Here is a 115343-nt window from a genome sequence, read left to right on the forward strand (position 1 = left end):
CCAGGCCGAGCTGTACAGCCTGATCACCCGCCTGCGCGACCGCCATGGCTGCGGTGTGCTGATGGTTTCCCACGACCTGCACCTGGTGATGAGTACCACTGACCAGGTGGTGTGCCTCAACCGTCATGTGTGCTGCTCCGGCCACCCGGAACAGGTCAGCGGCGATCCGGCGTTTGTCGAACTGTTCGGCAAGAACGCACAGAGCCTGGCGATCTACCACCACCATCACGACCACGCCCATGACCTGCATGGCGCCGTGGTCGACGATTCCGCGACGCCTCACACCCACGTTCATGGAGATAGCTGCAAGCATGGCTGATTTTCTGCTCTACGCCCTGCTGGCAGGCTTGGCTCTGGCGCTGGTGGCGGGCCCCCTGGGTTCGTTCGTGGTCTGGCGGCGCATGGCTTACTTCGGCGACACGTTGTCGCATGCCGCGCTGCTGGGCGTAGCCATGGGTTTCCTGCTGGACGTCAGCCCGACCATCGCCGTGACGGCAGGCTGCCTGCTGCTGGCGGTACTGCTCGTGACCCTGCAACAGCGCCAACCGCTGGCCTCCGACACGCTGCTGGGCATCCTGGCGCCGAGCACGCTGTCCCTGGGCCTGGTGGTGCTGAGCTTCATGCATGAAGTGCGCATCGACCTGATGGCCTACCTGTTCGGTGACTTGCTGGCAATCAGCCCAACCGACCTGGCCTGGATCCTCGGCGGCAGCGCAGCCGTGCTGGTGCTGCTGGTGAGCCTGTGGCGGCCACTGCTGGCGATCACCGTGCATGAGGAGCTGGCCACCGTCGAAGGCTTGCCCGTCCCCGCTCTGCGCATGGCGCTGATGTTGTTGATCGCAGTGGTGATCGCTGTCGCGATGAAGATTGTCGGCGTATTGTTGATCACATCGCTGCTGATCATCCCCGCAGCCGCCGCCCAGCGTCACGCCCGTTCACCGGAGCAGATGGCGCTCGGCGCCAGCCTGCTGGGGATGCTTGCGGTATGCGGGGGCCTGGCGCTGTCCTGGTTCAAGGACACCCCGGCAGGACCGTCGATTGTGGTCACGGCCGCCGCCCTGTTTCTGCTGAGTTTTGTCCTGCCCCGTCGAGGGGTGTAGACTTGCTCGCTTTTTGCGCAAATAGAGAGTCGCAGGAATGAAGCCGTTCACCTCCCGTTATCTGCTCCTTGCCGCATTTTCCCTGCTGCTGGGCGCCTGTCAAAGCACACCGCCCGCCGCCCCCGAGGCGCCTGACGCGCGCGCTGCGACCATCGCAAAGCTGGAGCAAAACCTCGCCAGCAGTGAGCTGGCCACCGCCGAAGACCAGCTCGCCGCATTGCAGGCCGAGTCGCCCAACGACCCAGCGCTGGAGGCGTACCAGCGCCAATTGGCCGAAGCCTATCTGCAACGCAGTCAAATCGTATTGCAAAAAGGCGATGTCAACGCCGCCGCCACCGCCCTGAGCCGCGCCCGTGCATTGATGCCCAAGGCCCCGGCGCTGACGGGTGGGGTAAACAGCGCCATCACCCACGCCCGCAAAGCCGAGCTGGACAAAGCCGAGGCCGCCCTGAAAGCCGCCGAAACCAAACCCGTCGCCAAGGTCATCGACCCGTCCGCCCAAAGCACTACCGTAGCGCTGAACCTCACCGATATCGAAGAACTGCGCCATCAACTGGACGCCATCGCTACCGATGTCGTGAATTACCAGTGTGAAGTCAGCCTCCAGGTGCCGCGCACCCAGGATTACCCGTGGCTGGCCACGCTACTGACCAAACGGGTAAAGCGGATTGATTCGGGGTATGACCTGAAGATTCAACGGCAGATTCTGAAGAACATCTCGGCGCAGGTTGTGCTGACTCCGCGTAAGGCGGAATGACGCATCGGGGGCAAGCGCCCTCCCACATTTGGAATACATTTCAAATGTGGGAGGGCGCTTGCCCCCGATGACGATCTAACAAACAACCAAAAAATCAGGCCGGGATCGCCTTGGCCTTCGGCTCACGATCCCAAACCCGATGCTGGGCAATCGCGGCAAAAAACGCCTTGAACGCTTTCGCATCCGAACCAACGATCAACCCCGCATCCGCCTCAAGCTTGAGCAAATCCAGCAATGGCTTCGCGTCACTGGCCACCGTGATCGCTTTCAGATGCTTGTAGGCTTCCAGCAGGAAGTGCAACGCCACACCATCACCGCTCAAGGCTTTCACCGAGTCTTTCCCGCCAGGCACGAACACCGCGTCAAACGCAATGGACGGCATGCCTTCCATTGACGCATCCACCTTCAGGCGCTTGCCATCAGCCGTCTTCACCGGCGCCGAAGTCGGCCCCAACAGCTTGGCATGGGCACCCTCAGCTTCCAGCGCCTTCTTCAGCGCATCAATCGCTGTGCCATCCACGCCATCAGCGGCAAGGATCGCCACTTTGCGCGTCTTGATATCGCCCGACAGCAGGTTCACCTGGCTCAGCGCCGGCGACTCTTTCAAGGACGTCTTGCGTGGCGGTACCGTGCCCTTGGTCGGCGCCGGTAAACCGAGGTTCTGCGCCACGCGCTTGGCCAGTTCCAGATCGATATTGGCCAGAATCTCGTTGACCTGGCGCGCACGGATAAACTCACGCTCCACCTTACCCAACTCGAAGCTGTAGGCCGCGATGATGTGCTCTTTCTCATGATGGCTCATGCTGTTGAAGAACAGCGTGGCTTGGGAAAAGTGATCGCCAAACGACTCACTGCGTTCACGGACCTTATTCGCGTCGACCCGCTCATAGTAGGTCTCAAAACCGCCATCCTGAGCGGCTGCCGGGGTTTCTTTGGGCCAGCCGCCGTCAATCGAGTTGGGCTCGTAGGCCGCACGGCCCTTGTCGATCACCGTGCGATGCTGGGCGTCGCGCTGACCATTATGGAAAGGCACTACCGGCCGGTTGATCGGCAGCTCATGGAAGTTCGGCCCTCCCAGTCGGCTGATCTGGGTATCCGTGTAGGAAAACAGACGGCCTTGCAGCAGCGGGTCATTGGTGAAGTCGATACCTGGGACGATATGGCCAGGGCAGAACGCAACTTGCTCGACTTCAGCAAAGAAGTTGTCCGGGTTGCGGTTAAGCACCATCTTGCCCAGCGGGGTGATGGGCACCAGCTCCTCGGGGATGATCTTGGTCGGGTCCAGCAGGTCGAAGTCGAACTTATGCTCATCTTCTTCGGCGACGATTTGTACACCCAGCTCCCACTCAGGGTAATCGCCACTTTCGATGGCTTCCCACAGGTCGCGGCGGTGGTAGTCGGTGTCTTTACCGGCAAGCTTTTGCGCCTCGTCCCACACCAGCGAGCAGGTGCCGACCTTTGGATGCCAGTGGAATTTCACGAAGCTCGACTTACCTTCGGTATTGATCAAGCGGAAGGTATGAATACCGAACCCCTGCATGGCGCGCAGGCTTTTTGGAATGGCACGGTCGGACATTGCCCACAGCACCATGTGTGCCGACTCCGGCTGCAGCGAGACAAAATCCCAAAACGTATCGTGCGCCGAGCCGCCGGTAGGAATCTCGTTGTGCGGCTCAGGTTTTACCGCGTGCACAAAGTCGGGAAACTTGATCGCATCCTGGATGAAAAATACCGGCATGTTGTTGCCCACCAGGTCGAAGTTGCCTTCGTCGGTGAAGAACTTCACGGCAAAGCCCCGCACGTCGCGCACGGTATCGCCCGAACCACGCGGGCCCTGCACCGTAGAAAAGCGCACGAACACCGGGGTTTTATGCTCGGGGTTCCGCAGGAAGCCAGCCTTACTCAGCGCTGAATGGTTTGCATAGGTCTGGAAATACCCATGGGCGCCCGTACCACGGGCATGCACGATGCGCTCCGGGATACGTTCGTGATCGAAGTGCGTGATTTTCTCACGCATGATGAAGTCTTCCAGCAGCGACGGGCCGCGGGCGCCGACTTTCAACGTGTTCTGGTTATCGGAAATCTTTACGCCTTGGTTGGTACGCAGCGCCTGGCCGGTCGCGTCGGAACGGAACGCCTCCAGGGCCTGCAGCTTGGCGTTGGTGTTGCCACGGTCCAGGGTATCGGTACCCGCGAGTTCACTCTTCGGCGGGGTAGCTGGCTTCTTGGTACTCATCAGACAAAACTCCTTATTCAAAGTGGCCAGAGCGGTCCCCGGCTCGTTTGAGCAAAACCCCAGGCACGGCACCTGGGAAATCGCGTTGCTTAAGTAGTGACTGACGCAGTTTTGTACCGTTCCTTTTTTATGACCTTTGATCGCGTTATTGCCAAATCGCTGGATGAATGCGAAATAAATGCTAAGAAACGCTATACGGACAGGCTAAAATGCGCGCCCGGCTAACCGCTGATCCCTTTTCCATGCGCCCCACAAGGTTCGCTACGTGATCGAGTTTCATAACGTCCATAAAACCTACCGCGTCGCCGGTAAGGATATCCCCGCACTGCACCCCACCAGCCTGCGCGTAGAGAACGGCCAGGTGTTTGGCCTGATCGGCCATTCGGGTGCGGGTAAAAGCACCCTGCTGCGCCTGATCAACCGCCTGGAAGAACCCAGCGGCGGCCAGATCAATGTCGACGGTGAAGAAGTCACGGCCCTGGACGCCAACGGCCTGCGTCGTTTCCGCCAGCAGGTCGGGATGATCTTCCAACACTTCAATCTGCTGGCCTCCAAGACCGTTGCCGACAACGTGGCACTGCCGCTGACCCTGGCCGGCGAATTGTCCCGCAGGGAAATCGACCAGCGCGTGGCCGAATTGCTCGCTCGTGTCGGGCTGTCGGACCATGCCAGGAAATACCCGGCGCAGCTGTCCGGCGGCCAGAAGCAGCGCGTCGGTATCGCCCGCGCCCTGGCGACCAAACCCAAGATTCTGCTGTGCGACGAAGCCACCAGCGCCCTCGACCCGCAGACCACCGCCTCGGTCCTGCAATTGCTGGCCGAGATCAACCGCGAGTTGAAACTGACCATCGTGCTGATCACCCATGAAATGGATGTGATCCGCCGCGTGTGCGACCAGGTCGCCGTGATGGACGCCGGCGTGATCGTCGAGCAAGGCTCGGTGGCCGATGTGTTCCTGCACCCCAAGCACGCGACCACCAAGCGCTTCGTGCAGGAAGCCGAGCAGGTCGATGAAGGCGAGCAGCGCGATGACTTCGCCCATGTACCAGGCCGTATCGTGCGCCTGACATTCCAGGGCGAAGCGACCTACGCGCCGCTGCTGGGTACCGTCGCTCGCGAAACGGGGGTGGACTACAGCATCCTTGCCGGGCGTATCGACCGCATCAAAGACATCCCCTACGGGCAACTGACCCTCGCCGTCACCGGCGGCGACATGGAAGCGGCCTTCGCGCGCTTCACCGCCGCAGACGTCCACATGGAGGTCCTGCGCTAATGGAAGTCCTGTTGAGTTTCTTCGCCAATATCGACTGGTCCGAAATCTGGCTCGCCACCGGCGACACCATGATCATGTTATTTGGCTCGCTGTTCTTCACTGTGCTTCTCGGCCTGCCACTGGGCGTGCTGTTGTTCCTGTGCAGCCCGCGCCAGTTGTTCGAACAAAAAGGTGTATACGCGCTGCTGTCGCTGATCGTGAACATCCTGCGTTCGCTGCCGTTCATCATCCTGTTGATCGTGATGATCCCGTTCACGGTACTGATCACCGGCACATCGCTGGGCGTGGCCGGCGCTATCCCGCCACTCGTCGTCGGGGCAACGCCATTTTTTGCACGGCTGGTGGAAACCGCCTTGCGCGAAGTCGACCGCGGCATCATCGAAGCCACCCAGTCCATGGGCGCCAGCACGCGTCAGATCATTACCAACGCCCTGCTGCCCGAAGCCCGCCCCGGCATTTTCGCGGCGATCACGGTGACGGCGATTACATTGGTGTCCTACACCGCCATGGCCGGTGTGGTCGGCGCCGGTGGCCTGGGTGACTTGGCGATCCGCTTCGGTTACCAGCGTTTCCAAACCGACGTGATGGTGGTCACCGTGGTGATGCTGTTGGTTCTGGTGCAAATTCTGCAAACCGTCGGCGACAAGCTGGTGGTGCACTTTTCTCGAAAATAACGGCCATTGCCGGCCCCCGCCGGCACATGCCCGAACAAGGAGCTTGCTGGATGAAAAAACTACTGGTTGCTTTCGCCGCCGTCGCCGCGTTTTCCGCCCACGCCGAGACAATTACCGTCGCTGCGTCGCCGGTACCCCATGCGGAAATCCTCGAATTCGTGAAGCCTGCACTCGCCAAAGAGGGCGTGGACCTGCAAGTCAAAGTCTTCACCGACTACGTGCAGCCGAACGTGCAAGTGGCTGAAAAACGCCTGGACGCCAACTTCTTCCAGCACCAGCCGTACCTTGATGAGTTCAACAAAGCCAAGGGCACTCAGCTGGTGAGCGTCGGCGCCGTGCACCTGGAGCCCCTGGGTGCTTACTCGAGCAAGTACAAAAAGCTGGAAGACCTGCCGGACGGTGCCAACGTAGTGATCCCGAACGACGCCACCAATGGCGGCCGCGCGCTGTTGCTGCTGGCCAAGCACAACCTGATCACCCTGAAGGACCCGACCAACATCCTGTCGACCATCAAGGACATCACCGGCAACCCGAAAAAACTCAAGTTCCGTGAACTGGAAGCCGCCACCCTGCCGCGTGTGCTGACCCAGGTCGACCTGGCGCTGATCAACACCAACTACGCGCTGGAAGCCAAGCTGGACCCATCCAAGGACGCCCTGGTGATCGAAGGCAATGACTCGCCTTACGTGAACATCCTGGTAACCCGCGAAGACAACAAGGATTCGGACGCCGTGAAAAAGCTGGTTGCCGCCCTGCACACGCCTGAGGTGAAGCAGTTCATCCAAGAGAAGTACAAAGGCGCAATCCTGCCGGCGTTCTGATCCGACTCGGTCTCCAACACTCTGGAGATCAAAAAATGTGGGAGGGGGCTTGCCCCCGATTGCGGAGTATCAGTCGCTGCATCAGCTGACTGATCTGCCGCCATCGGGGGCAAGCCCCCTCCCACATGTGTTTTGTATTACCTGTTACTTGCGCTGTAACAACCCCGGCAACTGCGCCACCAGCTTCTGGTTGTTCAGCGGCGCGCGGATAAAGCCACGCTGGGTGCCATCCGGCCCAATCAGCGCGAGGTTACCGCTGTGGTCGACGGTGTAGTTGGGCTTGCTGGTATCCGCCGGAATGAACGGAATGCTCACCGCATTCGACACCTTCTGCACATCGTCCACATTCGCGCCGGTCAAGCCCTGGAACTGCGGGTCGAAGTAGCCCAAGTACTGTTTGAGCTGGGTCGGTGTATCGCGGTTCGGGTCGACACTGACCAGGATCACCTGCAACTTATCCACAGCCTCCTTGGGCAGCTCGCTCTTGATCTGGCGCAGTTGGGCGAGCGTGGTGGGGCAGATGTCCGGGCAGAAGGTGTAGCCGAAGAACAGCAGGCTCCACTTGCCTTTCAATTCATTGACCAGCACCGGCTGGCCTTCCTGGTTAGTCATGCTCACTGACGGCAGCTGGCGGCTTTGCGGCAGCAGGATGATACCTGCGTCGATCAAGGCGGTGGGGTCACCCTGGCCCTTGCCCGAGAGCACCTTGTTGACGGTCAGGCCCATGATCAACGCGACAATGGCCACCAGAATGAAGACAGTTTTTTGAGTTCGAGTCATAGGTTCAACAGTAAGTAGTGATCTACGAGCAGGGCGATAAACAGCAGGAACAAGTACCAGATAGAGTACTTGAAGGTGTTGATCGCCGCGTGCGGCTGAGCGCCACGGTACAGCACCCAGGCCCATTGCAGAAAGCGTGCGCCCAAAACCAGCGCGCACGCCAGGTAGAGCAGGCCACTCATATGGATCACATAGGGCATCAAGCTCACCGCCAGCAGCGCGAAGGTGTAGAGCAGGATATGCACCTTGGTGTAGTGCTCACCATGGGTAACCGGCAGCATCGGGATATCGGCCTTGGCGTACTCCTCTTTGCGATGAATGGCCAGGGCCCAGAAATGCGGCGGGGTCCAGGCAAAGATGATCAGCACCAGCAGCAACGGTTCGGCGCTGATATGGCCGGTGACCGCAACCCATCCCAACAGCGGCGGAGCGGCGCCGGCCAGGCCGCCAATCACGATATTCTGCGGGGTCGCACGCTTGAGAAAACCGGTGTAGATCACCGCGTAGCCGAGCAGAGAGGCCAGCGTCAACCAGGCCGCCAGCGGGTTGGTGAAGGCCAGCAACAGCGCGAGCCCTGCAACCGCCAGAAACAACGCAAAAGCCAACGCCGCAATAGGCGACACGCGCCCTTCCGCCATCGGCCGCTTGTGGGTGCGAGCCATCACCGCATCAATCCGCCGATCCACCACATGGTTGACCGCCGCCGCACCGCCGGCACACAGGGCAATGCCCAGGTTGCCGAACACCAGCACCGTCCACGGCACCCCTGCACGGGTGGCGAGGAACATGCCCACCAGGGAGGTGATGAGCATCAGCACCACCACTTTCGGTTTGGTCAGCTCCAGGTAGTCGCGCCAGACTGCCTGGCCGTGACGCGCGCCGATCAAGGTCGCCATGGCATCTCTCCTTTAAGGGTGGTGAGGCCGGATACCGGCTTGCGCGGAAGGAAGCGCCAGCCGAACGGCAGTTGATGACGCACCCGAACCAGGCTGGTGCGGGCGTGGTAATTGACCAATACCAGGGTCAGCAACAATGCTGCGCCGCCAGCATTGTGAGCGACTGCAACCGGCAGCGGCAGGTGGAAATACACGTTGCTCAGGCCCAGGCTGATTTGCGCCGCCAAAGCGATCAGCAACAGCCCCGCGAGCCGGGTCATGCCAACGACGCGCAACTGCCAGGCCAAGCCCAGCAGAACCAGGGTGACCAGCACCGCACCCACGCGGTGGGTCAGGTGAATGGCGGTGCGCGCGTCGCTGTCGAGCTGCCCGCCGAGATAATTGGGACCGATATGCTGGGTGAGGTGAAAACCATTGGCAAAGTCCGCCGCCGGCCACCACTGGCCATGGCAGGTGGGCAGGTCGATACAAGCCACCGCTGCGTAGTTGGAGCTGACCCAGCCGCCGAGCGCAATCTGCGCGATGACCAGCACCAACCCCGCGGTCGCCCAATATTGCAGGCGCCTGGGCACGATCAGCGCGGGCAGCACGCCGGACAGCCGCAGGGTCAGCAGGAACAACAGACTCAAGGTTGCGAAGCCGCCCAACAAATGTCCGGTCACGACTTGCGGCCAGAGTTTCAACGTGACCGTCCACATGCCAAACGCCGCCTGGGCAAACACCACCGCCAATAAAAACAGCGGCAACTTCACCGGCTGGCCCGGATCACGCCGATGGCTCCAGGCGCGCGCCGCCAGCAACACGATCAGCACGCCCAGGGTGCCAGCAAAGTAACGGTGGACCATCTCGCTCCAGCCCTTTTCCGCCTCCACCGGCGTATCAGGGAAATGCAGTTCGGCATGGGCCAACTGGGCCTCGCTTTGCGGCACGCTGATAAAGCCGTAGCAACCCGGCCAATCCGGACAACCCAGGCCGGCGTGTGTGAGGCGGGTATAGGCGCCGAGCAGCACAACGATCAGTGCCAGCAAGGTGGCAAACAACGCGAGGCGAAATCCAGGTTTGGCCATGACGATGCCCTTATCCGATGTTCGACAGTTTCAACAGGTGGCGCAGGTCGTTGAGCAAGTCCTTGCCCTTGACCTTGGCGTCGTAGCGCAGCACCAGGTTGCCGTGGGGGTCGACGATCCACAGTTGCGCGTCGCCCGGTGCGGCGGCGTTTTTGGTGAACGTCGAGAGATCCAGCGAGTAGCGCTGCAATTGCGGGTATTCGACCTTCAACTTGGCGTCATAGTCGGCACCGACCGGCTGTGCACTGGCCAGGGCATGGCTGGCGCGCGACGCATCGCGCCCCAGGCCGATCTGCAATTGGCGCGCGAGGTACACCAGTTGCTGGCAATCGGCGGCGCAGGCGGCGGGCGCGGTCACCAGCAACTGCCAGCGCTGTTCATCGGCCTGCACGCCAATATCGGCGCGGGTCTGACCCTTACCGATCAGTTCTCCGTGATAGCTGCGACTGTCCGGCACCCAGAACTGCAGTTTGTACATAAAGGTGGCCAGCGCCATCGGGCCGATCACCATCAGCAGGATCAGCATCAGTTGCCAGCGGCCTTTGCGCCGATCAGGCACCTCAGACATGTTGGGTGGATTCATGGCCGTTCCCATGGGGCTTCTCCTTTGTGGTGTGCCATCCGAGGTAGAGGTAAAGCGCCAGTAGCGCCAGCGCCATGGCGAACCACTGCACCGCGTAGGCCAGGTGTTTCTCCGGGCCCATCGCAACGATGGGCCAGGTGGTTTCGTACGTACCGGGGCCGGCTTCGGTGCGCAGTTCGTAGGCAAAACCGCTGCGTCCGAGCTCAGCCCATAGCGCAGCGGGGTGCAGCGCGGTCAACAGGCGCGGCCATTGCGCGGTCGTGGGGTCTGCATGCAACTGGAATGTTTCGCCGGGCGCGACATACACCCAGGCGTCGAGATTCAAAGGCTGGTCGGGTGTGGTGAAGGCGGGAAGGGTGCGCCGATCCGGCCACGGCAACCAACCGCGATTGAGCAACAGCCACAGGCCGCTGGCCTGGTCATGAAAGGGTTGCAGTAACTCGACACCGGCCTTCCCGTCGCGCATGCGGTTATCCAGCAACACACTGTGCTCGGCATCGAATTGTCCGCGCAGATGCACGCGGCGAAAGGCCGGGTCCGCCATGTCAGCGAGCTGCACACTGCTGATCGGCTCAGCCGCGCGGCGTTCGGCATAGCTGTCCACCAGCAACTGCTTCTCATGGCCGCGCGACAGTTGCCAGAAACCCAAGCCCACCATCAACGGCAGCAGAACCATCACCACCAAGGTCGGCGCGATACCTGGACGAAAGCGTTTCATGGCGCTGGCTATACTTGTTTTCATTGCCCGCCCATCCCCTCACCTCAATGCCCACCGAAGCCAGGAACCAGACCATGCTCAAAGCCGCCATTGCCCTGATGCTGATCGCGACCGTCGTGAGCCTGTTCAGTGGCTTGTTCTTCCTGGTCAAGGACGAGGGCAACTCCAACCGCCTCGTCACTGCCTTGACCGTGCGTGTCGTACTGGCCGTGATCACCGTGGCATTGATCGCCTGGGGCTTTTTCAGCGGCCAACTGGTGTCTCACGCGCCTTGGTAAGTCGCCTCACAGCACATAGACGAAGAAAAACAGCCCGATCCACACCACATCCACAAAGTGCCAATACCAACTGGCCGCCTCGAAACCGAACTGATGCTCGGCATTGAAGTGCCCGCGCAGGATGCGCATCAGCATCACAAACAAAATGATGGTGCCGATGGTCACGTGGGCGCCGTGAAAGCCCGTGAGCATGAAGAAGGTCGCGCCGTACACGCCCGAGCCCAGGGTCAGGCCCAGCTCTTTATAGGCATGGATGTATTCCTCGGCCTGGAACCCGAGAAATCCCAACCCCAACAGTACGGTGATCGCCAACCAGAGCTTCAGCGCGCCACGGTGCCCTTTACGCAAGGCATGGTGGGCAATGGTGATGGTCACGCTGGAGCTCACCAGCAGGATGGTGTTGACCAGCGGCAGGCCCCACGGGCTGATGGTGCCCTCGGGCGCGGGATACAGCTTGGGATCAGGGTTATTGAGCAACGGCCAGGTGAACTCGAAGTTCGGCCACAGCATGTGCGCGATGCCCTTATGACCTTCGCCGCCCAACCAAGGCCCGGACATGTGCCGCACATAAAACAACGCGCCGAAGAACGCGATAAAAAACATCACCTCGGAAAAGATGAACCAGGTCATGCCCCAACGAAACGAGCGATCCATCTGCGCGCTGTACAGCCCGGCACGGCTTTCCTTGATCACTGCACCAAACCAGCCGAACAGCATGTAGGCCAGCAGCAGACCACCGACGAAAAAGATCCACGGGCCGTGGGATTCCGGGCGGGCGGCCTTCAGATCGTTGAACCACACGGCCAGGCCATACACGGTGACCAGCATGCCAAGGGTGGCAATTATCGGCCATTTGCTTTGCGCCGGTACGTAGTACGTATCATGAGTCGACATGTATTCGTTCTCCTGATTAAGCGGGCAAACAGTAGCTAGCCGCCGCTATGGACAGCCACCGGTGGTTGGCGCGCAGTGATATCGAACAGCGTGTACGCCAGGGTCAAATGCTTCACATCCTTGGGCATATCGCGATCGACGATAAAGCGTACTGGCATCTCGATGCGCTGGCCTGGCTGCAGCACTTGCTGGGTGAAGCAAAAACATTCGGTCTTGTGGAAGTACATCGCCGCTTCGGCCGGGGAAATACTCGGCACCGCCTGGGCCGTCATCGGTTTGTCAGTGGGGTTGTAGGCCACGAACAGCATCTCCGTCACAGCACCGGGATTGACCACCACCTCGTCTGCCTTGGAGTGGAACTCCCAGACCATGTCGATGGCATTGGTGGACAGGAACTGCACCCGCACCTGCCGCGCAGGGTCGACAATCTGTTCGCCCTCGTACTGCCCGGCCGTCTTGCCGTTGATACCGAACGCCTTGCACATCACGTCGTAGATCGGCACCAGGGCAAAGCCGAAGGCAAACATCGCCACCACCAGGATCAGCAGGCGGGTGACCAGGCGCTTGAGCGGTACGGAGTCAGCCATGTCGCCCACCCAGCGTGAATGAGGTCAATGTGGGAAGGGGCTTGCCCCCAATGGCTGTTTTACAACCAAGGATGATGTCAGCGGACACACCGCCATCGGGGGCAAGCCCCCTCCCACAGGGGATCATCGGGGACCTGTTCATTTGACCTCCGGTGGCGTGGTGAAGGTGTGGTACGGCGCGGGCGAGGGCACGCTCCACTCCAGGCCTTCGGCGCCATCCCACGGCTTGGCCGGCGCCGGCGGGCCGCCGCGGATGCACTTGATCACGATAAACAGGAAGAAGATCTGCGTGGCGCCGAACATAAAGGCACCAATGGACGAAACCATGTTGAAGTCGGCAAATTGCAGGTTGTAGTCCGGCACCCGGCGCGGCATGCCGGCCAGTCCCACGAAGTGCATCGGGAAGAACGCCATGTTCATGCCCACGAAAGACAACCAGAAATGCAGCTTGCCCAGGGTTTCGTCGTACATGTGGCCAGTCCATTTCGGCAGCCAGTAGTAGGCAGAGGCGAAGATGCCGAAGATCGCACCGGGCACCAGTACGTAATGGAAATGCGCCACCACGAAGTAGGTGTCGTGGTACTGGAAGTCCGCCGGGGCAATCGCCAGCATCAGCCCGGAGAAGCCGCCGATGGTGAACAGGATCACGAACGCCACCGCGAACAGCATCGGTGTTTCGAACGTCAGCGAGCCTTGCCACATGGTGCTGACCCAGTTGAACACCTTCACGCCCGTGGGCACCGCAATCAGCAACGTGGCGTACATGAAAAACAACTCGCCGACCAACGGAATGCCCACCACGAACATATGGTGCGCCCACACGATAAACGACAGGAACGCGATACTCGCCGTGGCGTACACCATCGATGTGTAGCCGAACAACGGCTTGCGCGAGAAGGTCGGGATGATCGAGCTGACGGCACCGAACGCCGGCAGGATCATGATGTACACCTCGGGGTGGCCGAAGAACCAGAACACATGCTGGAACAGCACCGGATCACCACCGCCGGCCGCACTGAAGAAGCTGGTGCCGAAGTGAATATCCATCAGCATCATGGTCACACAGCCCGCCAGCACCGGCATCACCGCGATCAGCAGGAAGGCGGTGATCAGCCAGGTCCAGACGAACAACGGCATTTTCATCAGGGTCATGCCGGGTGCGCGCAGGTTGAGGATGGTGGCGACCACGTTGATCGCGCCCATGATCGAACTGATGCCCATCAAGTGGATGGCAAAGATGAAGAACGTCACGCTTTCTGGCGCGTAGGTGGTGGACAGCGGGGCGTAGAAGGTCCAGCCGAAGTTTGGCCCACCGCCCGGAGTGAACAGGGTCGAAACCAGCAGCAGGAATGCCGCCGGCAGCAGCCAGAAGCTGAAGTTGTTCATGCGCGGCAGGGCCATGTCCGGCGCACCGATCATCAGCGGGATCATCCAGTTGGCCAGGCCGACAAACGCCGGCATCACCGCACCGAACACCATGATCAAGCCGTGCATGGTGGTCATCTGGTTGAAGAACGCAGGCTCCACGATCTGCAGGCCGGGCTGGAACAGCTCGGCACGGATCACCATGGCGAACGAGCCGCCCAACAGGAACATGGTGAAGGCAAACCACAGGTACATGGTGCCGATATCTTTGTGGTTGGTGGTCAGCACCCAGCGCATCAAACCCTTGGCGGGGCCGTGGGCATGGTCACCGGCGTGGCCATGGTCATCGATCACAGCGCTCATGGCCGTTCTCCTGCAAGCGAGTGGGCGGGGCGGTTCGGGGCATATGCAATGAATGAAGTCATTTGCTTTCCGCCTGCTTGATGGCCAGCACGTCTTTAGGCGTGACCATGTCGCCTTTGTTGTTACCCCAGGCGTTGCGCTCGTAGGTCACAACCGCAGCGATATCCACCTCGGACAGTTGCTTGCCGAACGCCGCCATGGCGGTGCCGGGCTTGCCGAAATAGACGCGGTGCAGGTGGTCTTCCTTGGTGCCGGTGGCAATCGGCGAGCCCTTGAGCGCCGGGAACATTGGCGGCAGGCCCTGGCCTTCGGCCTGGTGACAGGCCACGCAGGTGGTGTGGTAGACCTTATCGCCACGGGCCACCAGCTCTTCAAGCGTCCACTCCTTGGAGGTCAGCTCCTTGAGCTTGGCGGCTTCGGCCTTGCGTTCGCCGAGCCAGGTGTCGTAGTCGGCCTTGGACTTGACCTCGACCACGATCGGCATGAAACCGTGGTCCTTGCCGCACAGTTCAGCGCATTGGCCACGATAGATGCCGGGCTTCTCGATACGGGTCCAGGCCTCGTTGACGAACCCGGGGATGGCGTCGCGCTTGACCGCAAAGGCCGGCACCCACCAGGAATGGATCACGTCGGCGGCCGTCACCAGGAAGCGCACCTTGGCCCCCACCGGCAGTACCAACGGCTGATCGACCTCCAGCAGGTAGTGTTCGCCCTTGGTCGCCTGGTTGTGGATCTGCTCGGCGGGCGTGGCCAGGTTGCTGAAGAACTCCACGTCCTGGCCCAGGTATTTGTAATGCCACTTCCACTGGTAGCCAGTGACCTGGATATCGATATCCGATTCACTGCTGTCGTAGATGTTGATCAGCGTCTTGGTCGCCGGAATGGCCATGGCCACCAGGATCAGCAAGGGCACCACGGTCCAGAGGATTTCCACGGTCGTGCTTTCGTGGAATTTGGCCGCGACCTGGCCCGTAGAGCGGCGGTGGAGGATCATCGACCAGAACATTGCGCCAAACACAACAATGCCGATTACCACACAGATCCAGAAAATGGTCATGTGCAGGTCGAACACAGCGTGACTGACTTCAGTCGCCCCTGGCGCCATATTCGTTGTCCAGGCGGCGTGCGCCTGACCGAATACTGACCACAACAGAAGGCCCATCCAAACGTGTGGATGTCGCGTCATTGCGGGTTCCCCTTATCGTTCTTGTTATCCCGCCGGTTTGCACCTGCGTCGAAGGGAGCGGCTTCCATACTGCTTACAACCGCTTAGCCTCACCTGCTTATGCAGTCTGGCGTCATCAGCTAATTGCGTACAAACCCGAGTATAGACAGGGTCTGCAACCCCGCAATGTGTAGGGGCAAATGAGCGAAAATGAACCGCCAAAGCCAATAAAACCGGGGGCGGAATCGTTTATCCGACAAACGATGGCAATTCGATATAACGTGGACGCATAACCATGAAATAATTATGACAAATGCGTCTTAGGATCTCGTATAAACGAGCTACCTTATGCTCTCCCTATTCCCAACGCCTGCATCACTGGAGCTTTCATGAACACCGCCGCATTGCGCGAGCAGATTTCCCATGCCCATCAACATGAAGCCCGCACTGGCCAGCTTGCCCAGCAGCTGGAAAAACAATTGCCGCACCTGCATTCGGCCATCTCCCTGGCTGACGGCGATCGCAACATTGTCATGACCCGCTTTGTCACGGCTTACATCGAACTTGTCCCCGACTTGCTGGACGCCGCCAACGATGTGGCCCGCGAAGCCGGTATCGAGAGCCAGATCAAGCCAGTATTGAAGATCGCCGAACAATTCTTCCTGCAACCGCCCGCGATCCTGGCTGGCCATGAAGGACTCGACGGCCTGTTGGACGAGGCCTACCTGGCCCATCGCCTGGTTGAAGAAGTCAATGATCTGTATATCAAGCATTTTGGCCAGCCACTGATTCCGGCAGATACCACCGTGGCTAACGTGATTGCCCATCAGTTGATCGGCGAAGCATTCGCCAACCAGCTGGACGAAGCGGTGCACCTGGCAGTGGATGAAATGCTCAACGAAGACAGCTTTGCGCTGGAGTCAGTCGAGGCGTATCGCGAACAGCTGAAAAGCCCATACACGGAAGCCGCGTGGAAACGCTGGCCGTGCCTGTCCCGCAAGCTGGGGGTTGAGTTGGCGTTGGATCAGCCGGCTTAAAGTTTCAGGCTGACGCTAAGCGTACATCGCCTTCTGTAGGAGCGAGGGGGACGCCTAGTTCTTGCTCGCGAAAAACGTCAACGATAACGCGTGTTGCCTGAATGAACGCGGCGCCTGTGAGTTCTTCGCGAGCAAGAACTAGGCGTCCCCCTCGCTCCTACAAAAAAGCCTTAACTGACCGGCATTAGGACTTGCCCCCTCCCACGTTTTGATCCGGTTCCCTCAGCCGATCGATGGCGCCGAACCTATCCCCGTCGTCGTCCTGACCCGGCCTTCCAACCGGCGCTTCAACCCGCGAGCCTCGATCATCAGCTTCGAGCCCTTGGCCGCGTTGGCCCGACCCCATTCCTCCAGCAGCTCCAGGCAGGAATGGTCGATATAGCTGAGGTTACTCAGCGGCACATGCAGCAGGGTCCCGGCAGGCACGGTCGACAGTACCTGGGTCAACGCCGGCACTTTCAGGAAGGTCGCCGCCCCCACCAGGCGCAGTTCCATTTCACCGTCCCGGGGCAGGTCGACCAAGCTGATTTTCAGGCGCGAAGCCTTGAATGCCAGCTTGACCAACGTCAGCCCGAAGCCCACCAGCACACCGGTCAGCAGGTCGGTGAAGATGATCGCCAACGCCGTGGCCGCATAGGTAAACATCGGCATACGCCCATAACGCCCCAGAGCCCGAAATGCCTTGATATCCACCAGCTTGATCCCGGTGTACACCAGTACGCCCGCGAGGCTCGCCACAGGAATGCTCTGCAGCACGCTCGACAGCAGCAACACGAACCCCAGCAGCCATACGCCATGGAGCATCGCCGACAGGCGTGTGGTGGCACCCGCCTGCACGTTCGCCGAACTGCGCACGATCACGCCAGTCATCGGCAGGGCGCCGACCAGGCCACAGAGCATGTTGCCCACGCCCTGGGCAGACAGCTCCTTATCGAAGTCAGAACGCTGGCCGCTGTGCATGCGGTCGACGGCTGCCGCAGAGAGCAGGGTCTCGGCACTGGCAATAAACGCAACGGCGAACGCAGCAATCAACAACTGCGGATCGGCCAGGTTCAGCAGGTCGCCGGGCCGCAGCCAGTCGATGGCGTCGGCGAGGTTTTCCGGCACTTCCACACGCTTGACTTGCAACGCCAGCACCAGGCTGGCGACCGTGGCCAGCCCCACGCCCAGCAAGGCCCCCGGCACAAACCGCAGCGTGTGCGGGCGGAATTTGTCCCACAGGTACATCACCAGCATGGTGGATAAACCGAGCAGGCCGGCCTGCCAGCCGAGCCCGCCACCCAGGGTTGGAATCGCCTCGCCCAAGGCTGCCGGGAAACCCACCAGGTTATCCAGCCCCGAGGGCTTGGGCGCGCCATCGAGCATCACATGAATCTGCGATAGCACAATCAGCACACCGATCCCCGCCAGCATGCCGTAGACCACCGCCGGCGCCGTGACACGGAACCAGCAGCCCAGGCGCAAGCGCCCGGCCACCAGTTGCAGGAAGCCCGCCAGCAACAGGATCGGCCCAAGCATCGCCATGCCGTGCTGGCGCACCAGTTCGAATACCAGCACCGCCAAGCCCGCTGCCGGGCCGCTGACCTGCAGCGGTGACCCCGCCATCCAGCCCACCACCAGGCCACCGATAATCCCGGTGATCAGGCCCTTGGCCGGTGGCATGCCGGAAGCGATCGCGATCCCCATGCACAAGGGCAGGGCAACCAGAAACACAACCACGGAGGCGAGGAGCTCCCGTGGCAATACAGCTTTCAATTGAGCAGCACGCATGATGACTCTCCCGAGGCATTCGCCGGGCGCGGCAAAGCCTGGCTGCATCCATGGCAGCCACCGCTTTACCCGGCAGGGAAGTGTGTTAGAAGCGCGCTTTAGGCGTCGCGGATGGAATCGGCTCGGTGCCGTTCAAGGGTCGGAATGCCGACTGTTCCGCATCGTAGGCCCGGATTTCGCTGGTCTCGATGTCGTAGATCCAGCCATGGATAAACAAATGACCATTGGCCATGCGCGAAGCCACGGAAGGATGAGTACGCAAATGTTGCAACTGGGCGATGACGTTTTCTTCGGTCAGCACTTTCATGCTCTCGCCTTCATTGGCGCAGTCGCAGTTGTCGTGGACCATGGCCTTGGCGACCTCGGCATGACGCAGCCAGGCCTTGACCGTCGGCATCTTCTCCAGGCTCTGGGGGTTGAGCACCGCGCGCATCGCGCCACAGTCGGAGTGCCCGCATACGATGATGTGCTGCACGCCCAGGGCAAGCACCGCGTACTCGATGGCGGTGGAAACGCCGCCGTTCATCTGCCCGTAGGGTGGCACCACGTTGCCGACGTTACGGGTCACGAACAGGTCGCCGGGGGAGCTTTGGGTGATCAGCTCGGGCACGATGCGCGAGTCGGCGCAGGTAATGAACATCGCCCGTGGGCTCTGGGCCGTGGCGAGTTTCTTGAAGAGTTCTTCCTGCTGGGGGAAGACGTCGTGATGGAAATGCAAAAAGCCGTCAACGATATGCTTTAGCGCTGCATCGGCGGATTCCGCCACCTGAGGGGCTGAAGCCGACGCAGCCAACGGCTGTTTATCCTTGTCACTCATGATTCATCCTCTTGATTAATGCAGGGGAGTTGTCAGGTCAGTTCGACGCGCGTTCAGTGGATTAGTTGAAAAATCCCACAATGATAGGCGCCGACTCATCAGTCACTCGCTGAACAAGGTAACCGCCAAAACTTAACTCAAACTGAATGAACCGCTCTAGATCGCGGGTTTCAGTGATGTCAAAACGCGACTATTCCTACAGGAAGAGTGCATTCTTCTTTATCATTCTACAACAACACCATTTGTCTGCCCGGTGGGCAGAACGCCGTGCAATCGAGATTAAAGCCTTCCCGACGATTGAGGCCCAGGCGCTTGATCGCCTTGGCAAAACGTTGCGCCAGCAGATCGGCGAACGGCCCCTCGCCCCGCATGCGCACGCCGAACCGGCTGTCATACACCTCGCCGCCGCGCACTTGGCGCACCAGGCTCATCACATGGGCCGCGCGCTGCGGGTAATGCGCCGCCAACCATTCCTCGAACAAAGGCGCCACCTCCAACGGCAAGCGCAACATCATGTAGGCCGCACTTTGCGCACCTGCGGCGTGGGCCTCGGCCAACAGGCTTTCGAGCTCGCTGTCATTGATCATCGGGATCATCGGCGAGCACAACACCCCCACCGGGATACCGGCCTCGCGCATCACCCGGATCGCCCGCAACCGCGCCTTGGGCGCTGCCGTGCGCGGCTCCAGGATGCGCTTGAGCTCGTCATCCAGGCTGGTGAGGCTGATCATCACCGCCACCAACCGCTGCCGGGCCAGTTCGGTCAGCAGGTCAAGATCGCGCAGGATCAGCGAGCCCTTGGTGATGATGGTCACCGGATGCCGATAACGCAGCAGCACTTCAAGGGTTTGCCGGGTGATCTTGTATTCGCGCTCAATGGGTTGGTATGGATCGGTATTGGAGCCCAGGTTGATCGGCGCGCATACGTAACCCGGTTTGGACAGTTGCTGCTCCAGCACCTCGGCCGCGTTGCTCTTGGCAATCAGCTTGGTCTCGAAATCCAGCCCTGGCGACAGGTCCCAATAGGCATGGCTGGGTCGCGCATAGCAGTAGATGCAGCCATGCTCGCAGCCACGATACGGGTTGATCGAGCGATCGAACGGCAGGTCTGGCGAGTTGTTGCGGGTGATGATGGTCTTGGCCGTCTCGATGCGCACTTCGGTGCCCTGGGTCGGCGGCACTTCCTGGTACCAACCGTCGTCCTCGGCCACGCTGGCGGTGGGCGCAAAGCGGTTGTGCAGGTTGGTGGCCGTGCCCCGGCCACGGGGCGGTAGGGGGGAATTCATGGGCATACCTCAATACTGTATCTACATACAGTATTTCAACCCGACGTTTCGCGCCAGCACCGTTGGGCAGGAAGTCGCCAGGCAATTTACTTACATGTGTAAGTGCAAGGTATTACATGTGAGCTTTCAAGTAACAAATCGCCACACTTAGTTCATGGATTAAGCTTTCAGCATGCACTTATGATCCTGTCCCAACTTAATAAACACCAAAAGGATCCAAGTATGTCTCAGGACGAAATACGTTTGACTTGTGAAGACTTTGAGAAAGATAACAGCCCGGAAATCTTACTCGAGCGTTTTACCAATGGGGATCTTTCGTACGCTATGTATGCCTCTTCATCCAAGAAAGATGGGCATTACGACACGACCTCCAGCCCAACGGACCTGGACAATGACGGCGACTTCGATAACGAAGACAAGGCAATTTTCCTGACTATGGCCAATGCCTTCGCGAAGACCTGCCAGCGAAAGTCAAATTAAACGAAGCGTTCCAAGAAATAGAAAACGCCCAACTTATATAAATCACCCTATATAAGTTGGGCGCGCGACACCCGAACTTATTTAGTTCTTATCGCCCTGTTTTTTACGCAACTCCGCAACTTGCGCAGCACTTGTTGCAACACCTTTATTACCCCAGCTACCCCGCACGAAACTGACCACATCCGCCACTTCCTGGTCCGACAGCCTCCAGGCGAACGCCGGCATGGTGAAGGTGGACGGCGCTGTGTGCGTTGCCGGCAAGGTCCCACCGTTCAACACAATGTTGATCAGCGACGTGGCATCCGCCGTCTGCAACACCGGGTTACCCGCCAGCGCCGGGAACACCCGCGTATAACCATGGCCGTCGGTACGGTGACAGGCCGCGCAGTTGTCGATGTACACAGACGCGCCCGGCTTGCTGTCATCACCTTTCCATAGCGCTTCAGCCACCTGCTTGTCGTACTGGTGCGGTGCGTCGTTGGGATCTACCGCGGGCAGGCTCTTGAGATAGCGGGCGATAGCAGTCAGGTCGTCTTGCGACATGTACTGCATGCTGTGGACAACCACATCGCTCATGCCACCAAACACGGCGCTGCGATCACTGCGGCCAGTCTTGAGGAATTGCACCAGTTGCGCCTCGCTCCAGCTGCCGAGGCCGTCCTTGTGGTCGCCGCGCAGGCTCTTGGCGATCCAGCCTTCCAGCGGCGCACTGCCGGACAGGAACGCGTTGCCGTCAGTGGCACTCAGGGCTTTTTCCTGCATGGTCAGGGCACGCGGCGTATGGCACGCGCCGCAGTGGCCAAGCCCTTCCACCAGATAGGCACCCCGGCTGATCACCGGGTCAGCACCCGCCGCCTGGTCGTGCCCCACCTCAGGCGCGAACATCCAACGCCACGCCGCCAGCGGCCAGCGCATGCTCAGCGGCCAAGGAATGTCGCTGTCTTTGTTCTCCTGCGCGACGGGCTCCACGCCTTTCATGAAGTACGCATACAACGCCCGCATATCGCTCTCGCTGACACGGGCGTAAGACGGGTAGGGCATCGCCGGGTAAAGCGTACTACCACTCTTGGCGACGCCATGGCGCACGGCCTTGTCGAAGTCCTCGAAGCTGTAGCCACCCAGGCCGGTCTGGTCCGGGGTGATGTTGGTGGAATAGATCACACCAATGGGGGTCTCCATCGGCAGGCCACCCGCGAACGGTTTACCACCCTTGGCCGTGTGGCAGGCCACGCAGTCTCCGGCGCGGGCCAGGTATTCGCCCTGCTGGATCAGGTCGGTTTCGGCTGCGCTTACCGAACAGCTGCTGAGCAACGCCAGGGAGGCGATAACAAGTGCTTTCATGGTCATCGCTCCTTATGCCTGAACCATCGGGCCGGGGTTTTTCAGGTACTGCTCGCGGATCGCCCGGGCCGACCAATAGGTCAGCGCTGCCACCAGGCCTGTGGGGTTGTAACCCAGACCTTGTGGGAACGCGGACGCACCCGGGACAAATACGTTGTGGACATCCCAGCACTGCAGGTAGCGGTTCAAAGCGCTGGTTTTCGGGTCGGTGCCCATGATCGCGCCACCGTTAAGGTGGGTGGTCTGGTACGACGCGGTATTGAAATGCTCCCCGACCTTCTTGCCCAACACGGCAATGGCCTTGGGGTTCATCGCTTCGGCAATCTTGCCCATTTTCTCGACCATGAAGCGGTTCATCTTGATGTCGTTTTCCTGCCAGTCGAACGTCATGCGCAGCAGCGGCAGGCCGTAGGCATCGCGGTACACCGGGTCCAGATCCAGGTAGTTACCCCGATAGGATTGATGGGCGCCGTGGGCGTCCATCGACACCTGGTGGGTGTAGTAATCAGCCGTAGCGCGTTTCCAGGCGCTGCCCCAGGCCGGAGTGCCCGGAGGGTTGGAGGTGCCGGCAATCGGTCGGCTGCCGGCCTGGTTGACCCACATCGGCGAGCCCCCGACAAAGCCATGAGGCCCGTGGTCGAAGTTGTCCGCATTGAAGTCGTCGATGGCCACGCCATTGCCACCAGCCCCGATGAAGTTGTTGGTGTGGGTGTCCTTGTCGAAGAACGCCTTGATGGTAGCCATGTTCTGATAGGCGAAGTTGCGACCCACCACGCCTTCGTTGGTCACCGGGTCGTAGGGCTTGCCGATACCGGACAACAGCATCAGGCGCACGTTGTGGAACTGGAACGCGCCGAGGATCACCAGGTCCGCCGGTTGCTCGCATTCCCGGCCCTGGGCGTCGATATAGGTCACGCCGGTGGCCTTGCTCTTGGTGCTGTCGAGGTTGACCTTGAGCACATGGGAGTTGGGCCGCAGTTCGAAGTTAGGCACCTGGCGCAGTGCCGGCAGGATGTTCACGTTCGGTGACGCCTTGGAATACATGTAGCACACGTAGCCACTGCAAAAACCGCAGAAGTTGCACGGGCCCATCTGTGCGCCATAGGGGTTGGTGTAGGGCCCCGAAGTGTTGGCTGACGGCAGGTTGTAGGGTTTATAACCTACGCTGGTGGCGGCCTTCTGGAACAGTTGGGCCGACACGGTATTTTTTTGCGCTTCCAGCGGGAACGGGTTGGAGCGGTCGGGCGCGTAGGGGTTGCCGCCACGGCCTTCGCCGACCAACTGGCCTTTGACGGTCCAGGCCTGGCCAGAGGTGCCGAAGACTTTTTCCGCATAGTCGAAGAACGGTTCCAGCTCTTCGTAGCTGACGCCGAAGTCCTGGATGGTCATGTCCTTGGGAATGAAGTTCTTCCCATAGCGCTCTTCGTAATGGCTGCGCATGCGCAACTCGATAGGGTCGACGCGAAAATGCACGCCTGACCAATGCAGGCCGGCACCGCCCACGCCATTGCCCGGCAGGAATGCCCCCAATTGGCGGTTGGGCAGGGCGATGTCGTTCACGCTATGGCGAATCGTCACCGTCTCCTTGGAAATGTCCTGGAAGAGTTTTTTTCGCACGCTGTAGGTCAGTTCATCGATGACCTGGGGATAGTTGCCATCCGGATAGGTGTCCTGCATCGGGCCGCGCTCCAGCGCGACCACATTCAGGCCAGCTTCCGTCAGCTCCTTGGCCATGATCGCGCCGGTCCAGCCGAAGCCGACGATCACCGCATCCACTTTCTTCATGATGGTCGCCACGTTTATGCCCTCTCGCCGCGAATGGAAACAGCCGGGAAGGGGTATTGCTCGTTGCGTTCCACCCAATCCATGAAGTCGGCGCGCGCGCCGGGGAAGCCGATCATGGTCCAGCCGACCATGCCCTTGTTGCCGCCGTGGATCGGGTCGCAGAAGAACCCTTCCTTGGTGTTTTGCAGCAGCAGGTTGAAAAACATCTTCGGCGGTACCGCGTCGAAATGCGCGTTCACTTCGCTGCCGCCGGCTTCCAGACGGTGGAGCATATCGTCCTGGGTAGCGCTGTCTTGCGCGGCAAAAACCTTCCCGTTGAACGCTTTCGACCAGGCATCCGTGGCGGCAATACCCAGCCGGTAGATCTCTTTGGGCACCAATTTGCTTTGCCAGCCCATCTCCGGCGCGGCGTCGGCGTTGAACGGCCCTTGCATGAACCACAGTGCGCCGCTGGCGTAAGGCGTGTTCATCTGACGGTCGATGTATTCCGGCGCGCCCGCTTCCAGGGCGCCCGGGCCTTGTGCATCGGCGGGAATCAGGCGCGCGACAGCAGCGTTGATAAACGCCCACTCTTCAGCGGTGAAATAGCTCGGCTCATAGGCCTTGCCGCTGGCCGCAGGCTGGGCCGGCGCGGCCTGGGCAGGCTCGGGCGTAGCCATCAGCATCGAACCGCCAAGGCCGGTGCTGGCAACCGTGACCACCGGGATCAAGGTCAAGGATTTGCGCAGGAAGTCACGCCGGGGGTTGTCTTGATCTTGATCAGACATGGGGCACCTCATCATGGGGTCACGGGTTTATCAGCGGCTTCTAGGGAGCAGCTTGAAGTTAGCGGCAGCAAGTTGGATCCAACCGATCCAAGGAGATAGAACGCAGCGGCAATCAATAGTTACAAATGATAGCAGGCTAAGGATCAGGAGAATCGGTTCATCAAGAAAAGAACATTGCTTCACGATTCTTTGACAGCCGCCTCACGCCCTGTTGACCCCTGTTCATCGACTCTGGGCGCCATCAACCTACTTCCCCCATTCGGTCACGTCGCACATGTTCAAGCCACAATTACTGCCAGCCCTTGGTCTTGCATTCATGGCCTTGTTCGCCACGGCTCACGCCCACGCCGATGAAAACTCGTCCATCCGTTCGCCGGAGTGGGCGCAACCCGTGGGCGACCAGTACAACCTGCACCAGATGACACCCACGCTCTACCGCAGCGCGCTGCCGGACAGCAACGCGGCGCCCCTGCTGGAAAAACTCAAGATCGGCACCGTGATCAACTTCCTGCCGGAATCCGACGCCAGCTGGCTCAAGGCCCCTGGCATCCGGCAGGTGCAGTTGGCTTATCGCACCAACCATGTCGATGACACCGACGTGCTGGCAGCGCTCCGCGCGATCCAGGAGGCCCAGGCCAATGGCCCGGTGCTCATGCACTGCAAGCACGGCTCGGACCGCACCGGCCTGATGGCGGCGATGTATCGCGTCGTGGTTCAGGGATGGAGCAAGGAAGAGGCGTTGAACGAAATGACCCTGGGCGGGTTCGGTACCAGCAACGGCTTCAAGGATGGCATTCGCTACATGATGAAAGCCGATATCGACAAGTTGCGCACAGCCTTGGCGAAGGGCGATTGCAGCACCAGCGCCTTTGCCCTGTGTTCGATGAAGGATTGGATTACGACCTCCGGCAAGCCAGAGGAAAAACTGTAGGCGCAAGCTCGCGAAGAGCCTCAACGACGCCGCGGGTATCCTGAATGCCCGCGGCGTCCTCGCGTTTTTTCGCGAGCAAGCTCGTTCCTACAGGGGCTTGCGTGGGTGCGTCAGTCTTTCTTCAGCTTCGGATTAGGAAAAAACTGTACCGCCTGCACCTTCGGATCCGGCGCTTTCAACGCCGACGTATTGACCCGCGTGCCCAACTCCTTGGGCACCGACAAACCTTGATCATTCAGCGTATCGGTATACCCGCAAGCCACGCATTCGCGGTGCGGGACGCTGTCCTCGGTCCACATCTTGAGCTTGTCCGGCTCGCTGCACGCCGGGCAGACCGCCCCGGCGATAAATTGCTTCTTGGTGATCACAGGCCCGTCACTCATGCTGCCGCGCCCTCACTCAGGCCGCTGTGGCGCAAGAGTGCGTCAATCGACGGCGCGCGTCCGCGGAAGTCGACGAACAGCACCATCGGCTCCTGGGAGCCGCCACGGGCCAGGATGGCTTCGCGGAATGCGCGGCCGGTCTCGGCATTGAGCACGCCTTCTTCTTCGAACTTGGAGAAGGCGTCGGCCGACAGCACCTCAGCCCACTTGTAGCTGTAGTAACCCGCGGCATAACCGCCAGCAAAAATGTGCGCAAAGCTGTTGGGGAAACGGTTGTAGGCGGGTGGACGCATCACCGAGACCTCGTCGCGCACCCCTTCGAGCACCTGCGCCACACTGCGTCCGTCGCCATGTGTCGCATGCAATTCGAAGTCGAACAACGAGAACTCCAACTGTCGCACCATCATCAGGCCGGACTGGAAGTTCTTTGCCGCCAGCATTTTTTCCAGCAGGTCCTGGGGCAGCGGCTCACCGGTTTCATAGTGGCCGGAGATCAACGCCAAGCCTTCCGGCTCCCAGCACCAGTTTTCCATGAACTGGCTCGGTAACTCCACCGCATCCCAGGCCACGCCGTTGATGCCGGAAACGCCAGCGTGCTCAACGCGGGTCAGCAGGTGATGCAGGCCGTGGCCGAATTCGTGGAACAGGGTGGTCACTTCATCGTGGGTCAGCAGGGCCGGCTTGCCGCTGTCGGCCGGGGTGAAGTTGCACACCAGGTTGGCCACCGGGCTCTGCAGCACACCGTCGATGGTACGACGGCGGTCACGCGCGCCGTCCATCCAGGCACCGCCACGCTTGTTGGCGCGGGCGTACAGGTCGAAGAAGAAGCGACCGACATGCTGGCCGTTCTCCTTGATTTCAAACAGGCGCACGTCCGGGTGCCAGGTGTCGAAGCCTTTCTGTTCGGCGATTTCAATGCCGTACAGGCGCTGCACGATGGCGAACAGGCCGCTGAGCACTTTGTCGATCGGGAAGTAGGCGCGCAGGGCTTCCTGGGACACGCTGTAGCGTTGCTCACGCAGTTTTTCGCCGTAGAACCCGCTGTCCCAGCTTTGCAAGTCAGCGCAGCCTTGTTCGGCGGCGTAGGCCTTGAGCTGTTGCAGGTCCTGGGCGGCAAACGGCTTGCTGCGTTTGGCCAGGTCACGCAGGAAACTCAACACCTGGTCGCTGGACTCGGCCATCTTGGTGGCCAGGCTCAGTTCGGAGAACGAAGCGAAACCCAGCAGCTTGGCCAGTTCCTGGCGCAGGTCGAGGATCTGTTCCATCACCGGGCCGTTATCGTTCTGACCGGCATTCGGGCCTTGGTCCGACGCCCGGGTGCAGTAGGCGGCGTAGACTTCTTCACGCAGGGCGCGGTCCTGGGCGTAGGTCATCACCGCGTAATAGCTGGGGAACTCCAGGGTGATCAACCAGCCGTCGAGGCCTTTGGCCTGGGCAGCGGCGGCCATCTGCGCCTTGGCCGAGTCGGTCAGGCCGGCGAGCGTGGCTTCATCGGTGATGTGCTTGGTCCAGGCCTGGGTGGCATCCAGCAGTTGGTTGGAAAATTTGCTGCCCAGTTCGGAGAGTTTGCTCTGCACTTCGGCGTAACGTTTTTGCTGCTCGGGCGGCAAATCGATACCCGAGAGGCGGAAATCGCGCAGGGAGTGTTCCAGGATAGTTTTTTGCGCCACGTCGAAACCGGCGGCTTCCGGGCTGTTGGCCAGTGCTTCAAAAGCCTGGAACAGTTCACGGTTCTGGCCCATCTCGGTCGAATAGGCACTCAATGCCGGCAGGCATGCCTCGTAGGCTTCACGCAGTTCGGCGCTGTTGCATACGGCATTCAAGTGGCTGACCGGGCTCCAGGCGGCGCCCAGGCGGTCGTTGAGTTCGTCCATGGCCAGGACCAGGCCGGCCCACGTCGGATTTTCCCCCTGGCTTTGCAGGATGCCTTCGATGGCAACACGGTTGTCCGCGAGGATCTGTTCAATGGCCGGCTGCACGTGCTCGGCACGGATCGCCGAGAACGGCGGCAGGTCGTAGGACTGCAAAAGAGGGTTGTTCGCGCTCACGGTTGGCACCTTGGCTGAAGAAACGGGTAAGACAAAGATGGGGCCATCTTAATTACAATCAACGCCCACCGCAGCTATCAGCAGAAGAGAGAGAGGCTATCGTGACCCTTCGCACCTATCAGAACCACACGCCAACCCTGGGCGCCGGGGCTTTTGTCGACGTTTCGGCAGTGGTGATCGGCGATGTCGAAATCGGCACCGACAGCTCCGTTTGGCCGCTGACCGTGATCCGTGGCGACATGCACCGCATCCGCATCGGTGCGCGCACCAGCGTGCAGGATGGTTGCGTACTGCACATCACGCACGCGGGGCCGTTCAACCCGGAGGGTTTCCCACTGCTGATCGGCGACGACGTGACCATCGCCCACAAAGTCATGCTGCATGGCTGCACCGTGGGCAGCCGTATCCTGATCGGCATGGGCAGCATCGTGATGGACGGCGCGGTAGTGGAGGACGATGTGATCATCGGCGCTGGCAGCCTGGTACCACCGGGCAAAAAACTGGACAGCGGTTTTTTGTATGTCGGCAGCCCGGTCAAGCAAATCCGCCCGCTAACGGACAAGGAGCGCGCCTTTTTTACCTACAGCGCCGCGAACTACGTAAAGCTCAAAGACCTGCACCTGGCAGAGGGGTTCGACCAGTGAACCTGCACTATCCGACCGTTTTATTCGACCTCGACGGCACCCTGACCGACCCACGCGAAGGCATCACCCGTTCGATCCAGTACGCCCTCGGCAAACTGGGGATCGATGAGCCTGACTTGACCAAACTGGAACACTTTATCGGCCCGCCGTTGCTGCAAGCGTTCATGCAGTTCTATGGTTTCGACGAGGCGAAGGCGTGGGAGGCGGTGAATTTCTACCGTGAGCGCTTCAAGGCCACCGGGCTGTATGAAAACCGGGTGTTCGAGGGGGTTATGCCGTTGCTGGAAGAATTGAACGGCCAGGGACGCCAACTGTACGTGGCCACGTCCAAGCCGTGGGTGTTTGCTCGCGAAATTGCGCGGCATTTCGATTTTGCCAAACATTTCAAGGTGATCTACGGCAGCGAGTTGGACGGCACGCGCACCAACAAGGTCGAGCTGATCGCCCACCTGATCAGCGAGGAGGGGCTGGACCCGGCCACCACCCTGATGATCGGTGATCGCAAGCATGATCTGATCGGCGCACGCAGCAATGGGCTGGATTCGGCGGCCGTCGGTTATGGGTTTGGTAGTTTCGAAGAGTTGAATGCTGAGGCGCCGACCTGGCATTTTGAGACGTTGGCGCAGATGCATCAGGCGTTTTTGCAGCGGCCCTGAGACCGCCATCGGGGGCAAGTTCGCCGATCAAATGTGGGAGGGGGCTTGCCCCCGATGAGCATGGGTATCTACGCAACTTTCAGACCTTGAGAACTCTCCCTGTGGCGAGCGGGCTTGCCCCGCGTTGGGCTGCGAAGCAGTCCTAAAACCTCAGTCCGCGGTCTATCTGAAACAGCGCGGTGATCTTAGTGGGGCTGCTTCGCAGCCCAACGCGGGGCAAGCCCGCTCGCCACAACAGCCCTGTCTGCCGGGGGGGCAGCGTTGAGCCTAAGTTGTGTAGATACCTTTTGTAGGAGCGAGCTTGCTCGCGAAAAACTCACAGGCGCCGCGTTCATTCAGGAGACACGCGTTATCGTTGACGTTTTTCGCGAGCAAGCTCGCTCCTACAAAAGGCGATGTACGCTTAACTGAATGGCATTAGGGCAAGCCCGCTCGCCACAGTTACAGTGTTGCTCCCCCCTTGGATCGGGTTGACAACACTAGCCGGCGTCTTTGTTCTGGTCCTTGCCCGGCACCAGGGTCAACCCTGGTTTTTCCACGTCGCGGGAGACATGGGATTTCACTTCTTCCACGCCGCCGTCCTCGTCGTTGTGGATAACCAGCACACCCGGCCTGCGCAATTGCTCCAAGTCGCCCTCCCCCAGCTTGAAGCTTTCACTGAGGCTTTTATCACTGAGCGCATTGGCCTCGGCACGGCGCTGGGCGAACTTGCGCCCCTTGCGTTGCTGGTAACGCGCCCAGCTGATCAGGATCACCGCGTTGAACAACGCGATCCATAGGTAGATCTGCAGGGTATTGAGCGCCGCGAAGATCGGCGCCTCGATACGCGGGCCGCCATGGGTCTCCAGCATCGATGTGATCCCGCGCGCCAGCAGCCAGATCAGCCCGGCCCAGGCCAGCAGGGTCAACAGCACATCGATGACCCACATCACCGGGTGTTGACGAGTTCGCACCAGTTTCATGATTACGCGTCCTCATTGGCAGGTTTGATACCGCGATCCGGGCTGACCCAGCGCGCACGCTTCTGGTGCTGGTTGAACAGCACCTTGGGAAAGCTGACCAGCGTGGTGAACAGGCTGACCAGCCAGAACACCATCGGGTACCACACGGTCCAGAACAGGGTTTTCCACAGGTCCTTTTCGTAGCGCCGGTCAATCATGATGCTCACCGCAAACTGCACCAGGCACACCATCGCCAGGACCAGGCCGGTAAACGCCGGGGGCACCAGGGATTCCACCGCGATCGCCGGGGGCAGCACGATGAATTTACCCACGACCCAGAAGACCACCGAGAGCAGGAAGGTGAAGGCCCAGCCAGTGGACAGGCAGTATTCGAACAACAGCGGCCACAGGTAGCGATGCCGCCACTGCCAGATGCCCCGGATGTTCTTGAACAGCACTTCGGCGCCGCCCTGAGCCCAGCGCAGACGCTGCTTCCACAGGCCACCGACGGTTTCGGGCATGAGGATCCAGCACAGTGCGCGCGGCTCGTAGAAGATGCTCCAGTGATCGAGTTGCAGCTTCCAACTGACATCGATGTCCTCGGTGATCATGTCGGTGCTCCAGTAGTCGATGCGGTCCAGGGCTTTCTTGCGAAACGCCACCACCACGCCGGACACCGTGAAGATCCGCCCGAACACCCGTTGCGTACGCTTGATCAAGCCGATGATCGAGGAGAACTCGCCGACCTGCACGCGGCCGATCAAGGTCGAGCGCGTGCGGATACGCGGGTTGCCGGTCACCGCCCCCAGGCGCGGGTTGTCGAGCATCGGCGCGACCATATAGGCCGCCGCATTTTTATCGAGCAGCGCGTCGCCGTCGATGCACACCAGGTACTCGCTGCGCGCGGCCACCGCGCCCATGCGCAGGGCCACGGCCTTGCCTTGGTTCTGCGCCAGGTGCAGCACCCGCAGGCGGGGGTGCTCCAGCGCCAGGGCGTCAAGCACCGCGGCGGTGTTGTCCTTGGAGCCGTCGTTGACGGCGATCACTTCGATGTTCGGGTACAACTGGCCCAGCGCCGCATGGATGGTTTCGGCGGCGTTGTCGCCTTCGTTGTAGCAAGGAATGATGATCGAGATCAGCGGGTTGCCGGCCAGGGTCGGCGCCGGTGTGTCTTCTTCCCACGGCCAGTGGCGCTCCCAGTGCAGCCAGAAATACAAGCCGCCGGCGATCCACAGCGCCGACATGAACAGCGGGTAGAAAAATACGAAGTCCATCAGGAACTGCCCGGTGACCAGGAAGATCAGGCCCAGGGGCACACCCAACACCAGTGCCAGTACGAATAACGCCAGGATTCTGTCGAACATGGTCAAGGGTTCCATTGGTTGGAAAGGGCCGGACGCACGGTGTTCAGGTCCGGGGAGTTCTCCAGGAAGTTGTCCGGGTAGTAACCAAAACTCGTGACCCCCTGGCGTTTGAGCACACCCATCCATTCAGCCATCTGCGCCCCGTCGATATCGGGAGCAGCCTTGGTGCGCCAGTCTTTGGCTTGCAGTTCGAACACGGTGCGCTCCAGTGCTCCGGGGCGCGCCTTGACCGTGGCGACCAGTTTTTCCAGCCAGGCGTTGGAGTTCTTCAGCGTCTGGCCTTCCATCAGTGGCATGGCCATGGGCGCGGTCCAGTCGTAGGTCTGGAGGAAATCATCCAGGTTCTGCGCGAACCAGGCTTCGCTGCCGGGGTTGAGCATCGGCTCGGCGAAGATATTGCGCGCGGTCAGTACCTGCGGCCCACCGACGGCGCGGACCTTGGCGGTCAGTTCGTTGGTGAAGTCGATCAGGTAGCGGCTCTTGAAGCGCGTCCAGCGTTGCATCACTGCCGGGTCGGCCCGCAGCGCGGCGATGGTGCCGGGCAGGCCATTGGCGGCATAGGCCTTGAGCGCGGCGGGGCTGGCGTCTTCGAAGTCCGACAGCACCGCGTCGTCGTGGTACAGCACGCCGTCGATGGCATTGTTGCGCGCCAGGTCTTCATAGAGCTCGCCAATGATCTTGCGCACCTGCGGGTCGAACGGCGACAGGCGCTGGTATTGGTCCGGGTCTGTGCCCACCTTGCCGGTTTCCGGGTCCCAGCGCGTTACGCGGGGCAGCTTGGGATCGAGGGCAAAACTCAACACCGGCATCCACGCATACACGGCGGCATGGGCACGGGTGTGCAACTGCCAGGAGACGCGGTTGAACAGGTCGGCGCGCACCGGCAAGTGACGGTTGGGGAAATACAGCTCGTGCACCAGGCCATCACCCTTGGGGTCGGCGAAGGCTTGCAGGAACACCGTCCCCGCGCCCATGTCCACTACACGCTGCACCAACTGGTCGAGGTTGCGCGCCTGTTGGGCCGGGTCCGGGTCGTAGACGTTGTCCAGGTCCACATGCAGCACCCGCAGCGGCGCAGGGGCCTGTACCGCGACGATGCTGTTGGCGAAATGTTCGCCGTCCGGGTCGGAGGCCACCAGGAAGCGCGGGCTGTTCATCAGCTTGCCGAGGTCGTCGAGGCCATCGTCCAGGGTCAGCGCCATCTGGTAACCCTGCTCGCCAACGACCGCCAGCGAGATGCCCTTGGCCGCACCATACGGCCATACCCATACCCGTGGTTTCTTGCCGGTCACGGTCTGGATCTTGTTGGAGATCGCCACCACATCCGCCCGCATCCGCGCCTCGAACTGCGCTGGGGTTTCATAGCGGCCCGTGGCCGGGTCATAGCGTAGCGAGGTCGCCGCCGGTTCCAGGTTGCCCTGGGGGTTGGCCAGGATCCCGGTGTGACTGGCATCGGTATGCGCGGCGATTTCCACCAGGCCCGATTGCGACACTTCGCGGATCTGCTGCCAGGTGAGGAACTCGCCCCGTGGGCGTGGTGAGCCGGCGAAGTCCACCGGCTTGTTCATCGGTGTGTCGATCCAATAGCCCACCGGCGCCAGCAAGGCCGGCCAGCGATAGGCGCGCAGGATCGGCATCACGCGGGTGTAGAAGCTGGAATAGCCGTCATCGAAACTGAGCATGATGGCTTTGGGCGGCAACGGTGTTCCACCACGGCGGGCAGTCAGGATCTGGTCGACGCTGACCGCCTGGTAGCCGTTCTCGCGCAGCCAGGCCAACTGTTCGATCAAACGCTCGGTGCGCACCGCGACCACCGCCTGGTCGGGGTCGCGATCCTCGACGTCGTGGTAGGCGATGCCCAGGAAATGGTTTTTCGGCCACGGCGCTTCATTGGCCGGGGTCGGCCGCTCGGCGGGTGGAGTGAATGGCGCGGGTTGCTGGGCGCAGGCACTGGCCAGCAATACACCCAGGACCAACAAGCAACGGCTGAGGACGGTCATGGTCAGGCTCTTCTAGAAACGGTAAGTGAGGTCGACGAGCAGGCGCAGATCGCGTTCGCGCTCACCGTCGTAAGGGCGGCTGATCAGGCTCAGGTTGGCGCCGGCTTCCAGGACATCGTTCCAGCGAAAGCGTTGGCCATAGCCCACCAGACCGATGCCACCGGTGGAATAATCCCGCTGGCTATACGTACCCGCACCGACCTGGAACTGCTGACTCCACTGGGTCTCGTAGCGGTGATAGAGCACATGGTTGATGTTGAGGACGGGCAACACGGTGAAATCCGACTTCGGGTTGAAGTACACCGTGTCTTCCTTGCTGTTGCGGCTGGCGCCGACTTCCAGGCCCAGGTCCACTTGCACTTTTGGCGAGCTGTAGAGGCCTTCGCGGCCGCTGAGCAAGGCTTCGACCCGGTCGTTGCCGTCGCTGAAATGGGACGGGCTGAGGGTCAGTTTCCATTCGCGGCTTTCGTTGGCGCGCCAGCGGATAAACCCGCTGCCGCCATTGGCCGTGACCCCGTCATTCAACGCGCGCAACGGCGTGGTGCTCAGCAGGTAGCCGAGGCTGCCGCCGTATTGCCAATTGTCGTTGATGTCGCGGGCAATCGAGATCGCGGCGCCTTGTTTGGAACCATCGCCGTAGGAATGGTTGGAGACCTCGGCTTCGATGGTCATGTCACGGGTACGCCGCTCTACCCCCACGCGCTGCCAACGGTGCTGGCCGGTGCCTTCGCTGAAGTCGGCGGTGGCATAGCCGGCGCCGGCGAACAGGCGCCAGTCTTCGTCGATGGGCGGGGTGTAGATCACACTTTCAATGCCCCAGTCACGGCTGCCGGACACCGCGCCGGCGTCTTGGTTGTTGCCGCCGCCGTAGCTTTTCCCGGTGTAGGCCTCGACCCGCAGCTCAGCCATGTCGTGCACGTCCCGCAGGCGGCTGAGGCGTTGCACCTGGCGGCTGTCCGGGTTGCGGGCCAGCACGTCATCGGTCAGCACATCCATCTGCCGCCACTCTTGCAGGTCCATGGCGGTATAGGCCTGGGACACTTCCAGGCTGATATCTCGTGGCGCCTGGGACTCGGTTTCCTTGAGGGCACTCTCGGACCGGCGCGGCCAATCCCGGGCCCGGTACATATTGGCTTGGGCCAGTTGAAGGCTGACGTTGCCCGGGGCTTTTCGCACCAGCGCTTCAAGGCCGGCTTCGCTGCCAGGCAGATCATTGCTGTAGGTGCCCGCCTGGGCCGCCAGTTGCTGCGCGTCCATCCAGCTGTCGTTGGGGTTGCCGATGGGCAAGCCCTTGAGTTCTTCACGGGGGTTCTCGCTCTTGGCCAGATTGTCGGCGACTTCACGCGCATCCAGCGCTCTGTCGCTTTCCACCAGGGCATAGAACAGCGCCGTACTGTCTTCGACGCGGTCGGCCGGGTCAGCATCCGGCGCGGCCAGCGCCTGGCGATACAGCGGCTCGGCCTTTTCCGGCTGGCGCTGGTCAAGGTAAGAGGCGGCCACCCAACGCACGGCGTAGGTCGGCAATTGCACGCCTTCGCCTTTAAGGGTTTCGTATTCGCGAATTGCCTCGGCGGTGCGTGCCCGCGCCTTGAGTGCGCCCAGGCGGTCGATGCGCCAGCGCACCACGTCGTCGTGGGCAGTGGGGTCAGGGGTCCAGCGTGTGAGCAGCTTGTCGTAGTCCTGGAGCGCACGGTCTGCGATGACGTAGCGCTCTTGTTCGGAGCGAGTGGCGAACTCGGCCATGCGCACGCGTTCAGCGGCAAGGTCGCCCTCCAGGCGACGCTGGGTTACCGCGTCGAGCAGGCCGGGGCGTTGGGCCGACAGGCGTAAGGCGGGTTCAGGCAGACGGGCCTTTTGCAGGGCGACGATGTACTCGCGGGCGACGTCAGGTTTGTCGCTGGCGCGGATAAAAGCCTGGTCGAACTCAAACAACGCGTCGTAATTCAGCCCCGCGCGAGCCAACGCATAACCCAGGGCCATGCGTCGGGTGGGGTCGTCGGGTTTGGCGGCCACCAGCGCGCGGATGCGTTGCACGGCCTCACTGGCTTGGCCGCCGTCGGCCTGGGCCAGGGCCAGGCCCAGTTGCAGGTCGATATTGTTCGGTTCACGCAGCAGCGCTTGGCGATACACCGCTTCGGCCCGTGCCCACTGCCGCTGGTTGCGATAAGTGCGGGCGACGGTGGCGAGTGCCTGGGTGGTCAGGTTGCGATGTTGCCCCTGAGCCTCATACACCTGCAGCACTTCGGCGTCCTGGCCGGCCCAACCGGCGATCACCAGGTGGTCGCTGACCTGGCCCGGCGTCTGGCGCTCGGAGGACAATTGACGCAGTTGGTTGAGGGCGGGGCTGAAGTTGCCGTTGCGCGCCTGGATGATCAGGGCGTCATAGGCCGGATCGGCCATGGCGAGGGTGGGCATCAGCAATTGGCTGCACAAGGCGACCCCGATGAGCAGTCGCAACCGGCCTGATGCACTGAGAGGGAGGTTTCGCAACATATCGTGAGCTTCCTTACACACGGAAAGCTTTAACGATAGGTGGTCCTGAGCGATTTGCTTCAGGTTGTCGGCGTCTTATGACCCGGCCTAGCTTTCCTGTCGCAACTATCGCCGAGGTGCGTACGAAAAAGGTCAATTCAGAACAATTGTTCAGAATTGCCATGCCCGGCGTAAATGTGAATGTGGGAGCGGACTTACCTGCGAAAAGGAGGTATCAACCGGCATCTACGCCGGCTGCTTGACTCCCTGCCGCGGGCACTCCCGCTCCCACACTGTTTATTTCAGACTGGTGTAAAAAATACTTACTGCGCGCCGCTCATCGCACCGACTTTTGCCATCACAAACCCGATGAATTGTTCGACGGTCATTTTCTGGCCGTTGAAGGTCACTTCATTGTTGGCGTAGTGCAGCTTGGACACCACGTCGCTGCCTACCAGGGTGGCGAGCTGAGTGCCAACCGCCATGCCGCTGACCATCTCGGACGCCATCTGGGATTGCTGCTCGATGGCTTGAGGATCGGTCACGCCACCCAACTGCGCCTGCAACGCGGAAACGTCGGCGATCATCGGCTTGGACAAGGTCAGGTTGGCATCCAGCTGCGAGACCATCTGCTTGCCCAGCTCAACCGGTGGCAGCTCCATGGAGGAAGGCTTGGCCAGGTCCAGCACCAGGTTGAATTTGCTTTCGCCGTGGGTGGTTTTCAGGGACAGGTTTTCCAACGCGAGATGGGGCTTGGCGGCCAGTACCTGGTTGACGTTCGCCTCGGCCAGGGCCTGCTCGGCTTCGCTCAGTTGCAGCTCAGGTGTGGGTTGGCCCGCTGCGGCAGCGGCTTGCACCGGCTGCATCTTGTCCTGGTAGAGCTTGGTCAGCGCCAGCATGGCCGGGATGTCGACATTCTTCATGCTCAGGGCCATGGCCGCCGAGCCCACGGGTTTGCCCTGGTAACCGATCTCGTCGATCTTGTAGTCGACACGGCCGGCCAGGTTGTTGTCCTTGGTTTCGCTGGAGTCTTTCTGCTCGAAGCCTTTGACGGTCAGCACGGCTTTCTGCGGGCCGAAGGTGAACTTGCTGTCGGTCAGCTCAACGGTGTTTTGCCCGGTGTAGAAGCCAAAGGTGGATTTTTCCAGGTTGCTGGCGATGGTCAGGCCAGCCAGTTCGGCCTCGAAGGCGTCACCCTTGGCATCGACCGCTGCGATTTTGAGGCTGTTCATGAAGCCGTCGGCCTTGACCTTCTGGCCTTCGGCGGTGCTGTCGAAGTTCATGTTGGCGCCGGAGAAGCTCACCGAAGACTTGTCGTCCTTGAACGCCAGGGGCAGCAATTCGATGTTGCCGTTGACCGAGCGGCTGTAGCCGATATTGGCCACGCCTTTAAGCGGCGACACGTCTTTGGCGGCGGCGAACCATTTCTCGGTGGTGGCGTTCTTTTCCAGTTCGTAGTGACTGGTGGCCATGACCGGCAGCCATTTGAGCGTGACCAGGCGCGAGATCGGCAGCGGGCCGTGTTCGATATGGTCGACGAAGAGCAATTCGGGGTTGGGGTTTTCTTCGCCAAACACCGAGCCTTGGCCCTTCAGGCGGTAGTGCGCGGTGCTGCTGAACACGCCACGCTCCAGGGACACCAGCTCCAGGGCCACGGTGCCGTCGACGCCAGCCATGGAGCGCTGCAGTTCCTTGTTGGCGTCCTGCACCGCCGTTTGCAGCACCGGCTCCAACTGTTTACCGGTGTACCAGGCGCCGCCTGCACTGACGACGCCAACGGCGACCACAAAACCCAAAAGAACGACTGCTGGCTTATTCATGAAGTGACCTGATCAAATCCTGTGAGAAGTGGGCTGTCTTCCTTGAACCCCGAGTGAGGTTGGCTCAAGCCCGCCGAAAAGCGGGGGGAAGATTAGCACTGGCGGCCGCGAACGGCCCAGCTTTTCAGAGGGGTAAGGTCGGCACTTGGTTCACGAGTACTCCAACTCGATTTCATCCAACTGGTGGTCAAAACTCTTCAGGCGCGCTGTCCAGGTGTACACCAGCACCTCGAATTCACGGTGAATCACCGCATTGCCGGGGGTGTCGGACTTGGGGTCGCAGAAGTCCAACTGATAGCGCTCCCGGGCCATCTGCGTGGCGACATCGGACAATTCCCGCGCGTTATTCAGCCAGTGCCTACCCTCGTCTACCTGCCGGTCGAGCAGCACACATTGTTTCTTCAGGATTTCGAGGCTTTTTTCCAGAGGCGTGCCGGTGAGGTCTCCCATGACTTCCTGGAAAGTACGCCCGGGCTGCCAGTAGCTGCCCCAGAAATAGCGGTCGAACACGGTTTCGACACGGCGCAGGGCGACCTTGGTGTCCCAGATTGCAACCCGGGTCTTGCCCTGTTCGAGGAGTTTTTTCTTCACTCGTTGGTTCTGGTAGGACGCCCAGGCCACCACGCCGATGGACAAGGTGCCGATGACCAGGCAGGCACTGTCGAGAAACACCATGGCCTTGTCGAGTTGATGGGCGAGCATGACGCCGTAGAAATACGCGGCCGATAACAACACCAGTGCGAAAAGCACGCACCAGAAAGCGGGAGCATAAGGGTTTTTCATTATTGGAATCCCCATGAGCAAACGCGAGCAGTGTCAGGGGAGCGTCACCGCGCTCCACCTGACAAAGCATAGTCATTCGCTCAGGGTTTGCTGGCCTGTGAGGCTTGCGTTCGTCCGCTTTCCCAGCCGCCGCCCAGGGCCAGGAACAGATCGATCTGGCTCATGGCAACCTGGGTGTTCGCCGCCGCCAGTTGCGCGCGCATCGCGGTGTAGGTGCGGGTGGCTTGCAGGTCGGCGAGGAACGATTCGCGGCCGGCCTTGAAGAACCGGTGGGTCTGGTCCGCAGCCTCTTGGGCAGAGTGCTCGGCGTCAGCCAACGCCTCGCGCCGCTGCAAGACGGCGGTGTATTGCGCCAGGCCGGTCTGGGTTTCACGGATGGCGTTGAGCACCACGCCGTCGAAATGCGCCAGGGCGCCCTGGGTCGCGGCTTCGGCCTCGTGGATGCGCGCACGGGCGCCGTTGGTCGGCACCGTCCAGCTGATCATCGGGCCGAAGCCCCAGCGGTTGGTCGCGGGCTGGCCGAGGTTGTCGAGCAGGCCCACGGTGCCCACCGTGGCGCCGATGGCGATGTCCGGGTACAACGCGCCGGTGGCCACGCCGATACGCGCGGTGGCGGCGGCCAGTTGGCGTTCGGCCTGGCGCACGTCGGGGCGACGCTTAAGCAGTGCCGCACCATCGCCCACCGGTAACAATTGAGCGATGTGCGGCAGCTGGGCGCAGGTGCCGGTACCCGCCGGCAGTTGGTCCACGGGCTTGGCCAGCAGCATCGACAGGCGGAACAGCCCGGCCTGGCGCGCCGCTTCGTAGCGCGGCATGTCGGCGCGCAAGGATTTGTACTCGGTTTGCGAACGGGTGACCTGGGTTTCATCGCCACGGCCCGCGTCGCGCAGGCGTTGGGTCAGCTGGGTGCTCTGGGCTTGCAGGTCCAGGGACTCGTTGGCAATCGCCAGCTCTTCGTTGGCCGCGCAGACCTGGGTGTAGGAGCGCACCACATCGGCCACCAGGGTGATGCGCGCAATATCCACGGCGGCCTGGGCCGCATCGGCGCTGGCCTGGGCGCTTTCGATGCCACGTTGCAAGGTGCCGAACAGATCGAATTGATACGAGGTGGTAATGCCTACGCTGCCGATGTTATCCACCGGCACTTTGTCTGCCTGCAAAAACGCTTCGCCGGATTCCTGCAGGCGCTGCACCTCGGCCTTGGCGCCGGCACTCCAGCCGCCGGCGGACTCAGCCTGTTGGGTCTGATAACGCGAACGCTGCAGGTTGGCGGCAGCCACGCGCAGGTCGGTGTTGGAGGCCATGGCCTGGCGCACCAACTCATCCAGGCGCGGGTCTTGGTACAGCTTCCACCAGTCCGCCGGCACCGGCGCCGACACCACGTTGTTGCCCTCCCCCAACAGTTGCCCTTGCAGGTCACCACGGTTGATGGCGGCCTTGTCCGGCAGTTGGTAATCCGGGCCGACCACCTGGCACGCCGACAGCAATACACCCAGCCCCGCGGTGGCCAACAGCGCCGCCGGTTTCATGGTTGTTCTCCCTGCTGCGCCTTGGCCGCGGGCTTGTCGCCGATGATCGACACCGTCGCCGTGCGCCCGGCGATCATGCGGAAGTCCGCCGGCACGTCATCGAACGCAATACGCACCGGAATCCGCTGGGCCAGGCGCACCCAGCTGAATGCCGGGTTGACGTTAGGCAGCAGGTTGGAGCCGCTGCTGCGGTCTCGGTCCTCGATCCCGGCAACAATGCTCTGCACGTGGCCGTGCAGGCGCGCGTTATCGCCGATCACGCGGATGTCGACGCCCATGCCGACGTGGATACCGTCGAGCTTGGTCTCTTCGAAATAGCCGTCGATATGGAACGAGTTACTGTCCACCACCGACAACACCGGGCGGCCGGCAGTGACGAACTCCTGGGTACGCGGCGCGCGGTCGTTGACGTAGCCGTCGACCGGGCTGCGGATCACCGAGCGGTCGAGGTTGAGTTGGGCCGAATCCACCGTGACTTGCGCCTCGGCCAGGGCCGATTGGGCACGGGCGACACGGGACTGGCTTTCTTCCAGCTGCTCGCTGGGCACCAGGTTGCCCAGGCCCCGGTTACGCTTGTACTCGCGCTGGGCCTGGGCCAGGGTTTCCTGGCGGTCGGCCACGGCAGCCTGGGCCTGGCGCAGCGCCAGCTTGAAACGGTCCTGGTCGACGGCGAACAGCACCTGGCCTTTGCTGACCAACTGGTTGTCACGCACGTCGACCCGCTGGATCAGCCCGGACACGTCCGGGGCGATCTGCACGATGTCGGCGCGGATGTGGCCGTCACGGGTCCAGGGGGCAAACATGTAGTACATGACCATGCGCCACACGACGACGACCGCAAAGGTCACGATCAATAACGTCAGGACTACACGGCCGATGGTCAAAAAAGGTTTTTTCATGTCATCAGGTATCGACTGAGTGAGTCCACCGCGCCCAGCAACAGCGCGTAGAGCCCCACATTGAATAATGCCCGGTGCCAGACCAGGCGATAAAAGTGAATGCGCGTCAGCAAACCGTGCACCACCAGGAACAACACGTAGGTAATGCCCATCAGCACCAGCAACGTGGGCAGGAACACCCCGCTGATATCCAGATCACCGATCATAGAGGCGCTCCATCGGGCAACGGCGCTTCCATCTCCGTGCCGCCAATAAATTCCACGCCGGGCAACAGCGCCAGGCGCAGGCCAGCCAGTGCATGCAACAGATGCAGGCGGGTGTCGTCTTCGTCTTGCAGGCCTTGCCCGTTGAGGGCACGACGTGTGCGGTCGAGGGTCATCAGCAGACCGCTGGGCGCGGGCAAGCGTTCACCCGCCTTGAGGCAGGCCTTGAAGTAACCACCCACGCCGTCCACCACCTGGTTGAGCAGCACCCGAGGCACGCCGAGGATGCGCGGCGAATAGGCCAGCAGGTCGAGCAGGTTCAGCGCCACGCGCAGATCACGCAGGGCGATGCCGGTGTCCTGGCCGATGATGGCCAGGCGCGGCAGGTGCTGCATCAGGCGGTCGAGCATTTGCGCGGCCAGGTAACGTTGCTCGTTCAGGGTCGAGGGCTTGGTCATGCCGACGATGTCGTTCCAGCTGAAACGGGTCAGGCGCTTGGCCGCCAGTTCGGCGCCGAAGGGCCGGGAAACCAGGGTCCATACAAAGGCGAACAGCAGGCCCACGGGCCCGGCCAGGTTGACGTTGGCGAAGTTGAGGAAGTCCGCGTCGTAGGCACCCTGGATACTGATGAACGATGAGGTATTCACCAGCGTCAACAGCATGCCCAGGTAGAAACGTGGCTGTACCGTGAGTGTGCCGATGCAGATAAAGGGCACGGCGAACGCCAGCACCAGCATCGGGAAATCGTGCAGGTTGGGCAACACCAGGAACAGATACAGGCTGGCGAACAGCACCGACATGGCGGTCCAGAAAAAGAACCGGTAGATCTGCGGTGCCGGGTCGTCCATCGAGGCGAAGAAGCTGCAGGCGACGGCGGCCAGGATCACCGCACTGCCGCCGTCGGTCCAGCCCAGCAGTATCCACAGCACCGAGGCGACGATGATCGCGGTCACAGTGGAGAACGCCGAATAGAGCATCAGCCCACGGTCGAGGAACGGCGTCAGCCGGCCCAGGCGCCAGTGGCGGTAGACGGCGCGCCAGGTGTCCTGGCTTTCACACTGGATGGCCGCTTGCAGGCTGCGACAGTCTTGCCACAGGTCGATCCACTCGCCCAGGCGGTACAGGGCGTTGGAAAACAGCAGCGTATGGCGGTCGTCCAGCGCTTCACCGTGGGGTTGCAGGGCGTCGACCTGGTCGCGCAGGGCACGCCAGCGGTCCAACGGCGCGGACTCGGTGGTACTTAGCAACCATTGTTCCGTCGCCTCCAGCAACGGCGCGAGCGCGGCGAGAAACTCCGGCGCTCGGTGCTCGATGGCGTACAGCGCATCGTCGAGCGCATCCACCACCGGCAGCAGATGAATCATCCGCCCGCGCAGTTCCTTGGTGTTGCGTACCGTCTGCGGGCGCGCGCCTTCATGGGGCAACTGGCCGATCATCAATTCGAGGGTGTTGAAGGTGGCGACCATGCCACCGCGCAAAGTGCTGACTTCTTCCGGCGTTATGTTGCGGGTGAGAAAGCGCTGGCTGTAGACCTGCGCATCGCTGAACCACTTGGCGACCGAGCCATCGAACACCGGCATCAGGCGCCGGGGCCAGAACATCGCGCCGACCACCGCGGCGACCGCGATGCCGAGGAATATTTCCTCGGTGCGCGCTTCAGCCACGTCCCACACCGCGAGCGGGTTATCCACCACCGGCAGGGCGATCAGCGGCAAGGTGTAGCCGGCCAGCATCAGCGCGTAGTTGTTGGCGGTACGCAGGTGCATGGAGAGAAACAACAAGGTGCCCGTCCACAAGGCAATCACCACCACCAGCAGGTAGGGTGACTGTACGAACATCGGCACGAACACCACCGCCGCCGCCGCGCCCATGAAGGTACCAATGGCACGGTAAAGCGCCTTGGAACTGGTGGGGCCGACAAACGGGCTGGAGACGATATACACCGTGGCCATTGCCCAATAGGGACGCGGCATTTGCATGAGCATGGCGATGTACAGCGCGATCATCGACGCCGCGAAAGTGCGTACGCCGTAGAACCAGTCCTTCGCCGGCGGCAGGCCGGTGAAAAAACCGCTCAAGATGTCACACCGGCAGGGTGTTGATGGGCCGCTTCAAAAGCACGCAGTACACGCAACGCAGCCTCCATGTCCGCAGGGGCAATCTCGGCCAGCACTTCGCGCCGCAGGCGCACCAGTTGCACCTCCACCGCCTGCACCAGCTCGCGACCGCGCTCGGTCAGGCTCAGGGCCTTGGCACGGCGATCGTGGACGTCTTCGGTGCGGCACACATAGCCGCTGCTGCACAACTGATCGAGCAGGCGCACCAGCGACGGGCTTTCCATCCCTGACGCCTGGGCGACTTTCACTTGGTGCACACCATCGCCCAGGCGACCGATCATCAGCAACGGCACGGCGCAGGCTTCTGAAATACCGTAGCTCACCAGCGTGTTCTGGCAGATTTTGCGCCAGTTACGGGCGCCCACCACCATGCTGCTGCTGAGGTTCATCTGGAGTTGTTCGAGGGATTGAGGCACTGGATAGTTCGCATACTGTTAGTTTGCTAACTATCAATATGGCGGAGAGATCAAATTGCGTCAAGTTTTGAAACAATTTAGCGGATAGGTGGTGGGAGGGTTGGATGTTCAGCAATCGCATAAGCCATGTGGGAGGGGGATTGCCCCCCTCCCACATTTGGATCGGTGTCGGCTTCAGACAACTTTCAAAAGATTTTTTTACCCCCCTCGCCCACTCCGCAACATCAGATTCAACTCATCCACCACTTCCGCCCAATCCGCGTCCTCGCAGATTTCATCGCGCAAAAACGCTCTCTGGCTGTCCGTCCAAAAAAACGCATCCGCCAGATGCAGCTCCGGCTTAAGCGGTGAATGAGCCGCCACAAACTGTTCGATACTGACCCGGTCATCGGCCAGCCCAAGCTGTTTGAACAGTGACGGCAAGCTGTGCACAGGCGATTCCATGGCGGGCTCCTAAGAAGACAATTCCCCAGAGTCTAGTTCAGGCGCCAGCCACGCCAACAACCGTTCGACGCTCTGTTGTGTCGACAGCACGCCGGTGTCCAGTACCAGCGAAGCGTGGGGCGGTGGCTCGTAGGGCGAACCAATGCCGGTAAACCCCGGTAGCTCACCCCTGCGGGCGCGGGCGTAATGACCTTTGGGGTCGCGCCGCTCACAAACCGCCAACGAGGCACTGCACCACACTTCCCGATAATCGGCCCCCAGGCGTTGGGCGAAGACCGCGCGCAATTGCACCAGGGGCGCAATCATCGCCAGGATCACGATTTGCCCGTTGTCCACCAGCAGCGCCGCCAGTTCGCTGGCGCGGCGGATGTTTTCCAGACGGTCGCCGTCGGCAAAGCCCAGGTCTTTGTTGAGCCCGACGCGCAAGGCGTCGCCGTCGAGCACGATGCTCTGGCGGCCTTGTTCGAAGAACGCGGCCTGGAGGCCCTGGGCCAGGGTCGACTTGCCCGAGGCGGGCAGGCCGGTGAGCAGGATCGCCACACCCCGATGGCCATTGCGCGCCTCGCGTTGACGGCGGGTGATGCTCGCCGTGGGCGCTACCAGGTTATTGGGCGACGGCACGCGGCACCGGTGCGCTGATGTTGCCGGCGGCCCAGGCCGATTCACGGCTGGCCAGGGCGGTGGCGATGCTTTGCACGCGGTCGGAGTCCAGTTGCTCCGGCAGCGGGTCGAGACCGGCGCTGGCGAAGATCTGGCCGTAGGCGTTGCGCAGGTCGGCGTAAGCCAGGTCGCGGCGCAGGTCGGCTTGCAAGGTACTGAGCTCGCCCTGGATCAGGTCGAGTTCGCCCAGGCCAGCCGCTTCGTGTCGATTGCGCAGCTGGGTGAGGATTTGCCCGTCAATATTGGCCAGTTGCTCGCTGGTCTTGAACTGGCGCACGGCGTCCTGGAAGTTGGCGTTGGCCACATAGATCTGCGCCAGCACCGCGATAGACATGGCCTGGCGCCTTGCGGTGGCGACTTCTTCACCGGCCTTGGCCACGTCGATGGCGGCGGGCGCGGACATCACGTTAAACAGGTTCCAGGTGATTTTGGCGCCGTAGTCGGCCCAGCGATTGTCCACCAGGAACGAGTTGCTGTCGTAGTGGCCACCGGCGGAGAACTCCAGGCCCGGCAGCAGGCGCAACATGGCCTTGCGGGTTTCGGCGGCGCTGATGCGGCTCTGGTAATCCTGCTCGCGCAATTCCGGCCGATTGGCCAGGGCTTCCTGTTCCAGGCTGGCCAGGTTGACCTTGAGCTGGGGCACGGTGTAGTCGTCCGGCGTGGCCAGCCTCAACTCAGTCCCCATGGGCAAGTTGATCAGGGTCGCCAGCTCGGTCTTGGCCAGGGACAAGGCACGGCGCTGTTCCTGTAATTGGCGTGTGGCTTCGATCAGCGAGCGTTGGTAGCCAAGGGCCTGGACCGGGTCGCCGATGCGCTGCTCGCTCATGCTTTGGCTATCGACCTGGGCTTTGTCGACCCGCGCCATCAGGCTATCGATCTGGGTCAGCAAGCGCTCGGCCGCCACGGCTCGCCAGTAGGCCGAGCGCACGTCCTGGACGATGGTGTTGATGACCTTGCGCCGACGTTCCTGGATGATCAGGCGCTGGTCACCTTGCTGCTTGGCGCTGATGTAGCTGACACCAAAGTCGAGTACGTTCCACACCATGGTCAGGTCCGCCACGCGACGATCGCGGTCCTGGGAGGTCGACGGTTCCAGGGACTGGGTACCGGTGAGCACGCTCTGGCTGCTGGAAGCGTTGGTGTTATTGCGTCCGGCATAGCCTGCGGACAAGGCCATGCGCGGCAGCATGTCGAAGCTGGAGAGATCCGATTGGCGTTTGGCCAGGGCCTCCTCCATCACCTTCAAACGACCTTCGAGGTTGTATTTGACGGCGCGGGCCATGGCCTGGTGCAGCGTCAACGCGCCGCTCAACGGCTCCTGATCCTTGTACATGCCGTGCAGGTCGTTGCGGGCTCGCTGCTCGCTGACACTGCGCTCAATCGGTTCGCTGGTGACTGCACAACCGCTGATCGCCAGCGCCAGCACACTGGCACCGAACAACATATGACGTGTCTTCATCCTTGTAATGCCCCTGTTACTACGCCTGGAGTTAAGTGTGTTCAAGCCTGCATTTCGCTGATGCCGACTTGTTGCAGTGCGTGCGCCAGGTCCATCACTTGGCGCTGTTCTGTGTCTTTGAGCTGCTGCAATTGCTGGCCGAGGCTCGGCGCGCCAAACATGCCGCGCGCCCCCTGGACCGGATCGCCCGGGCCTTTGATCGATTGGTTGTCGGACGCCTTGAGGGGGCTATCGTCACCGTGGGTTTCGCGATTGAACAGGCTCGACAAGGTGCTTGAACCAAACACCCCGCCATCGCCGCCGCCCAAGCCCAAAAAGCCGCTGGCGCTGCTGTCACCGGCCCTATCGGTGCCGAATACCTGGGCGATATAGCTGGGAGCCAAGGCACCGTTGCGCAGAAAGATGCTGCCCACCGGCGGCAAGCCCGCCCCCAGCTCACGTTGCTCGAACAACGGCGGGAAGCCGATGGGTGAACCGAGGACGCCCGTCGGCCGGCCAAACACGATCGGTTGCAAGGGTGGGTTCGGTGCGTCTTGAGGCGGTGCCGGATCGGTGACGCGGAACAATGGGTCGCCGGTCAGCGCTACCGTGTTGATCGCATAATTGTTGGAGTTGGCATAGCCGCTGCCCGCGTTGCCCGACAGGTCATTCACCAAGCGGTTATCGAGGGTGATGAAATTGCTCGGGTCATTGAGGTTGGCCGTTGGCGTCAAGGTCGCAGTCCAGGTCTTGCCACCGTCACCGGTGACCAGGTTGGACAAGCTGCCGTTGGCCACGCTCAGGGCATCCAGATTAAAGCCGCTGACTTTCTCGCTGAAGGTGAACGTCACGGTAGTCGTCTGGCCGACGGTCAAGTTCGGGTTGGCGATACTGATGGTCGCGGTAGGGCGCTCGCCATCGATCGCGTAGTTATTCGAGATCGCGATGCCGGTGCCAACGTTACCCGCCGTGTCGTTAACCTGGCCGGCATCCAGCACGATCAGGTTGGTCGCATCGGTGATGGCGGCGGTCGGCGTCAGGGTCGCGGTCCAGGTTTTGCCGCCATCATTGCTCGCCAGGTTGGACAGCACGGCATTGGCGACACTCAGGTCCGAAAGATCAAACCCGGTGACGGCCTCGCTGAAGGTGATGGTCACCAGCGAAGTGGCACCGATGTTCAGGCTGTCGTTGGTAACGACTATGGTTGCCGTCGGCCGCTGGGTATCGATGGCGTAGTTGTTGGAATCGGTGCTGCCGCTGCCGGTATTGCCCGAGCCGTTCTGAACGCCGCTGTTGTCGAGGGTAATCAGGTTGGTGGCGTCGGTGACGTTGCTGGTCGGCGTGAAAGTCGCCGTCCAGGTAACACCGCCGTCGCTGCTGCTCACAGTCGTCAAGGTGCCGTTGGCGATAGTCAGGTCGGCGTTGGTGAAGCCGCTGACCGCTTCGCTGAACGTGATGGTGACCAATGAGGTCTCGCCGATATTTAACGCATTGTCCGCCACCACGATGGTCGCGGTTGGGCGTACGGTGTCGACGGTGAAATTGACCGAGTTGGTGGTGCCTGTGCCGACGTTACCTGCCAGGTCGGCGATGCCCGTGTTGTTCAGGGTGATCAGGTTGGTGGTGTCCTTGATACCAGCGGTCGGAGTAAAGGTGGCGGTCCAGGTCACACCCCCATCGGCACTGCTCACCGCCGTGAGGGTGCCATTGGGCACGTTCAGGTCACTGTTGGTGAAACCGGTGACCGCCTCGCTGAAAGTGATGGTCACCAGCGACGTTTCACCGGCGACCAACGCCGTATCAGCGAGCACGATGGTCGCGGTCGGCCGCTGGCTGTCGACGGCGTAGTTGTTGGAGTCGGTGGTACCGCTGCCGGCATTGCCCGCCAAATCGGTGACGCCGGTGTTATCCAGGGTGATGACGTTGTTTGCATGAGTCACCCCGTTCACGGGGGTCAGCGTCGCGGTCCAGGTGATGCCACCATCGTTGCTGCTCACCGCGCTCAATGTGCCGTTGGCAATCGTCAGGTCGGCATTGGTAAAGCCGGTGACCGCCTCGCTGAAGGTGATGGTCACCAGTGAGGTCTGGCCGATGCCGAGGGCTGAATCGGTAACCACAAGGGTGGCGGTTGGGCGCTGGGTATCGATGGCGTAGTTGTTCGAATCGGTAGTGCCCGTACCGACGTTACCGGCCAGGTCGTTGACGCCCGTGTTGTTCAGCGTGATGAGGTTGGTGGCGTCGGTGACGTTGCTGGTCGGCGTGAAAGTCGCCGTCCAGGTGATACCGCCGTCGTTGCTGCTCACCGCGCTCAACGTACCGTTGGCGACACTCAGGTCGGCGTTGGTGAAGCCGCTGACCGCTTCGCTGAACGTGATGGTGACCAGGGACGTGCCGCCGATGTTCAGCGCCGGGTCGGCAACGACGATGGTCGCGGTCGGCCGCGCGGTATCGATGGTGTAGTTGTTGGAGTCGGTCGTACCGCTGCCGGCGTTGCCCGCCAGGTCGGCGATGCCGGTGTTGTTCAAGGTGATGAGGTTGGTGGCGTCGGCGATGCTGGCACTCGGGGTGAACGTGCCTGTCCAGGTGATACCACCATCGTTGCTGGTCACCGCGCTCAACGTACCGTTGGCGACGCTCAGGTCGGCATTGGTGAAGCCGGTGACCGCTTCGCTGAACGTGAATGTCACCAGCGACGTGCCGCCGATGCTCAGCACAGGGTCGGCGACGACGATGGTCGCGGTGGGCCGCACGGTATCGATGGCGTAGTTGTTGGAGTCGGTCGTACCGCTGCCGGCATTACCCGCCAGGTCGGCGATGCCGGTGTTATCCAGGGTGATGAGGTTGGTGGTGTCGGTGAGGCTGGCGCTCGGGGTGAACGTGCCTGTCCAGGTGATACCGCCATCGTTGCTATTCACCGCGCTCAATGTGCCGTTGGCAATCGTCAGGTCGGCATTGGTGAAGCCGGTGACCGCTTCGCTGAAGGTGAATGTCACCAGCGACGTCTCGCCGATTTTCAGCGCCGAGTCGGCAACGACGATGGTCGCGGTCGGCCGCGCGGTATCGATGGCGTAGTTGTTGGAATCGGTCGTACCGCTGCCGGCATTGCCCACCAGGTCGGCGATCCCGGTGTTGTTCAAAGTGATGAGGTTGGTGGCGTCGGTGAGGCTGGCGCTCGGGGTGAATGTGCCTGTCCAGGTGATACCGCCATCGTTGCTGGTCACCGCGCTCAACGTACCGTTGGCGACGCTCAGGTCGGCGTTGGTAAAGCCGGTGACCGCTTCGCTGAACGTGAATGTCACCAGCGACGTGTCGCCGATTTTCAGCGCCGAGTCGGCAACGACGATGGTCGCGGTCGGCCGCGCGGTATCGATGGTGTAGTTGTTGGAGTCGGTCGTACCGCTGCCGGCGTTGCCCGCCAGGTCGGCGATGCCGGCGTTGTTCAAGGTGATGAGGTTGGTGGTGTCGGTGATGCTGGCGCTCGGGGTGAATGTGCCTGTCCAGGTGATACCTCCATCGTTGCTGGTCACCGATGTCAGGGTACCGTTGGCAATCGTCAGGTCGGCATTGGTGAAGCCGGTGACTGCTTCGCTGAACGTGATGGTGACCAGGGACGTGCCGCCGATGTTCAGCGCAGGGTTGGCTATTACCACGCTTGCGGTCGGGCGCACGGTGTCGATGGTGTAGTTATTGGACGTGGTAGTACCGGTGCCCACGTTGGTCGAGGTGTCGGTGTAGAGCGTGTTGTCCAGGGTAATGACGTTGGTGCCGCTGGTGACGCCAGCCGTCGGCGTGAAGGTGGCGGTCCAGTGGATGTTATCGCTGGTGGTCAGGCTGCTCAGGGTGCCGTTGGAGGCCGTCATGTCGGCCAGGCTGAATCCGGTCACCGCTTCGCTGAAGGTGATGTTCACCACGGAGGAGCCACCGAGGTTCAGCCCGGGGCTGGCCACGGCGACTGTCGCCGTCGGCCGTACCGTATCGACGGCGTAGTTATTGGAGGTGGAGGTACCGCTGCCCGCCAGACCATTCGACACGCCGGTGACACCGGTATTGTCCAGCACAATATGGTTGCTCGCGCTGGTCACGCTCGCATCTGGGGTGAACGTCGCCGTCCAGGTGAGGCCGCCATCATTGGAGATGACGCTGCTCAAGGTGCCGTTGGAGACCGTCAGGTCGGCGTTGGTGAAACCGGTGACGGCCAGGTTGAAGGTAATGGTCACCTGCGAAGTGCTGCCAATGTGCTGGGCCGCGTTCGCCACTACGATGGTCGCGGACGGCGTCGGTGCGTAGGCGGTGTTCACTGTACCGCCGTCGTTGAAGATATTGTTCACGGCAGCCACGGAGGCACCCGTGCTGCCTCCACCCAACGCCGGGCCACCGGAACCGCTGCCACCGACGTTGCCGCTCATGGCCGCAAAGTTGGCGGCCGTCATCAACAGCGTGCCTTTGTTCCAGATCGCACCAACGCCTTTGCCCGCCGCGCCGCCCGAGTCTGCTGAACCCCCCAGGCCACCGCCACCACCGCCACCTCCGCCGGCCGCGATGTTATTGGAGATCACCGAAGTGCCGACGACCGTCAGGGTGCCGGAGCTGGCGTTGTAGATACCGCCACTGGCCGAAGCCCCTGCCCGGCCAGGCTTGTCCCACCCGGAACCGCCACCGCCGCCGCCAATGGAAATAGTGCCGTTGTTTGCGGTGCCGCCGGCACCGCCATTGCTGTAGTTGGCTGCCCCCATGCCACCCGCGCCGCCGCTGCTGCTGCCACCACGGCCGCCCATATAGTTCGGGTTGTAGCCGCCACCATTGCCACCGGTGTTGGCGCTACCGGACGTCCCACCATAAACGCCGGTACCGAAGCCCGAAGTGCCGCCATGGCCGCCGGCCTGGCCGCCAAGAGCACCGCCGCCGCCGCCGCCACCACCCACCGCGCCGCCAACGTAGGGCGCGGTGACCCCACCGCCCCCGCCACCGCCCGAGGCCGCGTTGCTGGTCACCCTGACATTGTTCAAGGTCAGGTTGCCGAGGTTGACAATACCGCCGCCCATTGCCGCTGTGCCGTCGACACCCGCCGCTGCGCCATTACCCGCCGCCAGGCCTTGGGTGATGACCAAGCCATCCAGCGTCGCCGTCACACCGCTCCCCACCCTCAGCACCTGAGTCTTGTACTGCCCGCTGAGGGTCACATCCGCCACACCGTCTTGGTTCAGATCACCGGCGATGGTGACGTTTTTGCTGATGACCAATTGCGAGTTGAGGTTAACCGTCATGGTGGTACTGAACGTGACGGTATCGCCGGACACCGAATCGCTCAGAGCCTGGCGCAATGAGCCGACGCCACTGTCACCGTTGTTGACCACCGTGATCGTGGCCAACCCGTACTGGTACGCCGACATCGCCTGGTACGACAACGCGGTATGGCTCTCGATGGAGCCGGTGGCAATTTCCAACGTCCAATCGCCACCCTCGCCGGTGCGGTTGCTGGACGCGGCAATATCACGGCCGGTCAATTGCGCCAGGGAGTCGACGAAGTTGAGCCCTTTGCTGTCCCCTGCCGTGTTGCACGCGTAGATCAGAATGTCGCCGCCCACATTCATGTCCTGGCCGATCTGCGCCAGCACTTCGCTGCGGGCCGCGATGTTGTCGGCCGACAAATAGGTGCTGCCCAGCCACAAATCGCCGGTGTTGCCGTGGGCGAGGATCTGCACCGAGCTCACGCCCTGGTGGCTGCCCAGATAATCGGCAATCTGCTGCAGACCGTCTTTGCTGGCATCCAGCTGCACCACCTCGGTGCCGGGGGCGACGCCCTTGAGCAAGTTGGCGGAGTCTTTGACCCGGGCGTCGACGAACACTACGGTCTGCCCCGGAACGGTAACCGGCGCCGGTGTGGCCGGCGCGTCGGTTTGCCCATGGGTGTCTTTGCTGGCGGTGGCGTGCTCGGTCGTCGGCGCCTTGGCGGCCGCGTCGGCAGTAGCATGGCTGTCCGCCTGGGCGGCATCGGCCACAGTGGCGGCCACCGCGCCGTCAAACAACATGCGCGGTTCCAGGAACATGATCATCGGCGTCGCCAGAGGGTTGGCGCCTGTTGTTGTCTGCCGTGCCTTACCTTTGCTCCACCACATGCTGCTCACCCGTTTGTCGAATGCTGATACCCGCAATGAAAAAAACCGCGATCAGCCGATCGCGGCATCGGCTTTGGTGCGAATTACATTGGCGGCGCTCAGGCTGCCATCCCGCCAGAAATCCATATGCGCAAACTGCTCGAAGAGGTCCGGCGGCAGGATCGTACGCCGAGGCTGCAAAGCGACCTTGGGCTTGACCCGATGCAACCCGCTGACGCCCAGAGCCTCGTCGAAGTCCGGCGCGTCATAGCTGAGGTTGTCGAAGTCATGCTCGAACCACGGCTGCTCGATAAATTCGTAGACCAGCCGCATCACGCGCTCGGGCGCCTGGGATAGCAGGTCGTAGTCGACGATCAACATGGACCCGGCGTTTTCACCGTAGTACGCCTCTTTGAGGGCCGACCAGGCATAGCCCACGAGGCGATTGCGCTGGCCCAGGGTTTCGACACGGCTGTATACGGTGTTGCGCTCGATGTCGTCGTTGAACAGCTTGGTGTTCTCGAACGGATTGGCGCGATAGAGGCGTTCCAGGCTGTCCATGATCCACGCCACGTTGCGCACACAGGCAATGACCTTGGCCTGGGGAAACAGGTCATGCAGGGCGGGCATGCGCGCGCACCACTGGCGGTTGGTGTCGAACACCACCGGGGTGGAGGGTTTGTCGCCGTAATAAGCATCGAACAAGCCGCGCAACAGGCGGCGGCGGGTGTCCGGATCAATGACCGAGCCAAACTCGCTGCCGGCGCTGCACTGCGCCAGCACACCATTGAACAACGACCCTATGGGACTGCTCATGCCGGCGCGAAAGCGTGGGTTCTGCAACAGGATTGCAGAGAGCAAGGTCGAGCCGGAACGCGGCAGACCGGAGATAAAGTGATACTGCAATCCTTTCACCACTTTGTAGGACAAATCCATTTATGGTGGAAGCGTAGTAGAGGATTGCAGGGTCAACTAGTGTTCATTTGCCACTATTTCGGCATTTTCTCAATGCCAATTCGCGATTAGCGACAGCCCTCCGGCTGCGAAGGCTCTGGCCCGCGGCAAAGCACGAACAGGCGTGCCCTGGCTCCACCGCCATCCTGGCGCAAAAGTTCGCGCCAATCGGTGGGAATCGGCGCGAAATCGTCCGGCAAATCAGTGCTGCTGATCAGCCAGACGCGGCGCGTATCCGCCGGTAAAGCCGACAGATTATCGAGGTAGATACGCCCGCCGTCCTGGTCCACCAGCGTACCGAAGCCATACGCGTTAGGCCGGGTCGACGTGCCATCCGGTTTGGGCGGGGTATAGAGCTGCAATTGGGCGTCAGTCTGGTCGTAATACACGTAGCTCAAGTACCACAGCATGTCGCTAAGGACGATGCGGTCGCCTTCCTGATAGTTACGGTTGACGAACTCCACCGGCACGTTGAAATTATCGCGGTCGTCCACGGTTGCATTGCTCTTCAGCCCCAGCAGTTCCACGCTGATAAACAGCACCAGGAACGCGGCGCCCCAGCGTGACAGGCGTTTAGGCAGGCGGTCGATGGCCAGGGCCACCATGATCGGCAAGCCAAGGGCATACGCCGTGAGGTAGCGCTCGATGAACACCGGGGAAATAAACGATACCGCATACACCAGCAACAGCGGCAGCAGGAAGAATAGCGCCAGCAGGCCGGCCGGCCGATGGGCTTCGCGATCACGCCAGGCGGTCACCCCCACGACGGCGATCAGTAGCAGCGGGAACGACCAGAACAATGGTGCCCAGAAACCGATGCCCTCGTCCTGGAGCATGAACTGCCAGATCATCGACGGGACGGAGATCAGCGTGACCGGGTCTTCCCAGCCGATATCCCCCCCGGTCTTGAGCTGTTCGACGTGCTGCACCAGGTCCACCAAGTTGGGCAACCAGGGCAAGTACAGCACTACAATCAGGACATTGGCGCACCACCACGCTGGGCGCAGGAGCAACCGTCGGCCAGGTGCCTGGGACGAGTACAACAACCCCAGGTAGGCCCAATGCACCATTACACACAAGGCCATGAAGTAATGGGTATAGAAACCGGCCGCCATCAGCAGCACATAGGCCGCCAGGTAGCGCGTGCGCTCGGGGCGGCGTACCCAATACACCAGCGCCAGCGTCGCAGCCAGCAGCCACACGGCCAGCAGCGAGTACATACGCACTTCCTGGCTGTATCGCACGGCAGTGGGGTACAGCGCCAGCAGCACACCCGCCAGCACGGCGGCACGATAGGTGGACAGTAGCCGCGTCAGCCAGATACCCAGGCCCACCGCGACCACGCCGGGAATCGCGCTCATGCCGCGAATCGACCAGATGCCGTCGCCAAACAGGCCGATCCAGCCGCGCAGCATGAAAAAATACAACGGGGGGTGCACATCATGGGCCGCGTGGAACCACAGGTCGTCTACCGCGTATTCGCTGAGCAGCAGGCTCGAACCTTCGTCACCCCAGATCGCCGCCGCTGTCAGGCCATAAAAACGTACGGCCATGGCCAGCGCCAGAATCGGCACCCACCATAGCCGGCTGAGCCAACCGGCACCCGCCCAGGCAGCCGAGAGGCGACTGACTGCGGGAAAAACCCCAACTTTGTCGTCTTGTTCTACCACGGACCGTCGCACCTCAATTCCTCTGAAACTGCCTCTTTTCAAGGCAAACCCTGCGCATGCGCAAACAAGCGCCACTCTAGGACAAAAGCCTCGGTTTCGCTTGCTGTTTTGCACCCGCCAGGCGTTGTGTTACCGGCTGGGGGTCACCTGACCATCCTGCCTGCCCACACTCTTCGGGATGTTGCGCAAAGGCCCGGCGCACACGGGGTTTCAACGGTTTATGCGGCTTACCGCTACGCGGCTGGCGTCCTCCTGACGCTTGTCAGAACCCACTTTCCCGTACCCCCAGCGCTGCCGCCCGTCGCCAGGCCACGCCCAGTACCGACTCACTGCGCCCTTGCAGCATCACCACTCCGCGCAGCGGTTGATGGGGGGTAGGGATCGTTTCAACGCTTTTCAGTCGCGCACCGTATTGAGCCTGTACCGGCTCCGGTCGCTGATTTTCGTCGCGGCGCACGGCAATTGGCCCATGGTGATCGGAGGTCAGTGCCTCCTGGTCCAGATAGGCCACGCCGTTGGCGTCGATGTCGGTCAATACCACAGGGATGGCCACGTGCATCGGGTCATCGGCGATAAACCGTCCAGTGGAGCCCGGCGCCACCCGCCACAGTTCGGCCTCGGCCAGGTAACCGCGCAGGCGTGCGCCCTCTTCCACCACCTGGGCCAGTGAGTCCTTGGGCGACAGCCAACGGCCCACGCTCAATTGCGGCAGTACATCGCGCACCCTGCCGGCATGGGGGGCGCGCAACAGCAGGCGTTCGCGCTGGGCGGCCAGCCCACGGTATTCGGCCAGGGCCTGGGACAGACGCTGATCGTTGATCCCGGCATCCGCAGCCGTTTCACTGCGCCCGGCCTGGCGGCGCATCTGCAGCTGCAAAATCTCCACTTCACGGCGCACGATGCTTTGCCGCGCGTCCAAATCCGGTGACTCCAGTTCGTACAAGACCTGGCCCTGGGTGACGGTTTGCCCATCCGCCACCCGCAACTGCTTGACCCGCGCGGCCACCGGCGCGTGCAACGCGCTGGCGCGCCCGGCTTCGAGCATGGCCGGCAGCTCGACGGCGCTGCGCCACGGCACCACCAGCGCCAGCCCGATCAACACCAACCCCAGGCTGCTCAACAGCACACGCGGCGCATGGGCCTGGCTGCGACGACTCCACCATTCGCGCCATTCCTTGAAGATCGGCAGGAAGATGAACCAGACCAACTCCACCAGCATCAGGAAGATCCCGAGCAGTTTGAAGAACAGGTGATACACCGCCAGGGCAATCCCCAGAAACAGCGCCGCCCGCCACAGCCACGCCAGGTAGCCCCACGCCAACAAGCGTCGTTGCATCGTCGGCGACCACGGCTCCGGCGCCGGCTCGCCATACCCGAACAACAGTTCACGCAGGCGCCAACGGCACAGGGCAAAGGCGCGGCCTTGCAGGTTATCCACCCCCCATAAATCGCTGATCAAGAAGTAGCCATCAAAACGCATGAACGGGTTGAGGTTGATCGCCAACGTCGTCAGCCACGTGGCACTGGCCAACATGAACGCCGCGGTGCGCGCCGGGCCATCCGGCAGCAGCGCCCAGGCAAGCAAGGCGATACAAGCCAGCAGCAACTCGGCCATCACCCCGCCGGCACCGATCATCAACCGCGCACGGCGATCATTGACCCGCCAGGCGTCGCTCACATCGGTGTAGAACATCGGCAACAGCACCATGAACGCCACACCCATGCTCTGAACCCGACAGCCAGCGCGTTTGGCCATATAGGCATGGCCGAACTCATGGCACAACTTGGCGAAGCACAACACCACACCAAACGCCAAGGCGCCGCCGAGGCTGAACAAGTGCGGGAACGTCGCCAGAAAGCGCTGCCAGTCGCGCGCGACCAAAAACACGCCCAGGCCCAGAACTGCCGGCAGGCCGTACCGCAGCAAGCCCGGACCGAAGCGCGCCAGCCAGGGCCATGTCCGGTTGAGAAAAGCGTCCGGACGCCACAGCGGAATGCGGAAAAACAGGTACTGATGCAGCAACACCTGCCACAGGCTCTGCTTTTGTGCGGCCGCTTTATAGAGGTAACTGGCGCGCTGCTGCGGATCAAGGCCGGTGATCAGGTCATGGGCGCGCAAAAAGCTCAGCAGCTCCTCCACTTCGCTGATGCCCAGGGGCAAACCCGGTTCACGGTTGGCGGCTTGCAGGACTTTCTCTGGATCGCCCAGGGACCAGTGGCGCAGCAAACGAATGGCGGTGGCGCCGAGTTTGAAATAGCGCCCGCGCACCGGGTCGGCCAGGGTCCAGCGTGGCGAACCGTCCAGCGCCGCGCCGGCACTGGACAGTTGCAGGTCTTCGCGCAGTGTGGGCAGGTTCATCAGAGGCCGACGCTCTGGCGCAGGCCCGCCAACGGCCGACGCAGCAGGTACAGGGCCAGCGGCGCGCGGCCGCCATACAGCTTCGCCGTACCGCGCAGGCCGATACGCGGTGGCGAGCCATCGAATTGTGCATCGAGGCGATAGGCCAATTGCCCGCCCGGCGTGGGCTGCGCTTCATAGGCGGCACGTTGCAGAGTGGCGAGATGGCGTTGCAGTGGGTCACTGTCGAGGAACAGCGCTACCTGGGCATTGGGCGCCAAGGCAATGGCATCGCCCACCGCCAGCTCAATGCGCAATTCCGCCTGGGCAGGGTTGGCAATCTGCAACAAGCGCTCGCCGGTCTGCACCGGTTTTCCGGTCCAGCGGTCAGCATCAGCGAATACAGCGATACCGTCGCGCTCGGCACGCACTTCGCTGCGTTTGAGCAGTTCACGCGCATAGTCGCGGTCGGCGCGTTTTTGCTCGACGCGGGCCGCCAGCAGGTCGATCTTCGAACTGGATTCGGCATCGGCAAAGGCGCGCTGGGAATTGGCCTTGAGCTCCGCTTCAGCGACACCCAGAGCACGCGCCGCCACATCGGCCTGCGCCGTTAGCGTGGTGCTTTCGAAGCGCAGCAACAGGTCGCCGGTTTTTACCGACTGATTGGGCTTGACCAAAAACTCGGCGATGACGCCATCCAGCGGCGCCGCCACCACTTGCCCGGCCTGCGGCACCACTTCGGCGGGCGCCAGCACCGATTGGCGCACCGGGATCAACAGCATCAGCAACAACGCCACCAGCACCGCTATCCAGCGTTTACGGGTCAGGCGCAGGCGCCACGGCTGGCGTGGCTGCAACGCGTGCCAGGCATGGCTGCAGGTGTCGCCAAAATGCGCCAGCAGCACTTGTTCGGCCGGGCTCCACGGGGTATCCCGCGCCAGCCACAGGCCGCCGAACACCCGGCCCTGGGGATCCATCAACGGCAGCCAGAACACGTGCCCGGCGGACAGGCTCTGCCAATCGGCTTGCACCGCGCCACTTAATTGCTCAGCCAGGACCACCCGCGCAGTCTGGCTCAACGCCAGTTTGTGCAACTGCGCCACCGCCTGCTCGACAAACGCCACGAACGGCGCATTCGAATCGACGCTGCTCACCGCCGTCACCGCCCTCACTTTGCCGGCGATCAACAGCGCGGTGTGGCGATAGCCGAACAGGGGCTGGCTGTCGTTGACCAGGCTGTAGGCCAGTTGCTCGATAGTACGCGCGGCACGGGTCTGGCGTTCAAGGTCGAGAAACTGCGCAAATACGCGCTCAGCGTGGCCCGGCATCGGTGCGTTCATTGCAATTGCGCAAAATGGGCCGTGCCACTCATGCCCGCCAGCAGCCCGCTGGCATTGGGTAAGGTGGCGACCAGCAGCAGCGTCTGGCTCCCCTCATCGATGCGCGCGCCGAGGCGTTTGACCGTGGCGGTGAACGCCTGGCCGGTTTCATCGGGGGTGAAATTGAACGTCTGGCCCGGCTTGAGTTTGCCCATCCAGCGCGACGGCACCAGCAGGTGAATTTCCAGGCTGTGGTTGTCGACGATTTCCAGCAACGGCGCCCCTGCCGAGACGCTTTCATAGCGTTGGACCTTGCGCTGCACCACTTGGCCATCATACGGCGCCAGCACGCTGCAGCGCTTGACCTGCACTTGGTAAACCTGGGATTGGGCCTGGGTTTCAGTGAGCTTGGCTTCGGCGCGGGCCACTTCAAAACGCCCGACGGAGTTGAGCGCCGCCAGTTGTTTGTTGTGGGCCAGTTCTTCACTGGCCCCCCGGCTGGCAGCCTGGGCGGCGTTCAATTGGGCCTGGTAGGCCGAGCAATCGAAACGCGCCAGGGTGTCGCCCTTCTTGAACGACTCGCCTTCGCTGAAAGGCAGTTCAACAATGCGCCCCGACAATTCGCTGGCCAGCACCGCCTGGTCGCGAGCGCGCAGCACACCGCGGGCGTCACTGGAGGCGCTGGTCGACGCCGCAAGCGGGTGGTCCAACAACGGATCGTCCGCCATGACCATCGGCGCAACGCCCATCAGGCAGATAAAACTCAACGTCCCTCTTCGTAACCGCTCCATACGATCCTCCCTGACCATGATTGCAGTCTATGTCAGCACGGTTAAATTGCCACCGCCCCAATCGGATAAGTCAGTAATTTGTGTAGGGCTTCACCGATGCTTTTGTCGGATCACGCTATGATTGCCACCCCCAAGGATTCAGGATCAAGGACACGTCATGCGCATCGGTTTTCTGTCACCCCTGGCACTGGCTCTGCTGGCCGGTATTTCCCTACAGGCCCAGGCCAGCTCCGACGATTCGTGCTACCCCGACTGGCGGGTCTCGCGTGACAGCCTGGACCCGTGCAACAACCTGCCGTTCCTCAGCCCAGGCAATGACAGCCGGGCCAACCTGCGCCTGCTGCTGGCTGACAAAAAGGCCGCGCCGTTGGCGCCCAAGGCGCTGAGCGAAGATGACCTGTCCCAGGGTTTCGGCCCGGTGCCGTTTCCGGTGTATCGCCTGGCCGCTGCCTCCAGCGCAGAGACTGAGCCCGACTCGGACGATTCGCCTACCGCCGAGCTCGACACCCTGCTGACTTCCCTGGGGGTCAAGCGCGAGGAGTACAAAACCGCCGGCGAAGCGTTCCTCAGTGGCGAGGGCAGCCGCTGCCGCAGCAACGACGATGACAGCGCCACGGCGTTCATCCGCCAAGTGGTCAAGGCCGACATACCGGCGACCGAGCGCGCGCTGCTGGCCAAAGCGCGACTGCAACTGCTCACCACCTGCACCTGGGATGGCCCGGTGATCGCCGAGCCGCAGCAGATCCAGTCCGCCGACGGCCAACTGTTTCGCACCTACCTGCAAGCCGCCGCTGATTTCTACAGCGGCCGCTTCGCCGAGGCCGCGCAAGGCTTTGCTGGCGTCGGCAATGCCCAATCGCCGTGGTTGAAGGAAGCCGCGCTGTACATGACCGCCCGCACAGCGCTCAACCAGGCCCAGGCCGACACCTATGACGAAGACGGCGTGCCGCACCTGGACCGTGTGGATAAGCCCGCACTGGCCACGGCCGAGCAGGGCTTCAACGCCTACCTGAAGACTTATCCACAGGGCGAATACGCGGCCTCGGCCCACGGGCTGCTGCGCCGGGTGTACTGGCTGGCCGACGACAACACCAAGCTCGCCGACGCGTTCGCCTGGGCACTGACGGCCACCGACGAGCAGCGCAATGTGTCTGAGGATGAGCTGGTAGAAGAAGCCGACCTCAAGCTGTTGATGGTCAACAGCGATACCGTCAAGACCCCGATGATCCAGCTCGTCAGCGACCTGATGGTGATGCGCGGCGGCAACCAGCCGGCCCTCAGCCGCGCAGACCTCGAGAAGCAAAAGGCCGCGTTCGCCAGCGAGCCAGCGCTCTATGAGTACTTGCTGGCAGTGTGCGCGCTGTACATCGAGCATCAACCGGACGCCGCCTTGAAGCAGTTGCCGCAGAGCGTGCCGTCGAACCTGAACTACTTCGCCTTCAGCCAGCAGACCCTGCGCGCCCTGGCCCTGGAAGCCAAGCAAGACTGGAAAGGCGCCGAGGCCTTGTGGCTGCAACTGTTGCCACTGGCAAAACTGCCGCTGCAACGCGACCAATTGGAGTTGGCACTGGCCATGAACTACGAGCGCAGCGGCCAGTTGGCCAAGGTGTTCGCCAGCGATTCGCCGATCAGTGCCAGGCAGGTGCGCTACATCCTGCTGCGCAACGTCGCCGGGCCTGAACTGCTGCGCCAGCAGATCGCCCAGGCCAGCGATCCGTTGGAACGCCAGACCGCGCAATTCGTGCTGCTCTACAAAGACCTGCTGCACGGCCAGTTCGCCACGTTCGCCGAGGACCTCAAGCAACTGCCGGCCCAGGCCCCCGAGGACAAGCTGGGCACCAGCCTGGGTTATGTCTACAGCGCCAGCCAGACGCTTAAGCTGTTCCAGTGGAACGGCGACAAGGCCGAATCCGGCTACACCTGCCCGAGCATCGCGCAAACCGCAGCGACCTTGCAGACCGAGGCGAAGAACCCCCAGGCCCTGAACTGCTTCGGCGAATTCATCCTGCGCAACGGCCTGGACGGCATGCCTCTGGAGCAGGCCCGCGCGGCCGGCAGCCTGGGCAGCACCGCCTCAGACTTCAAGGGTGAAACCTTCTCGCGGCTCGACGGTTACAAGCAGGTCATCGGCAACGCCAAGGCGCCCAAAAACGACAAGGCCTACGCGCTGTTCCGCGCCATCAACTGCTACGCGCCGGCCGGCTACAACAGCTGCGGCGGCCAGGACGTCGAACCCGCCGTGCGCAAAGCCTGGTTCCGCCAGCTGAAAAGTGGTTTCGCCGACACCCAGTGGGGCAAATCGCTGCAGTACTACTGGTGAAACACCTGTGGCTGGGCCTGCTGTTGCTGGCAAGCCCGGCATTCGGCGCCGTCGATGCCCGTGACTATGACGCCTTCTGGCTGTGGAGCGGCGTCACGCCACAGCCGGTACTCAAGCAGGCCAAGACCCTGTACATCCTCCAGGGCCAGATCAACTCCACCCGCCGCGCGCCCCAGCGCGGTGTGCAACTGATCGCCCAAGGCATCAGCGTACCGCGCCTCACCCGCGGCGAAGTCTGGGTGGTCTACCGCGCCCACACCCTGCACTGGCCCGAACAGATCTACACCCAGCTGCTCGGCCAGGTACAACGTTGGCGCGACGCAGGCAACCCCGTGGTCGGCATCCAGATCGACTTCGACGCCCGCACCCAATACCTGCACGAATACGCCGACTTCCTGCGCGACCTGCGCCAACGCCTGCCCTTTGAGCTGCGCCTGAGCATCACCGGCCTGATGGACTGGAGCAGCAACGCCGACCCCGCCGCCATCGCCCAGCTCAAGGGCGTGGTGGACGAAGTGGTGGTGCAGACGTACCAGGGACGCCAGAGCATCCCGGATTACGCGGCGTATTTGCCACGGATGAACCGGATGGGGCTGCCGTTCAAGATCGGTTTGATCCAGGGTGGGGAGTGGGAGGCGCCTGGGTATTTGCAGGGGAGTGAGTGGTTTCGGGGGTATGTGGTGTTTTTGCAAAACCGTTGACAGGGGTGTCAATTCTATGCAAGAAAGTGTCCTCTGTCCGCGGACAGAGGACATTCGCTTTTGGAGCCCCATGAAAAGTCAAGACATCGTCATCCTGTTCAAACTGATCAGCCTGGGACTACAGGCCAAAGGGGAGCGCGTAAAAAAACGAGTGTTCTCTGTGGAAAAAGAGAGCGCGAGCCTCGGGTTTCAAAATCTTCCGGATTACATTCAAAACTTCGAAACTGTTCAACTTTCGTCAATTGATGACTGGCGGGGCTGGGATGGAATAGACGAAGACTTTGAAGGACACAGCTCACAAACCTATTCTGTGAGATCGCTGTCCTCAGCGTTGGGCCTAAGCAAAACAGAGGTTTCCTCATCCCTGAATCGTTGCAGGGAAATTGGCTTGATCTATACGAGCCACACCGACGGAATTCCTCTGGTAAGAAGCAAGGCACTGCTTGATTTAGTCACGTACAGCATTCGCTATATTTTCCCGGTTAAACCAGGCCCTATCGTTCGCGGTATTCCGACAGCCTTCGCCGCGCCAGTCCTGGCGGGAAAAGTAATGAGCGGCGGCGACCTCATTCCCGTCTGGCCGGACGCATATGGAAAGAGCAAAGGCCAAGAAATAACGCCTTTGTATAAGACCGTCCCCGGCGCAGTGAAAAAAGATGAGCTGCTTTATCATTTCCTGGCACTCGTCGATGCCATCCGCATTGGCGGGCCGCGCGAAGCCAAGGTGGCCGATGCCATGCTGCGGGAGTGGATCTTGTGACGTCCAACAGAATCATGATGCTGCAAATGCTTGAAGAGGTCGCTGAGGCGTTGGGTGATGAGCTGCGTGAACAAGTCGCTTTTGTCGGCGGATGCACCACTGTTTTACTCATCACCGACGAATACACCCTTGAATCAATTCGCGGCACGGATGACGTGGACCTGGTCATTCATCTGACAGGCACGCCTGACTGGTATCGGTTGGAAGAAAACCTGAAACCCAGAGGCTTCAAAAATACCGGCCAGGACTCCGTCACCTGTCGTTTACGACTCGGCGGTTTGAAAGTGGATTTCATGCCGACCGATGCAAAAGTATTGGGGTTTTCCAATACGTGGTTTGTCGGCGGGCTAGAAAACTCCATCGACTACACACTCCCCAAAGGAACACGTATCAAGATATTTGCGGCACCATGGTTTCTCGCCGCAAAACTTCAGGCGTATCAGGGCCGAGGTCATGACGACGTACTGATGTCCAATGACATCGAAGACATCATCGCTTTGCTGGACGGCAGGGAAGAACTTATCGAAGAAGTGAAGCGAGCGCCTTTTGAGCTCCGACATTTCGTGAGCAATCAATTCACCGCATTGATAAGACTGTCAGCGTTTCAGGACGTCATCCAAAGCAGCGCTCAGGACGCTGATCGGGAAACGTTGATTTACGAGCGCCTGAAGACGCTCGTGGGATTGGGAGTGACCGCTTGATCCTACAGTTGAGCCTCAGTCAGCAAGGAACTGAAAGAACCGAAAACCGCGATGTCATCGGTTCGGCTCAAAGCACAGGAGCGTATCTCCACGTGATCGCTGATGGCACTTCCAAGCCAGCCAGTGGCGAATTGGCGCGAGCCTTGACTCATTATCTGCTTGAGTCGTTTTCTCGCGCAGAACCGACAGTTACATCATGCCCAGACAAAGCAACTGAATGGGTACTCCACGCACTGGGAGAGGCGCACTCAAACCTTTGCCCAGGTTTTCCATTGGCCTCCACCAGCTACCTTGTGTTGCTGGTGATGGGTCAAACGGCCATTTCGATCCACGCTGGTGACTGTTGCCTTGGCTATCTGGGAAAAGATCAGAGCATGATTTGGCTAACTTCACCCCATTGCGGCCCCAACTGGAAAGGAGACCTGAGCCACGCAGTCATCGCCGAAAGCTCCTCCCGCAAAACACTGCTCAACTGCATGAGTTATCGCAGGCCCCATGAGCCAGCGGTTAACTCCGTGGAAACGGTTAGGGGGACGACTTGGATTCTGGCAACAGATGGATTTTGGGCCGAACTGTCAGCCGCAGACCAGCTCAAAGCCATTGCAGGGCAAACCCTGGACGGTTGCTCAAAAGAAGATGATGTCACTTTCATGCTTTTGCAGTCTTAGAAGAAACAGGTACGCAAGGCAAGAAGGCGCAGAGGATCAGCCCTGGGGCTAGGCTTCGCGGATTTTCGATACCGACATCAGAAAAGCTCACAGGAAATAATCGGCCTGAAAGCTTAACGATCATGGCTTACCAAAGATGATTGCAGCAAAAATCAAGAACAGTCCTACATCGGATAGTCCAATTTTCAGCGCTGAGCCTGCACCAGCGGATACACCGACTCCCAGCCCCCACCCAGCGCTTTATACAACCCCACCATCGCCAACGACACCCCGGTAGAACTCTCCACCCACTGCTCCTGCGTGGCCAGCAGTGCACTTTGCACCGTGAGTACGTTGACGAAATCCACCACGCCCTCGACGTACTGATGCTGCGCGGTGGTCAGGGCGATCTGGTTCTGGCGCACGGCTTCGGCCAGGCTGTCGCGGCGTAGTTGGCTGGCGTTGTAGCGGGTCAGTTGATCGTCGATCTCATGCCAGGCGCGCAGCACCGTTTGCTGATAAGCCAGCGCCGCTTCCTGTTGCTGGGCTTCGCGCAGGTTCAACATGCCTTGCAGGCGCCCGCCGTTGAACAGCGGCAGGCTCAATTGCGGGCCGAAGGCAAACGCACGGGAACCCCAGGAGCCGAAATCCGACAGTTGCATGGCCTGGGAGCCGAGGCTGCCGGACAAGGTGATGCGCGGGTAAAAGTCGCCCTTGGCCACACCGATGCTGGCGGTCGCGGCGTGCAGGCGGGCCTCGGCCTGGCGGATGTCCGGGCGGCGCTCGGCGAGTTCCGAGGGCAGGCCGATGGCGACCTGGCGTTGGGTCTGCGGCACCGCAGCATCCTTGGACAATTGCGCATGCAGGGCTTGCGGCGGCTCACCCATCAACAGGCTGAGGGCGTTGATCAACTGGTCCTGGCGCTGTTGCAAATCCGGCAGGCGCGCTTCGATGGCCGCGACCTGGGCGGCGGCTTCGGCCACGTCCAGGTCGGTGGCCACGCCGTCGGCCAGGCGCAGTTGCGAGAGCTTGAGGCTGTGGCGAGCGACGTCGAGGTTTTGCTCGGTGACAGCACGGGTATTTTGCACGCCGCGCAGTTGGATGTAGTCCTGGGCGGTCTCGGCCAGCACCGACAGCAAGACGGCGCGACGGTCGTTTTCGGCGACTTGCAGGGTGGCGTCGGCGGCTTCGGTTTCGCGTTTGACCCGCCCCCAGAAATCCAGCTCCCAGGAGGCGGAGAAGCCTGCGTCCCATTGGTTGAACGCCGAACGGCCGTTCTCGCCGGAGGGGTCGTTCAAACCTTCGCCGCTATTGCGTTTGCGCTGGTAAGCCCCTGTTGCATCGACACGGGGGTAACGCTCGGCGGTCGTCACCTGGCGCACCGCGCGACTTTGTTGCAAGCGACTGCTGGCCAGTTTCAGGTCGAGGTTATCGGTGAGGGCACAACGCGTCAGGGCAGAGAGTTGCTCGTCGTGGAACACGTCCCACCAGCGCTCCTCCAGCGGGCCGGTGACTGCGCGGCTGGCGGCCTGACGACCTTGGGGCTCATTCCATTGCGTGACGTGAGGGCCCTGGGGCCGTTGGAAATCCGGGCCGACGGTGCAGGCGCCCAGGCTGAGCAGGCTTAAGGTGAGCCAGGCAAACGATCTCATTGCTGGGCCACCTCACGCGGCTGCGTGACCGGCTGGGTGTCGACGCTGGCTTCCACCGACATGCCGACCCGCAGGCGCTCGGTCAGCGGCTGATTCGGTTCGAGGACGATCTTCACCGGGATGCGCTGCACCACCTTGGTGAAGTTACCGGTGGCGTTATCCGGTTTGACCGAGGCGAACGTCACCCCGGTCGCAGGCGCCAGGCTTTCCAGGTGGCCGTTGAGCAACTCGCCGTCGAGGCTGTCGACACGTACCTGCACGGCTTGGCCAGCGTGCATATGGTAAAGCTGGGTTTCCTGGAAGTTGGCCACCACGTAGGCCTCGGCCAACGGCACCACCGCGAGGATCTTGCTGCCCGGCGTCACATAGGCGCCCACCCGCACCGCGCGCTCGCCGACCATGCCATCCACCGGCGCGACGATGCGCGTGTAGGACAGCTGATAGCTGGCCATTTCCAATGCGGCCTGGGCGCGCTTGAGCCCCCCCTCGGCGGCGTCGCGCTGGGCCGTGAGGATTTCCACCTGCTTGCGTTCGGCCGCCAGCACCGCCGTGGCACTGGCCAGGCGTGCGTTGGCCTGGTCAATACGGGTCTTGGCTTGCTGGGCGTTCTGCACAGTACCCGCGCCCACGCCGGCGAGGTGGTTGTAGCGGTTCAGTTCGTGTTCGGCGAAGGCCACTTCGGCACGGTCTGCCGCCACGGTGGCCTGGGCCTGGGCGATCACCGAGCTTTGACGTTCCAGGGTCGCACTGGCGTTTTTCAGCTGGGCCTGGGCGACCAAAGTGTCGGCATCGGCGGCCTGGGCGGCGGCGCGAAAATCACGGTCGTCGATCAGCGCCAGCAACTGGCCGGCCTTGACGCGCTGGTTGTCTTCCACCAGCACCTCCTTGATAAAGCCGGCCACGCGCGGCGCCACCAGGGTGAAGTCGGCGGCAACGAAGGCGTCGTTGGTGGCCTGGCGCTTGTTGCCCAGTAGCCCCGGCGCGACCAGGTACACCAACACGCCGACGGCGAATACGGCGATGACAGAGACGGCTATTTTGTCTTTGCGTTTCATGAGAAGTCCTTGTGGCTAGGTCGGTGCGCGAGGCGGAAAAATCCGCGTGGGCATCCAGAAAATCAGCAGGATCAACGCCGCCGCAACAGCGGCCATGACGTAATAGAGATCCGAAGACGTGAGCACTACGGCCTGCTCGTGCAGGCGGTGGGCAAGCCCCGACGCGTCGCCCTCGGCCAGGGGCGAGTTGCCCAGGCGGTCCACCAGCATGGTCGAGTGAAAGTGCAGGCGCTGGGTGGTCAGTGCATCCAGCACGCCGGTGGCAATCACGGCGGCCAGGCCTTTGACGGTGTTGAACCAGGCCGAGGCAAACGGCCCATCCGCCGGTTGGATGCTGCCGGTGGAGAGCATCAGCAACGGCAACACCGCCATGGGCTGCCCGAAGATTTGCAGCAGGTACAGGCCGTAGAAGTCGTCGCGAATCCACGCCGAGGTCAAGTGCGTGCTGCCCAGGCAGGACAGCACCAACATGCCCAGCCCGATGCCCAGCACCCAGCGGCAATCGACCCAACGCAGGTTGCACAACGCCGCCACCAGCGGCAGCGCAATCAATTGTGGCAGCGCCATCAGCAGCATCAGCGGCGCGGTTTGCAGGGGCCGATAACCCTGGACCTGGGCGAGGAAACTCGACGGGATGATGATCACCGAGGTCAGCACCATCAACACCCCGGCCAGCACGATCAGGGCAAACGACAGGTTGCGCAGGCCAAGCATCTGCAATTTGAAGAACGGTATTGGCTGCGACCATTCATTGAGCAGGAACAGCACCAGCAACACCGTGCCGCCACACAGCAGGAAGGTGATCAGGCCCGACTCGAACCAGTCCAGGCGATTGCCCTGCAACAGGCCGATCACCAGCATGCAGATCGCCGGGAACCCCAGCAGCAGGCCGCGCCAGTTGAACTGCTTGAGGCGCTCCAGGCGCAGCGGGTCTTGTGGCAGGCCGTAGGCCACGGCGGCCATCGCCAGCAGGCACGGCCCGACGATCTGCCAGAACGCCCACTGCCAGCCGACATACTCGGTCCACAGCGCCGCCAACGGCGTGCCCAGGCTCGGGCCGAACGTGGCGGTGAGCGCGTAACCGGCCAAGCCATACAGCTTGACGTTGGCCGGCAGGAAGCGCAGCGCCACGGTCATCAGCATCGGCGGCAACGCCCCACCCGCCAGGCCCTGGACGGTGCGCAGCAGCAGCAGGCTTTCGTAGTTCGGCGCGAAGGGGCACAGGATGCCCAGCACAGTGAACAGAGCGATCGCGCACAGGGTGAAACGGCGCAGGGAAAACGTCACCGAACACCAAGGCGCGAAGGCCATGGCCGACACGGAAGTGGCGGTGTAGGCGGCGACCAGCCAGGTGCCTTCATCAAAACCGATGTACAGCGCACCGCGAATATCCGCGAGGGCCACCTTGGTGACCATCTCGTTGAGACCGGACACCAGCACCGCCAGCAACACGCCGACCAGGCCGATGATGATGCGCGGGCCAAATACAGGCGGGGTGATGGCCGTGGGTTTGGCTGCGGCCGCAAGGGAGGGGGCAGCGAGGGAAGTCATGTACAGGTAACTCGGGATTAGAAATACCCGAGCAGTTTAATCAGGCACATCCATGACAAAAAGTTACATGTTGGCAGGGTATAAGTGCACCAGGCGCAATCCTGAATTCACCACAGAATCCTTGTGGGAGGGGGCTTGCCCCCGATTGCTGTGCCAGATACAGATTTTCTATCTGATCCACCGCAATCGGGGGCAAGCCCCCTCCCACATTTGACTGTGCATGACGTACAAATCAGGTCGGCTGCGCTTCCAACCAAGTGGCGTGGCAACTTTCGCGCATCGTCTCGCGCAGCCATTTATGGGCCGGGTCTTTGTCGAAGCGCGGATGCCAGGATTGAGCCAGGACCAGGGTCGGCAACGAAATCGGCAAGGCGAATGCACGCAGCGGCAATTTCAAGCGATTGGCGCTGTAGAGCGCTTCCTTGGGCACCGGCAGGATCAGGTCGGAGTCGGGCAGCATGAACATCGCACCATGAAAGCCTGGGGCGATCATCGCCACGCGGCGCTCCAGGCCCTGGGCATTCAGGGCGGTGTCGATCGGCCCGCGAGCGATGCCGCGCCGGGAAATGCTGATATGGGAATAACTGGCGAAACGCGCAGCGGTGATGTCTTCATCGAACAACGGGTGGTCTTCCCGCGCCAGGCCGACGAAGGTGGTGGAGAACAGGTTCTGCACCTTGACCTCGGGGCTGGAGGGCATGGTATTGCTCACCCGCAGGTCCAGGCGCCCTTCGCGCAGCGCCTCGTCGTCGGTGTCGCCTTCCGGCACGAAGCACAGCTCGCACAGGGGCGCCATGCGCTCCATGGTGTCGAACAGGCGTCCGCCGTATACGCCGATGAAGAAGTCATTGGCACGCACGCTGAAACGGCGGCGCAGGGTGCTCAAGTCCACTTGGTCCGCCGAACGAAACAACAGCGCCGCCTGCTCCACCACATTGCGCACTTGGCCTTGCAGTTCCAGCGCCTTGGGCGTCGGCACCAGGCCGCGCCCGGCACGCACCAGGATCGGATCACCCACTGCCTCGCGAATGCGCGTGAGCGTGCGACTCATGGCCGCCGGGCTGAGGTTCATCCGCCGCGCGGCGCCCACCACGCTGCCCTCGTCGAGCAAAGCGTCGAGGGCGACCAGCAGGTTCATGTCTGGTAGTTGCATGCCAAGCACTCGTGGTCAGTCGGGAGTGAACTGGCCGCAATCGTAGCAGCATGGGCGTATCAGCGCTGCATGCCCCAGCGTTTCACGGTGAGCCGCTCGAAGGTGTCGAACACCAGGTTTTCCACTAACAACCCGATCAGGATCACCACCGCCAACCCGGCGAATACCTTGTCGGTGTACAGCTCATTACGGTTCTGGAAGATGTACCAGCCCAGCCCCCCCTTGCCGCTTGTTGCACCAAACACCAACTCGGCAGCGATCAGCGTGCGCCAGGCGAATGCCCAGCCGATCTTGAGGCCGGCGAGAATCGACGGCAGCGCTGCCGGGATCAGGATGAACAGCACAAAGCGCATGCCCTTGAGGCCATAGTTGCGGCCGGCCATGCGCAGGGTTTCGGAAACGCCGAGGAACCCCGAATAGGTGTTGAGCGCCAGAGCCCACAACACCGAATGCACCAGCACGAAGATCAGGCTGTTCTGGCCCAGGCCGAACCACAGCAGCGCCAGCGGCAACAGGGCAATGGCCGGCAAGGGGTTGAACATTGAGGTCAGGGTGCTCAGCAGGTCGCGCCCCAATTGCGTCGACACCGCGAGAGTGGTCAAGGCAAACGCCAGCACGATGCCGATCAGGTAGCCCTTGATCAGTACCACCAGCGAGATGCTCACCTTGCTCAGCAGTTCGCCACTGAGCAGGCCGTCATAGAGCGCGTGAAAGGTCTGCAGGAAACTCGGCAGCAATAGGTCGTTGTTCTGGTAGCGCGCGACGGCTTCCCACAGGATCGCAAGCACGATCAGGATCAGGCCCTTGCGCAGCCAGCCTTGTTGCCACAGGCGTTGGCGCAGGGGCAGTTCGCGCTCCACGGGGACGCTGAGCAGCGGCTCAAGGGTAATTTCGTATTCCTGGCGCATTGGGCTGCCCTCTTAGTAAGCGATGCGGATGTCGGCGAAACCCAACTCACGTTCGGCCTCGGGCGCTTCATCGAACAGCAGGCGATGAATGCGCCGCGCCGACGCCTGGAACTCCACGCCGCCGAGGCTGTGCAGGTTGTATTGATGGCTGTGGATTTCCGCGCGCACGCGCCCGGGATGGGGGGACAGCAATAGGATGCGATTGCCCACCACCAGGGCTTCTTCGATGGAGTGGGTGACGAACAGCAGGGTGAAACGCACCTCCTCCCACAGCAGCAGCAATTCTTCCTGCATCTTGCGCCGGGTCAGGGCGTCGAGGGCGGCGAAGGGTTCGTCCATCAGCAGGATCTTCGGCTGCATGGCCAGGGCGCGAGCGATGGCCACGCGGGCTTTCATACCGCCGGAAAGCGTGTGCGGGTAAGCGTCGGCAAAGGCGCTGAGGCCGACTTTGTCGAGGTAGTGCAACGCCCGCTCTTCGGCTTCGCGACGCGGTAGCGTTTTCGACGCCAGCAGCGGAAACATCACGTTCTGCTTGACGGTTTTCCACGGCGGCAACTGGTCGAACTCCTGGAACACCACGATGCGGTCAGGGCCCGGCTGTTCGACCTTTTGTCCCAGCAGGCGAATTTCACCTTCGCAGGGTTTGATAAACCCCGCGATGGACTTGAGCAAGGTGGATTTGCCGCAGCCCGACGGGCCGAGCAACACGTAGCGGTCGGCCGGGTCGATCTCGAAACTGACCTGGTGCGTGGCCCGCACCACGCGCTCGGGAGTACGGTATTCCAGGCTGACGTTGTCCACCGCGAGCAACGGAGCGGTGGTATGCAGGTTGCTGGCCGTGTGGCCTTGCAAGAGCGCGTTCATCTCAACTTCCTTGCAGGGGCTTGGCGTCCTGGAAGAAGTAGTCCTTCCACGATTCCGGCTTGTTCTTGATGGCGCCGACGCGGTAGAGGAATTCCGCCAGCGGGTAGGTATTTTTCGGTGTAACGCTGAACTCGAACTGCGGGTTGTCGATGATTTTCAGCAGTTCGGTACGGTCGATCTTGGCCTTGGTCACGCGGATGTAGGTGTCGGCAGCGGCACCTTTGTCGTTCTGGGCAAACTGCGCGGCTTCGGTCAACGCCTCGACAAACGCCTTGTAGGTCTTGGGGTTGTCGTTGCGGAATTTTTCGGTGGCGAACAGCACGGTCGGCGAATTCGGCCCCAGCAGGTCATAGGTGTTCAACACCACATGCACGTTGAGGTTGGCCAGCGCCTGGTCCTGGAACGGCGGGTTAGAGAAGTGCCCGGTCAACTCGGTACCGCCGGCAATCAACGCAGCGGTGGCGTCAGGGTGCGGGACGGCAACGGTGTACTTGTCGAGGCGATTGAATTCCTTGTCGCCCCACTGCTTGGCGGCGGCGTATTGCAGGAAACGCGACTGTACCGAAACACCCACGGCCGGCACGGCGATGCGGTCTTTGTCGGTGAAGTCGGCGATAGTCTTGACCTTGGGGTTGTTGCTCACCAGGTAGTACGGGAAGTTGCCCAGGGACGCCACGGCCTTGACGTTCTGTTTGCCGTGGGTACGGTCCCAGATGGTCAGCAGTGGGCCAACGCCAGCACCGGCGATATCGATAGAGCCAGAGAGCAGCGCGTCGTTGACCGCCGCGCCGCCGGACAGCTGGGTCCAATCGACCTTGATGTCGAGGCCTTCCTGCTTGCCGTATTTTTCGATCAGGTTCTGGTCGCGCACCACGTTAAGCAGCAGGTAGACGATACCGAACTGTTCGGCAATGCGGATCTCGCCTTCGGCCTGGGCAGCCGTCGGAGCAACCAGGCTGCCCGCCAACAGACTGACACCAAGGCCGACGGTCGCCGCCAGCCGTGCAAATGGAATGTTCCTGGACATGGTCATGCTCCGAATCAGAAAGGCGCGTCGCCCTGGATGGTGGTGCGGTACAGCTTGCGGCGTAGATGGCTGGGGCAGCCGGCGGCCAGGTGGATCAACGAACGGTTGTCCCAGAACACCAGGTCGTGGGGCTGCCATTGGTGGCGGTAGATATTTTCCGGCAGCACGCTATGGGCGTAGAGCTGGGCCAGCAAATCGCGGCTTTCGTCCTCCGGCAAACCGACGATGTGCGTGGTGAAGCCTTCACTGACGAACAGGGCCTTGCGGCCGTTTTCCGGGTGGGTGCGTACGATCGGGTGCACCACTTGCGCGACCTGGGCGAGCTGCTCAGGTGTCAGCGTCGGCCGCCAGTTACCTTCGAACTTGGTCTCGCTGTAGCGCGCGGTGTAGGAATGCGCAGCACTGCGGCCTTCGACAGCTGCACGCAGGTGCCCAGGCAGTTGGTCCCAGGCTTTGTGCATGTCGGCAAACAGGGTGTCACCGCCTTCGGCAGGCAGCTCCTGGGCGTGCAGCATCGAGCCGAGGCTGGGCAGCTCCTTATAGGACAGGTCCGAATGCCAGAATTTACCCGCGTCGCCCAGGCCGATGGATTGGCCGTTTTCGATGATGTTAGAGACGATCAGGATTTCCGGATGGTTGGCCAGAAGGAACTGTTTGAGCACGTGAATCTGCAACACGCCGAAGCGGCGACTGAAGTCGATCTGCTGTTGCGGGGTGATACGTTGGTCGCGGAACACGACGACATGGTGCTCCAGGTGCGCGCGGTGGATGCGGGCGAAGTCCTGGTCGTTGACCGGGCGCGACAGGTCCAGGCCGACGATCTCGGCACCTACGCTGCCGGGTAATGGGCGGACCTCGAAATGCTGGGTAGTAGGGGTCACTGTTGGAACAGTAGAGGCGGCGGACATGAGTTCACTCCCGGTCGGACAGGAGAGTGACTTTATAGATATAAGAACGACATTTTAAATACCATTAGTGAATATCGATAGACAGGAATGTACCGTCGAAAACCCGCCGGCAGCGAAGGCCAACGAATAGACCAGAGCAACGCAGCATCCCGTCCGCGCCCTCTGTAAGATGCCGCAAAAATACACTGTGAGTGCCGTGATCAGCGTGTTTAGCCGCTTACAAGCCGAAAACCTTGCCCGTTTGACAAGCCTGTAGGCAGGCTCTAGTGTGCATTGGATCCAATTAGCCATCCCTCTTCTAAGAAGGAGCAAAGCGTAGCCGTGACGCAGAAGCCGAACCCTTTGAGCAGCATTAAGGTCAGCGGGCCTATTCCCGCTCATCTTGCTCGTTCAGTCATTGAAGAAACCTTGCGCAATGCCATCCTTGATGGTCGATTGCCATGCGGTACCGCCATGCGCCAGCAAGAGCTGGCCAGCCTGTTCGGGGTCAGCCGCATGCCCGTGCGCGAGGCATTGCGTCAGTTGGAGGCACAGTCGCTGTTGCATGTGGTGACGCACAAAGGCGCGGTGGTAGCGCCGTTGATCGAAGACAATTCAGCTGAAACCTACGCCCTGCGCATGCTGCTGGAATCCGAGGCGCTGCGCTTGTCGATCCCCCTGCTCACCGACGCCGACATTGCCGAGGCCGAGGCCTGCATCAATGCCTTGGAACGTGAGAAGGACTACACCAAGATTGGGCGCCTCAACCGCCTGTTCCACATGGCCCTGTACGGCAAGGCACCGAATCAACGGCTGCTCAAGTTGGTCGAGCATGGCTTGAATGAAGAGGAACGCTTCCTGCGCTTCAACCTCGAGGCGATGGGGCTGGGCGAGACCTCCCAGGAAGATCACCGCGAACTGCTGAAGCTGGTGGCACAGAAGAAGATCGACGAAAGCATCCTGACACTGCGTAATCACTTGATGCGCGGGATGGAGGTAATCGCCACCTACCTCAAGGGCCTTGAAGCGCCCCATTCGTAAGGTTTTCCAGCACCTCGCCTGCCCCTTATGCACTGCGGGGCTCGCTTCCCATCGGGGAGCGTCCCGCGCCGGCACTTCTTAGCCGGAACAACACGCGCCTATTAACGCTGGGACATGAAACTTCCCACCCTTGATAAAACAACTTACCCACAATAAATGCCGCCCCCAGATAAGCAACTAATACACTTATAAGCTTATCCAGGCACTCAATCGGCTTATTGTCTTTCGCCAATAAAAAACCACTTCATCCGGCCACGTAACTCCGCGCCTGCAGGCGGGGCTTGGCCAAACGCTACCTATCTACTTCCAAGCCGTAAACGCCCCCCTGTGTTCAGAGCAGTCGCAACAACTTATAGGCATCAACCATGCATCACACGTTACTTGAGCAAAAAAAACTGCAGTTATGCAGCCATCCGTTATTTGAAGAAATAACTTCACTCAACAAGTTACAACTTTTTATGAAAAGCCATGTGTTTGCGGTATGGGACTTCATGACGCTCACCAAACGCCTTCAACAAGACTTGACCTGTACGCAGTTGCCCTGGCTTCCCCCCATCGACCCGCAAGCCGCCCGCCTGATCAATGAGATTGTGCTGGGCGAGGAATCGGACGAGCGCCTGGGACAAGGTCATTGCAGCCACTTCGAGTTATACCGCGACGCCATGGTCGAAGTGGACGCCAGCACCGCCGCGATTGACACCTTCATTACGCTGCAACGCCAGGGCATGAAGGCCAATACCGCGTTGCAATACATCGACGTGCTACCTGGCGTAGCCCGTTTCGTCGAGAGTACGCTGCACATTGCCTTGAACGCACCGACCCATTGTGTGGCAGCCGCCTTCCTGCATGGCCGCGAAAGCGTCATCCCGTTCATGTTCGAACGCCTGCTGCGGGGTAGCGAGGTCATCCATCGCCGAGCGCCCACCCTGGGCTATTACCTCCACCGTCACATTGAGCTGGATACCCAAGGCCATGAGCCAGGGGCGCAACAGTTGCTTCAACGCCTGGTCGGCGCAGACCCACGCCGCCAGGCGCAGGCCGCTGAAACCGCGCTCCGGGCCGTGGAAAACCGCATGACCCTCTGGGACGACGTGCTGGCCTCGTTGCAAACGGTGCGCCCATGAACATCGCCAACTACCGCTCCATCGCCGAAGACTGGGAGCGTCGAGCAACCATTCGCACACGCCCTCGCCGCCAGATGGAAAACGACGACAAGCTGATCTATCCGCTGTGCCGCCAGCCATTGGCGCTCTGTGCGACCTTTCTCGAACATTGCCCGCAATGGCGCGACTTTGTGCTGGTGCAAAGCTTCTACAAATTCATCAACGATGTGGTGATTTTCGAAACCGAGATCGTCGACAAGACCGCTCGCCGCATTGCCAAGAACCGCTTCGCCCTGCCCTTCCCCCTCGTGTGCCGCTACGACGCGATGACTGTCGTGGTCGATGAGGATTACCACGCCCTGGTGGCATTGGATTTCCTCCAACAGACCGTGGCGATGACCGGCATACAACCGCTCGATCTGCCACGGGAAATCGAGCTGAGCCGTGCCTTGCCAGCGGCGCTGGCACAGGCCCCGGCGCACCTGCACGACGCCGTGGAACTGATCGGCGTGGCCATCGCCGAAAATACCGTCACCCAGGACGTCGCCGCGTTTTCCAACGACGAGAGCGTCAAGTCATCTGTCCGCGGACTGATGGCCGACCACCTGTTTGACGAAGGGCGCCATGCACAGTTCTGGACACGCTTGGTGCGCCTCTATTGGGAGGCGGCCAGCGTGGATGATCGCGACGGTATTGCCCGAGCCCTGCCGACGTTCCTGGCGCACTACCTGACCCATGACCTGCAGAAAGCCTTCGACCTTCAACTGATTGACCATCTGGACGTCAGCGCCAGTACTCGCGGTGCATTGAGGGCCGAGATAGAAGCACTGGACTTTCCCATCACCCGCCAACATCCGCTGATCGCCAACATCATGGGGTTCCTGCACCACAGTGGGCTGCTGCAGACACCGAGCATCGCCCAGGCGCTGGACGATTATCTGTTACTGGCCGGGAGAGCGGCATGAGGCGCCTGACGATTGGCTGGGGCGGTGTCAGTACCGCATTGGGTACGGTGAGGCAGGTGCTGGAGCAATACGGACATCGGTCTGGCGATGAAATGACTGACCTGGTGATCGAAGACGGCAGCCAGCCCTTGCCTCTCCATTTGCACGAACCTCCACGCATCAGCTTGCGCCTGGGCATAGGCCCTGTGGGCGACAACGGTTTGCCCGCGCTGCAGTTACGCGGCTATGAGAACAACCGGCGCCTGATCGCTGCGATTGATCTCGCTGAAGAACCCAGCGGAAACGGTCAACGATTGCGCAGGCAGGCCACGAACGCGCTGTTGGAATGGGTGGCCTTGCACGTCAGCAGCCTCGCGCGCGACCCTGGGCATCTTGCGAGCGAAGCCTGCGCCAACACGTGGCCCGAGCAAGGCTTGCAAGCGCTGGAGACGCTGGCGTACCTGCATCGGTTTAATCGCACAGCGGCGCCAGCCCTGTTGCAGGCCGCCCAAGTGCCGATGATCGAGCGGTTGCGGGCCAGCCTTCTCGCCTTTGCCGAGCGGCCCGCCCTGAACATTGCGGGCAACGTGGTGACTTACCGGCAGTTACAGGTTCGAGCGTCAGCCATCCAGCAACAGCTTGGCCCACTGCTGGAGAGCCGTGCGGCGCCAGCGGTAGTTGGCGTTTGCCTGGAAAAATCCACCGCGCTGTATGCCAGTATTCTTGCCGTGCTGGGCTGTGGCGCGGTGTACCTGCCGCTCACATCGGACCATCCACCGCAACGCCAGCAAGCCATGCTGGAAAGTGCTGGCGCCCAGGTATTACTGGACGACGGCCAGCATCCGCTGCGGGAGCGCTTCGTGGCACTGGACGTGAGCACCGTCAGCCAGCCAGATACCTCCCACCCCTTGGGTGTCCGGCATCCCGACATCCATGCCCCGTGCATGGCGCTCTTCACCTCGGGCACCACCGGCCGGCCCAAGGGTGTACTGCTCAGCCAAGGTAACCTCGCCCACTTCACCGCCTGGTTTGGCAGCTGCATGGAGTTGAGCGAACAAAGTCGCGTACTGCAATTTGCCTCGTTGAATTTCGATGCGTCGCTGATGGATATCTTCCCCGGCCTGATCGCCGGTGCGCAGTTGTTCGTTCCCAGCGAGGCACAGCGGCGCGATCCACAACAACTGGTGGAGCTGATCCGCCAAGAGCGGATCAGTCATGCGTTCCTGCCGCCGGCACTGCTCAGCATTCTGCCATTGGCGCAACCGTTGGGCCTTTCGCACCTGCTCACTGGCGGTGATGCCTGCGAGCCGTATGTGATCGAACAATTGGCCGGGCAGTGCCAGTTGCATAACCTCTACGGACCGACCGAAGCCACTGTGCTGGTCACCCATCGAACCTTGCAACCCGCCGATGGCAACCGCAACCTGGGCCGCCCGATCGCCAACAGCCAAGTGCTGATCCTCGACGAGCACCTGCAACCCGTGGACGAGCAGGTGATGGGCGAACTGTACATCGTCGGCCCTGGGGTCGGCCTGGGGTACCTGGACGCAACGCAGGCCCATGACGATCCTTTCATCGAGCTGGCGTTGCCGAGTGGGGAAACCCTGCGGGCTTACCGAAGTGGCGATCTTGCGAAGTGGACCGCCGACGGTATCGAGCTGGGCGGGCGACGAGATGCACAGGTGAAGATCCGCGGGGTGCGGGTCGAGCCCCAGGAAATCGAGGAGTACCTGCGTAACAGCCGACTGTTCCGCCAGGTGGCGGTGGTGATTGATGGTGAGCGCAGGATCCGCAGCATTGTCGCTCAGCCGGAGCCAGGCGCCACGATGGCCGACCTGAAGCAGCATGCACAACAGTGGTTGCCGGATTACCTGCAACCCGACGTGTGGACCGAGTTGCCCAACCTGCCGTACTCCAGCAACGGCAAAATCGATCGCCAGGCGTTGCTGGCGTTGCCCGTTCAACCTGCGTCGAATACCAAGGGCCAGGCAGCGCAGACGCCCTTGCAAATGCAGCTGGCGGAACTATGGAGTGAACTGTTGCGGTTACCCGTGGAGGCGTTCTCGATGGATGACAGCTTCTTCAACCTGGGTGGCCATTCCATCCTGTTATCGACGCTGCTGCTGCGGATGCGTGAGCAACTCGGCCGCAGCCTGCCCTTGAATCGCTTCTTTGAAATGCCGACGATTCGCACCCTCGCACTGCTGATGGAGGACGCTGTGCTACCGGATACCCCGTGCGGCCAGGCGGTCCGGGATGCGTTGCGAGACCCGATGATCGAGGTGCTGTCCGATGAACGCATGGGTGATCCGCGCAAAGTGATCGTTACAGGCGCCAACAGCTTTATCGGCGTGCATATCGTCGAGGCCCTGCTGGCTGGCGGTGCAACAGAGGTCGCCTGCCTGGTGCGTGAACTGCCAGGCCAACCGGCAGCGACGCGGTTCGCCCAGGCGTTGAGTGAGTATCGCCTGGAACATTTGGACCTGAGCCGAGTACAGGTGTACGCCGCAGACATCAGTCAGCCTCGCCTGGGCCTGACGGGTGAGGTGTATGAGTCTCTGGCCCAGGACTATGGCGCTCTGGTGCACAACGCGGCGCAGGTCAATCACGTGATGGATTATGCCTCGCTGGCAAAACACAACGTCGAGCCAGTGCTGGAGTGCCTGCGCCTGTGTGAGACCCGCTGCAAGAAGGTCCTCAATTTCATCTCGACACTGTCGGCATGCAGCAGTATCGACGCCCGTGGGCATGTGCTCGAAACGCCAGCCGCGGCGACCCCGCCGATCTACCTCAAGAATGGCTATAACTTGTCCAAATGGGTCGCCGAGCGGCTATTGGCGCACGCGACGACACAAGGTGCCTGGGTCAACATTCATCGTCCGGGAAATATCAGTTTCAACAGCCGCAACGGTGTTTGCCAGCCACAGAAAAATCGCTTGATGCTGATGCTCAAGGGGTCGTTGCAACTGGGGCTGGTCCCACGCCTGGAGGTGAACTTCGACCTGATGCCCGTGGACTTTTTCGCCCAATTTCTCGCATTCCACTGCGGCCGTTTTGATGCCGGGCTTAACGTATTCAACCTGCACAACCCTCAGCCATTGAGCTGGGATCATTACCTCGATGTGTTCAGCCAGGTGGGCTACCGGTTTGAGCGTGTCAGCGTTGCGCACTGGCAGCGTGCGCTGCGAACGGTGGGCCCTGAAAACGCGTTATTTGGCGTGCTGGGCTTTTACCTGGAGGGGCTGGATGAAGACATCGGCGATACCTCAATGATCCGTCATGACAACGCCCGTGCGGGCATAGAGAAAATGGGCACGCAGTATCCCGACAAGAACTCGGCGCTGCTGCGCAAGGGCTGCGACTACCTCAAGGCCATCGGCTTTCTCTGAACTGCTTCAGGACCCCCTCATGAAACCGCTGCAACCCAATACATTGATCCGCAACCCCCAAGGCACACCCGTGGTGGCGTCTGTCATCGTCAACTGCGAGGCGGCTCGCCTGTGGGACGTGGTGGGTCACTTTGCAGGCTTTGATGCCTTCATTCCGGCCCTGTCGCACATCGAGATGACCGGTGTTGGCGTGGGTGCTTTGCGCACGAAGTATTTTCACGATGGCCACTGCGTCGTGGAGCAACTCAATAGCCATGACGATACGGCGATGTGCATGACCTGGACCACGATCTACAACACCCTCGGCGTGGCCCATTTGTGGGCAGCGATGAGTGTGGAGGCCCTCGACGCTGGAAGCGCACGGGCGACCTGGACCCTGATTGGCGAACCCATCGAGATGCCGCAGGCTGAGTTTGAAGGGTTTATCCAAGGGTTCGCCGACAGCGCACTGGAGAACGTGCGCCAGATGCTCGGCTAAGCAATAGGAGCGAGAAGCCTCGCTCCGATGCCATCAAGGTCAGATCTTGAAGCTGTCGACCAATTGCTTCAAGCGGCTGGCCTGCTGGGACAGTGCATCGCAATCCTTCAACGTTTCGTTGAGATTGGCCACGCCTTGTTGGTTCAGCAGATTGATCTGATTGATGTCGACGTTGAGGGTTTCCACAACAGCGGTCTGCTCTTCGGTGGCGGCGGCGACCGATTGGTTCATGCCGTCGATTTCAACGATGCGCTGCGTCACGCTGATCAGGCGCTCACCCGCCTGGTTAGCCACTTCGACACTCTCTTCGCTGGAGGTCTGGCTGGCGTTCATGGTGGTCACCGCCTCACGCGAGCCCACTTGCAACGAAGTGATCATTTTGTGGATCTCCTCCGCGGACTCCTGGGTGCGGTGGGCCAGGTTGCGCACCTCATCGGCAACCACGGCAAATCCACGACCGGCTTCCCCGGCACGCGCCGCTTCGATCGCAGCGTTGAGCGCGAGCAGATTGGTCTGTTGGGAGATGCCTTTGATCACATCGAGAATGTGGCCGATGTTATCGGTGCTCGCGTTCAGGGTTTCGATCTGGGTGCAGGACTGGCTAATTTTTTGCGACAGTTCCGACATCGCCAGGATGGTTTGCTCCACTACTTTGCGCCCATCGTCAGCCTGCTCGCTGGCACCGCTGGCGTGCTGCGAAGCATCGGCGGCGTTACGTGCGATTTCCTGGGTGGCGGCCCCCAGCTCGTTAATGGCGGCCGCGACGCTGTTGGTCCGCGCGCTCTGCTCGTCGGAGCCGATGATCGAGGCGTTGGAGGACGCCATCACACGCTGGGACAGGTCATGCACCTGGCGCGTCGCCGAAGACACTTCGGAGATGGACGCATGGATACGCTCGACGAATTGGTTGAATGCACTGCCTACCTCGCCAAACTCGTCCTTGCTGGTGACGTCCAGCCGACGGGTCAGGTCGCCTTCGCCCTGGGCGATATCCTGCATGGCAACGCCCATCGTAGTCAGGGGCCGCAGCAAGACTTGGATCAGCAGGCTCAAGAGCACCGCGATCGCCACCACCGCAATCAGCATGGCAATCAACGCTGATGTACGGAATTTACCCAACGGGGCGTAGGCCTTGTCCTTATCGATCGACAGGCCAATGTACCAGTCTGCGCCTGGCAAGCCGCCGATAGGGGTGAACGCCAAAATGCGATCCTGCCCATTGAGTACCACGTCCTGACTGGTCTTTTCGATACGTACGCCGGTGCCAGGGTAGATGTCCTTGAGGTTCTTCATCACTTGGTCCTGGTCGGGACTGACGATGACCTGGCCGTCGCCGCTGACCAGGAACGCATGGCCGATACCGCCAAAGTCCACCGAGTTGATAATCTTGACCAGGGTTTGCAGGCTCAGGTCACCGCCGACCACGCCCAGCAGTTCACCGTTCTTTTTCACCGGCATGGCGATGGTCACGATCTGCCCACCCACCGCCGCCATGTAGGGAGGGGTCAGCATAGTCTTATCGGCAGCCACGGCTTGTTTGTACCAAGGCCGCTGGCGCGGGTCGTAACCATCGGGCATTTTCGCGTCCGGGCGCTGTGTGAACACGCCGTTGGTCTGACCGACATAAGTGAACTGGAAGTTTGCAGTGAGCGCAGGTTGGTCGACCAAACCCGGGAGGTCCGCACCACTGCCTTGATGGGCAATGTTTTGCGCCAGGTTTTCGAGTACGAGTATTCGCCCACTCAGCCAGTTCTGCACACTGCTGGCGGTAAGTTCACCGGATTGCTGGATGGACGATTCCAGGTTTTGCTTGATGGTGCTGCGCTGCAGGTAGTCGTTGTAGAGCGTGAATAACGCGAAGGCCAGAACCACGACGCCTGACGCGGCCAACAGAATTTTATGACTGAACTTAAGATTCATTTCATCGACTTCTTTTGCCAAAAGGGTGGGCGTGCCGAGTGGAACATTCCATGTACGGTATAGGCGGACTCTCGGTTCGCTCTATTTCGGTGCACGCATGGCTCGTCAGGCTTTCGGCCAAATGGAGTGAAATCTTAAGCCTTTGTGCGAAACTTCCTCTTTTTGAGTGTGAAACCGACCAGTGGTAGCCAGCTAGCCCGTTGTTGCGAACCACATTCGCAATATGAACGCTTGCGCGAAGCCCACCACTACAACGAATTAGCTTGGCCGCGGATGCAGGGGATGCGCTCGGTACGGGCCTATTATTTTCCCCATAAACGACAAAACCCCTGTCTGCGCAAGCAAACAGGGGTTTCGGAATTCAATCTTGACGATGACCTACTCTCACATGGGGAAACCCCACACTACCATCGGCGATGCATCGTTTCACTACTGAGTTCAATGAACGCGGCGCCTGTGAGTTTTTCGCGAGCAAGCTCGCTCCTACAAAAAAGCCTTAACTGAACGGCATTAGGGCTTGCCCACTCCCACACGGGTGTCTCACCCTGCGGATCCCGACAAATGGGATCCAATTCACAAAACCCGCGCGAACTTTTCGATCTTTTCCGGTACTAACCTAACTCGACGCCAACTTGATGGCCAATTAGTGGCCGTTATTAAGTTGTGCTCGAATAACTATCAAAAGAGTTGCCGTTTGTCGGAATAATAGTTCCGGCGATAGATCGCTCATCTTTTTGATAATTTTTTATTGTTATTAATCAAGCGCTTGCAGGATTAATTAGCCAAAGCATTCGACTAAGCCAGTTTCTTGGATCAGTCGACGCTCGATGTTAGTTTGCGGCCCCTTGATTTTCGACGGATCGAACATGTCTCTGTTATTGCCACGGACTCGGTTATTGCTGTGTACTTTCCTGCTCACTTACTTGAGCCTGAACAGTGCCACTGCCGCCCCCACGCCCGGGGATCAGGACCTGATCCGTGACCGGCAAAGCCGTCTTCTCGAAGAGCAGCGCCGCCGCCTCGAAGAGCTGCAGGATCTGCCGGGTAAGGGCACCCGGCCCCAGGCCCCGGCCACGCCCGCGGACACGCGTTGCTTCCCGATCAAAACCATCGAACTCAAAGGCGCCGACAGCCTGTCAGCCGCCGATCGCGCGCGCCTGCTCAAGCCCTATATCGGCCAGTGCCTGGGCGTCGCGCAGCTCAATGAACTGCTCAAGGCCATCACCGATGACTACATCGGCAAAGGCCGCGTCACCAGCCGCGCCTACCTGCCACAACAGGACCTTTCCAGCGGCCACCTCCAAGTACTGGTGGTGGAAGGCAAACTCGAAGGCTTGAAGGGCGCCGAAGGCAGCACGGTCACCGACCGCGAGCTGGCCATGGCGTTTCCGGGCAAGGTCGGCGAGTCGCTCAACCTGCGTGAAGTCGAACAACTGGTCGACCAGTTGAGCCGCTTGCCGTCCAAGCAGGCGCAAATGGAACTGACCCCCGGCACCCAGATCGGTGGCAGCGAAGTGCTGGTCAAGAACCAGCCGCAAAAGCCCTGGCGCGCCAGCCTGTCGCGCAACAACGACGGCCAGAAAAGCACCGGCGAACAGCAGTGGGGCGCCGGCCTGGAATGGGACAGCCCGCTGGGCCTGGCCGATCAACTGATCCTGCGCGGCGGCCACGATGCCATCAGCGACCACCAGAAAACCTCGAAAAACAGCATGCTCTACTACAACGTGCCGTGGGGCTGGTGGAACTTCAGTTACACCTACAGCGAGAGCGACTACCGCACCCTGGCCGACCTCGATGGCTACAAGCTCAAGCAGTACGGCGACAGCCAGAACCACCAACTGCGGGCCGAGCGCGTGATCCATCGTGACGACGTGAGCAAGACGTCGGTCAACGTCGGTCTTGCCCATTTGCGCACCAACAACTACCTGCTCGATGCGCGGCTGGACACCAGCAGCAACCGCCTCAGCGAATTCCAGGTGGGGATCAACCACGGGCGCCGTATCGGCAGTGCCTTCGTCAACGTGGACCTGGGCATGCAAAACGGCATCGGCGCGTTCGATGCGCAAAGCAACGACCAGGAACGCGATCGCGAGGGCAACCTCACGCCCACGCCGAACTACCGCAAATACACCGCCACCGTCAGCTACCTGCAGCCGTTCACGCTGTGGGGCGAGTCGTTCAGTTTTTCCAGCCTGGCCACCGGGCAGCGCAGTGAAGACGTGCTGTTCAGCCCGCAGCGCATCAGCCTCGGCGGGTCGGCGTCGGTCCGCGGTTTCAAGGACCAGCAATTGACCGGCGACAGCGGCGGTTACTGGCGCAATGACGTGCGCTGGGCGCGCCCGGTGACTTGGGACTGGATGCGCCCGGCGTTCCTGGAGTACGGCGCCAGCGTCGGCTACGACCAGGGTGTGATCCGCAATGATCGCTACAACGACAACCTCCATGGGCGCGTTTCGAGCAACTCCCTCGAGCTGTTCGCCCGCGGCAAAAACGTCAGCACCAGCGTGACCTTTGCCCACTCCCTGGAACGACCGGCGGTGATGAGCGAGCGTGAAGCGCCGATCTATTTCCGCCTGGATTTCTACCTGTAATTCAATGCCCGCAACCTTGAGATTTTGAATATGGACGTTCGCCCCGTTTCTGCCCTGAAAAGCCTGAGCCAACGCGGCCTGGCGCTGATCCTGGCCAACGCGCTGTTCTGGCAGCCGCTGCTGGCCCAGGCCGACGGCATCGTGGTCAGTGGCCCGGGCACCACGCTCGGCCAGGCGGGCAACGGCGTACCGGTGGTGAACATTGCCACGCCCAATGGCAGTGGCCTGTCCCATAACCAATTCAAGGACTACAACGTCGGCCCCAACGGCGTGATCCTCAACAACGCCAGCGGCCCGCTGCAAAACACGCAACTGGGCGGGATCATCGTCGGCAACCCGAACCTCAAGGGCGGCGCGGCGAATGTCATCCTCAACGAAGTCAAAGGCGGTAGCCCCAGCCAGTTGCGCGGCTACACCGAAGTGGCGGGCCAGTCGGCCAAGGTCATCGTCGCCAACCCCTACGGCATCAGCTGCAACGGTTGCGGGTTCATCAACACCCCTAACGTCACCCTGACCACCGGCAAACCGGTGATCGATCAGGCCGGGCAACTGAAAAGCTATCAGGTCGACGGCGGCGCCGTGACCATCGATGGCAAAGGCTTGAACGCGAGCAATGTCGACCGCTTCGAAATCATCACCCGCTCGGCCAAGATCAATGCGCAGATCAACGCGCGCCAGCTGACAGTGATCGCCGGGCGCAATGACGTCGATGCGCAAAGCCTGAAAACCACCGCGCGTGCCGACGACGGCAGCGCCAAGCCTGAGTTGGCCATCGACTCGTCGGCCTTGGGCGGCATGTATGCCGGTGCGATCAAACTGGTGGGCACCGAAGCCGGCGTGGGCGTGAAGCTCGACGGCACGCTGGCCGCCAGTGGTGGCGATATTCAGCTCGACGCCAACGGCCACCTGAGCATGGCCCAGGCCGCCGCCAGCGGTGCGATGGACATCAAGGCCGCGAGCCTGGAGACCACGGGCGCCGTGTACGCGGGCACCACCCTCAAGGCACAGACCAAGGGCACACTGAAAAACAGCAAGACCCTCGCCGCGCGCGACAGCATCACCCTGGCCAGCAACGGCCAACTGACCAACAGCGGCATCATCGAAGCCGGGGTCAACGCCGACAACACCCGCAATGCTAACGGCGACGTCACGCTCGACGCGCAACACATCACCAATACCGGCACGGTAATCGCCAATCGCAGCCTCACCGCCACCGCGCAAAGCCTGGATAACCAGGGAGCTACCTTGAGCGCCAAACAGGCGCTGAACGTCACCGCCGCCAGCGTCGACAACCGCAACAAAGGTCGCCTGCTCAGCGACGGCGCACAGACCCTCAACGTCAGCGGCCTGCTGGACAACAGCCAGGGCGGCATCATCGACAGCACCGGTGCGTTCACCCTGAACGGCAATACCCTGGATAACAGCGCCGGCAGCCTGACCGCTGGCGGGGCGATCACCCTGGATCTGATCGGCGACCTGATCAACCGCAACGGCAAGCTGGCAAGCGTCGGGCCGTTGCTGATCCAGCGCGCCGCGCATCTCGATAACCAGGGCGGCAAGCTCGCCAGCCAGGGCTTGCTGACGGTATTCGCCAACAGCATCGACAACCGTAACACCGGCACCCTGGCCGCCAACGATGGCCTGGCCCTGACCACCAGCGGCCTGTTGCAAAACAGCGGTAACGGCCTGATCCACAGTGAAAAGTCGGGCGTGACCATCACCGCCGGTACCCTCGACAACAACGGTGGCCGCATCGCCGCCAAAGCCGGTGATGCGCGGATCGACGCCACTGACTTCAACAACGGCAGCGGCGCGCTGTTTGCTCGGGATCGCGTGCACCTGACCGGTATGAATGTGGATAACGGCGGCGAGATCGCCGGCAACCGGGTCGACGTCAGCCTCAATGGCGCACTGACCAACCGTGGCCTGATCGAAAGCGCCACGGCCCTCGATGTCCAGACCGCCAGCCTGAACAACAGTGGGCAAATGCGTGCCTTGGGCACCGGCGGCAAAACCCGCTACGCCATCGGCGGCCTGCTCAACAACAGCGGCAGCCTGGAGACCGCCAACGACCAATTGAGCCTGGCCGCCACCCGCTTCCAGAACACCGGCGGCAAGGTGTTGCATGTGGGCACCGGTGTACTCGACCTCAATGGCATCAGCCTCGACGATGTCGGCGGCAGCCTGGTGACCAACGGCGACCTGACCCTCGATAAAGCCAACTGGACCAATAGCACCGCGATCCAGGCCGGGCGCCTGACCGTCAATGTCGGAACCCTGAACCAGACCGCCACCGGCAAATTGCTCGGCACCCGTGCGCTGGTCGGCAGCGGCCAGGACTGGACCGTGGGCGGTAGCGTCGCCAGCCAGGGCAGCCTGGATCTTTCGGTGGGCAGCCTGCTCAACGACCACGGCCTGATCTTCAGCGGCGGCGACATGAGCCTCAAGGTCGACCGCCTGAAAAACCTCGGTGCCGCGATGTATGCCATGGGCAGCCTGCGCGTCGACCGTGATGGCCAGGGCGGCCTGGCCACCAGCATCATCAACAGCTCGGGGACCATCGAGAGTGAGCGCAACCTGATCCTGGCAGCCAGTACGATCCAGAACATCCGTACTGTGCTCACCACCGAATCCGGCATCTACAGCGCCTCCATCACGCCCGCCGCCTGCATCGAAGGGGTGACCGGCGGTGACTGTGACGGCGGCAAGCAAAACCGGCCGTTCCAGATTACCCAGCGTGACCGCTTCATCGTCAGCGACGCCACGGCGGGCTCCAGCATCACCTCGGGCGGCAACATGCTGCTCACTGGCGGCGAGTTGCTCAACAGCAGCAGTAGCATCGCAGCCGGTGGCAACCTCACGGCCATCGTCAACCAACTCACCAACGTCGGCGTCGTGACCCACGACACCCAGTACGACCGCATCTTCACCTCCGAGCGCGAGCGCAACCCTGAAGGCTGGTATCGCGAGGCCGCAGCGTTCACCCAACGCTATGCCGCAGGCGGGGACATGAGCGGTGTCGAAGCCGCGATGGCCGCGTTCATCGGCAAGATGGAAAGCGAGCAGACCGGCCTGCGCAAGACAACCCAGTTAAGCGCGCCAGACCAAAGTTACGCCGCCGTGATCCAAGCCGGCGGCAGCGTGGATGTGAAGGCCCAGGCCGGCATCGACAACAGTGTCGTGCGCGGTGGCTACACCTACGTCGGCAGCGGCGCCAACACCCATGCGCCGGGCTACTCGACCCTGGTCAGCCTCAACCCGCAACTGCCACCGGACGTTGCCCAGCAACAGGTCAACCCGCTGGGCCTGCCAGGCTTCGACCTGCCCACCGGCCAGAACGGCCTGTTCCACCTCAACGACAGCGATGGCGCCAAAGGCCTGCCCACCAGCCAGTTCGCGGCCAACCCGCATAAGTACCTGATCGAAACCAACCCGCTGCTCACGGATATGCGTCAGTTCCTGGGCTCGGACTACCTGCTGACCAAGCTCGGCTATGACCCCGACACCGCGCAAAAGCGCCTGGGCGATGGTTTCTACGAACAGCGCCTGATCCAGCAAGCCGTACTCGCCCGCACCGGCCAGCGCTTCATTGACGGCCAGACCAGCGATGCCGACCTGTTCAAGCACCTGATGGACAACGCCATCGGCAGCAAGACCGCGCTTAACCTGTCGGTGGGCGTGAGCCTCACCGCCGAACAAGTCGCGGCCCTGACCCACGATATCGTCTGGCTGGAAAACGCCACCGTCGCCGGCCAACAAGTGCTGGTACCGGTGTTGTACCTCGCTCAGGCCAGCAACCGCCTGGCGCCCAACGGCGCGTTGATTTCCGGCACTGACATCAACCTGATCACCGGCAGCCACCTCAACAACGCCGGCACCCTGCGCGCCACCGGCAGCCTGCTGGCGAACGTCGGCGGCAACCTCAGCAACAGTGGGTTGATGCAAGCCGGTGGTCGCCTTGACTTACTGGCCGGCAACAACCTGAGCAACCGCGCTGGCGGTGTGATCAGCGCGGGCAACGTCAACCTCGCGGCTGGCGCCGACCTGCTCAACGAGCGCAGCGTCACCACCCACGAAAGCGCCAGCAGCTACCGCACCGAACGCAGCGACTTCGTCGACAGCGCCGCGCGCATCGAATCGGCCAACGATTTGGCCCTGCAGGCTGGTGGCAACGTCAACAACCTCGGCGGTGTGCTCAAGAGCGGTGCCGACACCACGGTCAAGGCCGTGGGCGACGTGAACATCACCGCCTCGAAAACCCTGGACAGCGGCAACATCGGCAGCCGCTCGAACTTCATGACCATCGCCCAACAAGGCTCCGTGGTCGATGCGGGGCGCGACCTGCATGTGGTTGCCGGGCGTGACATCAGCATTGGTGCCAGTCAGGTCGAAGCCAAGCGCGATCTCAACCTGATCGCCACGCGCGACTTCAACGCCGTCTCGGCTGCCAACGAGCAGCATTCGGCGTCGAGTTCGAAGAAGGTCAAAAGCATTGAGGACCACGTCCAGCAAGTGTCCAGCGTGCTCAAGGCCGGCGGCGACGCCACCCTGAGCGCCGGGCAGAACCTGCAACTGGTCGCCAGCCAGGTGAATGCCGGCAACGAGGCGTACCTGGTGTCCGGCAAAAACCTCAGCCTGCGCAGCGCTGAAGACCAGGACTACAGCTTCTACAGCAAGACCAAGAAAACCTCCCAGGGCAAAAAATTCCGCCTGGATGAAACCGACGTCGTGAACAACGTTGGCAGCCTGGTCAGCGCGGGGACGAACAGCACCGTCGTCGCCGGTACCGACCTGCTGCTGGCCGGCAGTGCCGTCACCGCTGAAAAAGGCGCCACACAACTGGTGGCCGGCCAGGACGTGAACATCCTCGCCGTCAGCAACGCCGACAGCGCCCGTCACGAACGCAAGGAAAGCAAAAGCAGTTGGGGCGGCCTCAAGTCGAGCAAAGTCCAGGACAAAGTCGACGAAAAACGCACCACCGCCATGGGCAGCATGGTCTCCGGCGAAACCGTCACCGTCGCCGCCAAACGCGATGCCACGGTCACCGGCTCGTCCCTGGTCAGCACCGGCGACCTCGCCGTCCAGGCCGGCCGCGACCTGACCATCGACGCGGCGCAAAACACCTTCGCCCGCACCGACATGCACAAGGAAAAGAATCGCGACCTCACCGGCGTGCTGACCGGCAACAAGCTCGGTCTGGATGACATGACCGGCAACCAGAAGCTGTACATCAACAGCTCGAAACACAACGGCACCGCCAATGAAATGACCTTGACCGGCAGCACTATCGGTTCGAGCGCGGGCAATGTGTCGTTGACGGCGGGGCGTGAGTTGAAGGTGGTGGCCAGTGATCTGGTGAGCACCAAGAACATGGAGTTGAGTGGGGCTGACGTCACCGTTACTTCGGGGATGGAGACGGCCAGTCAGACCAGTAAGGACAGTTCCAAGAGCTTGGCGGTTGGGCGCGTGATCGCGGGCTCGGTAGTGGACACCGCCACCAGCATGCGCGACGCCGTCAAAGCGGCACGTAGTGCTGATGACCCACGACTCAAGGCAGTCAAAATCGCCCAGGCAGCCCTCGCCGCCTACAACCTGAATGGCCAGGCTTCGGACGCCAATGCGCAAAGCTCCGGCTTCAAAAACAAAACCGGCGGCACGCCCGGCAACGGTTCGCTGATCAAAATCGGCACCGAACTGGCCAATAACCGCAGCAAGAACAGCAGCGAATTCAACAGCGTCACCGCCAAGCAGAGCACGCTCAACGCAGGGCAAGACTTGTCGATCGTTGCCACGGGCGCAGCGGCGGGTACTCAGGGTGATATCCAGATCACCGGCAGCAGCTTGAAAGCCGCCAACACCTTGTTGTTAGCCAAAAACGATGTGCTGATGCAAAGCGCACAAAACACCACCGACCGCAAAAACGAAGGGTCGAAAAATAAAACCGCTATTGGCGCCAGCTTCAATATTGGCGAGCAAAACGGCTTCACCCTCGACCTCGGAGCGCAGGGTGCCAAGAACAATGGCAACGGTAACTCCGTCACTCAGGTCAATAGCACCCTCGATACAGGCAGCCTGTTGTTACAAAGCGGTGGCGATACCACCCTCAAAGGCGCCCAGGTTCGTGCGGACCGTATCAAGGCAGATATTGGCGGCAACCTTAATATCATCTCCCTACAGGACACCGAGTCGTCGCGCAGCAAACAGAGCAGCGCAGGCTTCGGCGCCAGTATCTGCGTCCCGCCGTTCTGCTACGGCTCTACCGTAGCGGGCTCGGCGAACCTTGCCGCCGCCAATATGAACAGCGACTACAAGGGCGTGACCGACCAGAGTGGTTTGTATGCGGGCACGGGCGGCTACGACATCAATGTCGGCAAGAACACCACCCTGCAAGGCGCGGTGATTGCCAGTGAAGCGTCAGCTGATAAGAACCGGCTCAGCACGGATCGGCTGATCGTCAGCGATATCAAGAATGTCAGCGAGATCAAAAGTCAGTCTGCCGGTATTTCGGTGTCTTCCAGCAGTACCAGCGGTGCGTCGATGGGCGGCAGCATCCCGATAGCGCTCAAGGAGAAAGACCATAGCTACACCCGTAGCGCGGTCAGCGAAGGCACGATTGTGGTTCGCAATGCCGAAGGCGCCAATGACCTGGTGGGGCTGAACCGTGACACCGCCAATGCCAATCAGAAACTTGACCGGCCTGATGAAAAGGCCATGCAGGAGCGTATTGATCTGATCCAAAGCTCGGCGCAGTTGGCCAGTGGGGTGATCAGTGCGGTAGGCAAGGCGAAGGCGGATGAAGCGAAAGCTCTGGCCGATAAAGCCAAAACCCAAACCGAAACCGGTTCGCCGGATGCCGCTGGAACGGTGCTTGCAGCGAATGCCGCTTATACGGAAGCCCAGCGCTGGCAGGTCGGTGGCGACAAACGCTTAATGGCCGATATCGCGTCCGGACTAATCGCCGCAGGGCTGGGTGGCGCGCCTGTAGGAACGACGGTTGGTATTGTCGCCAACACGGCCTCCAGCGATATCTTCAACAAGATTGGCGATTATGCCCAGTCGCGTGCTACTGATCCGAAGTCGGATGCGGCCACCCGGGCGGCTTGGGCTGAAGGCGGTGCGGCACGTGTGATGTTGCACGCGTTGGCGGGGGCGGCTATTGGGTTGTCCAGTGGCAATGTGCAGAGTGGTGCGCTGGGTGCGGGAACATCGGCTGCATTGATGCCGACCATTGCCGACGCGTTGGGGAAAAATGGCATCAAGGGTGTGGATCAAGATGCAATGGCCGCCTTGATCGCGGCAGGCGCCGGGGCCGTGGTTGGCTCTGGGAGAGGTACCTCAGGTGCTGTTGTCGCGGGAGGAAACGCGATGTCGGTGGACGTCTATAATCGAGCAGCTCATGAGGCGGAGGTGGCGGCGATCAAGGCTGAGGCGCAGAAAGGTGACTTCACGGAAGCGAACCTGGAGAAGGCCATGTGTTACATCATCAAGTGCTGGGCTCATCTGGAGCGAGGGACTAAGGAGTATCACGATGCATACTTGAGTGAAGCCGATATGGTCGGGCTGAGTAATGAGCTTGAATGGGCAGATGCGCAAAGGGATAAAGGTCTGTTTAACTATTCGCTCACTGACTCGGTTTTTGATGCGGGAACGCGTGATGTCATTCCTGTGGTAGCTAACACCGCCAAGACTGTCACGGGAGGGGCAAGTGTTTACTCGGGGGGCACATTATGCGGCACAGTGGCCGGGTGCTTTTTCGGTGGGCCTATGATTGTATTCGGATTGGGGAATATTGAGGAGGGCACCTCAGCACTTTATAACCATGTTAATAATGAAGAGGGCAGTTATAATCATGTTAAACAGACTTTTGATCAGATTCCTGGCGGATATGGGCCGGTGATATATAGTGCCGCAGATTTCGCGTTGTCAATTGGTTCGGGGTTTGTAAAAGTGCCTCTGAAGATGGGGGTGGCTGATGGTTTGAACAAGAAAAAATCAATATTTGATGTGACGGTCAGAAAGTTTGATAATAACCAATTTATTCTTGGTAAAAAGGCGCCGTATGGTGGTGCAATGTTGCTATATTTTCTGTCCGTGGGCGCGAAAGGCAATAGCCTTTACAATGAGGCGGTCGATGCGAGCAAGTAAACTTATAAATACCCTGCTGCTGATAGTTTCATTGTTGGCGGTGGTGTGTGGGGTGAGTACGTTTTTCGGCATGATGGTCGCCATAGTGATTGGTATACTGCTTCGCACAGATTCGAACTGGGTGTTCATCTGGATTGGATTTCCCTTGTCAGCAATATTTGCTGTGTACTGGATAGTTACACGGTGGGATTATGTGAAATCTTTTATGTCCGGGCGTGATGGGTGGTAGAGCGGGTAATCGAGGTCAGATAACGTTTGTTTGAGTGTCTATGGAATTGAGCTTGCAATATTACGATCTTTAAAAATTAGTTTTTATTTTTATCTATTTGAAATTTTTAAATAAGGCGGTTATGAAAATAACCGCCCATTTTTACTTATGAAATTTGTGAATTCAACTTCCGCCCAATCACATCGAGCAAATCACAACCATCTCTCAGCGGAATGGCCAGCAACAGCGCAAAGTCGTGAAGCACTATCGCATCACTGCTGATATCCTCCCGAAATGCGAGGTTCTCCAAAAACTGAGTCACCGCACGAATGCGATACGCGGCGGCGTCAAAGAGAACATCAAGGGGCGCTTGTGTGTCGATCCCCAGAGGGAAATAGGGGGCAGACCACGATTAGTGCACCAATGTATATTGGTGGTCTGACCCCTATTTCTCGGGGGCAGCAATGAGCATGGAAGACATAGTGGCTGACAGACTTGGAAGAGTAGTTGCTGATGGATTTGATATTTTTAAAATATCAAAAGAGGCACTTGATATTTACCAAGATCCAAAACTTTCTCTCACAAAAGCTTTAGACATTGCGTTGTTGTCACTAATGGCAATGGTCGAAGGGCCAGAGTTTGAGGTGACAGAAAAAGAATTTTATGATTTTTTATCTGATACTCGATAGATGTAATTTTCATATACCAAACTTGATCAAGCGGTAATCGGGGTCAGACCACATTTTTATAAAGCCCCCAAATAAGCGGGGCGAATTTCTCTTGGTTGCGTGGCGCACGTAATGGTTTCGGTTGGCAATGAAAAGAAATGAGTCTTGGTGGATCGCCATCTATCTTCCTTGTGCCTGTGCGTTCGGCCTGTTGTTTATGTGTGTGTTCTTTCAGGTTTCCGGGTATTGGTTGAGTGGTGGTGAAGACGTTGTCGGGCTTCTAAAAGAGTATATGACGCTCTATCTGGAAATAGCTGGGGCTGGCTTTATTCTAGGTCTCGTTCTTTGGTTTTTTAATGTTCGTTGATCCGCCAAGAATTGGGGACAGACCACGATTAGTGCACCAATGGATATTGGTGGTCTGACCCCTATTTCTGCTCCCGACCAATTTATGAGCAGATTGAGAAAGATCTTTATCTTCGAGATACAGTGAAGGGTTATCAACCCAGGTGGATATTTTTAGAAGCGCCCCCGGCAGAAAATCTTTCGAGATTGCTGGAGCTGAACAAGATTGATGTAATTATTCATAATTAGTTTTTGAGGTAGACAATGGCGAATACTGGCGAAACGCCCGATATGCTGCTGGCCCGACGCGCTGCTGAATTCCCGGCATTCAGATCTGAGCGTCTGCCGGTACTGCATAAGTTTTGTGAAAGTCTCGGATTTGATCAGCCACATGAAGTATTGATTGAGCCAAAAAGGTTTTTATTCCAGCTGGACAGTGGTTTTCAACGCGCTGACATCAATGAGGAAGATCGGGTTTGGTTTGTTACCCGTATTGGCTACTACATCGGCGAATACCTGATCTCCCTGTTTGGTGGCTATTGGCTACTTGATGATGACCAGTCGTCCCCCTCTTTTGCCAGATACGTGGTCGGCGACTTTTCAAAACCAGGTGTTAAAACTAAAATCGTCGACCCATTCGAAATAGCACAACGCTATGCAACTACGTCGGCTCCGCGCTTTTTAAGACAAGAGATCGAAACAGTTCTGGACTAAATGGAACGGGGAATCGGAAAAATAGGGGTCAGACCACGGTTTTGCGCTTTTTAGAGTTCAGCAGAATTGCTCTTTTAAAATATTATTTATTTTTTGTAATTATTCGATTTTGTTGGCCTAGTGATGGAGAAAAGTGGACAGATTTATTTAATACCGACCAGCGCCAAACCTAAATAAATCCGTCCCCTTTTTTGCTGGCTGGACATGGGAGCATGCGTCGTCGTCGACTGCTTTCAGTCAGGAAGGAATCATGCGATTAGTACCGACCGCCCAACACACACCTGGTTCTCCTTGGTGGCGCGTACTGCATCCCGATGCGGGGGCTGCGGGTGGATATTCTGAATGGGCAATTCCAAGAGGCGCCCCAAAAAATTAGGTGGAAGAATGAATATTGCTGAGTTGAACATCAATGTCGGGGGACGCCCCAGCGTGGGTTTCAGTGGTGATGACTCAAGCGTGCGCGCCCTTGAGGCTCGGCTGGGCCGTAGGCTTCCAGAAACCTACCTTCAATTCATCCGAAGTGCCAACGGTGGGCATCCTGAAGCCGGAAGTTTCTTTTTGAACGCATCACCAGATGCTAGCGTCAGCGTTGATTGGTTTTATTCACTAGGAGACGCAGGTATCGACAGCCTGGATAAGGCTCTTGATGACTGGGCTCAAGTGTTGGGGCCATTCATGTTGCCCATTGGGCGCGACGGAGGTGGCAGCCAGTTTTATATTTCGCTGGATTCGCCATCCGGTTCTGTTTGGTATTACTCACATGAAGGCTCAGAACGCACCCAACTTGCCGAAAGCTTCGATGAGTTTTTGCAGCAGTTGCAAGTTCACCTGGATTTTATTTGAGAGCCGTTATGAATCGATATGAGGGGAAGCCTTTTCTCCGGCTACTGGAATGCTACGTGCTTTCGGCTATTGATGAGCTGACAGACGAGCAGTGTGCGGCGTTAAGTGCGCTGGAGCCCAAGTTGCACGAGCTGTACGGGGTGCAAGGCAGTTGGAGTGATGTCGTCGCGTCTCAGATGGATTTTCCGGAATCCCTGGTGGAGAAAATAAAAGAAGTGTGGCGCGTGAATTCGGAAAAATTTGCGCGAGCTGGTGTAAAAATAAACGCAGAAGATTTTGCTAGAGACTTTGTGGATACCAATTTTCCTTGATGATGATAAAAGGGACAGATTTGAATGGCACTTACTTAGCAGCTAACTAGCTAGTGTGACTGGAAAAAAGAAAAAACAGAAAATAGGGGGCAGACCCTGAGGAGTCCCCACCGACCGGCGCCACGATTGAGAAAGGGAAAGGCTGGGAGCAAATCTGCGCCCGTTCACATTCAGCGGAGAAAAGTGGACAGATTTATTTAATACCGACCAACGCCAAACCTAAATAAATCCGTCCCATTTTTTTGCAATTCTAATCTCAGAGATAAAGTGTGTTCAGGTGTTTGCTTTATGTTTAGCATCGCTGGGAATCAAAGAGCATGCTTCCTCGATATGGCTTGAGCTGGTAAATGAGGAATTTTACTAGGGGGAAGAGCTCAGATTACTTTCTTGCAGTGGGAATTCCAGCGACGTGCTATATGCTTTCGATGCCTATAATAACTGGCAGGTCGTCGGAATTAGTTCTGAAGTTGATGTGTTATTTAAATAAATCTGTCCCCTTTTTTACTCCTTTTTTACTGAAGTCCAACCGATTCCGCCAATAAAGTTATCGCTGCCTCGCGATGTTCATCGGTAGCAGGTAACTCCTTGGTGGAACCAATTGCAGAAAGACTTAGGAAAATAGCTATGGAATATCATCTAACAGAGGGGCAGCTCAATGGCCCGGCTGAAATTTCGGCTGTTGATGGTCTGTCAACACACTTGGGAGTCGAACTTCCTCAGAGTTATATTGAATTCCTTAAGACGCACGACGGTGGCGAAGGACTCATTGGCGACAGCTACATTATTTTTTGGAAGGTAGAAGAGCTAGTCGCATTCAATCGTGAATATGAGGTCGAGACATATGCGCCAGGTATATTTTTGTTCGCTTCTAACGGCGGAGGGGAGGGGTATGGGTTTGACACATTGGATGCAGCAATGTCGGTAGTTCGAATTCCGTTTATAGGTATGAATCGTCAGTATGCTATATCGGTAGCGAGCGACCTTCCCGATCTATTTGCTCGATTGGCAGACCAAAATGAGTGAGCTTAATAAGCACTCACGCCCTAAAGGCATGGAGCTATTCGAGATTAAACCCGCTATCGCTGGTGGTGATCCAACCAGTCCTGAGAACAAAACTTGGTTGACGAGACAGCGGCACTTTGAGGCTGTACGCTACTGGAATCGGATTATCAGCAGTCTGCGTAATGAACGGAAGTAACTAGGGAGAAAAGCGGAGAAAAGGAGACGGAGAAAAGGGGACAGATTTATTTAATACCGCATTTCCTTACGGGGCAGCGCTGGGAGCGCTGCCTGAAGTCTGTTGTTGATCAAGGGTATACGTTTTACGAGGAGGCTTCGGGTGAGAAGAAATAAATGGATCGGTGGGTTTTTCTTATCGATCTCACTGTTTTCCATGATTCTGGCGGCTAGCCTGCTACTCGCGATGATCATCGCTGCGGTGATTTCACTTGCCCTGCACACTGACTCGCCTTGGGTATACAACTGGATCGGCTTTCCTCTTACGTTTGTATTCTCGGCGTATTGGATCCTCACTCGATGGACGTATGTGAAGTCTTACATATCCGGTAATGGGGGAATGTAGTGACCCCCTGCGATAAACCCCGACAGGTGCACTGCCGGGTACCTTTACCTGTTCAAGGACAATCAATGAAACCCGGAGAAAAGGGATTTATTTAGTACCAACCAGCGCCAAACCTAAATAAATCCGTCCCCTTTTTCGTCACTTTTTCCACAGAACAGCCACAAACACCATGACGTTAAAGCCACAGCGTATGGACGCGAACGGGGCACGTACAACATGTGCCGGCCTCAATGACATCTCTTCGACTTTTGGATAAATGACTGTATGAGCGAATCAGTATCGACCGCAGGCACCTGGAACCTCGCCAGCCCAGGCAAGCGCCTGCTCGGCTATTTCATCGATATGGCGGTGGTGCTTTTCCTGCTGTTTTTGAACAGAAACCTCGACTATGCCTATTTCTATCTGGGGTCTGCAGGAGGCCCGGCATTGTTTGATGGCCTCCACTATGTGCTGCTGTTTTCAGCCTTCGGGTACTACTTGTTTTGCGATGCCTTGCCCAATGGCCAGAGCCTGGGCAAACGGGTGTGCCGCACGGCCGTGGTGGGTTACCCGTACCCCACGAACTGCACGCTGTTCCAGTCGTTCCTGCGCAATTTTCCGAAGATGCTGTTCATAGTGCTGGACGGTCTTTTTGTACTGTTCGGCCTGCGCCGTCGCTTGGGCGATATGTTGGCCAAGACGATCGTGATCAATCTCTGAGATCTACCGTCTACTGCATCCCGTTGACTGTATGGAAACCTGTCTATGACGCTGAAGTCCCTCGCCTTGATCAGTTCACTTTTGCTGTTGGGCGCTTGTAATCGTCAACCCTGGGTGGCCTATGTCGAGCCTGCCAGCGGTACTGACACCGCCCGGTTACGCGTGATCACCAACGGCGAAGTGCGTGGCGGCAGCTATGTGGGGTGTGTGGGCAATGAGCAAGGCTTGGCCAAGGCCGGGCGTTTTTATGACGGTGACAAGCCGAGCGTCAACTACCCACAGTCACCCCTGGTACCGCCTCGGTTAGGCATGGCGCCGCGCGTGCTGCCGAAGATGGCCGAGTACCTGGGGATGACCCGCATGGCCGAAGGGGTGTATGCCGAGATCGTGGCCGAGTACCGGGTGCCGGCGGGCAAGCCGTTCCTGTTGGTACGCGAAGAATTGGGGGTGGGCAGCTACGGCAGCACCTACAGCAAATGCCCGGCGCTGTCGCGGGTGTACACCTTTGAAAAGGGCAGGCAGTACGAGGCCTATGTCGGCATGGTCTACGGCGGTGATGTCGAGGGCAAGATGGGCGTGCGTTGCCCGTTCTTTGTCTACGAGTTGCAGGCGCCGAACCAAGCCATCCCCCAGGCGATGCAGTCGACACCGGCAGCGGATCGTCCTTGTCCTTGAGAGGCGGGTCAATCTCGTAAACGTGCATTAACCCGGGGACTGTCAGATATTTTGTGTGCGGGCCGGTAACGGCCTGCCGTCAGGCAGGCCATGCTTTACCAGGTTGGCCTGATAAATCGATCTCCGTACAGAATCGCAAATTGATTCATCGCACTTTTCCAGTCATGGGCCGCGGAGCCCCAGTTTGCGGTGATATTGCGCAGTCCAAGCCAGATCAGTTTTGTCGCCGCATCGTCGGTCGGGAAGTGACCTCGGGTCTTGATGATCTTGCGCAACTGAGCGTTGATGCTCTCAATGGCGTTGGTCGTGTAGATCACTTTTCGAATCGCCGGCGGGAACACGAAAAATGGGATCACACGATCCCAAGCGCGGCGCCAGGCAGCCACTACCGTCGGATACTGCTTGCCCCATGGCCCGCTTTCAAACGCATCCAGCGCCTGCTCGGCCGCTTCGGCGGTCACCGCCTGATAGATCGGTTTGAGCGCCTTGGCCAGTTCGCGACGCTTGTCCCAGGCCGCGTAATCAAGACTGTTGCGGATCAGATGAACAATGCATGTTTGCAGTGTCGTGTCTGGAAATACGGCGTTGAGAGCCTCTGGCATGCCTTTCAGTCCATCGGTCACAGCAATCAACACGTCTTCGACGCCGCGTGTCTTGAGGTCGTTGAAAACTTTCATCCAGAACTTGGCGCCCTCGGTATTTTCTACCCAGATGCCGAGAATATCGCGTGTTCCGTCAGGCAAAACGCCCAGGGCCAAGTAAATCGCCTTGTTGCGAACCAGCCCCTCTTCGCGAATTTTGACCCGTAGAGCATCGAAGAAAATAACCGGATACATCGGCTCCAAAGGCCGCTGTTGCCATGCACCGATCTCTGCCATGACCTCGTCGGTTACAGAGCTGATGAAGTCGGGAGAAACGTCAGTACCGTACTGCTCGGAAAGAAACGCTCGGATCTCTCTGACCGTCATTCCACGGGCATACATGGCGATGATCTTGTCGTCGAAACCGGTGTAGCGGCGTTCGTGCTTGGGGATCAAAATGGGCGAAAAACTGCCGTCCCGGTCGCGGGGAATATCCAGTCGGAGCGGACCGTCGCCGGTTAGAACCGTCTTGCCGCTTTTGCCATTGCGCTGGTTGGTTTCATCCTCTGGGCGCTGCGCGCCCGGCGGATAGCCCAAGTGGTGACCTAGCTCTGCACTCAGCGCTCGCTCGATCAAAGCCTTCTTGAACGCCGCAGACGCGTCCTCGATAGCTTCAGCGGTCATCGGTCCATCGGTGAATTGCTCGAGCAGCTCTTTCGGGATTTTCGGCAGCTCTCGCAACGCGGGTTTCTTTTTGGTTGGCATACATGCACCTCTTACTCATGTTATGCCCGAACACAAAATTTCTGACACCCCCACGCGGGTTTCTTTTTGGTTGGCATACATGCACCTCTTACTCATGTTATGCCCGAACACAAAATTTCTGACACCCCCTTAACCCGAACCGCCCTAAGCTTGCGTCTGACCTTGTGAACGGATTATTCATTCACGAGGTTCAGCTCATGTCCCACACTCTGCTGTTGTTGCGTCCTGCGGCCCAGGGCTTTGCCGTTACCTTGCTGGTTACACTGGCCGGGTGCGGGCTGTCGTCAGCCCCTGAGGTCGCCCAGCCGATTGAGCCTGCGCCCATCGCCGAGCTGCACAGCGCGCAGGTCCAGGGCGCTTTGGTCAAGCGCGTGGCGATGCCTGCGCCGATGCTCGTGCAGGAATCCGCCGTGCTGGACTATCGCAGCGAGCCCCGTGAGCAATACGAAAACCTGCCGGACAACCCCGTGCACCGTGTGGCGGAAACGCCCGTCTCGACGTTCAGCGTCGATGTCGACACCGGCAGCTACGCCAACGTACGACGTTTCCTCAATCAAGGCAGCCTGCCGCCCGAAGGCGCTGTGCGATTGGAGGAAATGGTCAACTATTTCCCCTACAGCTACGCGTTGCCCACCGACGGCTCACCCTTTGGCGTGACCACCGAAGTCGCCGCCACCCCATGGAACCCCCGCACTCAACTGCTGCGCATTGGCATCAAGGCCTCTGACCGCGCTGTGGCCGACCTGGCGCCGGCCAATCTGGTGTTTCTGGTGGATGTGTCCGGCTCCATGGACCGCCGCGAAGGTTTGCCTCTGGTGAAAAGCACCCTGAAAGTGCTGGTAGATCAACTGCGCGACCAGGACCGTGTGTCGTTGGTGGTCTACGCCGGCGAGTCCCGCGTGGTGCTCGAACCGACTTCCGGTCGCGACAAGGCCAAGATCCGCAGTGCTATCGACCAGCTCACTGCCGGTGGTGCCACCGCCGGCGCATCCGGCATCGAACTGGCCTACCAGATGGCCCGCAAGGGGTTTATCGACAAGGGCATCAACCGCATCCTGCTGGCCACCGACGGTGACTTCAACGTGGGCGTCAGCGACTTCGACAGCCTCAAGCAAATGGCCGTCGACCAGCGTAAAAGCGGCGTTTCGCTGACCACCCTGGGCTTCGGTGTGGATAACTACAACGAACACTTGATGGAACAACTGGCCGATGCGGGCGATGGTAACTACGCCTACATCGACAACCTGCGTGAAGCCCGCAAAGTGCTGGTGGATCAACTCAGTTCGACCCTGTCGGTGGTGGCGCGGGATGTGAAGTTGCAGGTGGAATTCAACCCGGCGCGTGTCAGTGAATATCGCCTGCTGGGCTATGAAAACCGTGCGCTGAAGCGTGAGGATTTCAACAACGACAAAGTCGACGCTGGCGAAATCGGCGCGGGGCACACGGTTACCGCGCTGTACGAAATTGTGCCGAAGGGCGAGAAAGGTTGGTTGGAGCCTTTGCGTTACACCCGCGAGCCGAAGGCTGAACACAACACGGGCGAACTGGCCATGGTGCGTGTGCGCTACAAGCCTGCTGCGGGAGGTGACAGCCAACTGATCGAACGGCCCGTCAGCAACGTAACCACCAAGGCCAGTGACGACCTGCGCTTCTCCGCGGCCGTGGCGGCCTTCGCCCAACAGCTCAAGGGCGATGGCCGCTACACTGGCAGCATGAGTTTGCAGGACACTGCCGCACTGGCGCGCTCGGCCCGTGGCGATGACCCGTTCGGGCTGCGCAACGAGTTCGTGCAACTGGTGGAACTGGCCCAAGGTCTCAAACCCTGATCTCGAACATGACACTGATCAAATGTGGCAGGTCCCTATAAATCTCCGGCTTGGCGCTGTGGCGCAGCAAACTGGAATCGCCTGTGGCGAGCGGGCTGTTGTGGCGAGCGGGCTTGCCCCGCGTTGGGCTGCGCAGCAGCCCCAAAACACAGCCCCGGAGCTGCCTGACACACTGCAGCGCTTTTATTGGGGCTGCTACGCAGCCCAACGCGGGGCAAGCCCGCTCGCCACAAAAATGCGGTTGTTTAAGGAAAAGTTTTGATCCTTCCACATTTAGATCGGGTTCAACTTTAAAAAGGAGTTCGCCCCCTACATGGCTGTTCCAGATGATTCACCCAGCGACGAATCGCTGCTGGCCCGCTACCGAACCGGTGACGCCGCCGCATTCGAAGCCTTGTACGCGCGGCACCGCCAAGGTCTCTATCGCTTCCTCGTGTCCCTGAGCAACAAGGCCGAGCTGGCCGAGGAAATCTATCAGGACACCTGGCTCAGCCTGATCCGCAGCACCACCCAGCCACAAGGCCGGGCGAGTTTTCGTACATGGCTGTTTCAGATCGCCCGCAACCGCCTCATTGACCATTGGCGCAAGCACGGCATCCACAACCCGTTGCACGACAGCTACGATGAGCAGTTGCATGCTCAGCCCGACGACACGGCCGGCCCCGAGCAGCAACTGAGCCTGAGCCGCGACCAGGCGCGCCTCGAAGCCGCGCTGCAAGACCTGCCCGAAGACCAGCGCGAAGTCTTCCTGCTGCGCTTGCATGGCGACCTCGAAGTGCCGCAAATCGCTGCCCTCACCAAAGCCCCGCTGGAAACCGTAAAAAGCCGCCTGCGTTACGCCCAGCAGAAACTCCGGCGCCTGCTGGCCGAGGAGATACCCGCATGACCGACTCCCGACACACCCCGGATCCCGACGACTTGCTGCTCCAGCATTTTCGTCAGCACAGCGGCGGCGAACCGCCAGCGTCCATCGACGCCTTCATCCTCAACGCCGCGCGCCGCGAGGCCCCAGCGCCGCAACCGAGCTTGTGGCAACGTTGGTTGCAAGCCTGCCAACGCCCGCGCTGGCAGATGGCATTCGCCACCGTGGCCGGCCTGGCGCTGATGATCGGTGTGGTGATGCGCTCGCCAGTGCCGCAACCCGAAATCTCCACGGCGACCTTTTCCGCCCTGCACGAAGAAGCTGCCCGCCCTGCGCCGCAAGCGTTGCCTGCACCTGCGCCGATGGCTCGAATCGCCGCCGCCCCCCAGGCTGAGCGTGCGCCGGTTCAGGCTGAGATTGCCGGAGCGCTGGCGGATCAATCGGCGGTGAAGCTGAGCAAGCGCGCGCCGGTGGCAGTGCCTTCGTTGGAGGAAGGGTTGCAGGAGATTGTGAACCTGCGTCTGGCAGGGGAAACCAAGGCGGCGGATGAGAAGCTGCTGGCCTTGCATGAGCGATTCCCCGAGGAAGACCTGCCGGCGCGGTTGGAGGCGTTGCGCAAGCGTTGATCCAAAAATAATGCCAGCCAGTTAAGCGTACATCGTCTTCTGTAGGAGCGAGCAAGCTCGCTCCTACAGAAAAGCCTTAACTGACTGGCGTTGGGCTTTTTGGCCTGGTTTTTACCCCCTGCCGTGTTGCTGGTACCAAGCCACCGTGTCGGTGAGGGTTTGTTCCAAGGTACGGAAACTCAGGCCGAGCTCATCTTCACTCTTGCGGTGGTTAAAGCAGGTGCGGTGCTCTTCTCGTATCAATAGTCGCAAGGTCGCCATGCTCAGCAAAATGGGCTTGCCGGTCAGGTAGGCATAGGTCTCTTGCACGGCGGCCAACAGGTAAAGCGCCGGCAGGGGCAGTTGCCGGGAAGGTGTCTGGACGCCCGCGATACGCCCCAGCAGCGGGATTAATTGGCGCATGGTCAAGTTGCGGCCAGCCGCGAGATAACGTTCGCCGCGTCGCCCGTTCTGGGCGGCGGCAATGAGTGCCCAGGCCACATCGCGGGCGTCGACCAACGAAAAGGTGCCGGGGATCAGCCCCGGAAGCTTGCCGTTGATGACGTCCTTGACCAATTGTCCCGAGGACGTCGGCCCGCGGTCGCCAGGCCCCCACATCCAGCCGGGCAGCACCATGCACGCGTGCATCTGCGGATGGGTTTGAAGAAACGCCAGCACCTCACGGTCAGCGAGGATCTTGCTGCGGTAGTAGGCGTCCGCATCGGCTTCGGCCCGCAGGCACGTCTCATCGATAGGCGTATCCGGCGCACCGTCGAGCACGGCAATCGAAGAGGTATGCACAAACCTTCTGACACCCGCGTCATAGGCATGCTGGAGCAGCGCTCGGGTGCCGACTACGTTGATCCTTTCGAGGGCTTGCCAATGGCTGCCGCCCTTGTAGTTATCGCGAAAGAACGCCGCGCAATGGAACACCGTGTCGCAGCCTTGCAGGGCCGCCGCGAACGTATCGACGTCAGCCATGTCACCCACCACCCGTTCCACGCTCGGCAGGTCGTTGAACTGCTGTTCGCCCTTGGCCTGCGAGCGCACCAGCGCCTTGACCGCATAGCCGCGTGCGACCAGCTCCCTGACCAGGTTGTTGCCCAGCAAGCCGGTGGCACCTGTCACAAAGGTGCTGCGCAAGCGGTTGGGGTTCGTGTTCATACAGGCCATATCCATGGTTTGAAAGGCCGCTAGATATACCGCTGAGACCGCGCCCGGAAAACGGCGACTGCTGCATAATGGCTTTGCACATTTGCAGACCAGGGAAGAACACGGATATGGCGCTGCAAGCAAATTGGGATGATCTGCGCCTGCTGTTGGCGGTCTCGCGGCGGGGCAGCTTTCTGCAGGCAGGCCAGTTGCTCGGTGTCGCTGCGTCGACCGTTTCCCGACGCCTGAGCCAACTGGAAGCGGCCTTGGGTGAGCCATTGGTCGAGCGCGGGGTCGAGGGCTGCTGGCTGACCTCGCGGGGGCAATCCCTGGTGGACGTGGCATTGGCGGCCGAAGCCGGCCTGCGCCGCCAGACGACGGTGGAAGGGGGCGGGGCGCAGGCAGCGCTAAGCGGCACCGTGCTGATCAGTGCGGGAGAAGGGTTTGCGACCTGCATACTGGAGGCCGCGAATCGTTTTACCGCGTTGCACCCTGGCTGCTCGGTGGAACTGCAGATCACCACCGACTTTCACAAGATCGTACGTGGCGTGGCCGACATCGCTGTGCGCACAGCGCACCTGGGTGAGCCCTCGCTGATTTATCGAGCGCTGGGCACGCTGGCCTATGGCGTCTTCGCCGATGCCGGTTACCTGCAACGTTTTCCGGCGATGACGCCGGCCACGGCGGCCTGTATCGCCTTGCTCCCGCCGTTGGACCTGCTGCCGCAAATGCGCGCGGCAAAGGCCGCCGGCCTGGACCATGCGCCGATCCGCGTGAACTCATTTGCCGTGCAGCTGGAATCGGTGAGGCGCGGCATGGGCGTGGCGGTGCTGCCGCGTATCCTGGCCGAGGGCCTGAGCGAAGTGTTCCAGGAGATTGAACTGCCGCCGATGGAGGTCTACCTAGTCACCCGGCCCCAGGCGTTGAAACAGGCGCATATCCACGCATTCTTTACCCAGCTTGAACAGGTGCTGCGCGCGACATTGCAGGACACACCAACCGAGTGAACGCGTCGTTGCGCTGGTTGGCTGCGCCTGATGGTCGGGCGGGGGCAGGGCGCGCGGTAGACCGGGGTGGGCTGACAAAACGTCATAGCGGTGGCTTGGCCCGATCGAGCGTCGCCCGTGGGTACCGGGGCTGGCGATGAGACGCAACGTCTCACGGTCTCGTCGCTATCGCGTGCCGTCTGGCATGGCGCGTCTCATTTGAACGCGATGGCGGCCCTCCGTGGTTTCCATTGGGCCGCTCTAAAAAAGGGCTGTGCGGGCGTTCTTGCGGAGCTGGCACCGGCCTTGCTCTGGCTCTGGCAAACCGTCCGGCGCGTCAGTGCCAACCGTATCAAGGAGCCTTCGCTATGACCCTTTCGCTCAACTCGCAACGCAGCATGCGTGCCGCTGTCTGGCACGGTCGTAACGATATCCGCGTCGAAGACGTTCCACTGCCCGTTTCGCCGCCTGCCGGTTGGGTGCAGATCCGAGTGCAATGGTGCGGCATTTGCGGCTCGGATTTGCATGAGTACGTGGCCGGCCCGGTGTTCATACCGGTTGACGCCCCGCACCCGCTGACCGGGATAAAAGGCCAGTGCATTCTCGGTCACGAGTTTTGTGGCGAGATCGTCGAACTCGGTGCCGGCGTGCAGGGCTTCAGCGTCGGCGAGCCGGTGGCGGCCGATGCGTGCCAACATTGCGGCACCTGCTACTACTGCACCCACGGGCTATACAACATTTGCGAGAACCTGGCTTTCACCGGCCTGATGAACAACGGCGCCTTCGCCGAACTGGTCAACGTGCCAGCCAACCTGCTGTACAAGTTGCCGGCGAACTTTCCGGCTGAAGCCGGCGCACTGATCGAGCCTCTGGCGGTGGGCATGCACGCGGTGAAAAAGGCCGGAAGCCTGTTGGGGCAAAACGTGGTGGTGGTCGGCGCGGGCACCATTGGCCTGTGCACCATCATGTGCGCCAAGGCGGCGGGTGCGGCTCAGGTGATCGCCCTGGAGATGTCCGGAGCGCGCAAGGCCAAGGCCCGGGAAGTGGGGGCGACCCATGTGCTCGATCCCAATCAATGCGATGCCCTGGCCGAGGTACGACGCCTGACGGGCGGGCTCGGCGCGGATGTCAGTTTCGAATGCATCGGCAACAAACACACGGCCAAGCTCGCGATCGACCTGATCCGCAAGGCCGGCAAGTGCGTACTGGTGGGCATCTTCGAGGAGCCCAGTGAGTTCAACTTTTTCGAGTTGGTGGCGACGGAAAAACAGGTACTCGGCGCGCTGGCCTATAACGGTGAATTCGCTGACGTGATCGCTTTTATCGCCGATGGTCGGCTGGACATCACGCCACTGGTGACGGGGCGCATTCAGTTGGAACAGATCGTGGGCCAGGGCTTCGAGGAACTGGTCAAAAACAAGGAACACAACGTGAAAATCATCGTGTCACCCGCTCGGGTCTGAAGCGAAGGATGAGCGTTGCGGTCTTTGCCCCGCCTCTACAAAAGCCCCAGGTTCTTTGACCTGGGGCTTTTTCGTGTGTAAGTGATGAGCTTGCCGCTGAATCGATGCTCAGGGTGACAGTGCTGTCGATCGCGCGATTTTGGCAAACAATTTGCCTATGCTATGCCAGCATGCCAAGACGGTTTTCAAATGCATTGCCTTTAGAACCAGGAACGGACACCCATGACGAATGCTGCGCCCGCCATCAGACTCAGCACACTCAGGCAAGTCGCCCCCTATCTGAGTATGCGAGGGGTGTCGCCACTGGAGTTCTTTCGACGGTTCGGTATTTCTCCGCATGTTTTTCAAAACCCAGAAGCTTGGGTACCGCGAGCGGCCTGCTTTCATATCGCCAATGAAATGGCCGCTATCGCACAGGACCCCTTCGGCGGGGCGATGATAGGGCACCTCACCGATATGCGCTCAACCGGCATGTGGGGCGAATTGATATTGGGCTCGACCAACCTTGCTCAGGCGTGTGCGGCGGCGGCGGTGCACACGGATTTGCTGCATCAGGGAAGCGAAGTAAAGATCGTCACCGAAGGGCGCACGACGAAACTGATCCAACACTTTACCGGGCACCACGGGGCTGATCCGAAGCAGGTCATTTTCGGCACCCTTGCGGTGCTGAGAAAAGTGCCGCTCATGTCCGGCGCGCCAGGCGCTATACGGGTACATTTAAAAAATCCGCGAGAACGAGGCGACGAGGCGCTTGAAGAGCACCTGGGGCCGAACCTCGTAATGAACGCTGCGCACAACATGATCGAATTTGATCGTGAGTTGCTCGAGATCCCCCTGCAGCCTTTCCGAGATGTGGCCTGGAAAACCACCCAAGCCTTGAAGTCGACCGCTGACGCTGCTGATGTGCTCGCCCAGCAGATAGCCGATCAGGAGGTTTCCAAACTTGCCTCTATTTCAAGAAAAATTGGGCTGTCTGCTCGAACGCTACAGCGGCGTCTCGAACATTGCGGCATAGACTTCGACGCTTTACGTGACGAGACACGTCGCAGTGAAGCCCTTCAGTTGATTGCCAGCGGCAGATACAGCGCGACCGAAATTGCCTATATGGTCGGCTACAGCGACCCAGCGCATTTTACCCGCGCCTTCAAGCGTTGGACTGGGAGCCCGCCGTCGCACTATCGCGCGCTCTTGAAACAGGATCGTTAACACCCTCTTCTGACACCCATCCCCTCAAACACTTCACCCCTTTCCGGGGCGGCCTTCGCGTACGCGCTCACCTTGCTTTTGGCACCAAATGGCAAGTTTGCGCCAAGGCGTTCTTATACAGTCAAAAAATTAACGCCAACTAATAAAACCAAGAGGTTTAAATGTCCCATTCATCCACGGCCTGTGCCCTTGCGATGGCGCTGGTGGTTTTTGGAAGTGCGAACGCTCAGTCATCCCCGGAGGCGGCGATACCGGTAGGTGTAGATAACTTTGTCCGTGCCGAGTCCGACCTCTACTTGGGAAAAATGGTCGCAAGTGGCAGTTTGGGCCGCTTTGTTCATAGCCGCGAAGCGGTGGCCATTGACGCCCAGAATGTGGTCCGGATGAATCGGGACACGCTCTATTCGTCAGCCGTGTTCGATCTCGATGCAGGCCCCGTCACGATCACCTTGCCTGAGGCCGGTGGGCGGTTCATGTCCATGGCGGTGATCAATGAAGACCACTACGTGCCCCTCGTCACTTATGGCGCTGGCCGCCAGACACTGACGAAAGAGGCCATCGGCACACGCTATGTGTTTGTCGCTGTGCGCACGTTCTTCGATCCCGCGGATCGCAAAGACCTTGAAAAGGTCCATGCACTGCAGGACTCCATCGCGGTCAGCCAGGCCAAGGTTGGCGAGTTTGTAGTACCTAAGTGGGACCCGGCGAGCCAGGCCAAGGTGCGTGAGGCGCTGGAGGTCCTGGGTTCGACGATTCCTGACTACAACCAATCCTTTGGCCCCAAGGGCGCGGTCAATCCCATCCATCACTTGATCGGTACCGCGACGGGGTGGGGTGGGAACCCCGCCAAGGACGCTATCTACCTCGGCGGCGTTATGCCTGAGAACGATGGGAAAACCATTTACCGGCTCAAAGTCGGAGAGGTCCCGGTCAATAGTTTCTGGTCTGTCAGTGTTTATAACGCCGACGGTTACTTCCAGAAGAACCCCTATGACGCCTATTCGTTGAACAACCTCACCGCGAGGAAAAGTGAGGATGGCTCGATTGTCATCCAGTTCGGCGGTTGCGACGGGAAGATTGCTAATTGCCTGCCTACCACACCTGGCTGGAACTACACGGTCAGGCTTTATCAGCCGAAAGAACAAATTTTGAATGGAAAGTGGAGTTTCCCGAAGCCGCAGGCCGTCGAGCTCTAACTCATAACGTTCGACTTTTATAACTGGGCACCCACGCCAATAAGTTTGGTTTTACACCCAAGGAAAGAAGCAATGACAACCATCGGTGGTTCAAACTCTTTCAAATATAAAGCGGCGCTCATGACCAGTGCGACCCTCGCCTTTGCGATGGCGTTGCCTGCGCACGCAGACGACTCAAGTGAGCCCTCGGTGACCGTCGGTGGCGGACTCGCCGTCGGCCCCTTGTATGAAGGTTCTTCGCACTACGCCGCGTTCCCGTCACTGAAACTCAAAGCGGTTTTGCCTACCGAAAACTGGGGCAAGTTTACTGCCGCGTTCCCCGATGGTCTGCGTTGGGACTTGCCGGGGTTGTCACCTTTTGGAGTGGCCCTGCTGATTGGCTACGACCAGGGCCGCAAGGAAAGAATCCACACCCTGGGCGGTCGTGATGACTACCTCAAAGGCATGGGTAACCTGGACAGCACTGCCCTGGTCGGGGCGGAAGCGTACTGGGTGCTGCCGGCCGGCCGCCTGTTTGTTCGTGGGCTGCAAGCCAGCCAGAGCCGCGATTACGGTGGCGAGAGCCTGGGGCGTACCGCGTTCCTGGAAGCCGGTTTCGCCACAGCCTACGCGCTGTCTTCCACCTTGACCCTGGACTCGACCCTGTACGGCACCTGGAGCAATGAGAAAGACATGATGGCGCGCTTCGGCGTCACCGCCCAACAAGCCGCGCGTACCGGCTTCGAGGAATATCACCCCGGTGGCGGGATGCGCGACGTGACCCTGAAGCTGGGCCTCACCTGGCAATGGCAGCCACAGCTGGCGTTGGAAGGCGGCATCAAGACCTACGCCCTGGTCTCCGACGCCCGTAACAGCCCGCTGACGGGTGAGAACGTGGGCGCAGGCGCCTATCTGAATGCCCTTTACCGGTTTTGATAAGGGAACACTCGATGAAAACAGTACATAAGCAGTTGGGGCTGGCGGGCCTGCTCTGGTCGGGGCTGGTGCTTGCCGACGATGCTGCGCCCAAGGTCACGGACCCTCACTTCAAGCTGGCCCCCGGCTATCTGAACTCGGCAGACCTGCCATTGCGCCTGGCGTTGCTGGGCGCCCCACCAAAGCCTGACTCTGCGGCGCTGGCACGGGATGAGGAGGCTCGGCGAGCAGCGCTGTCGCTACGCGGTACGGCTCGGGAGAAACTCGCCGCGGCGGATGCGGAGCTGGCATTCCCAGGCCCGGCCAACGCATTCGCCTGTGCGCTGGGCACGCCGATCACCGAGAAAAATACACCGCATCTTTATACCTTGATGCAGCGCACCCTGTCGGATGCGGGCGGTTCCACCTATGCCGGGAAGAATGCCTACAACCGCACCCGACCCTTCGTGGCACATAACGAAGGGACCTGTCGCAAAGACATGGAACCGCTGCTGCGCACGGATGGTTCCTGGCCTTCCGGCCACTCCGCCGCCGGTTGGGCCTGGGGGCTGTTGCTGGCCGAGATTCAGCCTGCCCGTGCAACCGAGTTGATGACCCGCGGGTTGTCATTCGGCCAGAGCCGCGTCATCTGCGACGCCCACTGGCAGAGCGACGTCGATGCGGGCCGCATCATGGGCGCTGCGACGGTTGCGAGCTTGCATAGCAATCCGGCGTTCCTGGCGGATCTGGCGGCGGCGAAGGAAGAGGTCAAGGCCGCACAAAAAGCTGGCTTGAAGCCCACACAGGACTGTGCGGCCGAGGGCGTGGCGCTCTCGCTGACTCATCACTGATCAGGGACACACCATCATGCACAGTGACAACCCCCGCTCGGCTTTGTGGCGCAAGCACGCCCATCTGGCGCTGCTGGCTGGCGCCTTTGTCGCCGCCGGGCCCGCCATGGCGGCAGACAACGATGACTGGACATTCAACGGCGGCCCTTACGTATGGGGCGCCGGTATTCGTGGGCACGTGGGTCATAGCAGCACGGGCACCCAGTTCATAAAGTCCGACTTCTCCGACATCGCCAAGACGGTCGATATGTCGGTGATGCTGATGGGGGAGGCGCGTCGGGGCCCCTACAGCGTGCTCGCCGACCTGATGTACATCGACACCGACACCCGCAACCACCTGCCGGGGGGCGCCAAACTTGAGGTCGAAAGCAAGACAGCCTCCGGGTTCCTGGGGGGCGGCTACACGGTGCTGGGTGATGAAAACCGCCGACTGGATGTCGCCGGCGGCGTACGTGTCTGGTACAGCGGCACCACCCTCACCTTCCATGGCGGACCACTCGGTGGCTTATCCGGCTCTGACAACGCCACATGGGCAGACGCCATGGCAGGCCTGCGTGGGCACTATGCCGTGAACGATCGATTCTGGCTGTCATCCTGGGGGATGGCGGGTGCCGGGCAGTCTCGAGAAGACTGGGACCTGGCAGCGCTGGCCGGCTGGGAGTTTTGGCCCGGGTTTTCAGCGGTGGCCGGTTACCGGGCGATGGGGGTGAATTATCGCCATGATGGCTTCGTCTACGACATCGTCCAGAAGGGGCCTTTGCTGGGCATCAGTGGGCGATTCTGAAGCTTGCACCGTCAAGCTCCCCAACAGCCCAAGGGGCTGTCTTCCCACCTGAAAACAGGACGGATGCCCGCTGTTCGGGGAGGCCCCTCGGCCACCCCGAAAAGCGAATGCCCCGACGAGTCGGGCACTTACTTTGAGCTGCGCCTGAGCGCGTTCCACACAGCCTGGAACGCGGGCTTTTTTGCTGCCTGGAATTGACCCTGGCCGCCAATAGCCGTCGGGCCAAGCCGTAACATCGTTTTGATTTCACTCGAAAGGACTGTCGTGGAGACCCGGCCTATGGTTCAAGAATTCAATCACCATCGTGAATGGGTAGCGGCGCTTGATAAGTACGAGAAACGCCTGATTGAAAACCCCGACCTCCGCTGGGAAGGGCAGCCGGGCGATCAACACACCCGCATGGCACTCGGGCTATACAAACTCAAGTGTTTCGCCGAGCGCATGCGCAAGGACAGCACGGCAATCTGGACCAGACTGGAAGCCATGGACGAACTTCGGCTCCATCTGATCAGCGAACATCACTGGACCCTACAGGACGTGCGGCGAATACAGGACGAAGAGGATTTTGTGTTCCTTCTTCATGATGAATTGCAGCAGATGAAACTCACCGAGCAAGAGGCCGAACCTGTTCGGCAGTGGACGGATCATCTTGGGTCAAGGGGAGAGTTCCAGCAGCACTACCGGGATTGCGTTTTATAGGGCGGGGGCAGGGGATTCGTGGAGAGAAGATGGGGCGGCGGCGGTAGCGGTAAGTTGTCATGGGCAGCGAGGAAATAATCGACCACAAGGCATCTCCGGCCCTTAGCCCATGCCGTCCCGAGCGCTTCTTTCAAACCTGGGTCAGCCCAGCACTGGCGATCAGCAACTGGAACAAATTAAATGTCGTGTTGGTCTCAAGTGTGCCTCCTGGCAACGAACTGTTCTTACGTGGGGGGCAGTCCGCAGCGTTGGGGTATTTTTTCCATAGGAGGTTTCGCGTGCCCTGGAAGTCAAATCTGGTAGTGCTCGCCCTATCTGCCGTTGCCGTTTCGGCGCAGGCCCAATCCGATCTTGAAGTGGTCGAGGCGATGGTTACTCGCTCGGCCAATGTCTGCCCAGGCCACAGCACCGAACGCACCACGCCCACGGTGAAGGCGGTACCTGTTGGCGCGTTGCGGGTTATGCTTGACCGCGGTTTGGTCATGTGCCCCGACCGGCGCCTCGATATCGACGCGCCGGCTGTGTTCTACGGCAGAGTTGGCGTATTCGAATGGAACCCGGAAGTGCCTGCAAGCTCAGAGGTGATCGCCAAGCAGATCGACACCATGACCCGCAAGGACGAGTACCCATCGGACACCTTGGTTTGGGATGCCAAGGGTATGCCACTGCAGCAGCGCACTGTTCCGGCTTTCGAACCCAAACCAGGGGCTGCTGTGCTGTACCAGATACGGTAAGCCCAGTGTTCGGGGATCGGGGGGGTCATTAACGTTGTGCTGGGCTTTGGCTTGAATCGCCAGGTCCACGCCGAGGGTGGGCGCCATCCGTTCTTTTTCGTGCCCATGCCTGAGGTACGAGAAGGTGGTTAGGCTCAACCTGAAGCTGATGGCAGGTAGATGTGGGCAACTTCGAAGTATCTGTGAGGTTGGCTTAGGTCGGGGCTGCTATTTGGAAGCTTCGGGGAGTTCAAATTGAATGCTCATGACGAGCTGTCCACGCCGTTAGTTTCACTGCTTTGATGTGATTTCCTCCATCGAAAAACGCATCAACCAATCGTCCACGAAAAAGCCCCAGATCTTTCGAACTGGGGCTTTTTCATTTCTATATGGTGCCCGGCGGGCTTCTTACCGGATCACTATCCATTTGAAAATAAAAAGTTTTTCTTTGTGTTTTTAGGTAAGGGATACACCGAGGCAGGGGCCGACCCTGCCTTGGCAACCTGCTGAACCTTATCCGAAGGTGCTAACGGGAGGCTGGGTCTGGGCCTTGAATGCTTTTTCGGCAGCCTTTCTACGGGTAGCAATGTCGCTAGCAAATGTTCTCAACTCGTTAATATGAATTTTTATCTCCGCTGGCGTTGGCCTATTTTCTGATAGAGATCTCGACTTATCGTGACCATACATCCAACTACTCGCAAGAGACATGTTAGTAGTTACTCGGTTAGCATCTGAAGGTTCAATTGTTATTTGGCCTAATCTGGTAGTTTGTACGCTATTTCTTCCGCGGCTAACTATGTCGAAGAAAAGGTCCTGTTCAATCGACGACTCCCAAGCCTCCCTTAGTAGGCAGTAAAGCATTGCGGATTTTTTGTTGTAATTTGAAATGTCCGAATCATAAAGATCTTTGAAGGAATTTAGCTCCTGCTCTAAGTTGTGCGCCCTGCTACTCGTACTCATTCCACGCCAAGGTGCTTCTATATGACAGAATCCAGAATCTTTACCATTTCTTCTAACTGTAAATGAAGAAACGGCAGGGCGTATATTCTTACTTAAAGCCATTTCCGTGCACTTGCCATCGATTTCCATAATAAGTGCCAAGTCGTGTGTGAAAATTATTATT

General features: G+C 60.5%; 95 protein-coding genes (2 of these 95 running past the window's edge). 44 read left to right on the plus strand and 51 right to left on the minus strand.

Annotated features, from left to right (window positions below):
* The 3 genes in view from znuC to A7317_RS00295 are tightly spaced (at most 37 nt apart) and all read left to right on the plus strand, a layout consistent with a single transcriptional unit that may run on beyond the window.
* A protein-coding gene (gene znuC / locus A7317_RS00285; RefSeq protein ID WP_069074947.1) for a zinc ABC transporter ATP-binding protein ZnuC crosses the window boundary here: on the plus strand, positions 1-319 show its 3' portion. It extends 467 nt beyond the left edge of the window; 319 of the gene's 786 nt are visible here — the last part of the coding sequence; its start codon lies beyond the left edge, outside the window; its stop codon occupies positions 317-319.
* Complete coding sequence (znuB, locus tag A7317_RS00290) at positions 312-1100, plus strand: zinc ABC transporter permease subunit ZnuB (RefSeq protein WP_024072622.1); 789 nt, start codon at positions 312-314, stop codon at positions 1098-1100. The genes znuC and znuB overlap by 8 nt, the downstream gene beginning before the upstream one ends.
* Positions 1101-1137: 37 nt before the next feature.
* The gene (locus tag A7317_RS00295) at positions 1138-1857 is read left to right on the plus strand and encodes a PA5502 family lipoprotein (RefSeq protein WP_069074948.1); all 720 of its coding nucleotides are present in this window, start codon (positions 1138-1140) and stop codon (positions 1855-1857) included.
* A 94-nt stretch (positions 1858-1951) separates the two neighbouring features.
* On the opposite strand, the gene katE is transcribed toward A7317_RS00295, so the two are convergent.
* Positions 1952-4114 (minus strand): catalase HPII, encoded by a 2163-nt coding sequence (gene katE / locus A7317_RS00300; RefSeq protein ID WP_256581280.1) that lies wholly within the window; start codon positions 4112-4114, stop codon positions 1952-1954.
* Between the two features lie 244 nt (positions 4115-4358).
* On the opposite strand from katE, the gene A7317_RS00305 reads away from it, so the two are divergent.
* Genes A7317_RS00305 through A7317_RS00315 form a run of 3 tightly spaced genes read left to right on the plus strand, consistent with a single transcriptional unit; the run spans position 4359 to position 6861 of the window.
* Positions 4359-5366, plus strand: coding sequence for a methionine ABC transporter ATP-binding protein (locus A7317_RS00305; protein WP_024072619.1), 1008 nt, complete (start codon positions 4359-4361; stop codon positions 5364-5366).
* A complete protein-coding gene (locus A7317_RS00310) occupies positions 5366-6040 on the plus strand; it encodes a methionine ABC transporter permease (protein WP_024072618.1) in 675 nt (224 codons plus the stop codon). Before A7317_RS00305 ends, A7317_RS00310 begins: the two co-directional genes overlap by 1 nt.
* A 50-nt stretch (positions 6041-6090) precedes the next feature.
* Complete coding sequence (locus A7317_RS00315; protein ID WP_024072617.1) at positions 6091-6861, plus strand: MetQ/NlpA family ABC transporter substrate-binding protein; 771 nt, start codon at positions 6091-6093, stop codon at positions 6859-6861.
* 144 nt (positions 6862-7005) lie between these two features.
* Here A7317_RS00315 and A7317_RS00320 read toward each other — a convergent pair whose 3' ends face one another.
* The 5 genes from A7317_RS00320 to A7317_RS00340 are packed head-to-tail and all read right to left on the minus strand — an operon-like array spanning position 7006 to position 10929.
* A complete protein-coding gene (locus A7317_RS00320) occupies positions 7006-7641 on the minus strand; it encodes an SCO family protein (protein ID WP_024072616.1) in 636 nt (211 codons plus the stop codon).
* Positions 7638-8537, minus strand: coding sequence for a heme o synthase (gene cyoE, locus A7317_RS00325; RefSeq protein ID WP_024072615.1), 900 nt, complete (start codon positions 8535-8537; stop codon positions 7638-7640). Before cyoE ends, A7317_RS00320 begins: the two co-directional genes overlap by 4 nt.
* On the minus strand, positions 8525-9604 hold the full coding sequence (locus tag A7317_RS00330; protein ID WP_024072614.1) for a COX15/CtaA family protein: 1080 nt from the start codon (positions 9602-9604) through the stop codon (positions 8525-8527). Before A7317_RS00330 ends, cyoE begins: the two co-directional genes overlap by 13 nt.
* A 10-nt stretch (positions 9605-9614) precedes the next feature.
* A complete protein-coding gene (locus tag A7317_RS00335; RefSeq protein ID WP_069074950.1) occupies positions 9615-10199 on the minus strand; it encodes a hypothetical protein in 585 nt (194 codons plus the stop codon).
* A complete protein-coding gene (locus A7317_RS00340; RefSeq protein WP_069074951.1) occupies positions 10165-10929 on the minus strand; it encodes an SURF1 family protein in 765 nt (254 codons plus the stop codon). Before A7317_RS00340 ends, A7317_RS00335 begins: the two co-directional genes overlap by 35 nt.
* 50 nt (positions 10930-10979) lie before the next feature.
* Here A7317_RS00340 and A7317_RS00345 point away from each other — a divergent pair, with 50 nt between their 5' ends.
* Positions 10980-11183, plus strand: a complete 204-nt coding sequence (locus tag A7317_RS00345; RefSeq protein WP_016978774.1) for a twin transmembrane helix small protein — start codon at positions 10980-10982, stop codon at positions 11181-11183.
* A gap of 6 nt (positions 11184-11189) precedes the next feature.
* Here the strand turns inward: A7317_RS00345 and A7317_RS00350 are convergent, their stop codons facing one another.
* The 4 genes from A7317_RS00350 to coxB all read right to left on the minus strand — a co-directional run bounded on the left by A7317_RS00350 (position 11190) and on the right by coxB (position 15578).
* A complete protein-coding gene (locus A7317_RS00350) occupies positions 11190-12077 on the minus strand; it encodes a cytochrome c oxidase subunit 3 (protein ID WP_024072611.1) in 888 nt (295 codons plus the stop codon).
* A gap of 35 nt (positions 12078-12112) precedes the next feature.
* Complete coding sequence (locus tag A7317_RS00355; RefSeq protein ID WP_024072610.1) at positions 12113-12664, minus strand: cytochrome c oxidase assembly protein; 552 nt, start codon at positions 12662-12664, stop codon at positions 12113-12115.
* A 138-nt stretch (positions 12665-12802) separates the two neighbouring features.
* Positions 12803-14392: a cytochrome c oxidase subunit I gene (gene ctaD, locus A7317_RS00360; protein ID WP_024072609.1), complete on the minus strand. Its 1590-nt coding sequence runs from the start codon at positions 14390-14392 to the stop codon at positions 12803-12805.
* Between the two features lie 58 nt (positions 14393-14450).
* Positions 14451-15578 (minus strand): cytochrome c oxidase subunit II, encoded by a 1128-nt coding sequence (coxB, locus tag A7317_RS00365; RefSeq protein ID WP_069074952.1) that lies wholly within the window; start codon positions 15576-15578, stop codon positions 14451-14453.
* A 368-nt stretch (positions 15579-15946) separates the two neighbouring features.
* Between coxB and A7317_RS00370 the strand changes: the two genes are divergently transcribed.
* Positions 15947-16594: a hypothetical protein gene (locus A7317_RS00370; protein ID WP_069074953.1), complete on the plus strand. Its 648-nt coding sequence runs from the start codon at positions 15947-15949 to the stop codon at positions 16592-16594.
* A gap of 222 nt (positions 16595-16816) precedes the next feature.
* Here the strand turns inward: A7317_RS00370 and A7317_RS00375 are convergent, their stop codons facing one another.
* The 3 genes from A7317_RS00375 to A7317_RS00385 all read right to left on the minus strand — a co-directional run bounded on the left by A7317_RS00375 (position 16817) and on the right by A7317_RS00385 (position 20467).
* Positions 16817-18364 carry a SulP family inorganic anion transporter gene (locus A7317_RS00375; RefSeq protein ID WP_069074954.1) on the minus strand — a complete coding sequence of 516 codons (1548 nt, stop codon included), beginning with the start codon at positions 18362-18364 and terminating at the stop codon, positions 16817-16819.
* Between the two features lie 85 nt (positions 18365-18449).
* Positions 18450-19181, minus strand: coding sequence for a carbonic anhydrase (locus A7317_RS00380; RefSeq protein ID WP_024072605.1), 732 nt, complete (start codon positions 19179-19181; stop codon positions 18450-18452).
* A gap of 227 nt (positions 19182-19408) precedes the next feature.
* Entirely contained in the window at positions 19409-20467 is a 1059-nt protein-coding gene (locus A7317_RS00385) for a PA0069 family radical SAM protein (RefSeq protein WP_069074955.1), read from the minus strand.
* Between the two features lie 222 nt (positions 20468-20689).
* On the opposite strand from A7317_RS00385, the gene A7317_RS00390 reads away from it, so the two are divergent.
* A complete protein-coding gene (locus tag A7317_RS00390) occupies positions 20690-20947 on the plus strand; it encodes a hypothetical protein (RefSeq protein WP_024072603.1) in 258 nt (85 codons plus the stop codon).
* A gap of 81 nt (positions 20948-21028) precedes the next feature.
* Here A7317_RS00390 and A7317_RS00395 read toward each other — a convergent pair whose 3' ends face one another.
* Genes A7317_RS00395 through A7317_RS00405 form a run of 3 tightly spaced genes read right to left on the minus strand, consistent with a single transcriptional unit; the run spans position 21029 to position 24840 of the window.
* Positions 21029-22288, minus strand: coding sequence for a cytochrome c (locus A7317_RS00395; RefSeq protein ID WP_069074956.1), 1260 nt, complete (start codon positions 22286-22288; stop codon positions 21029-21031).
* 12 nt (positions 22289-22300) lie between these two features.
* On the minus strand, positions 22301-24085 hold the full coding sequence (locus A7317_RS00400) for a GMC family oxidoreductase (RefSeq protein WP_069074957.1): 1785 nt from the start codon (positions 24083-24085) through the stop codon (positions 22301-22303).
* Positions 24086-24087: 2 nt separating this feature from the next.
* Positions 24088-24840, minus strand: a complete 753-nt coding sequence (locus A7317_RS00405; RefSeq protein ID WP_069074958.1) for a gluconate 2-dehydrogenase subunit 3 family protein — start codon at positions 24838-24840, stop codon at positions 24088-24090.
* Between the two features lie 274 nt (positions 24841-25114).
* Between A7317_RS00405 and A7317_RS00410 the strand changes: the two genes are divergently transcribed.
* Positions 25115-25771, plus strand: coding sequence for a tyrosine-protein phosphatase (locus A7317_RS00410; RefSeq protein ID WP_024072599.1), 657 nt, complete (start codon positions 25115-25117; stop codon positions 25769-25771).
* Positions 25772-25881: 110 nt separating this feature from the next.
* Here A7317_RS00410 and A7317_RS00415 read toward each other — a convergent pair whose 3' ends face one another.
* Together A7317_RS00415 and prlC are read right to left on the minus strand one after the other, a co-directional pair.
* Positions 25882-26154: a YheV family putative zinc ribbon protein gene (locus tag A7317_RS00415; protein WP_024072598.1), complete on the minus strand. Its 273-nt coding sequence runs from the start codon at positions 26152-26154 to the stop codon at positions 25882-25884.
* Positions 26151-28202: an oligopeptidase A gene (gene prlC, locus A7317_RS00420; RefSeq protein WP_069074959.1), complete on the minus strand. Its 2052-nt coding sequence runs from the start codon at positions 28200-28202 to the stop codon at positions 26151-26153. The genes A7317_RS00415 and prlC overlap by 4 nt, the downstream gene beginning before the upstream one ends.
* A gap of 101 nt (positions 28203-28303) precedes the next feature.
* Between prlC and A7317_RS00425 the strand changes: the two genes are divergently transcribed.
* Both A7317_RS00425 and A7317_RS00430 read left to right on the plus strand, forming a co-directional pair.
* Positions 28304-28846 carry a gamma carbonic anhydrase family protein gene (locus tag A7317_RS00425; RefSeq protein ID WP_024072596.1) on the plus strand — a complete coding sequence of 181 codons (543 nt, stop codon included), beginning with the start codon at positions 28304-28306 and terminating at the stop codon, positions 28844-28846.
* The gene (locus A7317_RS00430; RefSeq protein WP_069074960.1) at positions 28843-29502 is read left to right on the plus strand and encodes an HAD family hydrolase; all 660 of its coding nucleotides are present in this window, start codon (positions 28843-28845) and stop codon (positions 29500-29502) included. The genes A7317_RS00425 and A7317_RS00430 overlap by 4 nt, the downstream gene beginning before the upstream one ends.
* 479 nt (positions 29503-29981) lie before the next feature.
* Here A7317_RS00430 and pgaD read toward each other — a convergent pair whose 3' ends face one another.
* The 20 genes from pgaD to A7317_RS00530 all read right to left on the minus strand — a co-directional run bounded on the left by pgaD (position 29982) and on the right by A7317_RS00530 (position 59713).
* Positions 29982-30464 (minus strand): poly-beta-1,6-N-acetyl-D-glucosamine biosynthesis protein PgaD, encoded by a 483-nt coding sequence (gene pgaD, locus A7317_RS00435; RefSeq protein WP_024072697.1) that lies wholly within the window; start codon positions 30462-30464, stop codon positions 29982-29984.
* 2 nt (positions 30465-30466) lie between these two features.
* On the minus strand, positions 30467-31807 hold the full coding sequence (pgaC, locus tag A7317_RS00440) for a poly-beta-1,6-N-acetyl-D-glucosamine synthase (protein WP_069074961.1): 1341 nt from the start codon (positions 31805-31807) through the stop codon (positions 30467-30469).
* Between the two features lie 2 nt (positions 31808-31809).
* Positions 31810-33807 carry a poly-beta-1,6-N-acetyl-D-glucosamine N-deacetylase PgaB gene (gene pgaB, locus A7317_RS00445; protein ID WP_069074962.1) on the minus strand — a complete coding sequence of 666 codons (1998 nt, stop codon included), beginning with the start codon at positions 33805-33807 and terminating at the stop codon, positions 31810-31812.
* A 12-nt stretch (positions 33808-33819) separates the two neighbouring features.
* Positions 33820-36300 carry a poly-beta-1,6 N-acetyl-D-glucosamine export porin PgaA gene (gene pgaA / locus A7317_RS00450; protein WP_069074963.1) on the minus strand — a complete coding sequence of 827 codons (2481 nt, stop codon included), beginning with the start codon at positions 36298-36300 and terminating at the stop codon, positions 33820-33822.
* A 302-nt stretch (positions 36301-36602) separates the two neighbouring features.
* The gene (locus tag A7317_RS00455) at positions 36603-38099 is read right to left on the minus strand and encodes a YdgA family protein (RefSeq protein WP_024072693.1); all 1497 of its coding nucleotides are present in this window, start codon (positions 38097-38099) and stop codon (positions 36603-36605) included.
* Positions 38100-38249: 150 nt separating this feature from the next.
* Positions 38250-38882 carry an NADH:ubiquinone oxidoreductase subunit N gene (locus A7317_RS00460; RefSeq protein WP_069074964.1) on the minus strand — a complete coding sequence of 211 codons (633 nt, stop codon included), beginning with the start codon at positions 38880-38882 and terminating at the stop codon, positions 38250-38252.
* Between the two features lie 80 nt (positions 38883-38962).
* Positions 38963-40411, minus strand: coding sequence for an efflux transporter outer membrane subunit (locus A7317_RS00465; protein ID WP_024072691.1), 1449 nt, complete (start codon positions 40409-40411; stop codon positions 38963-38965).
* Positions 40408-41310 (minus strand): efflux RND transporter periplasmic adaptor subunit, encoded by a 903-nt coding sequence (locus tag A7317_RS00470; RefSeq protein WP_024072690.1) that lies wholly within the window; start codon positions 41308-41310, stop codon positions 40408-40410. The genes A7317_RS00465 and A7317_RS00470 overlap by 4 nt, the downstream gene beginning before the upstream one ends.
* Positions 41307-41516: a DUF1656 domain-containing protein gene (locus tag A7317_RS00475; RefSeq protein ID WP_016969155.1), complete on the minus strand. Its 210-nt coding sequence runs from the start codon at positions 41514-41516 to the stop codon at positions 41307-41309. Before A7317_RS00475 ends, A7317_RS00470 begins: the two co-directional genes overlap by 4 nt.
* Positions 41513-43591, minus strand: coding sequence for an FUSC family protein (locus A7317_RS00480; protein ID WP_069074965.1), 2079 nt, complete (start codon positions 43589-43591; stop codon positions 41513-41515). Before A7317_RS00480 ends, A7317_RS00475 begins: the two co-directional genes overlap by 4 nt.
* Complete coding sequence (locus A7317_RS00485) at positions 43588-44019, minus strand: MarR family winged helix-turn-helix transcriptional regulator (protein ID WP_024072688.1); 432 nt, start codon at positions 44017-44019, stop codon at positions 43588-43590. Before A7317_RS00485 ends, A7317_RS00480 begins: the two co-directional genes overlap by 4 nt.
* A 225-nt stretch (positions 44020-44244) precedes the next feature.
* Positions 44245-44490, minus strand: coding sequence for a DUF2789 domain-containing protein (locus A7317_RS00490; RefSeq protein WP_024072687.1), 246 nt, complete (start codon positions 44488-44490; stop codon positions 44245-44247).
* Between the two features lie 9 nt (positions 44491-44499).
* A complete protein-coding gene (cysC, locus tag A7317_RS00495) occupies positions 44500-45111 on the minus strand; it encodes an adenylyl-sulfate kinase (protein ID WP_024072686.1) in 612 nt (203 codons plus the stop codon).
* Complete coding sequence (locus A7317_RS00500) at positions 45095-46609, minus strand: TolC family protein (RefSeq protein WP_069074966.1); 1515 nt, start codon at positions 46607-46609, stop codon at positions 45095-45097. The genes cysC and A7317_RS00500 overlap by 17 nt, the downstream gene beginning before the upstream one ends.
* 41 nt (positions 46610-46650) lie before the next feature.
* Entirely contained in the window at positions 46651-52704 is a 6054-nt protein-coding gene (locus tag A7317_RS00505) for an Ig-like domain-containing protein (RefSeq protein WP_081329420.1), read from the minus strand.
* 51 nt (positions 52705-52755) lie between these two features.
* The gene (locus tag A7317_RS00510) at positions 52756-53619 is read right to left on the minus strand and encodes a sulfotransferase family protein (protein ID WP_024072683.1); all 864 of its coding nucleotides are present in this window, start codon (positions 53617-53619) and stop codon (positions 52756-52758) included.
* Positions 53620-53705: 86 nt separating this feature from the next.
* Complete coding sequence (locus tag A7317_RS00515) at positions 53706-55319, minus strand: glycosyltransferase family 39 protein (protein WP_069074968.1); 1614 nt, start codon at positions 55317-55319, stop codon at positions 53706-53708.
* Positions 55320-55569: 250 nt separating this feature from the next.
* Positions 55570-57666: an efflux RND transporter periplasmic adaptor subunit gene (locus A7317_RS00520; protein ID WP_069074969.1), complete on the minus strand. Its 2097-nt coding sequence runs from the start codon at positions 57664-57666 to the stop codon at positions 55570-55572.
* Positions 57666-58985: an efflux RND transporter periplasmic adaptor subunit gene (locus A7317_RS00525; RefSeq protein WP_069074970.1), complete on the minus strand. Its 1320-nt coding sequence runs from the start codon at positions 58983-58985 to the stop codon at positions 57666-57668. Before A7317_RS00525 ends, A7317_RS00520 begins: the two co-directional genes overlap by 1 nt.
* The gene (locus A7317_RS00530) at positions 58982-59713 is read right to left on the minus strand and encodes an efflux RND transporter periplasmic adaptor subunit (RefSeq protein WP_223817822.1); all 732 of its coding nucleotides are present in this window, start codon (positions 59711-59713) and stop codon (positions 58982-58984) included. The genes A7317_RS00525 and A7317_RS00530 overlap by 4 nt, the downstream gene beginning before the upstream one ends.
* 199 nt (positions 59714-59912) lie before the next feature.
* Here A7317_RS00530 and A7317_RS00535 point away from each other — a divergent pair, with 199 nt between their 5' ends.
* The 5 genes from A7317_RS00535 to A7317_RS29710 all read left to right on the plus strand — a co-directional run bounded on the left by A7317_RS00535 (position 59913) and on the right by A7317_RS29710 (position 64905).
* Positions 59913-62075 (plus strand): outer membrane assembly lipoprotein YfiO, encoded by a 2163-nt coding sequence (locus tag A7317_RS00535; RefSeq protein WP_069074972.1) that lies wholly within the window; start codon positions 59913-59915, stop codon positions 62073-62075.
* On the plus strand, positions 62072-62776 hold the full coding sequence (locus A7317_RS00540) for a DUF3142 domain-containing protein (protein ID WP_024072677.1): 705 nt from the start codon (positions 62072-62074) through the stop codon (positions 62774-62776). Before A7317_RS00535 ends, A7317_RS00540 begins: the two co-directional genes overlap by 4 nt.
* A 70-nt stretch (positions 62777-62846) precedes the next feature.
* Positions 62847-63536, plus strand: coding sequence for a hypothetical protein (locus A7317_RS00545; RefSeq protein WP_024072676.1), 690 nt, complete (start codon positions 62847-62849; stop codon positions 63534-63536).
* A gap of 17 nt (positions 63537-63553) precedes the next feature.
* Positions 63554-64237, plus strand: coding sequence for a hypothetical protein (locus A7317_RS00550; protein WP_081329274.1), 684 nt, complete (start codon positions 63554-63556; stop codon positions 64235-64237).
* Positions 64234-64905, plus strand: a complete 672-nt coding sequence (locus tag A7317_RS29710; protein WP_081329133.1) for a PP2C family protein-serine/threonine phosphatase — start codon at positions 64234-64236, stop codon at positions 64903-64905. Before A7317_RS00550 ends, A7317_RS29710 begins: the two co-directional genes overlap by 4 nt.
* Positions 64906-65090: 185 nt before the next feature.
* Here A7317_RS29710 and A7317_RS00555 read toward each other — a convergent pair whose 3' ends face one another.
* The 8 genes from A7317_RS00555 to A7317_RS00590 all read right to left on the minus strand — a co-directional run bounded on the left by A7317_RS00555 (position 65091) and on the right by A7317_RS00590 (position 74002).
* On the minus strand, positions 65091-66536 hold the full coding sequence (locus A7317_RS00555; protein WP_069074973.1) for an efflux transporter outer membrane subunit: 1446 nt from the start codon (positions 66534-66536) through the stop codon (positions 65091-65093).
* On the minus strand, positions 66533-67591 hold the full coding sequence (locus A7317_RS00560; protein WP_024072672.1) for an HlyD family secretion protein: 1059 nt from the start codon (positions 67589-67591) through the stop codon (positions 66533-66535). Before A7317_RS00560 ends, A7317_RS00555 begins: the two co-directional genes overlap by 4 nt.
* Before the next feature lie 15 nt (positions 67592-67606).
* Positions 67607-69142, minus strand: coding sequence for an MFS transporter (locus A7317_RS00565; protein WP_069074974.1), 1536 nt, complete (start codon positions 69140-69142; stop codon positions 67607-67609).
* Positions 69143-69374: 232 nt separating this feature from the next.
* The gene (locus A7317_RS00570; protein ID WP_069074975.1) at positions 69375-70295 is read right to left on the minus strand and encodes a LysR family transcriptional regulator; all 921 of its coding nucleotides are present in this window, start codon (positions 70293-70295) and stop codon (positions 69375-69377) included.
* Between the two features lie 59 nt (positions 70296-70354).
* Positions 70355-71203 (minus strand): ABC transporter permease, encoded by an 849-nt coding sequence (locus A7317_RS00575; protein ID WP_012721565.1) that lies wholly within the window; start codon positions 71201-71203, stop codon positions 70355-70357.
* 12 nt (positions 71204-71215) lie between these two features.
* Positions 71216-72067, minus strand: a complete 852-nt coding sequence (locus tag A7317_RS00580) for an ABC transporter ATP-binding protein (protein ID WP_024072669.1) — start codon at positions 72065-72067, stop codon at positions 71216-71218.
* Position 72068: 1 nt separating this feature from the next.
* Positions 72069-73094: an ABC transporter substrate-binding protein gene (locus A7317_RS00585; RefSeq protein WP_069074976.1), complete on the minus strand. Its 1026-nt coding sequence runs from the start codon at positions 73092-73094 to the stop codon at positions 72069-72071.
* Positions 73095-73108: 14 nt separating this feature from the next.
* A complete protein-coding gene (locus A7317_RS00590) occupies positions 73109-74002 on the minus strand; it encodes a TauD/TfdA dioxygenase family protein (protein WP_069074977.1) in 894 nt (297 codons plus the stop codon).
* Positions 74003-74323: 321 nt separating this feature from the next.
* On the opposite strand from A7317_RS00590, the gene A7317_RS00595 reads away from it, so the two are divergent.
* The 5 genes from A7317_RS00595 (at position 74324) to A7317_RS00615 (ending at position 80936) form a co-directional block, all read left to right on the plus strand.
* Positions 74324-75022 carry a GntR family transcriptional regulator gene (locus tag A7317_RS00595; protein ID WP_024072666.1) on the plus strand — a complete coding sequence of 233 codons (699 nt, stop codon included), beginning with the start codon at positions 74324-74326 and terminating at the stop codon, positions 75020-75022.
* A 365-nt stretch (positions 75023-75387) separates the two neighbouring features.
* Positions 75388-76146, plus strand: a complete 759-nt coding sequence (locus A7317_RS00600) for a DUF3050 domain-containing protein (RefSeq protein ID WP_069074978.1) — start codon at positions 75388-75390, stop codon at positions 76144-76146.
* Complete coding sequence (locus A7317_RS00605; protein WP_024072664.1) at positions 76143-77090, plus strand: diiron oxygenase; 948 nt, start codon at positions 76143-76145, stop codon at positions 77088-77090. The genes A7317_RS00600 and A7317_RS00605 overlap by 4 nt, the downstream gene beginning before the upstream one ends.
* Positions 77087-80458 carry an amino acid adenylation domain-containing protein gene (locus tag A7317_RS00610; protein ID WP_069074979.1) on the plus strand — a complete coding sequence of 1124 codons (3372 nt, stop codon included), beginning with the start codon at positions 77087-77089 and terminating at the stop codon, positions 80456-80458. The genes A7317_RS00605 and A7317_RS00610 overlap by 4 nt, the downstream gene beginning before the upstream one ends.
* A 19-nt stretch (positions 80459-80477) precedes the next feature.
* A complete protein-coding gene (locus A7317_RS00615) occupies positions 80478-80936 on the plus strand; it encodes an SRPBCC family protein (protein WP_069074980.1) in 459 nt (152 codons plus the stop codon).
* A 39-nt stretch (positions 80937-80975) separates the two neighbouring features.
* Here A7317_RS00615 and A7317_RS00620 read toward each other — a convergent pair whose 3' ends face one another.
* Complete coding sequence (locus A7317_RS00620) at positions 80976-82856, minus strand: methyl-accepting chemotaxis protein (RefSeq protein WP_024072661.1); 1881 nt, start codon at positions 82854-82856, stop codon at positions 80976-80978.
* A gap of 866 nt (positions 82857-83722) precedes the next feature.
* On the opposite strand from A7317_RS00620, the gene A7317_RS00625 reads away from it, so the two are divergent.
* Positions 83723-85447, plus strand: coding sequence for a ShlB/FhaC/HecB family hemolysin secretion/activation protein (locus tag A7317_RS00625; protein ID WP_069074981.1), 1725 nt, complete (start codon positions 83723-83725; stop codon positions 85445-85447).
* A 30-nt stretch (positions 85448-85477) separates the two neighbouring features.
* Positions 85478-93592: a hemagglutinin repeat-containing protein gene (locus tag A7317_RS00630; RefSeq protein WP_237141785.1), complete on the plus strand. Its 8115-nt coding sequence runs from the start codon at positions 85478-85480 to the stop codon at positions 93590-93592.
* Positions 93593-93966: 374 nt separating this feature from the next.
* On the opposite strand, the gene A7317_RS30940 is transcribed toward A7317_RS00630, so the two are convergent.
* Positions 93967-94188, minus strand: a complete 222-nt coding sequence (locus A7317_RS30940; RefSeq protein ID WP_081329137.1) for a hypothetical protein — start codon at positions 94186-94188, stop codon at positions 93967-93969.
* Between the two features lie 76 nt (positions 94189-94264).
* On the opposite strand from A7317_RS30940, the gene A7317_RS29720 reads away from it, so the two are divergent.
* The 8 genes from A7317_RS29720 (at position 94265) to A7317_RS00670 (ending at position 99637) form a co-directional block, all read left to right on the plus strand.
* Positions 94265-94489 (plus strand): hypothetical protein, encoded by a 225-nt coding sequence (locus A7317_RS29720; protein ID WP_024072701.1) that lies wholly within the window; start codon positions 94265-94267, stop codon positions 94487-94489.
* Positions 94490-94616: 127 nt separating this feature from the next.
* Positions 94617-94835, plus strand: a complete 219-nt coding sequence (locus A7317_RS30515; protein ID WP_143036975.1) for a hypothetical protein — start codon at positions 94617-94619, stop codon at positions 94833-94835.
* 242 nt (positions 94836-95077) lie between these two features.
* A complete protein-coding gene (locus A7317_RS00640) occupies positions 95078-95527 on the plus strand; it encodes a hypothetical protein (protein ID WP_024072703.1) in 450 nt (149 codons plus the stop codon).
* 342 nt (positions 95528-95869) lie between these two features.
* A complete protein-coding gene (locus A7317_RS00645) occupies positions 95870-96370 on the plus strand; it encodes an SMI1/KNR4 family protein (protein ID WP_081329136.1) in 501 nt (166 codons plus the stop codon).
* A gap of 56 nt (positions 96371-96426) precedes the next feature.
* Positions 96427-96681: a hypothetical protein gene (locus A7317_RS00650; protein WP_231808977.1), complete on the plus strand. Its 255-nt coding sequence runs from the start codon at positions 96427-96429 to the stop codon at positions 96679-96681.
* 624 nt (positions 96682-97305) lie between these two features.
* A complete protein-coding gene (locus tag A7317_RS00655) occupies positions 97306-97704 on the plus strand; it encodes an SMI1/KNR4 family protein (protein WP_024072706.1) in 399 nt (132 codons plus the stop codon).
* An 823-nt stretch (positions 97705-98527) separates the two neighbouring features.
* Positions 98528-98962 (plus strand): RDD family protein, encoded by a 435-nt coding sequence (locus tag A7317_RS00665; protein WP_069074983.1) that lies wholly within the window; start codon positions 98528-98530, stop codon positions 98960-98962.
* Positions 98963-99007: 45 nt separating this feature from the next.
* A complete protein-coding gene (locus A7317_RS00670) occupies positions 99008-99637 on the plus strand; it encodes an amidase (protein WP_069074984.1) in 630 nt (209 codons plus the stop codon).
* A 95-nt stretch (positions 99638-99732) separates the two neighbouring features.
* On the opposite strand, the gene A7317_RS00675 is transcribed toward A7317_RS00670, so the two are convergent.
* Positions 99733-100983 carry an IS256 family transposase gene (locus A7317_RS00675; protein WP_069074985.1) on the minus strand — a complete coding sequence of 417 codons (1251 nt, stop codon included), beginning with the start codon at positions 100981-100983 and terminating at the stop codon, positions 99733-99735.
* 197 nt (positions 100984-101180) lie between these two features.
* Between A7317_RS00675 and A7317_RS00680 the strand changes: the two genes are divergently transcribed.
* The 3 genes from A7317_RS00680 to A7317_RS00695 all read left to right on the plus strand — a co-directional run bounded on the left by A7317_RS00680 (position 101181) and on the right by A7317_RS00695 (position 104297).
* Positions 101181-102809, plus strand: coding sequence for a vWA domain-containing protein (locus A7317_RS00680; protein WP_069074986.1), 1629 nt, complete (start codon positions 101181-101183; stop codon positions 102807-102809).
* 313 nt (positions 102810-103122) lie between these two features.
* On the plus strand, positions 103123-103695 hold the full coding sequence (locus tag A7317_RS00690) for an RNA polymerase sigma factor (protein ID WP_024072715.1): 573 nt from the start codon (positions 103123-103125) through the stop codon (positions 103693-103695).
* On the plus strand, positions 103692-104297 hold the full coding sequence (locus tag A7317_RS00695; protein ID WP_069074988.1) for a hypothetical protein: 606 nt from the start codon (positions 103692-103694) through the stop codon (positions 104295-104297). The genes A7317_RS00690 and A7317_RS00695 overlap by 4 nt, the downstream gene beginning before the upstream one ends.
* A gap of 111 nt (positions 104298-104408) precedes the next feature.
* Here A7317_RS00695 and A7317_RS00700 read toward each other — a convergent pair whose 3' ends face one another.
* Positions 104409-105440: an SDR family oxidoreductase gene (locus tag A7317_RS00700; protein WP_069074989.1), complete on the minus strand. Its 1032-nt coding sequence runs from the start codon at positions 105438-105440 to the stop codon at positions 104409-104411.
* A 116-nt stretch (positions 105441-105556) separates the two neighbouring features.
* Between A7317_RS00700 and A7317_RS00705 the strand changes: the two genes are divergently transcribed.
* From A7317_RS00705 to A7317_RS00745, 9 genes are all read left to right on the plus strand, one after another.
* On the plus strand, positions 105557-106435 hold the full coding sequence (locus tag A7317_RS00705; RefSeq protein ID WP_069074990.1) for a LysR family transcriptional regulator: 879 nt from the start codon (positions 105557-105559) through the stop codon (positions 106433-106435).
* Positions 106436-106812: 377 nt separating this feature from the next.
* Positions 106813-107877, plus strand: coding sequence for a 2,3-butanediol dehydrogenase (locus A7317_RS00710; protein WP_223817903.1), 1065 nt, complete (start codon positions 106813-106815; stop codon positions 107875-107877).
* 222 nt (positions 107878-108099) lie between these two features.
* Entirely contained in the window at positions 108100-109083 is a 984-nt protein-coding gene (locus tag A7317_RS00715; protein ID WP_069074991.1) for a helix-turn-helix domain-containing protein, read from the plus strand.
* 161 nt (positions 109084-109244) lie between these two features.
* Positions 109245-110279 (plus strand): DUF1254 domain-containing protein, encoded by a 1035-nt coding sequence (locus tag A7317_RS00720; protein WP_069074992.1) that lies wholly within the window; start codon positions 109245-109247, stop codon positions 110277-110279.
* A gap of 72 nt (positions 110280-110351) precedes the next feature.
* Positions 110352-111194: a MipA/OmpV family protein gene (locus tag A7317_RS00725; RefSeq protein WP_069074993.1), complete on the plus strand. Its 843-nt coding sequence runs from the start codon at positions 110352-110354 to the stop codon at positions 111192-111194.
* Positions 111195-111208: 14 nt separating this feature from the next.
* Positions 111209-112024: an acid phosphatase gene (locus A7317_RS00730; RefSeq protein WP_069074994.1), complete on the plus strand. Its 816-nt coding sequence runs from the start codon at positions 111209-111211 to the stop codon at positions 112022-112024.
* Positions 112025-112037: 13 nt separating this feature from the next.
* Positions 112038-112808, plus strand: coding sequence for a hypothetical protein (locus tag A7317_RS00735; protein ID WP_069074995.1), 771 nt, complete (start codon positions 112038-112040; stop codon positions 112806-112808).
* Positions 112809-113087: 279 nt separating this feature from the next.
* A complete protein-coding gene (locus A7317_RS00740) occupies positions 113088-113507 on the plus strand; it encodes a hypothetical protein (RefSeq protein WP_069074996.1) in 420 nt (139 codons plus the stop codon).
* A gap of 59 nt (positions 113508-113566) precedes the next feature.
* Positions 113567-114241 carry a hypothetical protein gene (locus A7317_RS00745; protein ID WP_237141786.1) on the plus strand — a complete coding sequence of 225 codons (675 nt, stop codon included), beginning with the start codon at positions 113567-113569 and terminating at the stop codon, positions 114239-114241.
* Positions 114242-114733: 492 nt separating this feature from the next.
* On the opposite strand, the gene A7317_RS29730 is transcribed toward A7317_RS00745, so the two are convergent.
* A protein-coding gene (locus tag A7317_RS29730; RefSeq protein WP_172831334.1) for an AAA family ATPase crosses the window boundary here: on the minus strand, positions 114734-115343 show its end. The gene runs 2039 nt beyond the window's last position; 610 of the gene's 2649 nt are visible here — the last part of the coding sequence; the start codon falls outside the window, past its right edge; it ends in the stop codon at positions 114734-114736.

This window comes from Pseudomonas fluorescens (assembly GCF_001708445.1).
Classification (GTDB): Bacteria; Pseudomonadota; Gammaproteobacteria; order Pseudomonadales; family Pseudomonadaceae; genus Aquipseudomonas; species Aquipseudomonas gorinensis.

What these genes read in the sequence shown, in the direction of transcription:
- A7317_RS00335 (WP_069074950.1), bottom strand. Translation starts at nt 10,199, where the DNA reads ATGGGAACGGCCATGAATCCACCCAACATGTCTGAGGTGCCTGATCGG.
- A7317_RS00725 (WP_069074993.1), top strand. Translation starts at nt 110,352, where the DNA reads ATGACAACCATCGGTGGTTCAAACTCTTTCAAATATAAAGCGGCGCTC.
- A7317_RS00375 (WP_069074954.1), bottom strand. Translation starts at nt 18,364, where the DNA reads ATGCGTGCTGCTCAATTGAAAGCTGTATTGCCACGGGAGCTCCTCGCC.
- A7317_RS00350 (WP_024072611.1), bottom strand. Translation starts at nt 12,077, where the DNA reads ATGTCGACTCATGATACGTACTACGTACCGGCGCAAAGCAAATGGCCG.
- pgaC (WP_069074961.1), bottom strand. Translation starts at nt 31,807, where the DNA reads ATGTTCGACAGAATCCTGGCGTTATTCGTACTGGCACTGGTGTTGGGT.
- A7317_RS00730 (WP_069074994.1), top strand. Translation starts at nt 111,209, where the DNA reads ATGAAAACAGTACATAAGCAGTTGGGGCTGGCGGGCCTGCTCTGGTCG.
- A7317_RS00690 (WP_024072715.1), top strand. Translation starts at nt 103,123, where the DNA reads ATGGCTGTTCCAGATGATTCACCCAGCGACGAATCGCTGCTGGCCCGC.
- A7317_RS00475 (WP_016969155.1), bottom strand. Translation starts at nt 41,516, where the DNA reads ATGATCGGTGATCTGGATATCAGCGGGGTGTTCCTGCCCACGTTGCTG.
- A7317_RS00500 (WP_069074966.1), bottom strand. Translation starts at nt 46,609, where the DNA reads ATGAAGACACGTCATATGTTGTTCGGTGCCAGTGTGCTGGCGCTGGCG.
- pgaD (WP_024072697.1), bottom strand. Translation starts at nt 30,464, where the DNA reads ATGAAACTGGTGCGAACTCGTCAACACCCGGTGATGTGGGTCATCGAT.
- A7317_RS00385 (WP_069074955.1), bottom strand. Translation starts at nt 20,467, where the DNA reads ATGAATTCCCCCCTACCGCCCCGTGGCCGGGGCACGGCCACCAACCTG.
- A7317_RS00310 (WP_024072618.1), top strand. Translation starts at nt 5,366, where the DNA reads ATGGAAGTCCTGTTGAGTTTCTTCGCCAATATCGACTGGTCCGAAATC.
- A7317_RS00740 (WP_069074996.1), top strand. Translation starts at nt 113,088, where the DNA reads ATGGTTCAAGAATTCAATCACCATCGTGAATGGGTAGCGGCGCTTGAT.
- A7317_RS00410 (WP_024072599.1), top strand. Translation starts at nt 25,115, where the DNA reads ATGTTCAAGCCACAATTACTGCCAGCCCTTGGTCTTGCATTCATGGCC.
- A7317_RS00585 (WP_069074976.1), bottom strand. Translation starts at nt 73,094, where the DNA reads ATGTCCAGGAACATTCCATTTGCACGGCTGGCGGCGACCGTCGGCCTT.
- A7317_RS00550 (WP_081329274.1), top strand. Translation starts at nt 63,554, where the DNA reads ATGCTGCAAATGCTTGAAGAGGTCGCTGAGGCGTTGGGTGATGAGCTG.
- A7317_RS00525 (WP_069074970.1), bottom strand. Translation starts at nt 58,985, where the DNA reads ATGAACGCACCGATGCCGGGCCACGCTGAGCGCGTATTTGCGCAGTTT.
- A7317_RS00330 (WP_024072614.1), bottom strand. Translation starts at nt 9,604, where the DNA reads ATGGCCAAACCTGGATTTCGCCTCGCGTTGTTTGCCACCTTGCTGGCA.
- A7317_RS00355 (WP_024072610.1), bottom strand. Translation starts at nt 12,664, where the DNA reads ATGGCTGACTCCGTACCGCTCAAGCGCCTGGTCACCCGCCTGCTGATC.
- A7317_RS00485 (WP_024072688.1), bottom strand. Translation starts at nt 44,019, where the DNA reads ATGAACCTCAGCAGCAGCATGGTGGTGGGCGCCCGTAACTGGCGCAAA.
- A7317_RS00340 (WP_069074951.1), bottom strand. Translation starts at nt 10,929, where the DNA reads ATGAAAACAAGTATAGCCAGCGCCATGAAACGCTTTCGTCCAGGTATC.
- A7317_RS00460 (WP_069074964.1), bottom strand. Translation starts at nt 38,882, where the DNA reads ATGAAAAACCCTTATGCTCCCGCTTTCTGGTGCGTGCTTTTCGCACTG.
- A7317_RS00665 (WP_069074983.1), top strand. Translation starts at nt 98,528, where the DNA reads ATGAGCGAATCAGTATCGACCGCAGGCACCTGGAACCTCGCCAGCCCA.
- A7317_RS00405 (WP_069074958.1), bottom strand. Translation starts at nt 24,840, where the DNA reads ATGTCTGATCAAGATCAAGACAACCCCCGGCGTGACTTCCTGCGCAAA.
- A7317_RS00645 (WP_081329136.1), top strand. Translation starts at nt 95,870, where the DNA reads ATGGGCAATTCCAAGAGGCGCCCCAAAAAATTAGGTGGAAGAATGAAT.
- A7317_RS00705 (WP_069074990.1), top strand. Translation starts at nt 105,557, where the DNA reads ATGGCGCTGCAAGCAAATTGGGATGATCTGCGCCTGCTGTTGGCGGTC.
- A7317_RS00535 (WP_069074972.1), top strand. Translation starts at nt 59,913, where the DNA reads ATGCGCATCGGTTTTCTGTCACCCCTGGCACTGGCTCTGCTGGCCGGT.
- A7317_RS00615 (WP_069074980.1), top strand. Translation starts at nt 80,478, where the DNA reads ATGAAACCGCTGCAACCCAATACATTGATCCGCAACCCCCAAGGCACA.
- znuB (WP_024072622.1), top strand. Translation starts at nt 312, where the DNA reads ATGGCTGATTTTCTGCTCTACGCCCTGCTGGCAGGCTTGGCTCTGGCG.
- A7317_RS00295 (WP_069074948.1), top strand. Translation starts at nt 1,138, where the DNA reads ATGAAGCCGTTCACCTCCCGTTATCTGCTCCTTGCCGCATTTTCCCTG.
- A7317_RS00520 (WP_069074969.1), bottom strand. Translation starts at nt 57,666, where the DNA reads ATGAACCTGCCCACACTGCGCGAAGACCTGCAACTGTCCAGTGCCGGC.
- A7317_RS00590 (WP_069074977.1), bottom strand. Translation starts at nt 74,002, where the DNA reads ATGTCCGCCGCCTCTACTGTTCCAACAGTGACCCCTACTACCCAGCAT.
- A7317_RS00315 (WP_024072617.1), top strand. Translation starts at nt 6,091, where the DNA reads ATGAAAAAACTACTGGTTGCTTTCGCCGCCGTCGCCGCGTTTTCCGCC.
- A7317_RS00530 (WP_223817822.1), bottom strand. Translation starts at nt 59,713, where the DNA reads ATGGGCGTTGCGCCGATGGTCATGGCGGACGATCCGTTGTTGGACCAC.
- A7317_RS00455 (WP_024072693.1), bottom strand. Translation starts at nt 38,099, where the DNA reads ATGAATAAGCCAGCAGTCGTTCTTTTGGGTTTTGTGGTCGCCGTTGGC.
- A7317_RS00575 (WP_012721565.1), bottom strand. Translation starts at nt 71,203, where the DNA reads ATGCGCCAGGAATACGAAATTACCCTTGAGCCGCTGCTCAGCGTCCCC.
- A7317_RS00710 (WP_223817903.1), top strand. Translation starts at nt 106,813, where the DNA reads ATGCGTGCCGCTGTCTGGCACGGTCGTAACGATATCCGCGTCGAAGAC.
- A7317_RS00715 (WP_069074991.1), top strand. Translation starts at nt 108,100, where the DNA reads ATGACGAATGCTGCGCCCGCCATCAGACTCAGCACACTCAGGCAAGTC.
- A7317_RS00345 (WP_016978774.1), top strand. Translation starts at nt 10,980, where the DNA reads ATGCTCAAAGCCGCCATTGCCCTGATGCTGATCGCGACCGTCGTGAGC.
- A7317_RS00745 (WP_237141786.1), top strand. Translation starts at nt 113,567, where the DNA reads ATGGGCAGCGAGGAAATAATCGACCACAAGGCATCTCCGGCCCTTAGC.
- A7317_RS00560 (WP_024072672.1), bottom strand. Translation starts at nt 67,591, where the DNA reads ATGAAACGCAAAGACAAAATAGCCGTCTCTGTCATCGCCGTATTCGCC.
- A7317_RS00580 (WP_024072669.1), bottom strand. Translation starts at nt 72,067, where the DNA reads ATGAACGCGCTCTTGCAAGGCCACACGGCCAGCAACCTGCATACCACC.
- A7317_RS00610 (WP_069074979.1), top strand. Translation starts at nt 77,087, where the DNA reads ATGAGGCGCCTGACGATTGGCTGGGGCGGTGTCAGTACCGCATTGGGT.
- A7317_RS00555 (WP_069074973.1), bottom strand. Translation starts at nt 66,536, where the DNA reads ATGAGATCGTTTGCCTGGCTCACCTTAAGCCTGCTCAGCCTGGGCGCC.
- A7317_RS00620 (WP_024072661.1), bottom strand. Translation starts at nt 82,856, where the DNA reads ATGAATCTTAAGTTCAGTCATAAAATTCTGTTGGCCGCGTCAGGCGTC.
- A7317_RS00605 (WP_024072664.1), top strand. Translation starts at nt 76,143, where the DNA reads ATGAACATCGCCAACTACCGCTCCATCGCCGAAGACTGGGAGCGTCGA.
- A7317_RS29720 (WP_024072701.1), top strand. Translation starts at nt 94,265, where the DNA reads ATGAGCATGGAAGACATAGTGGCTGACAGACTTGGAAGAGTAGTTGCT.
- cyoE (WP_024072615.1), bottom strand. Translation starts at nt 8,537, where the DNA reads ATGGCGACCTTGATCGGCGCGCGTCACGGCCAGGCAGTCTGGCGCGAC.
- A7317_RS00720 (WP_069074992.1), top strand. Translation starts at nt 109,245, where the DNA reads ATGTCCCATTCATCCACGGCCTGTGCCCTTGCGATGGCGCTGGTGGTT.
- A7317_RS00625 (WP_069074981.1), top strand. Translation starts at nt 83,723, where the DNA reads ATGTCTCTGTTATTGCCACGGACTCGGTTATTGCTGTGTACTTTCCTG.
- A7317_RS00640 (WP_024072703.1), top strand. Translation starts at nt 95,078, where the DNA reads ATGGCGAATACTGGCGAAACGCCCGATATGCTGCTGGCCCGACGCGCT.
- A7317_RS00680 (WP_069074986.1), top strand. Translation starts at nt 101,181, where the DNA reads ATGTCCCACACTCTGCTGTTGTTGCGTCCTGCGGCCCAGGGCTTTGCC.
- A7317_RS00600 (WP_069074978.1), top strand. Translation starts at nt 75,388, where the DNA reads ATGCATCACACGTTACTTGAGCAAAAAAAACTGCAGTTATGCAGCCAT.
- A7317_RS00415 (WP_024072598.1), bottom strand. Translation starts at nt 26,154, where the DNA reads ATGAGTGACGGGCCTGTGATCACCAAGAAGCAATTTATCGCCGGGGCG.
- A7317_RS00670 (WP_069074984.1), top strand. Translation starts at nt 99,008, where the DNA reads ATGACGCTGAAGTCCCTCGCCTTGATCAGTTCACTTTTGCTGTTGGGC.
- A7317_RS00390 (WP_024072603.1), top strand. Translation starts at nt 20,690, where the DNA reads ATGTCTCAGGACGAAATACGTTTGACTTGTGAAGACTTTGAGAAAGAT.
- A7317_RS00630 (WP_237141785.1), top strand. Translation starts at nt 85,478, where the DNA reads ATGGACGTTCGCCCCGTTTCTGCCCTGAAAAGCCTGAGCCAACGCGGC.
- A7317_RS00395 (WP_069074956.1), bottom strand. Translation starts at nt 22,288, where the DNA reads ATGAAAGCACTTGTTATCGCCTCCCTGGCGTTGCTCAGCAGCTGTTCG.
- A7317_RS00545 (WP_024072676.1), top strand. Translation starts at nt 62,847, where the DNA reads ATGAAAAGTCAAGACATCGTCATCCTGTTCAAACTGATCAGCCTGGGA.
- A7317_RS00510 (WP_024072683.1), bottom strand. Translation starts at nt 53,619, where the DNA reads ATGGATTTGTCCTACAAAGTGGTGAAAGGATTGCAGTATCACTTTATC.
- A7317_RS00380 (WP_024072605.1), bottom strand. Translation starts at nt 19,181, where the DNA reads ATGAGTGACAAGGATAAACAGCCGTTGGCTGCGTCGGCTTCAGCCCCT.
- A7317_RS00465 (WP_024072691.1), bottom strand. Translation starts at nt 40,411, where the DNA reads ATGAAACCGGCGGCGCTGTTGGCCACCGCGGGGCTGGGTGTATTGCTG.
- A7317_RS00675 (WP_069074985.1), bottom strand. Translation starts at nt 100,983, where the DNA reads ATGCCAACCAAAAAGAAACCCGCGTTGCGAGAGCTGCCGAAAATCCCG.
- A7317_RS00320 (WP_024072616.1), bottom strand. Translation starts at nt 7,641, where the DNA reads ATGACTCGAACTCAAAAAACTGTCTTCATTCTGGTGGCCATTGTCGCG.
- pgaA (WP_069074963.1), bottom strand. Translation starts at nt 36,300, where the DNA reads ATGTTGCGAAACCTCCCTCTCAGTGCATCAGGCCGGTTGCGACTGCTC.
- A7317_RS00655 (WP_024072706.1), top strand. Translation starts at nt 97,306, where the DNA reads ATGGAATATCATCTAACAGAGGGGCAGCTCAATGGCCCGGCTGAAATT.
- A7317_RS00470 (WP_024072690.1), bottom strand. Translation starts at nt 41,310, where the DNA reads ATGAAAAAACCTTTTTTGACCATCGGCCGTGTAGTCCTGACGTTATTG.
- A7317_RS00370 (WP_069074953.1), top strand. Translation starts at nt 15,947, where the DNA reads ATGAACACCGCCGCATTGCGCGAGCAGATTTCCCATGCCCATCAACAT.
- pgaB (WP_069074962.1), bottom strand. Translation starts at nt 33,807, where the DNA reads ATGACCGTCCTCAGCCGTTGCTTGTTGGTCCTGGGTGTATTGCTGGCC.
- A7317_RS00695 (WP_069074988.1), top strand. Translation starts at nt 103,692, where the DNA reads ATGACCGACTCCCGACACACCCCGGATCCCGACGACTTGCTGCTCCAG.
- A7317_RS00505 (WP_081329420.1), bottom strand. Translation starts at nt 52,704, where the DNA reads ATGTGGTGGAGCAAAGGTAAGGCACGGCAGACAACAACAGGCGCCAAC.
- A7317_RS00700 (WP_069074989.1), bottom strand. Translation starts at nt 105,440, where the DNA reads ATGAACACGAACCCCAACCGCTTGCGCAGCACCTTTGTGACAGGTGCC.
- A7317_RS00565 (WP_069074974.1), bottom strand. Translation starts at nt 69,142, where the DNA reads ATGACTTCCCTCGCTGCCCCCTCCCTTGCGGCCGCAGCCAAACCCACG.
- A7317_RS30515 (WP_143036975.1), top strand. Translation starts at nt 94,617, where the DNA reads ATGAAAAGAAATGAGTCTTGGTGGATCGCCATCTATCTTCCTTGTGCC.
- ctaD (WP_024072609.1), bottom strand. Translation starts at nt 14,392, where the DNA reads ATGAGCGCTGTGATCGATGACCATGGCCACGCCGGTGACCATGCCCAC.
- A7317_RS00570 (WP_069074975.1), bottom strand. Translation starts at nt 70,295, where the DNA reads ATGCAACTACCAGACATGAACCTGCTGGTCGCCCTCGACGCTTTGCTC.
- coxB (WP_069074952.1), bottom strand. Translation starts at nt 15,578, where the DNA reads ATGACGCGACATCCACACGTTTGGATGGGCCTTCTGTTGTGGTCAGTA.
- A7317_RS00490 (WP_024072687.1), bottom strand. Translation starts at nt 44,490, where the DNA reads ATGGAATCGCCTGTGCACAGCTTGCCGTCACTGTTCAAACAGCTTGGG.